Source organism: Ferruginibacter profundus (genome assembly GCF_054783275.1).
The window spans coordinates 1-101,808 of the sequence record NZ_BAAGQW010000004.1 but is presented as its reverse complement, the minus strand read 5'-3'; the positions used below and the strand labels follow the sequence as shown (position 1 = coordinate 101,808).

The 101,808-nt window shown below is 38.9% G+C and carries 82 protein-coding genes; 36 read left to right on the top strand and 46 right to left on the bottom strand.

Going from position 1 to position 101,808, the window contains the following annotated elements:
* Positions 1 to 191 precede the first annotated feature (191 nt).
* The 5 genes from ACYVM0_RS26650 to ACYVM0_RS26630 all read right to left on the bottom strand — a co-directional run bounded on the left by ACYVM0_RS26650 (position 192) and on the right by ACYVM0_RS26630 (position 3,614).
* Positions 192 to 494, bottom strand: a complete 303-nt coding sequence (locus ACYVM0_RS26650; protein ID WP_460562489.1) for a type II toxin-antitoxin system RelE/ParE family toxin — start codon at positions 492 to 494, stop codon at positions 192 to 194.
* Positions 491 to 733, bottom strand: a complete 243-nt coding sequence (locus ACYVM0_RS26645) for a type II toxin-antitoxin system ParD family antitoxin (RefSeq protein ID WP_460562487.1) — start codon at positions 731 to 733, stop codon at positions 491 to 493. Before ACYVM0_RS26645 ends, ACYVM0_RS26650 begins: the two co-directional genes overlap by 4 nt.
* 320 nt (positions 734 to 1,053) lie before the next feature.
* Positions 1,054 to 2,019, bottom strand: a complete 966-nt coding sequence (locus ACYVM0_RS26640; RefSeq protein ID WP_460562485.1) for a hypothetical protein — start codon at positions 2,017 to 2,019, stop codon at positions 1,054 to 1,056.
* A gap of 307 nt (positions 2,020 to 2,326) precedes the next feature.
* Positions 2,327 to 2,860 (bottom strand): tetratricopeptide repeat protein, encoded by a 534-nt coding sequence (locus ACYVM0_RS26635; RefSeq protein ID WP_460562483.1) that lies wholly within the window; start codon positions 2,858 to 2,860, stop codon positions 2,327 to 2,329.
* A 526-nt stretch (positions 2,861 to 3,386) separates the two neighbouring features.
* The gene (locus tag ACYVM0_RS26630; protein WP_460562481.1) at positions 3,387 to 3,614 is read right to left on the bottom strand and encodes a helix-turn-helix domain-containing protein; all 228 of its coding nucleotides are present in this window, start codon (positions 3,612 to 3,614) and stop codon (positions 3,387 to 3,389) included.
* Positions 3,615 to 4,098: 484 nt separating this feature from the next.
* Between ACYVM0_RS26630 and ACYVM0_RS26625 the strand changes: the two genes are divergently transcribed.
* The 4 genes from ACYVM0_RS26625 (at position 4,099) to ACYVM0_RS26610 (ending at position 10,185) form a co-directional block, all read left to right on the top strand.
* Positions 4,099 to 4,362, top strand: a complete 264-nt coding sequence (locus ACYVM0_RS26625) for a hypothetical protein (RefSeq protein ID WP_460562479.1) — start codon at positions 4,099 to 4,101, stop codon at positions 4,360 to 4,362.
* 143 nt (positions 4,363 to 4,505) lie between these two features.
* Positions 4,506 to 5,792 (top strand): TlpA family protein disulfide reductase, encoded by a 1,287-nt coding sequence (locus ACYVM0_RS26620; protein ID WP_460562477.1) that lies wholly within the window; start codon positions 4,506 to 4,508, stop codon positions 5,790 to 5,792.
* 24 nt (positions 5,793 to 5,816) lie between these two features.
* Entirely contained in the window at positions 5,817 to 8,816 is a 3,000-nt protein-coding gene (locus ACYVM0_RS26615) for a SusC/RagA family TonB-linked outer membrane protein (protein WP_460562475.1), read from the top strand.
* Positions 8,817 to 8,832: 16 nt separating this feature from the next.
* Complete coding sequence (locus tag ACYVM0_RS26610) at positions 8,833 to 10,185, top strand: RagB/SusD family nutrient uptake outer membrane protein (protein ID WP_460562473.1); 1,353 nt, start codon at positions 8,833 to 8,835, stop codon at positions 10,183 to 10,185.
* Between the two features lie 45 nt (positions 10,186 to 10,230).
* Here the strand turns inward: ACYVM0_RS26610 and ACYVM0_RS26605 are convergent, their stop codons facing one another.
* The 4 genes from ACYVM0_RS26605 to ACYVM0_RS26590 form a co-directional block, all read right to left on the bottom strand.
* Entirely contained in the window at positions 10,231 to 10,557 is a 327-nt protein-coding gene (locus tag ACYVM0_RS26605) for a hypothetical protein (RefSeq protein WP_460562471.1), read from the bottom strand.
* Between the two features lie 117 nt (positions 10,558 to 10,674).
* A complete protein-coding gene (locus ACYVM0_RS26600; protein WP_460562469.1) occupies positions 10,675 to 11,103 on the bottom strand; it encodes a MauE/DoxX family redox-associated membrane protein in 429 nt (142 codons plus the stop codon).
* Positions 11,104 to 11,161: 58 nt separating this feature from the next.
* Entirely contained in the window at positions 11,162 to 11,506 is a 345-nt protein-coding gene (locus tag ACYVM0_RS26595; RefSeq protein WP_460562467.1) for a helix-turn-helix domain-containing protein, read from the bottom strand.
* A 109-nt stretch (positions 11,507 to 11,615) separates the two neighbouring features.
* Positions 11,616 to 14,066, bottom strand: coding sequence for an aminotransferase class I/II-fold pyridoxal phosphate-dependent enzyme (locus tag ACYVM0_RS26590; RefSeq protein WP_460562465.1), 2,451 nt, complete (start codon positions 14,064 to 14,066; stop codon positions 11,616 to 11,618).
* Between the two features lie 139 nt (positions 14,067 to 14,205).
* Here ACYVM0_RS26590 and ACYVM0_RS26585 point away from each other — a divergent pair, with 139 nt between their 5' ends.
* The 3 genes from ACYVM0_RS26585 to ACYVM0_RS26575 are packed head-to-tail and all read left to right on the top strand — an operon-like array spanning position 14,206 to position 16,409.
* A complete protein-coding gene (locus tag ACYVM0_RS26585; protein WP_460562463.1) occupies positions 14,206 to 14,580 on the top strand; it encodes a DUF7793 family protein in 375 nt (124 codons plus the stop codon).
* Positions 14,581 to 14,595: 15 nt separating this feature from the next.
* A complete protein-coding gene (locus ACYVM0_RS26580) occupies positions 14,596 to 15,735 on the top strand; it encodes a PAS domain-containing sensor histidine kinase (RefSeq protein ID WP_460562461.1) in 1,140 nt (379 codons plus the stop codon).
* 5 nt (positions 15,736 to 15,740) lie between these two features.
* Positions 15,741 to 16,409: a response regulator transcription factor gene (locus tag ACYVM0_RS26575; RefSeq protein ID WP_460562459.1), complete on the top strand. Its 669-nt coding sequence runs from the start codon at positions 15,741 to 15,743 to the stop codon at positions 16,407 to 16,409.
* Positions 16,410 to 16,647: 238 nt separating this feature from the next.
* Here ACYVM0_RS26575 and ACYVM0_RS26570 read toward each other — a convergent pair whose 3' ends face one another.
* Positions 16,648 to 17,142 carry a hypothetical protein gene (locus ACYVM0_RS26570; RefSeq protein WP_460562457.1) on the bottom strand — a complete coding sequence of 165 codons (495 nt, stop codon included), beginning with the start codon at positions 17,140 to 17,142 and terminating at the stop codon, positions 16,648 to 16,650.
* 371 nt (positions 17,143 to 17,513) lie between these two features.
* Between ACYVM0_RS26570 and ACYVM0_RS26565 the strand changes: the two genes are divergently transcribed.
* On the top strand, positions 17,514 to 18,527 hold the full coding sequence (locus tag ACYVM0_RS26565; protein ID WP_460562455.1) for a virulence RhuM family protein: 1,014 nt from the start codon (positions 17,514 to 17,516) through the stop codon (positions 18,525 to 18,527).
* A 121-nt stretch (positions 18,528 to 18,648) separates the two neighbouring features.
* Here ACYVM0_RS26565 and ACYVM0_RS26560 read toward each other — a convergent pair whose 3' ends face one another.
* On the bottom strand, positions 18,649 to 19,980 hold the full coding sequence (locus tag ACYVM0_RS26560) for a Gfo/Idh/MocA family protein (RefSeq protein WP_460562453.1): 1,332 nt from the start codon (positions 19,978 to 19,980) through the stop codon (positions 18,649 to 18,651).
* 165 nt (positions 19,981 to 20,145) lie between these two features.
* On the opposite strand from ACYVM0_RS26560, the gene pepE reads away from it, so the two are divergent.
* On the top strand, positions 20,146 to 20,856 hold the full coding sequence (gene pepE / locus ACYVM0_RS26555; protein WP_460562451.1) for a type 1 glutamine amidotransferase family protein: 711 nt from the start codon (positions 20,146 to 20,148) through the stop codon (positions 20,854 to 20,856).
* Between the two features lie 74 nt (positions 20,857 to 20,930).
* Here the strand turns inward: pepE and ACYVM0_RS26550 are convergent, their stop codons facing one another.
* The 3 genes from ACYVM0_RS26550 to pnuC form a co-directional block, all read right to left on the bottom strand.
* Positions 20,931 to 21,446 carry a hypothetical protein gene (locus ACYVM0_RS26550; RefSeq protein WP_460562449.1) on the bottom strand — a complete coding sequence of 172 codons (516 nt, stop codon included), beginning with the start codon at positions 21,444 to 21,446 and terminating at the stop codon, positions 20,931 to 20,933.
* A gap of 111 nt (positions 21,447 to 21,557) precedes the next feature.
* Positions 21,558 to 22,625: an acyl-CoA dehydrogenase family protein gene (locus ACYVM0_RS26545; protein ID WP_460562447.1), complete on the bottom strand. Its 1,068-nt coding sequence runs from the start codon at positions 22,623 to 22,625 to the stop codon at positions 21,558 to 21,560.
* A complete protein-coding gene (gene pnuC, locus ACYVM0_RS26540) occupies positions 22,622 to 23,248 on the bottom strand; it encodes a nicotinamide riboside transporter PnuC (RefSeq protein ID WP_460562445.1) in 627 nt (208 codons plus the stop codon). The genes ACYVM0_RS26545 and pnuC overlap by 4 nt, the downstream gene beginning before the upstream one ends.
* Positions 23,249 to 23,574: 326 nt before the next feature.
* Here pnuC and ACYVM0_RS26535 point away from each other — a divergent pair, with 326 nt between their 5' ends.
* Positions 23,575 to 23,949: a YccF domain-containing protein gene (locus ACYVM0_RS26535; protein WP_460562443.1), complete on the top strand. Its 375-nt coding sequence runs from the start codon at positions 23,575 to 23,577 to the stop codon at positions 23,947 to 23,949.
* 243 nt (positions 23,950 to 24,192) lie between these two features.
* Entirely contained in the window at positions 24,193 to 24,558 is a 366-nt protein-coding gene (locus tag ACYVM0_RS26530) for a hypothetical protein (protein WP_460562441.1), read from the top strand.
* A 108-nt stretch (positions 24,559 to 24,666) separates the two neighbouring features.
* Here the strand turns inward: ACYVM0_RS26530 and ACYVM0_RS26525 are convergent, their stop codons facing one another.
* On the bottom strand, positions 24,667 to 25,014 hold the full coding sequence (locus tag ACYVM0_RS26525; protein WP_460562439.1) for a hypothetical protein: 348 nt from the start codon (positions 25,012 to 25,014) through the stop codon (positions 24,667 to 24,669).
* A gap of 322 nt (positions 25,015 to 25,336) precedes the next feature.
* Between ACYVM0_RS26525 and ACYVM0_RS26520 the strand changes: the two genes are divergently transcribed.
* Together ACYVM0_RS26520 and ACYVM0_RS26515 are read left to right on the top strand one after the other, a co-directional pair.
* Positions 25,337 to 28,603, top strand: coding sequence for a S41 family peptidase (locus ACYVM0_RS26520; protein ID WP_460562437.1), 3,267 nt, complete (start codon positions 25,337 to 25,339; stop codon positions 28,601 to 28,603).
* Positions 28,604 to 28,741: 138 nt separating this feature from the next.
* A complete protein-coding gene (locus ACYVM0_RS26515; RefSeq protein ID WP_460562436.1) occupies positions 28,742 to 28,990 on the top strand; it encodes a hypothetical protein in 249 nt (82 codons plus the stop codon).
* Positions 28,991 to 29,012: 22 nt separating this feature from the next.
* Here the strand turns inward: ACYVM0_RS26515 and ACYVM0_RS26510 are convergent, their stop codons facing one another.
* From ACYVM0_RS26510 to ACYVM0_RS26500, 3 genes are all read right to left on the bottom strand, one after another.
* Positions 29,013 to 29,438 carry a DUF4345 domain-containing protein gene (locus ACYVM0_RS26510; RefSeq protein ID WP_460562434.1) on the bottom strand — a complete coding sequence of 142 codons (426 nt, stop codon included), beginning with the start codon at positions 29,436 to 29,438 and terminating at the stop codon, positions 29,013 to 29,015.
* A 146-nt stretch (positions 29,439 to 29,584) separates the two neighbouring features.
* Positions 29,585 to 30,163: a Crp/Fnr family transcriptional regulator gene (locus ACYVM0_RS26505; protein ID WP_460562432.1), complete on the bottom strand. Its 579-nt coding sequence runs from the start codon at positions 30,161 to 30,163 to the stop codon at positions 29,585 to 29,587.
* 114 nt (positions 30,164 to 30,277) lie between these two features.
* Positions 30,278 to 30,781, bottom strand: coding sequence for a DUF4251 domain-containing protein (locus ACYVM0_RS26500; protein WP_460562430.1), 504 nt, complete (start codon positions 30,779 to 30,781; stop codon positions 30,278 to 30,280).
* Between the two features lie 147 nt (positions 30,782 to 30,928).
* Between ACYVM0_RS26500 and ACYVM0_RS26495 the strand changes: the two genes are divergently transcribed.
* The 3 genes from ACYVM0_RS26495 (at position 30,929) to ACYVM0_RS26485 (ending at position 32,845) form a co-directional block, all read left to right on the top strand.
* The gene (locus tag ACYVM0_RS26495) at positions 30,929 to 31,807 is read left to right on the top strand and encodes a hypothetical protein (RefSeq protein ID WP_460562428.1); all 879 of its coding nucleotides are present in this window, start codon (positions 30,929 to 30,931) and stop codon (positions 31,805 to 31,807) included.
* Positions 31,808 to 31,979: 172 nt separating this feature from the next.
* Positions 31,980 to 32,351, top strand: a complete 372-nt coding sequence (locus ACYVM0_RS26490) for a DUF2314 domain-containing protein (protein WP_460562426.1) — start codon at positions 31,980 to 31,982, stop codon at positions 32,349 to 32,351.
* A 107-nt stretch (positions 32,352 to 32,458) separates the two neighbouring features.
* Positions 32,459 to 32,845 (top strand): hypothetical protein, encoded by a 387-nt coding sequence (locus tag ACYVM0_RS26485; RefSeq protein ID WP_460562425.1) that lies wholly within the window; start codon positions 32,459 to 32,461, stop codon positions 32,843 to 32,845.
* A gap of 30 nt (positions 32,846 to 32,875) precedes the next feature.
* On the opposite strand, the gene ACYVM0_RS26480 is transcribed toward ACYVM0_RS26485, so the two are convergent.
* Both ACYVM0_RS26480 and ACYVM0_RS26475 read right to left on the bottom strand, forming a co-directional pair.
* Complete coding sequence (locus tag ACYVM0_RS26480; protein WP_460562423.1) at positions 32,876 to 34,231, bottom strand: sensor histidine kinase; 1,356 nt, start codon at positions 34,229 to 34,231, stop codon at positions 32,876 to 32,878.
* Entirely contained in the window at positions 34,221 to 35,579 is a 1,359-nt protein-coding gene (locus tag ACYVM0_RS26475) for a sigma-54-dependent transcriptional regulator (RefSeq protein WP_460562421.1), read from the bottom strand. The genes ACYVM0_RS26480 and ACYVM0_RS26475 overlap by 11 nt, the downstream gene beginning before the upstream one ends.
* Before the next feature lie 324 nt (positions 35,580 to 35,903).
* On the opposite strand from ACYVM0_RS26475, the gene ACYVM0_RS26470 reads away from it, so the two are divergent.
* The 18 genes from ACYVM0_RS26470 (at position 35,904) to nifJ (ending at position 73,416) form a co-directional block, all read left to right on the top strand.
* Entirely contained in the window at positions 35,904 to 37,157 is a 1,254-nt protein-coding gene (locus ACYVM0_RS26470) for an efflux RND transporter periplasmic adaptor subunit (RefSeq protein ID WP_460562419.1), read from the top strand.
* Positions 37,158 to 37,167: 10 nt separating this feature from the next.
* Positions 37,168 to 37,374, top strand: coding sequence for a hypothetical protein (locus tag ACYVM0_RS26465; RefSeq protein ID WP_460562417.1), 207 nt, complete (start codon positions 37,168 to 37,170; stop codon positions 37,372 to 37,374).
* Positions 37,375 to 37,385: 11 nt separating this feature from the next.
* On the top strand, positions 37,386 to 38,063 hold the full coding sequence (locus tag ACYVM0_RS26460) for an ABC transporter ATP-binding protein (protein ID WP_430990213.1): 678 nt from the start codon (positions 37,386 to 37,388) through the stop codon (positions 38,061 to 38,063).
* 104 nt (positions 38,064 to 38,167) lie between these two features.
* Positions 38,168 to 40,609: an ADOP family protein gene (locus tag ACYVM0_RS26455; protein WP_460562415.1), complete on the top strand. Its 2,442-nt coding sequence runs from the start codon at positions 38,168 to 38,170 to the stop codon at positions 40,607 to 40,609.
* 29 nt (positions 40,610 to 40,638) lie between these two features.
* Positions 40,639 to 43,059, top strand: coding sequence for an ABC transporter permease (locus tag ACYVM0_RS26450; RefSeq protein ID WP_460562413.1), 2,421 nt, complete (start codon positions 40,639 to 40,641; stop codon positions 43,057 to 43,059).
* Positions 43,060 to 43,101: 42 nt separating this feature from the next.
* Positions 43,102 to 45,477, top strand: coding sequence for an ABC transporter permease (locus tag ACYVM0_RS26445; protein ID WP_460562411.1), 2,376 nt, complete (start codon positions 43,102 to 43,104; stop codon positions 45,475 to 45,477).
* Positions 45,478 to 45,519: 42 nt separating this feature from the next.
* Positions 45,520 to 47,907 carry an ABC transporter permease gene (locus ACYVM0_RS26440; RefSeq protein WP_460562409.1) on the top strand — a complete coding sequence of 796 codons (2,388 nt, stop codon included), beginning with the start codon at positions 45,520 to 45,522 and terminating at the stop codon, positions 47,905 to 47,907.
* A gap of 10 nt (positions 47,908 to 47,917) precedes the next feature.
* Positions 47,918 to 50,326, top strand: a complete 2,409-nt coding sequence (locus ACYVM0_RS26435; RefSeq protein WP_460562407.1) for an ADOP family protein — start codon at positions 47,918 to 47,920, stop codon at positions 50,324 to 50,326.
* A 3-nt stretch (positions 50,327 to 50,329) separates the two neighbouring features.
* A complete protein-coding gene (locus ACYVM0_RS26430; protein ID WP_460562405.1) occupies positions 50,330 to 52,723 on the top strand; it encodes an ADOP family protein in 2,394 nt (797 codons plus the stop codon).
* A 3-nt stretch (positions 52,724 to 52,726) separates the two neighbouring features.
* On the top strand, positions 52,727 to 55,117 hold the full coding sequence (locus ACYVM0_RS26425; protein WP_460562403.1) for an ABC transporter permease: 2,391 nt from the start codon (positions 52,727 to 52,729) through the stop codon (positions 55,115 to 55,117).
* 10 nt (positions 55,118 to 55,127) lie between these two features.
* On the top strand, positions 55,128 to 57,614 hold the full coding sequence (locus tag ACYVM0_RS26420) for an ABC transporter permease (protein WP_460562401.1): 2,487 nt from the start codon (positions 55,128 to 55,130) through the stop codon (positions 57,612 to 57,614).
* Positions 57,615 to 57,691: 77 nt separating this feature from the next.
* A complete protein-coding gene (locus tag ACYVM0_RS26415; RefSeq protein ID WP_460562399.1) occupies positions 57,692 to 60,085 on the top strand; it encodes an ABC transporter permease in 2,394 nt (797 codons plus the stop codon).
* Between the two features lie 11 nt (positions 60,086 to 60,096).
* Positions 60,097 to 62,562, top strand: a complete 2,466-nt coding sequence (locus ACYVM0_RS26410; RefSeq protein WP_460562397.1) for an ADOP family protein — start codon at positions 60,097 to 60,099, stop codon at positions 62,560 to 62,562.
* 11 nt (positions 62,563 to 62,573) lie between these two features.
* A complete protein-coding gene (locus tag ACYVM0_RS26405) occupies positions 62,574 to 64,922 on the top strand; it encodes an ABC transporter permease (protein ID WP_460562395.1) in 2,349 nt (782 codons plus the stop codon).
* A 10-nt stretch (positions 64,923 to 64,932) separates the two neighbouring features.
* Positions 64,933 to 67,359, top strand: a complete 2,427-nt coding sequence (locus ACYVM0_RS26400; RefSeq protein ID WP_460562393.1) for an ABC transporter permease — start codon at positions 64,933 to 64,935, stop codon at positions 67,357 to 67,359.
* Positions 67,360 to 67,375: 16 nt separating this feature from the next.
* Positions 67,376 to 68,053: an ABC transporter ATP-binding protein gene (locus tag ACYVM0_RS26395; RefSeq protein WP_460562391.1), complete on the top strand. Its 678-nt coding sequence runs from the start codon at positions 67,376 to 67,378 to the stop codon at positions 68,051 to 68,053.
* A gap of 42 nt (positions 68,054 to 68,095) precedes the next feature.
* Complete coding sequence (locus ACYVM0_RS26390; RefSeq protein WP_460562389.1) at positions 68,096 to 69,508, top strand: TolC family protein; 1,413 nt, start codon at positions 68,096 to 68,098, stop codon at positions 69,506 to 69,508.
* A gap of 332 nt (positions 69,509 to 69,840) precedes the next feature.
* The gene (gene nifJ, locus ACYVM0_RS26385; protein WP_460562388.1) at positions 69,841 to 73,416 is read left to right on the top strand and encodes a pyruvate:ferredoxin (flavodoxin) oxidoreductase; all 3,576 of its coding nucleotides are present in this window, start codon (positions 69,841 to 69,843) and stop codon (positions 73,414 to 73,416) included.
* A gap of 147 nt (positions 73,417 to 73,563) precedes the next feature.
* Here the strand turns inward: nifJ and ACYVM0_RS26380 are convergent, their stop codons facing one another.
* The 6 genes from ACYVM0_RS26380 to ACYVM0_RS26355 all read right to left on the bottom strand — a co-directional run bounded on the left by ACYVM0_RS26380 (position 73,564) and on the right by ACYVM0_RS26355 (position 78,977).
* Positions 73,564 to 74,247, bottom strand: coding sequence for a class I SAM-dependent methyltransferase (locus ACYVM0_RS26380; protein ID WP_460562386.1), 684 nt, complete (start codon positions 74,245 to 74,247; stop codon positions 73,564 to 73,566).
* A 109-nt stretch (positions 74,248 to 74,356) separates the two neighbouring features.
* Positions 74,357 to 74,863 carry a hypothetical protein gene (locus ACYVM0_RS26375; RefSeq protein WP_460562384.1) on the bottom strand — a complete coding sequence of 169 codons (507 nt, stop codon included), beginning with the start codon at positions 74,861 to 74,863 and terminating at the stop codon, positions 74,357 to 74,359.
* 359 nt (positions 74,864 to 75,222) lie between these two features.
* Positions 75,223 to 76,386 carry a serine hydrolase domain-containing protein gene (locus ACYVM0_RS26370; protein WP_460562382.1) on the bottom strand — a complete coding sequence of 388 codons (1,164 nt, stop codon included), beginning with the start codon at positions 76,384 to 76,386 and terminating at the stop codon, positions 75,223 to 75,225.
* Positions 76,387 to 76,392: 6 nt separating this feature from the next.
* Positions 76,393 to 76,998: a hypothetical protein gene (locus ACYVM0_RS26365; protein WP_460562380.1), complete on the bottom strand. Its 606-nt coding sequence runs from the start codon at positions 76,996 to 76,998 to the stop codon at positions 76,393 to 76,395.
* 168 nt (positions 76,999 to 77,166) lie between these two features.
* Positions 77,167 to 77,970, bottom strand: coding sequence for a LytR/AlgR family response regulator transcription factor (locus tag ACYVM0_RS26360; RefSeq protein ID WP_460562378.1), 804 nt, complete (start codon positions 77,968 to 77,970; stop codon positions 77,167 to 77,169).
* Positions 77,971 to 78,434: 464 nt separating this feature from the next.
* Entirely contained in the window at positions 78,435 to 78,977 is a 543-nt protein-coding gene (locus tag ACYVM0_RS26355; RefSeq protein ID WP_460562376.1) for a hypothetical protein, read from the bottom strand.
* Positions 78,978 to 79,220: 243 nt separating this feature from the next.
* Here ACYVM0_RS26355 and ACYVM0_RS26350 point away from each other — a divergent pair, with 243 nt between their 5' ends.
* Entirely contained in the window at positions 79,221 to 80,078 is an 858-nt protein-coding gene (locus ACYVM0_RS26350) for a winged helix-turn-helix domain-containing protein (protein WP_460562374.1), read from the top strand.
* 188 nt (positions 80,079 to 80,266) lie between these two features.
* Here the strand turns inward: ACYVM0_RS26350 and ACYVM0_RS26345 are convergent, their stop codons facing one another.
* The 20 genes from ACYVM0_RS26345 to ACYVM0_RS26250 form a co-directional block, all read right to left on the bottom strand.
* Positions 80,267 to 81,790 carry a glycosyltransferase family 39 protein gene (locus tag ACYVM0_RS26345; protein ID WP_460562372.1) on the bottom strand — a complete coding sequence of 508 codons (1,524 nt, stop codon included), beginning with the start codon at positions 81,788 to 81,790 and terminating at the stop codon, positions 80,267 to 80,269.
* 167 nt (positions 81,791 to 81,957) lie between these two features.
* A complete protein-coding gene (locus tag ACYVM0_RS26340; RefSeq protein ID WP_460562370.1) occupies positions 81,958 to 82,833 on the bottom strand; it encodes a hypothetical protein in 876 nt (291 codons plus the stop codon).
* A gap of 141 nt (positions 82,834 to 82,974) precedes the next feature.
* Complete coding sequence (locus ACYVM0_RS26335) at positions 82,975 to 84,252, bottom strand: OmpA family protein (RefSeq protein WP_460562368.1); 1,278 nt, start codon at positions 84,250 to 84,252, stop codon at positions 82,975 to 82,977.
* 243 nt (positions 84,253 to 84,495) lie between these two features.
* Positions 84,496 to 85,950, bottom strand: coding sequence for a TlpA family protein disulfide reductase (locus ACYVM0_RS26330; RefSeq protein ID WP_460562366.1), 1,455 nt, complete (start codon positions 85,948 to 85,950; stop codon positions 84,496 to 84,498).
* Between the two features lie 236 nt (positions 85,951 to 86,186).
* On the bottom strand, positions 86,187 to 86,918 hold the full coding sequence (locus ACYVM0_RS26325) for a hypothetical protein (RefSeq protein ID WP_460562364.1): 732 nt from the start codon (positions 86,916 to 86,918) through the stop codon (positions 86,187 to 86,189).
* 190 nt (positions 86,919 to 87,108) lie between these two features.
* Positions 87,109 to 87,687, bottom strand: coding sequence for a hypothetical protein (locus ACYVM0_RS26320; RefSeq protein ID WP_460562362.1), 579 nt, complete (start codon positions 87,685 to 87,687; stop codon positions 87,109 to 87,111).
* Between the two features lie 125 nt (positions 87,688 to 87,812).
* Positions 87,813 to 88,373, bottom strand: coding sequence for a hypothetical protein (locus tag ACYVM0_RS26315; RefSeq protein ID WP_460562360.1), 561 nt, complete (start codon positions 88,371 to 88,373; stop codon positions 87,813 to 87,815).
* 212 nt (positions 88,374 to 88,585) lie between these two features.
* Entirely contained in the window at positions 88,586 to 89,386 is an 801-nt protein-coding gene (locus ACYVM0_RS26310; RefSeq protein ID WP_460562358.1) for a hypothetical protein, read from the bottom strand.
* Between the two features lie 240 nt (positions 89,387 to 89,626).
* On the bottom strand, positions 89,627 to 90,133 hold the full coding sequence (locus ACYVM0_RS26305; protein ID WP_460562356.1) for a hypothetical protein: 507 nt from the start codon (positions 90,131 to 90,133) through the stop codon (positions 89,627 to 89,629).
* Positions 90,134 to 90,370: 237 nt separating this feature from the next.
* Positions 90,371 to 91,087, bottom strand: a complete 717-nt coding sequence (locus ACYVM0_RS26300; protein WP_460562354.1) for a hypothetical protein — start codon at positions 91,085 to 91,087, stop codon at positions 90,371 to 90,373.
* Between the two features lie 165 nt (positions 91,088 to 91,252).
* The gene (locus ACYVM0_RS26295; RefSeq protein WP_460562352.1) at positions 91,253 to 91,864 is read right to left on the bottom strand and encodes a hypothetical protein; all 612 of its coding nucleotides are present in this window, start codon (positions 91,862 to 91,864) and stop codon (positions 91,253 to 91,255) included.
* A gap of 62 nt (positions 91,865 to 91,926) precedes the next feature.
* A complete protein-coding gene (locus ACYVM0_RS26290) occupies positions 91,927 to 93,024 on the bottom strand; it encodes a hypothetical protein (protein ID WP_460562350.1) in 1,098 nt (365 codons plus the stop codon).
* Positions 93,025 to 93,296: 272 nt separating this feature from the next.
* On the bottom strand, positions 93,297 to 93,683 hold the full coding sequence (locus tag ACYVM0_RS26285) for a hypothetical protein (protein WP_460562348.1): 387 nt from the start codon (positions 93,681 to 93,683) through the stop codon (positions 93,297 to 93,299).
* A 209-nt stretch (positions 93,684 to 93,892) separates the two neighbouring features.
* Entirely contained in the window at positions 93,893 to 94,399 is a 507-nt protein-coding gene (locus ACYVM0_RS26280; protein ID WP_460562346.1) for a hypothetical protein, read from the bottom strand.
* A gap of 231 nt (positions 94,400 to 94,630) precedes the next feature.
* Positions 94,631 to 95,197, bottom strand: a complete 567-nt coding sequence (locus tag ACYVM0_RS26275) for a hypothetical protein (RefSeq protein WP_460562344.1) — start codon at positions 95,195 to 95,197, stop codon at positions 94,631 to 94,633.
* A 558-nt stretch (positions 95,198 to 95,755) separates the two neighbouring features.
* Positions 95,756 to 96,754, bottom strand: coding sequence for a hypothetical protein (locus tag ACYVM0_RS26270; RefSeq protein ID WP_460562342.1), 999 nt, complete (start codon positions 96,752 to 96,754; stop codon positions 95,756 to 95,758).
* Positions 96,755 to 97,037: 283 nt separating this feature from the next.
* Positions 97,038 to 97,715, bottom strand: coding sequence for a tetratricopeptide repeat protein (locus ACYVM0_RS26265; RefSeq protein ID WP_460562340.1), 678 nt, complete (start codon positions 97,713 to 97,715; stop codon positions 97,038 to 97,040).
* A gap of 236 nt (positions 97,716 to 97,951) precedes the next feature.
* Entirely contained in the window at positions 97,952 to 99,370 is a 1,419-nt protein-coding gene (locus ACYVM0_RS26260; protein WP_460562338.1) for a toxin-antitoxin system YwqK family antitoxin, read from the bottom strand.
* 283 nt (positions 99,371 to 99,653) lie between these two features.
* On the bottom strand, positions 99,654 to 100,013 hold the full coding sequence (locus tag ACYVM0_RS26255) for a cupin domain-containing protein (protein WP_460562336.1): 360 nt from the start codon (positions 100,011 to 100,013) through the stop codon (positions 99,654 to 99,656).
* Complete coding sequence (locus ACYVM0_RS26250; protein ID WP_460562334.1) at positions 100,010 to 100,864, bottom strand: CPBP family intramembrane glutamic endopeptidase; 855 nt, start codon at positions 100,862 to 100,864, stop codon at positions 100,010 to 100,012. Before ACYVM0_RS26250 ends, ACYVM0_RS26255 begins: the two co-directional genes overlap by 4 nt.
* A 129-nt stretch (positions 100,865 to 100,993) precedes the next feature.
* Here ACYVM0_RS26250 and ACYVM0_RS26245 point away from each other — a divergent pair, with 129 nt between their 5' ends.
* A complete protein-coding gene (locus ACYVM0_RS26245; RefSeq protein WP_460562332.1) occupies positions 100,994 to 101,317 on the top strand; it encodes a winged helix-turn-helix transcriptional regulator in 324 nt (107 codons plus the stop codon).
* Positions 101,318 to 101,808 lie beyond the last annotated feature (491 nt).

Below are 101,808 nucleotides of genomic sequence, written 5' to 3'. Positions count from 1 at the left end.
GGCTAATGCCATACTTGGCCTGTAGTTTACGGTAACCACAACCGGTGTTTAAATACTCTTGAATGATCTGGTCTTTGAGTTCCATTTTGGTTGATTTTGTAGTCAACCTATTTCAGGACGAGACACACTGCTGATGATTGTTTTAACGTCATGCCCCAACTACACAAAACCTTTTGTTTTTGTGTAGTTGCTTAATCGGTAAGTCTATTTTCTATATCCATTCGCTCATGCAAAATTCTAATTATCTCTATCGTGTCATTAACAACTCTGTAAAAAATGAGATGAGATTTTACTTTCGAAGCCAGATAGCCTTTTCGAATATGCTCCTTTGATTTGCCAGCATTGGGATTCTTGCAGATATAATTAATTTCATCAAATATTAAATTATAGTAACGATCTGCTTGTTCTACAGACCACTTTTCAACCGTGTAAAGCCAAATTTCTTCCAAGTCAGCAACGGCCTTTTTACTAATAACAAATGGAAGAGTTTTCATAAAAACTTGCTATGCAGTTTCTTCAAATTGGCTTTGGGGGCAAAATTCTTTTCCATTCCGCTCTTTTCACCTTGAGAAAGAGCCTTATTAAGATCTTTCATTTTAAATTCTTCCGATTCCATAAGCCTTAGAGCGGTTCTAATTACTTCACTTGCTGAGTTGTATTTGCCAGATGAAACTTTCGTAGCAATAAATTCCTCAAAGTGCTCGCCCAACAAAATTGACGTATTACGTGCCATAAAATTTGTTTTATATAAAAGTACCAATAATTGGTATTAAGTCCAAAAAATGCTTCTAGGAATTGATGTGCTCAATGCAATTACGCACAACGGGCAGGGCTGGCATTAGCACTGTGTCTGCCCGGAACCGCTGCCCAATAATAAATTAAAAATACAAGTTAACAAATAAAAGCCCAGCGATGTTTGTCCCGCACGGATGATGCACAATAGCGATATGCAGCCGATTGCTCCAATGTCCCGCCAGACTTGCAGCAAACCCCATGTTGTATGCAGTTTTTCATTTAAACGAAGGTTACGTTTATTTGACTGTTGTGAAATGATCAGTTATTTTTAATTTTTCTTTTCTCAATGAAATCTCCTGACCACGGATCAAAAACCCACATATTTGTATAACCGGTCCGAACTCCAATGTCTCCCACGAATTTAAAGTCAGATTTACCCGACTGTGATATGATCAATCGCACATTACCATTTAATATAGGAGACACGGAATTTTTATCCCTTTCCCATTCATAAGATGTCGAAGTGATTAAATCATCCCCTTTCTTCAAACCAAGAGCTTTAGCTTTTTCTAATGCATGTTTTATAGAAAGCTTGTAAAAAGGCTGTTCATTATTTGTAAATTTTTTAAATCCCTCATTGTATAATGTATCACCGTTCTGTGTCAGCTGACCATCTTGTATGTTTCCCGTAGTATCTATCAGCATCTTTAATTGCCCGCGCCATTCATTTTCATTCACAATGTCATAAACTATATAACATACGGTTGGCTTATAGGATGAATAGTCTTCTCTTGTCCATGATATGTCGAAATTGGGACTACTTGAATTTCCGGCAAAATAGCAGGAATTGAAAATATTCCAGCGAATAGATGTAGAGGTAAATTGTTTCCCGAAATATATTCTCAAAACGGAGTCGGCTCTTGCCTTCACTCGAACCAGCAAAAGATAATTATGATAGACATCAGTATCAGCATTCCAGTTAAGCTTGTCGTGATCGATGGTTAATATAAGTTTTCCTTTTTTATCAAATATCTTTTGGACACCGATAAAATTGCCAAGAGTATCGTTATAGCTAATATTCTTTATGGTCATTGTATCATCAAAATAGGAAGTGCTCAGTATGCGGTTGCCTTTTTTGAATCTTTCTTCCACGATCTTATAACTGCCAGCCTTGCATACTGATTCAATAACAGAAGAATCGGTCTGAATGATAGTTGTTTTATCCTGAGCAAACAAAAAATGGAACGAGAAAAGCAATACCGATGTCAATAGTGATCTACTCATAATGATTTCATTTCACAATGATCGCAATGGTTCCATAATCATATTCATGTCATCGATTTCTATGACAAGGTTAACAGCGTAAATTGCATACAACGTACTGGGCTTTATGCAGGTTGGGAATTATCCCGAATGCTTTCGGGACGTCTGCCGATAACCGCTGCTGATTGAACCTGCCTGCCGGCAGGCAGGAATATAAAGTTGAATTTAAGAACTAATTTTGAGATTTATTCGTCCAGCCCGAACCACAGCTTAGATTTGCAATTTGCTGATGTTTGCTGGTCATGCCCAACTTGCATAAAACCCAATGTTAGCGGTTGTTGTTTGTCTGTCCACAATAGGTTTTTAACATCTTATCGGCTTCGTTTCGGTCATCGTCAGTCAATGCAAATTGTTTTGCTTTGTCAAAATACTCACAAGCTTTATCTGTCTTACCGCTTCTTACATAAATTGTTCCTTGCCAAAGAACACAGTTGCTTTTCTCCTCATAACTGTTGTCCACCAATGTTTGGAAGTCAATAAACGAACTTTTTATGCTGTCCATGAAATACTTTACTTGAGCTCTCTGATATAATGCGTCATTGTATGGAACTTGAGCTTTTGCTTCTTCGTCAGCGAAAGGAGAATCCTGATTGTAAGTCATTATAAAACTGCCGTGAGTTTGTAGAGCCATTACTTTGTTGAAGTCCCACAATGCTTTGTCATAATTTTTTGTCCCTAAATATGCCAATCCTCTGTTGTAGTAAGCTAATTGCAATTTGTTATTACTTTTTATAACCTTATTGTAAACCTCAATCGCTCTGTCATACTTCTTTTCTTTACTAAGATTATAAGCCTTGTCCAACAATTGTTCATTTGTCTCCTTGCAGGAAGGAAAAAGAATAAGACTTATTAGTATGCTAAAAAGTAGTTTGATGCTCATTTACAATAACCGCTAACGACTGTATTCATGCTATTACACGCTTTAAAGTTAAACAAAATGGCATCAAAAATCAGCACTTTGATGTTATACATTTTGTATGTAGCGTAGCATCAATGACATGTAAATATTTATTTAATATGGCTGACCCGGTTGTGAAAAATATCACGTTGCCATCGCCGGTATACGGTATTTTTTGGAATACCTCTACAAAGGATGCCTGATCCCGGACATTTGATTTTTTGGATTAACGTTCTTGCTGCTGTTACAATAAGATGCTTGTTTTTGAGTAGGGCGGGGTATAAAATTCTGGTGAATGAGCACCATTTGCAAATAGAGGAGCGGCTGATGCCAAACCTGGCGGCGGGTTTTCTAAAGACGCATTCCTGGTTAATCCGGATAGATAACAATACATAGCCGTTAGTAAAAGAGATATGCCTAAAGTAAATAATTAAAAACTCAGCTGATCAAATAATTCACTCACCTCAACTTCTAATCCCTGGGCAATGGCTATGAGCGTTGTAAAGGCAAAATTTACTTTGCCTTTTTCAATTCTTTGTAGTTGACTATATTCTAAACCAGAAGAGGCAGCGAGCTGTCTTATGCTTACACCTTTACCCAGTCTAATTTTCTTTAGATTATTTGCAAACTTCAATAATATTCTTTCTTTGTCATTCACTGAAATACAAGTTCAATTGAATAACATAAATTTTTGACGTATGATTGTACGTCACAAGAAGATTTACTATATCTTTATGCTTATAGATTAATTTATACCTATTGGTTTGATCTGATTTATATTTGCGATTCTTCATAAAATTATTTTGAAGCATTCGCTTTGATTCTCGTACTGAAACCTCGGAAATTTCATTGCCACGAGATAATAAGTAGAATGCCCACGTCTTGGCGTGGGCTCTCTTATTGTGGCAGCGCCTTCCGAGGGCCTCAGTGCAGTAAGTCGAGTCTGCGCCATTTTCTTATAGCCCCGGCAGCTATTTTAAAAAAACCGCATACTCCTGGTAATGCTACAGCTTGAATTATATACACCCCACCAGTAAGCTTACACTTAATACCGTTTTATTGCCGCGGGGTAAAACCCTGCCCGCCACTTAACCTTCTTCCTGCAAAAGCCATTTTTATTAACCGGTTACAATAAAAATGATATGAAACAACAGGCCATTGCCAATACCCCCCTGTGGCTATACTACTATCCATTGCTGCTGCGCTATGCCGGGTATATTATAAAAAACAGGGACGATGCAGCTCTACTGGTTAAAAATGTTTTGTATACCCAATATAGTTTGTATGGGCTGCAACACAATAATACTACACGCCGTATTTTAAAAGCAGATACCCTGCACAGTTGCCAGCTATACCTGCAGCTTAAAATTTTTAATGGTGCACCTGTTACAATACCCTTTAAATAATTTTCCTGTGATCAACAACTACCATAACCCCCTTGTTCACTGGCTAAAATGCCTGTACGAGCGTAAGCCCAAAAACCCCACCTGAGGGCCGGTGGGGGTAATGGTATTTTAAATTTAATAATGCATTAATAAAATCAATTGCAATGAAAGCTATTTATTGCTTAACACTATTCCTGTGCCCCTTACTCAGCAGGGCACAATCAATACAGGCCCCTTTATCCATTGGCGATAAAGTACCCAACCTGCAGTTTAGCCCGGTACTAAATGCACCTTATACGGCTACCAGCCTGGCCGGCCTTAAAGGCAAACTGGTATTAATAGATTTTTGGGCCACATGGTGTGCCTCCTGCATACAGGAGTTTCCCCGGCTGGATTCTTTGCAACAGCAATTTAAAGATAGCCTGCAGGTGTTACTGGCCAACAACCCTAACAGTGGCGACAACCCTAAAAAAATACTGGCACTCTTTAACCGCAACCGGGCAGTTACTGGTAGCCGTTATGCCTTACCGGTAATTTATGCAGGCAGGCAACTGGCCCGCCTCTTCCCTCACCGCAGCATTCCCCACACCATATGGATAAACAAGGGCATTGTGGTGGCCATTACCGGTGCCGACCAGGTAACTGCCCCTAATATTAAGGCAGCACTGCAGGGCAATACCAGCGCCCTGGCATTAAAGGCAGATCAGCTTGATTTTGACCAGTCAAAACTATTGCTGGAGCAGGGCAATGGCGGCTCTATCACCAGCCTGGTTACACGCTCTTCCATCACCCGCTATCTTAACGGGGCCGGCACAGCTGTTGGCTTTGCTGTTTTGCCGGGCAATATTATCCGCCGCTATTTTTTAAACCAGCCGCTCATCCGCCTTTATGCGCTGGCTTTTCCGGGCATTCCTGCCAACCAGGTGGTGCTCGAAAACGGTTTAGATACCCTGTTGCTAAGCCCCCGGCACACCGCAGCCTGGAAAAACAGCCACTGTTTCAGTTACGAGTTACTGGTACCACAGTCTACACCCCTGCAAAAAATGCAGGCCATCATGCAGCAGGATCTTGACCGGCAGTTTAACCTGCTGTCGGGCCGGCAAATAAGAACAATAAACTGTTATGCCATCATTAAAATACCGGGGGCTACTGTGGCCGGCAACAACCCACCCGCAGCCGATACCGGCTTTTTTCAAAATGCCGGGGGCACCTGGTGCCTGCATAACCAGCCATTGCAGGTATTGGTAAAAGCACTCAACACACAATCACCCGGTAAACCATTACGGCCCGTTGTGCTTGACGAAACAGGGTATGCCTTGCCGGTATCTGTTAACTTTTTGCCTGCAGCATTAACCGATATACAACTATTAAAACAGGCCTTGCAGCCTTTGGGCTTCGATATAATTTCCTGCAAAAGAGAATTAAACGTGCTGGTAATTTCAAAAAACTAATTATTAACATCAAAACTAACCTACATGAAATATTACTATTGTTTACTCATTCCCCTGGTCATGGGCTTATGCAGTATGGCCCAGCAAAAGCTGCCCAAAGATACCCTGCAAAAAAAGGTGCCGGTATCGCTTGATAGCGTGGTGGTTTTTAATTCAGGCTACCAGGTATTGGCCAAAAACAGGGCTACCGGTTCATTTACACAGGTAGATAATAAGGCCCTAAACCTGCAAACAGGCAACAATATTCTCAGCCGTTTAGAAGGCATTGTACCTTCCGTAGCTTTAAACAAGCATACCAACTCTGCAATACCCGCTATTACGGTAAGGGGGTTAAGCACCATCAATGGCCCCACAGCACCCCTTATCATTTTAGATAACTTTCCTTTTGAAGGCGATATTAACACTATCGATCCCGATATGATAGAATCCATCACCATTTTAAAAGATGCCACGGCAGCAGCTATATGGGGTACCAAAGCAGGCAACGGCGTTATTGTAATCAATACCAAAAAAGCCAGGCTGGGCCAGCCGGTGGTTACTAATTTTAGTACAGGCATACAGGTTAGTCCTAAGCCGGATATCTACTACCAGCACCCCATGGCCTCCGGCGATTATATAGATATGGAAAAATGGCTCTTTGGCAAAGGATACTACGCCGGCATTTTAAGCAGCGCCTATCACGAGCCTGTATCACCTGTGGTGGAATTGCTCGATCAGCAGTCGAGGGGCATTATAAGCAATACCACAGCAGACGCTGTAATAGCAAGGTTAAAAAATATCGATGTACGGGATCAATATCAAAACTACATGTACCGGCCATCGTTAAATACGCAATACGCTTTAAACTGCAGTGGTGCTACCAATACGGCCACATGGCTGGCAGCGGGTAGTTACGATAATGGTACCAGTTCACTATCGGCAAAATACCAACGCACTTCGCTGCGTACCGAAAATACCTTTCGCCCCCTTAAGCAACTGAAAATAAGCAGCAGTTTATATTACATCAGTACTAAAACCACTTCGGGCAAATCGGGTTACCCATCCCAAACACTCCTGTACCCGTATTCCAGCCTCAGGGATGCTGATGGAAATGCAATGCCGGTGGCAAACCTTTACCGCACAGGTTTTATTGATACGCTGTACAGGGGTAAACTGCTTGACTGGAATTTTTATCCCGCCAATGATGATGAGCATAATACTACAAAGAGTATGCAGGATAATTGGGTAATTAATATCGGCGCCCAATACCAATTGGGTGCTGGTTTAAATGCAGAGGCTAAATACCAGTACGAAAAGCAGCAAGTGCAAACCAACAACCTGCAGGATGCAAACAGTTACAATGCCCGTAATTTAGTTAACAGCTTCAGCCAGGTTAACGCCCTTACAGGCAAGGTTACCTACATAGTACCCCAGGGTGGTATTTACGACCAATCGGTTAGTCGCATACAGGTATTTAATGGCAGGCTGCAACTCAATTTCAATCGCAGCTTTGGCAGGCACCAGCTATCAGCAATTGCCGGCGGCGAGGCAAGGGAAATACATACACAGGGCCAGTCTTACCGTACTTATGGTTACGATGCTGTTAACAGCAGCGGTACAGGCGTCGATTATCGTAATACTTACCCTACGCTTCCCAATGGCGATTATCAGTACATTCCATACCAAAATGATTTTACCAATCAAACAAAAAGATTCATCTCTTTTTATGCCAATGCAGCTTATAGTTATAGCAGCAAATACCACCTTACACTCAGTGGCCGCAGGGATGCTTCCAATCTTTTTGGCGCTGCCACAAACAACAAGTGGACACCCCTTTGGTCTGCGGGTGCCGCCTGGGATATTTCACGGGAGAATTTTTATACAAGCAGCTTTATGCCATCCCTTAAATTAAGGGCCACTTATGGCTATACCGGCAACGCCGACCCTAAGCGTACTGCTGTGGTAACTATCTTTAATATAGGCACTTCGCTCAATACCGGCTTTCCTTATGCAGCTATTCAGCAATTTCCTAATCCCACTCTTAAATGGGAAAATGTGGCCATTACCAATATTGGTATCGATTTTAGTAGTAAGAACAATCGCATCTCGGGCAGCCTGGAGTGGTACCACAAAAAAGCAACCGACCTGTTTGCCAATTTCCCCATCGATATTACTACGGGGCTGGGTGGCCCAACAGTAGTTAGAAACGTGGCTTCCCTTAAAGGCAATGGGCTGGATGTGGTTATCAATAGCATTAATACCAAAGGTAAAGTGCAGTGGAACACCGGCTTAATACTAAGTACCAATACAGATAAAGTTACGGCTGCATACATGGCTAATCCCATTGCCGCTTCTTTTGTTAACGATGGCGACAAAGTAACCGCTGTACAGGGCAAGCCGGTACATGCCCTGTATTCTTACAAATGGGGCGGGCTCGATCCGCTTACAGGTAACCCACAGGGTTATCTTAAAGATAAACTGAGCACCGATTATGCAGCCATTACCGGTTCGGGCAGTACTTTTAGCGATCTAGAATACAACGGTTCTGCAATACCGCAAATCTTTGGCTCTTTATTTAACAGTTTTTCATTTAAGCAATTTCAATTACAGGTAAACATCAGTTATAAACTGCGGTACTTTTTTAAACGCCGCAGCTTTTCGTATACCGGCTTATTTACCGGCGCAGATAAAAAAGGATCTGAAGATTATGCCCGCAGATGGCAACAACCGGGTGATGAAGCATTTACCAATGTACCTTCAATGCTGTACCCTGCCATAGCTGCCAGGGATCTGCTGTACAACTCCTCAACCATAATGGTAGAAAAAGGCGATCATATCCGCCTGCAGTTTATAAACCTGGCCTATACACTGGCAATTAAAAAATCAAAACAGCCGGCTGCACAATACCTGCAATTTTTTGCTTCGGCATCCAACCTGGGTATATTATGGCGGGCAAACAAAAAAGGGCTCGATCCTGATTACAATGTAACGGATATCCCCCCTGCAATCAATTTTGCACTGGGCATTAAATGTAGTATTCAATAACCCCAAAAATATAATAATGAAAAAGATACTCATACTGCTTGCAGTTACCTGCACCATGCTGGGATGCAAAAAATACCTGGACGAAAAGCCGGACGTTAAATTGCAACTGCCCGATAACCTCAATGCTTTACAATCCATGCTGGATTATGATGGGTTGATGAATACCAATTCGGCAGGCACCGGCGAGGTAAGCGCCGATAACTATTATGTAACCTATTCAACCTGGGCAGCATTAGCCAGCGCATCTTCTAAAAACATGTACACCTGGGAAGATGATATTACGCTTTTCGATTCACCCAATCACTGGTCCAGAACTTATGATGGTATAACAGATGCCAACGTGGTATTGGAAAAGCTGGAGACAATAACGCCTGCGGCAAACGACCGGCCGCAATGGAATAATATTAAAGGCTCGGCATTGTTTTACCGGTCAAGGTTTTTTTTAATAGCCGCCGGCCTCTGGGCAAAAACCTATGATGCCGCCGGCGCCGCAAGCAACCCGGGTATTCCCCTGCGCCTCCAATCGGATTTTAGTATACTATCAGTAAGGGGTACCGTAAAACAAACCTACGATCAGATCATCAGCGACCTTAAGACTGCCGAAACCTACCTGCCTGTTACACCGCTGCATGTAATGCGGCCTTCCAAAGCAGCAGCAGACGGATTACTGGCAAGAACGTATTTAATGATGGCCATGTACGACAGCGCCCTGGTATATGCAAATAAATACCTGGCTGCAAATGCCGGCCTGCTAAATTATAATTCACTGAGTGCCGCGGCATCTTTTCCGTTTGCAAAGTATAATACCGAAGTTATACTGCATACGCAGATGAACACACCTACCATTCTTACAAATACAAAAGCCCTTGTAGACTCTGATTTGTACAAATCTTATGTTGTAAATGATTTAAGGAAAACCCTGTTTTTTAAAAGCAACGGCAATGGAACCTATGGCTTTAAAGGCAGCTATAGCCAGAGCGGATTATTATTTACAGGTATAGCCACCGATGAATTATACCTGGTTAAAGCAGAATGCCTGGCAAGAGCAGGGAATATTACAGAAGCAATGGCTGTATTGAACAGCCTGATGGTAACGCGGTGGAAAACGGGCACCTTTGTGCCTTTTGCAGCTGCAGATGCAGCCACGGCACTTAACACTATTCTTAAGGAAAGAAGGAAAGAACTCATCTTCCGCGATCTGCGGTGGACAGATCTTAAAAGACTTAACAGGGACCCGGCTACAAGGCAAGTGGTACAGCGTAATTTAAATGGAGTAGATTATTTTCTGCGTCCTGATGAAAACCGGTATGCTTTGCCCATTCCGGCATCTGTTATTGCACTTACCGGCATGATGCAAAACCCGAGATAAAAAATAAACCCTGCACACCGGCAGGGTTTATTTTTTTTGAACCATTTATTGGCTGGCTCTTTCTGCAAATACCGATACGCTTTCAGCAAGGTTATTATAAGGGTCATTTCCCTTGGTGAAAACAGGATGTGCGCCCGTTACTGCACTACCCGGTGCACTAATGATGCATATTTCGTCATTACCTTCAGTGCAATTGTCTGCTGTGGCAGTATACACGTACTGTGCAGGATCAGTAGGGTCGGGGTTTAATGCATCCGGCATATAGCGGTAAAGGTTATTGGTTGTTGCAGTAACAACATGCTTAGGCGTAGTAAACGCTGCAAAACCAATGGCCATTAATACGGCCACAAGGCCAATTGAAAATCTTTTCATAAAAAATGTTTTAAATGATTGATAAAAATTGTTGCTAAAACTAATGTTGGTTTGCTGTTGCCTTTTTCAACAGCTTTGGTGAAATAAAAATTGCTTACTCTGTTAAAGGTTTTCAGCTTACTCCCTTTTTTGTATACCAGTTAAAAAAATACTTAACCAAGCCAGCAGCATAAATAAAATATTAAACCACAAATGCATTGGCCAGCTCATTGCTTTTATCAGGCCACCACAGCTGCAGGGTAACTTTGTTTTGTTTCCGGATAACATTACAGCTACGTAAACACTAAATATCGTCATCAGTAAGGCCGCCAGCCATAAGCCCGTTAGTAAAGTGGGTTTGTAAACAATAGCAAGCCCTGTTAAAATTTCTGCAACGGGCAGGGCAACAGCAACAAATCCGCTAAAGGGTTGTAAAAAGTGCAACTGTTCCAATTGCTCCTTAAAAACCTGGTGCCCCATTAACTTACTGGTACCGGTGTATACAAATAATAGCACCAGCATAAAGTTTATAATTGCGGGTATTCGTTTGTTGTGTATTAAAAGCATGTTATAAAGCTCGGTGGTATTAATTATCATTGTTGGCGTAATAACTATCAGGGCGGGTTTATTTAAGCCACTGTTTTTTTCTATAAGCTGCAGGCGAAAGTGTATAGTAGACACTAAAGGCCCTGGTAAAATTATTCATGTACCGGAAACCGGTAGTCCTTGCAATTTGTTTAATTGTTTTACGGCTTTCGGTGAGTAGTTCAGCCGCTTTTATCATGCGCTGTATTCGCAGGTATGCAAAAATGGTGTAACCATACCGGGCCTTAAAGCCAGCCTTTAATTTAGTTGCCCCAATACCTGTGGTACGGGCAAGCCATGCAATAGAATAATGCACACTTAAATCGGCGTCAATCAGCGCCTTGGCCTGTGCAAGGCACTCAGTATCGTATTCGGATAGTAGCATTAAAAAATAAATTCAATCAGTTCTTTCACTTGCTGTTTTAAAATGCATGTATTTGAGGGACTGTTTATTTTTTTCAATGTGTCTGCATCATTAACAATCTGTTTTAGCTTCAGGCTTGTTTCCGTCCTGCTTTTTTTGCGGTAGCGGCATAAGCTGCCAATGCTTCCATAGGGTAACTGTCGTCGCTATGCAGGTAAGCATATACCTGGTGAGGCCGGGCACCTATTTTTTGTTTTTCCAGCCCCGCCGAAAATCCTAAAAGCAGCCTTGCTTTACCGGCTTTTTTGGCCTGCAGCAATAACTGGTACAAAGCCTGCCGGTAAATATTAAATTCGGCATTGCGGGTATAATCAATACCTATTATTACCGGTATGTAGGCAGTCTTGCTGGTATAACTGAATACTACACAGCAGGGGTTGCTGTCATTGTCATTTTCAGGATTGACCAGGGTAAGTTGCAGCTTTTCCCAATCTTCATTATGTGCCAGCTGCTTAAATAGTTTAGCGGGCAGGGTAAACGTATTCAGCTCAAGGCTTTTTGCTTTTACATTCAAATACAGCTGATACCAGTGATCTATCTCTTCCTGCCAGTTTGAAACTTTAATTACTTCCACCCCAAACCGTGGAGCATGACGCAATACCTTTTTTCGTATATGGCTGCGGTTGTTTTCTGATAAAGAATCATAAAATTCCTGCGGTGAATTCCAGTTCATAGAAGGTATAATATGAGTATCAGGCAGCGCTGTCTTTATAAAACCATGATCTACCATCAGGCTGTCTAATTCATGGTGCTGGCCATAAAAATCCCGTAGCATGATGTGGCTGGCTTTGTGATGCTCCCTCAAGGAGTAAATTTTTTCCAGCATCACTTTAATGGCTTCTTTCCATAAAGGATGCTTATAATCAATATATAAATGTGGCCCTTCGGTAAGTAAGCAGCCGCTGCAGATTACCCTGCTGGTTAAATAATAGGGGTCCGTCTTTCGTTTTTCTTCAAGTTGTGCAGATACCGAAGCCGGCGAAAGCATATCCTCTTTCCATAAACTGGTTGTTAAAAAAGTAGCAGCAATGATATTTCCGGCTTCGTCTTTTACCAACAGGTAGTCAAACAGCCAGTTATCTTCCGGCAGTGGATTATCATAAAAAGTATTCTCCAGCAGTTGCAGCCCTTTCCAGTCAAATATGCCCTTACCCTCAAATAAATTATCCCATGCAACCCGGTCAATTAAAAGGATGCTTTTAAAATGCTCAGGGTAAACAATGTTTTCTGCAGCAACTGCATGCCGGGGTTTGTGATGCATCCTGGGTACCGGCAGCTTAAAAGCCTTGTACACCTGTTGCAGGGTAATGCCTTCTTCGGCCATGGCAGCCAATAGCTCAATGCCTAAAGTTTTTACCATACTTTCAATCTGGGCCGGCAAATGGAGGCTGGTAACGGTAAAGCGTATACCGGTTTGCCGCATTGGCACTGTTGGAAATATACCCAGGTTTACATAAAACCCTTTTTTAAGCATTCTGGCAACTACATTATGCCCCAGCCTGGGATAACTGACTGCTACAAAAAATATAGCTGCCCCCGCCCGAGATACCAGCGGAAGCTGGTATTTTTTCAGCATGGTTAAAGTAAAATTAATATTGTGTTGCAACCGTTCCTGTAATGCAGGCAGGGCAGCACTAAGGTGTAACCTGGCACTGGCAATAGCTGCTCCCAGTGCCGATGGTTGCATTGGCCCTGAACTTAGTAATGGCCCTCCTGTATTGCCTACCTTTTGGGCCCAGCGTGCATTTCCAAAAACCAGCACACCGCCGCCCGAAGCAAAAGCTTTGTTTAAAGATGTTGCCATTACCATTTTTTTATGAATGGTATGCCGGCTTAAAACAAACCCTTTTCCATATTTTCCATGTATACTCATCCCATGTGCATCATCCACATAAAAATGCAATTCGGGATATTTTTCCAGCAACAAATAAATCGTATCAATAGGGCAACTGTCGCCAAACATTGAGTAAATACCGTCTGCCATATACCATACCTGTTTATGCTTAGCCCGCAAGGCGCTTATCTTTTCTTCTAAAAGATCCATTCGGTTATGCCGCACCAGTTCTACAGTTACGCCGTGGGGCTTTAAAAGCTGTACTGCTCCCTGTACCGAATTATGCACCTGCTGGTCCATAATCACAGCAGCATCGCTGGCTACCAATACCGGTATAGCAGCAATATGGCCTAGTGTAGTGGTAGGCGTTATAACACAAGGAGCTTCAAATATTTTTTCTAACAGTTCCTGTAATTCATTATACAGTCCCAGCGAAATGTAGGCCCTTGATGCGGAAAACTGAGTGCCATAATTATCAATAGCCGCTTTTGCAGCATCTTTTAATTGAGGGTCAAATTCAAGCCCCAGGTAACTGCAGGAGCCAAAATTTACAACGGGTTGCTGGTTAATGGTAATGTAGGTTCCGTTGATAGGTGCAGCAGCAGTGCTCAAATGAAAAATGCCTTTTAAAATACCATATTGAGCAATCTGGTCAATAGTATCGTAAAAATGCTGTTGTTTACTCATGTGTAAAGTTTTTTCAAACCTGCCCCTTTTTTACAGTAATAAAAACAGTTGAAATACTCACTTTTACAAATCATACATACGGTTACGGCTAGGTATAAATGCGTACATGGTTTTGGAAGATTATTTTTAGCTTTATAACATGGTACCCGCTAAACCATACGTACACCTGCACACCAATAAAGGCATTTTAATTGGCAGCTATACCCAAAAACTGCATATTAACCTGCCCATAGCAAAGGAGATTGTAAGTGCAAGAATAGCATTTGCCCGGGGGCAACAATGGCCGGTTATGATTATTGGTAATGGAATTGTTAGTATGGACAAGTCAGCAAGGGAATACTTTGCCTCTCCCGAAGCAACAGAAGGATTGATTGCAACAGCTATAGTGGCGGAGTCAGAGTTCCACCGTATTATCGGTAATTTTTTTATTTCGGTAAATAAAACTGCAATGCCGGTAAGGATATTCAGCAACGTTAAAAAAGCAGAAAAATGGCTGACTCAATTTATCAGGTGAATAAATAATTAGTGTATGAATAAACGCTTAAGAAAGATAAGTGCCATACTAAGCGATTACTCCCGCGGCAACTTTCATAAACAAATCCCCTTGTCGCCGGTGCTGGATCAATTGGACGGTATCAGCAGCAACATCAATATGCTGGGAGAAGAATTGCACGCAGCCACTATCTCCCGCAATTATTTCAATAATATTTACAATGCCGTTACTGATATGGTGCTGGTTGTTAATACCAGGGGGTTTATTGAGGAGGTTAATGAGGCGGCAACCAAACTGGCAGCATACAAACCGTTGTTTTTAAAAGGCAAATCACTCGCTACCATAAATATAAAAGGTCTTCCACATTTTCGAAAACTTTTGCAGCAACTGAAAATATCACATACACTGCAGTATGAATGCTGCCGTTTAAAAACCGCACGGGGTCAAATTATTCCTGTAAGGGTTAGCCTGGTATATTTTGCAGATGAACAGTTGCGTTACCGTGTACTCCTGACAGTGAAAGATATCAGTTACAGGATTAAAACTGAAAACCTGGTCATCAGGGCTATCATAGATACACAGGAAAAGGAAAGAACCAGGCTGGCAAAAGACTTGCATGATAGCCTTATTCAGCAAATGGCGGGCATTAAATTTTATATCAGTACCATTGCCGGGTGCACAAAAAATCTGCAGCAAAAAGAAATCCTTCTGCAGGCAAATACCGCAATGGCCGAGATGATTGTTGATACAAAGAATATTTGTTTCAATCTTATGCCACGTTCGCTGGAGCAGTTTGGATTGGTAAAAGCTGTCCAGGTATTTTGTAACCAGGTGCTGGTAGCTAATAAAATAAAGTTTGATATAACAGATCTTACAGGGTGGCCCGTGGTGTTACCTTCCCTGGCAATAGATCTGTACAGGGTGGTGCAGGAATTTATACATAATGCGGTTAAACATGGTAAAGCCCGGCGTATTAAAATTCAATTCAGCCATAATAAAAATGCACTCACCCTGGTTTTGCAGGATAATGGCAAAGGCTTCAATACCCGGAATGTTTATGAAGGTATGGGTTTAAAGAATGTGCAGTCCAGGGTAAGATCGCATGATGGAAAACTTAAATTAACCAGCATAACGGGTAAAGGTACCCGTTATGTTATTACCATACCACTAAACTAATAATTATGCTTGCAGAGGATACTTTTGTAACTCCTATTAATGTATTGATCATCGATGACCATAAAATGGTAAGAGACGGTTTAAAAATGATGTTGGTAGCAATGAAAAAGTGTTTCCAGTTCAGGATTGCAGAGGCATCAAGTGGTGAAGATGCATTGCGAAAAATCAGCAGGGAGAATTTTGAACTGGTAATTATAGATTACCAGCTGCCCGGTATTTCTGGTGTTGAAACCATTCACCGTACCCTGCGTTTCAGACCCGCTACAAAAATCCTGGTATTGAGCCATTACGATGAGTTACCTTGTATACAGGCAATGATGGATGCCGGCGCCAGGGGCTATGTACTTAAAAGTATTGAGCCCGGCGAATTGCAGAATGCTATAACAACCGTGTTGCAAAACAATATTTACTTTAGTAATACCGCAGCCTTAAAGCTTATCGAATCACAAAAGGAAGTAACAGTAAAACAACTGCAGGAAAAATCACAGCTTACCCCACGCCAACTGGAAATACTGCAATGGATTGCCGAAGAACTAACCACTGATGAAATTGCTCAAAAGTTGTCCTTATCTAAACGAACTGTTGATACCCATCGCCAAAACCTCATCAACAAACTACAGGTAAAAAATACAGTAGGGTTGGTTAAAGCGGCTATCAGGTTGAATTTATTATAACCATATGGAGGCTACAATTTACCTTAACTATCTTTAAGCAGAACGAGCGTTGTTGCAGCACCAGTTAAGCTCCCCGGTTTATAAGTATTGAATAGATATAAACCCATTGCTAAATTTTTCAAGCGCTGTTGAGATATAAATAGTTACTGTAGCAGTACAACAGGAACAACATTATTACAAAACAGTTTTTGATAATGTGGTTCGGTAACGTATAGCTTTATTTGTATACTGCTGGTAATTATCCTATTGTTAAACTCCTGGGTTCTACCGGCACCACATTTATGGTAGGGTTGGTTTGTTCCAGGTTGGTAACTGTATACACAGCCACTACCTCCAGTTGTACAGGGCTGATAATTTCAACAAATCCAATTTTTAGCAGATCATCGGCACCGGCTTTTTTAAGCATCCCGGTGATCTTGCAACAATCGTCCATGGTGGCATGCAGGGGTTTAAGTACCACCCTGTCAACACCGGCAATACCTTGCGTTTCGGGTTCCCGGGCAATGGCCTTATTATTTACCACTACGGGTATAAATGCTTTTACAACAGTAGTTTCTTTAGGTCCGTAGTTGAGTATATTAATTTCGGTACTGTAAATACCACGGCTAACAATTGCCCCTTCGCACTCACTTTCAAATTTGTTTTTCTGAACGCCGCATACAAATTTTACATTGTACACAAAATATTTTCGTTTGGTTAAAGCCAGTTGCTTCAACATATCTGGTGTTGGCATAAAAAAAGTTTTAGATGATTTAATTGATTAAAAGACCGCTGTAAAAGTAGTTTTTCCAAATACCGGTGTCAATACCGCAAACAGGGGTATTTGAGGAGCAGCAGGTCTGTAGAATTCCAAACTGAGCAACGGCACAGGGAACCCCTTCCGGCGCATTCTATCTAAAAACCCAACTCTTTCAGCTCTTCTTTTTATCATATATGACGCCGTTACCTGCATAAAAGCCTCCAATACTTAAAAAAATACCCTAAGCTGAGCTACAGCGTGTTTTTTAACTGTACATAGTTATAGTATATGTTTTTTGTAAAACCAATAAATCACCAAGCAGCTAATATTTTTAGTATTTTTGTTTCTTTGTAATTGAAAAGAGTATGACCGAAAAAAATCAAACTAACGACATTATATTTTACACTTCCCCTGAGGGCAATGTAAGCATTGAAGTAATATACAATAACGAAACCTTTTGGCTTTCGCAAAAGCGTATGGCAGAACTGTTTGGGTGCAGCGCCGACAATATTTCATTACATATAAAAAACATTTTTAAAGATGAGGAATTAGACCCGAATTCAGTTACCGAGGAAATCTCGGCTACTGCTGCCGATGGCAAAAACTACAAAACCAGGTTTTACAACTTAGATGCTATTATAGCTGTAGGCTACAGGGTAAACAGCTACCAGGCAACACAGTTTCGTATCTGGGCTACCAAAACACTGAGGGAGTTTATTATCAAAGGCTTTGTATTAGACGATGAACGTCTGAAACAAGGTAAACGTTTTGGCAAAGATTACTTTGATGAACTCCTGGAACGCATAAGAGAAATAAGAGCCAGCGAAAGACGCTTTTATCTAAAAATTACTGATATATACGAGCAGTGCAGTATTGATTACAATAAAGATGCTGCAATAACACAGGAGTTTTTTAAAACAGTACAAAACAAATTACATTGGGCAATTACAGGCAAAACAGCAGCTGAACTTTTAGCGCAAAGAGCCGATGCCGGTAAACCCAATATGGGTTTAACCACCTGGAAAAATGCACCCCGGGGCAAAATATTAAAAAGTGATATAGGAACTGCAAAAAATTATATGCAGGAAAAAGAGATCAAAGAGTTGGAACGTATTGTTACCATGTATTTAGATTTTGCAGAACTGCAAGCCGAAAGGCAAATACCAATGAAGATGGCAGATTGGGTAACACGATCAGATGCCTTCCTGCAATTCAACGAATATCAAATATTAAAAGATGCAGGAAAAGGAAGCCACGAAGTAGCGATGAAATTGGTAGAGAAAGAATATGAAAAATTCCGTTTAGTGCAAGACAAAAATTTTGAAAGTGATTTTGACAAAGAGATAAAAAAGATGACGGGTAAGCCTGAAAAGAAATAACAACGCAGCACCCCTGGTTCAACTGTTCTTTTTTCTGAAATTTAAACCTGGCGCCGGCACAAATCGCCAACTATTAGGTCAGGTATTTGATGCTGAGCAATTGAGTTATAAGTAACATAATTTAAACTTTCGGCAGCTTATACCCATTATGATACGCTGCAGTAAGATATTTTTTGTTAATTGATTTATCTGTAAAATGTGCTTCTTCTTTATCCCAATATAATTTTTTACCTGAGCGAAAGGCAATATTACCCATCTGGCTTAAAGTAGCAATATCGGCAGCAGCACTGATAGGGCAATGTAAATCCTCCGTTTTACGGTTACGCACCACCGAAAAAAAGTTTTCCATATGCAGATTAATACCAACATCAACAGATGGTTTACGGGCAACAGTAATTTTATTGGCACTGCGACCTTCTTCAAACACTTCCCATCCGCCACGGTCCAGTTCCAGCGTACCATTGTTGCCAATAAAAGCAATACCATGTTCTTTACGGAATAAACCATTTTCAATACCAATGGCATGGTCCCACAATAAATTAAAATGCTCAAACTGGTAACTCACGCTCATAGTGTCGGGTGCTTCCTGAGGGGTAGTGGGGTCGGCAAAATTGCCACCAATAGCACTGATGGAAACGGGTACGGTAGCATTCATACCCATCAGGGCATAATCCAGTAAGTGTACTCCCCAATCGGTCATTAAGCCGCCGGCATAATCCCAAAACCAGCGCCAGCTGAAATGAAAGCGGTTACTATTGAACGGGCGCTGCAGTGCAGGCCCTAACCAGGTAGTATAATCCACGCCTTCGGGTACCGGGCCATCGGCTACAATAGACAAAGGCCGCTTCCAACCCAGGTAACACCACACTTTTACGGTGCGGATATTGCCCAGCTGCCCGGTGCCTATAAAATCAATAGCATCTTTAAAATGCTGCTGGCTGCGTTGCCATTGCCCGGCCTGCACCACACGGTTGTATCGTTGCTGCGCTGCCATCATAATACGGCATTCGGTAATGGAATTGCCCACGGGTTTTTCTATATATACATCTTTACCGGCTTTGCAGGCGTCCACCATTTGCAGGCAATGCCAGTGGTCGGGTGTACCAATGATTACGGCATCAACTTCTTTCATGTCCAACAAGGCCCGGTAGTCTTTAAATATTTTAATATTGCTGGTAGAGATATTTAGTTTGGTTAAGTCTGCCAGTCTTCTGTTGATCACATTCTGATCCACATCGCATAATGCCACAATATTTACGCCCGGCACTTTTATGGCAGCCATAGCATCTGTCCAACCCATACCATTGATGCCGATTACACCGATATTGACCTGGTCTGACGGTGCCACACGGTTCTTAAAAAATGCAAATACAGTATTGTTGAGAGAGGGGGCAATTAATGCACCTGTTGTAAGTGCCGCTGCCTGCTGCAGAAAAGTTTTACGTGACGCCATAGCAAGGTTTTAAATCTTAAAAGAAAGGTTGTAAAAGATATCACTAGTTACAAATTTATTTTGAAGTTGCCTAAAAAAGTCAATGGCTAATGATGGTACTTTGGTTGCAATCCCGATTGTTTCGTTTGTAGTTATTGTTAACTTTGATGCTTTAATAATTTACTCATGTACCAACGCATCCTTGCTTTCAGCAGTTCAAGAACGGGTAATGGCGGCTACCTTGAAGCAGCCGCACCTTTGATCAATAATTTTTTAGGTGATACCGTTGCTACGATAGCATTTGTTCCCTTTGCATCGGTAGATACTAACTACGAAGCCTACACAGAAAAAGTGAGGGCTGCATTACCATACAATATTGTAACTGTAACGCCTGACAATGCAATTGATATCATTACTACAGCCGATGCCATAATGGTAGGTGGTGGCAATACTTTCAAACTCCTGCATGACCTGTACGGCACTAATGCGTTGCCACTGATTCAGGAAAAAATAAATAGTGGTACGCCTTATATTGGGTGGAGTGCCGGCAGTAATATTACCGGCGCCACCATCTGCACCACTAATGATATGCCCATCATTAATCCCGGTAGTTTTAGTGCGCTGGCGTTTTTTCCTTTCCAGATAAACCCTCATTATTATAATGTTGCTGTACCTGGTTTTAACGGTGAAACAAGAGACCAGCGGCTGGAAGAATTTTTATTGCTTAATCCTTCTGTTCCCATCGTGGCGCTGCCGGAAGGCACGGCGCTGTTGCTGGATAATAATAAATTGATTATGACAGGGAATACAGATGCGTTTGTATTGAGCAATAAAAATAATACGCTGCAAAAAACAATTATTGCTGCGGGAGAAGATTGTAGTTATTTGATGAGATGACATGGAGATACAAGGAGTTATCACGGAGCAGCGCAAAAGAGCCTCTGTGCAACTCCGTAAAATTTCCCTATAAATTACATGAACAGCATGATCAACGTAAGCACAATACCTGCAATAGTAAAATACAACCCCTTTTTAAAAATAGTTGTCTTAGGCATAAACATCCAGAAAGAAGAAATGACAAAAAAGAATAACGACACACCAAAAAATACATTCAGGTAAAACAAGGGGTCCTTGGTATTGGCTTTATGTAAGTGTGTTAATTTTTCAATCATCCTGGGTAATGATTTAGTAGTATAACTTACCGCACCTGTTGCTGAGTTATAAGTGCCATTTTTAAAACTTTGTACATCGCCGTTTACCGATTCAATTTTCAGGTCGCGGATGCGGATGGCTTTACCCAATGAGTCGGCACTAAGGCCAGGCTTCAATTGCTGTTCCACTACTTTGGTTTGCTTTAAAAAATTGGTATCCCTGAAAATAAGAACGATACCACTAAGGGCATACACCGCCATAATACCTGCCAGGAAAAATCCAAGGTAACGGTGATAGATACGCATGCTGTTGTGAACGGTTGCTTTATTGCTCATTGCTTTTTTTATTTGCTGCAAAGAAAAGAAAACAAAAAAACATAGCCCACGAAATCGGGAAAAGGATTTATAGAAAAGGGAATTATCTGTTCATCCTGTATACAATCGCTATTAATTATTAAATATACTATGCTGACTGGCCGTATGCAGATTGCGCCAAACCCGGTTGATCTCCGTTTGAGGATTAGCGGCCTGCATACCACAATACGGATATAGTTCTTCTGCCATTTTCCTGGAAGTAATGGCCAGGGCTTTACTGGTATTACTTACAGTTTGTAATACTTGCGGCGAAACAGAAAGGTTGTTATTGCACTCCTGCCATGATGCAGCTACGGCAGTATAAAATAATTGTCTTGCTGCATCCATTTGCTGCACGGCATTTTTTAAAGCCAGCAGCATTGCAGGAGAGGATCGTTTTTCTGTAATAAGCGTACAGAGTTCTAAAAAGCGCATGGCCATGCCGCTGCTATTTACTGCAAGGGTGGTTTCTGCTAATTGTAAAAAGGGATATTGATAAACCGGGTCTTTTAATACTGCAAATTGCGGATCAATAATAAAGGCCCTGTTTTTATTAACAGTAATTTTTTTTACTTCAAAACTATGGCTGCCGGTAGCGATCATACCCATGCGTTTCCAGTTTTCGTGAATGGTAACTTCGTCTTTTAAAAATAAAAACGCCCGGATCAATGGACTGCCATCATCATTTTTTAAAAACACGCCCTCTTGTTCTATCATACAGTTGGCAGTAAAAGCGGTAGCGGCGTTGGCTCCGGTAGCATAATCCCAAAAACCACTGATCTCGTAACCATCAGCAGTAATAGCTGCCTTGCCGGAAGCTTTACCACTTCCTGCCAGGCAAACTTTGGGATGTTCAAAAACAGTAGTACACAATTCAGGGTTTAAAAAACCAACAAACCAAGCGGCACCTGCGCAAAGAGTAACTGTCCAGCCAACAGATCCATCCGACCAGGCCAGCGCTTCCTCCAATTGTAATATTTCGGGTAAGCTTAACTGTAATCCTTTATGTGCTTTGGGCACAAACAGATTAAACCAGTTGTGCTCATAGATAATGGACAACTGTGCCGGATGCAATTGTTGCAGTTGTTCTGCTTCGGCAGCCAGTAAACGTAAAGCGTTTGCTATTTCGGGAGCAATATGTGCTGATGGATGTGTTGTCATTGGTAGGTAGTAGCAGGTTTTTCGTTTTGTAGTATTTTGCGCCATTGATAATACCCCAGAATAGCCACCACAAATAGAAACAAAGTAAGCACTGCAAAAAGGGCATACTGTTTATATAGTAATAAGGGTATGGCAAATAAATTAGACAGGTTCAATACGATCCAGTTCTCTATCTTTCTTTTGGAAAGCAGCCACATGCCCGCCCATGCAGTAGCACTTACCCAGGCATCCCAATACGGCACATTAGACGTGGTGTGGTATTTGAGTACAAAGGCCAGCAGGGTAAAACTTATTGCTGTTATCAGTGCAACAATCAACCAGTCTTGCCGGTTGCAATAACTGATCTTAACTACAGGCTTATCATTCTTTTTAACCCAGTACCACCAGCCATAAATACTCATCACTACATAATAAACATTCAACAGGCTTTCAGCATATAGTTTTCCATCAAATAGTATGTATGCGGTTAACACGGTACTGATAATACCTGCAGGATACAACCATACTTTATTGGCTTTGGCCAGTAATACTTCGGCAACGCCGGTGATAACGGCACACCACTGCCAGCCATCTGTTTCTTTAATTTGCTGCCAGAATAAATTACACCAGTCGTACAGACTCATTTCAAACATATTAAATGGTAAACTGATTACTCAAAGCGTGACCGGGATGCAATTACATGCACTGTTATCCTTTATTCCTACGCCGGCATTATCCGGATCAGGTGTATGAAAAAACGCCACAGCATTTTTTCAATGGGTATAATCTCAGCCTGTTTTTCATCAGAAAAGTCAGCTCGTTTGCAACTTTTCCAAAAGGCACCCCTTGAGTATGATTGCAAAGATAGGGGTATAATCTGCTTTATAGATTTGCTTTACAAAGTACAAGCGTGTAATATTTTTTACTCTGCCTTTGTATTATCTTTACAACTCTTCAATAAAAAACAAATATGAACCTTACCGGTAATCTCATCTGGTTAATATTCGGCGGCTTATTGGCAGCACTGGGTTATGTGGTGGGTGGCTTTGTATTATGCATTACAGTAGTTGGTATTCCCTGGGGCTTACAGTGTTTTAAATTAGCCGGTTTGGTATTATGGCCCTTTGGCAAAAAAGTTGTGAGCGATAGCAGCAACACGGGTTGTTTGTCTGTATTGTGTAATATTATCTGGTTGCTTTGCGGCGGTTTGTATACAGCAATGGTACATATTGTAATGGGATTGTTATTATCTATTACTATCATCGGTATACCCTGGGGCCGGCAGCATTTTAAATTGATAGAAATTTCCCTGATGCCGTTCGGCAAAAAAATTGTGTGGGCATAATTAACTTTAGCTGCAGCATAAATATTGACTACTGTTATACGCTTGTTAACAGCAGCAACTAAAAAACCTGATTTCACCTACATGCTTTACACTGGTATAACCCTTTACAGCATTAGCTTTCATTGATACAACATACATTTTTGCGTTGAAAAATGCAATGCAATAAACAGGCTTTAACTTGTTTTTATTAACTGTTGGCACAGTATTCACATACTACTGTATGAACCAAAAAAATAAAATACAATGAAAAAGTTCTACTTAATCACCTTTGCTGTAAGTGCCTTTATACTGATCAGCAGCAGTGCCGGTGCACAAAATAATAATGGCAGGAGTATGCAGAAACGCAATTCCGATAATGTAAACGTTCCATACAGCCGGGACAATGACCCGTACGGCAGCGGCAATCAGCATGAACAACGCAACGGGCAGTACAACCGGGGTAATGAAAACGAACAATATGGAGGACGGGACGACCGCTACGACAACAACCGTAACGTACAATACGGAAGGCGTGACCGCAGGGAGAACGAAAGGTATAATAAGCATGACCGCAGGCATGATAACAGGCGTAATTGCAATAGCCGTTCTTACCGCCGTGGTAACTATTAAAAATAATTTAAACCAGCAAAAACCCAAACATATGTTTGGGTTTTTTATTCTTATTGCATTGATGAGATTAAGCTCCGTTATGCATTCAGTGCCTTAATGAAAAATAACTTAGTTTTTTCCCAGTTTATAATAGGCAGTAAAACCCGAAGCGCCATCTTTAAAATTGGGTACTAAAGATAATTTAGCCGCTAACCTAAGCAATCCTGTATTGGCAGCGCCAGCACGTGCTACGGTATACAGCACCCATTTGTGTTTCATATTGGGGTGATAGTGCGTATAAACAGAGGCCATAAAATAAGTAGATGTAGCTACAACCGAAGGATGCGCTGCATAAAAAGAATTCCTGGCGCCGCCCCTTGTTCTGCTATCCATGGGCACATTGGGGTTGTAGACGCAAGGCCGGTACCGGTTGGCAATCATGGCCAAACTCGTATATAGTGTACCGGTAGTACACATGGTTTCCAGTACTTACACTCATACCATAAAAGACCAGGCATCGACTGCCCAGCAAGCGGAATGTCTAACCAGGGCCTGATAGTATAAGGTGGTGAATTTTTAGTGAGGGGTACTATCGGGCATTGGTAATTGTGACTGTTGCATCTGATAGCTGAGCCTTTATATTTACGGAAAGTACTGACATTAGTGCATAAAGCCCCGGTGCCCGGGTAACCTGTAAATGATGTAAGGAATACTGAAATTATGTAAGACCAGCTGTTACAAAAGCAACCCACATCCGGATAAAACATTATATTTAATCTACCAAACTAAAACTTTATTCATGACCTGTAAACTCCTGTCAGTAGTGTTGATACTGCTTATGTGCAACACTGCAAGTGCCCAGCAAAAGGGCTATTACCGCAGCCCGGCTGTCTATAAAAACATTGTGATCTTTACCGCCGAAGGCGACCTGTGGAAGTATGATATGCAAAACGGCATTACTTCCCGGTTAACCACTAACCCCGGTGTGGAAACAAGCCCTGCTATTTCACCCGATGGAAAGCAACTCAGCTTTACCGGTCAATATGAAGGCCCTACTGAATTGTATGTGATGAGCATTAATGGCAGCGTACCTAAAAGGCTTACTTATGATTTTGACAATTGGGATATGTATAATTCCGGCTGGACCAACGATGGAAAAATTTTATACCGCACCAGTAAATACAGCCAGTTGCCCATGCCGCAGCTGGTTAAATTAGATCCGGCCACATTGAGTTATGAAACATTGCCATTGTCGCAGGCATCACAAGGTTGTTATGATGATGCCGGCACCTTATTTTTTACCCGCCTGCCTAACCAGGGTAGTAAAACCAAAAGATACAAAGGTGGTTTTATAGAACAGGTATGGAAATTTGATGGCAAAAGCGAAGCCGTAAATCTTACTGCCGATTTTGATGGCACCAGTTGTAAACCCATGTTGTACCAAAACAGTATTTATTTTTTATCTGACAGGGATGGTACGATGAACCTATGGTCGATGGATAAAAATGGTAAGGGATTACAACAACATACCTTTTCTAAAGGATGGGACCTGCAGTCACCTTCAATTTATGCAACTACTATTGTGTACCAGAAAGGAGCGGATATTTGGTTGTATGACATTGCCACCGGCAAAGAGCGTATGCTTGATATTAGCCTGCAATCAGATTTTGATCAGCGCAAACCGAGATGGATCAAAAGCCCGGTGAATACCATCAGTGCCGGCGATATTTCTCCCAATGGTAATTATGCTGCCATTATCAGCAGGGGAAGATTATTTGTATCCCCTTCCAAAAGCGATCGCTGGGTAGAGATTATCCGTAAGAGTGGTATTCGTTTTAAGGAAGTACATTTTATCAATGAAAAAAGCCTGGCGGTTTTGTCTGACGAAAGCGGTGAATTTGAAATATGGAAAATGAATGCCGATGGAACAGATACTGCTAAGCAACTTACGAAAGATACTAAAGTACTCATTAGTTTTTTCAGTGTTTCTCCCGATGGAAAATATATTGGGTACAATGATAAGAATGGTGTGATGCGGATAGTGGAAGTGGCAACCGGCGCTATAAAATCTGAGTATAAAGATTCTTATGGCGGGGTGTCTGAAATGTCGTGGAGTGCCAACAGTAAATTTTTAAGTTTTACAGAAGGTATTGCCAACCAGAATTCGCAGATCAGTGTGGTGGATATCACTACTATGAAAACGATGCCCCTCACCACAGCCCGTTTGGATAGTTATAATCCTTCATGGTCGGCAGACAGCAGCTGGTTATATTTTGCATCCGACAGAAAACTGGAAACTAAAGTGAGCAGTCCCTGGGGACCACGCCAGCCGGAGCCATACTATACCGAGACCACTAACTTGTATGCCTTACAGTTAGATAGTGCTGCAAAATTTCCTTTTTTGCAAAAAGATTCGTGGATGACAGACTCTATGTTTAACCCGGCAGAAAAAAAGAAAGCAGTAGAGAAAAAAGCCACTGTTAAAAAAGAAACTTTTGCAGCTAAAACCTACAACTGGCAAAAGATAAGCAAGCAATTATACCAGGTGCCGGTTAAGAATGGCAATATTGGCGGCCTTGCCACAGCTGATGGATTTTTATACTGGATGGATAACGGTGCTGCGGGTAATGAAGATGGCGCTAAACTTATGGCGCTAAAAATTGAAGAAAGCAAAAAGTATGAACCTTCTACAGTAGCCACCGGTGTTGCCGGCTTTACCGTATCAGGCAATAAAAAGAAAATACTGATCTCTTTTAAAAATAAAGCTTTAGCTATTGCCGATGCCAACGGGCAAAAAGTAGATATGGAAAAAGCTAAACTGGAATTAGAGAACTGGAATTTTACCATTAACCCACAACAGGACTGGAATGAAATGTTTGCCGACGCCTGGCGTATGATGAGGGATTATTTTTACGACAGGGATATGCATAAAGTGGATTGGGTAAAAGTGAGAAAACAATACGAACCCTTGCTGGAACGCATTACTGACCGTTATGAGCTGGACGACCTGATTGCACAAATGGTAGGCGAATTATCTGCGCTGCACACTTTTGTATATGGTGGTGAAAAAAGGAATTCGCCCGACCAGATACAATGTGGATTTTTAGGTGCTACACTTAAGAAAAATAGTAATGGATTAGTCATCAGCCATATTTATAAGAGTGATCCTGATTATCCTGATTTCACATCGCCGTTGAACAGGCCCGAGTTAGCAATAAAAGAGGGTGATATTATTACAGCAGTAAATAATGTAGCCTTGAAAAATGTACAGGATATTTCAGAATTGTTAGCAGGCAAAGTAAATGTACCGGTAAAATTAAACCTGCTGGATAAAAATATGAAGCCTTATGTGCAGGTGGTAAAACCGTTTTCTTTCCGGGATGATGACCTGATGCGCTATGCAGAATGGGAACTGGAAAGAAGAGAAAGAGTGGATACCTTAAGCAGTAACGATATCGGGTACGTGCATTTGAAAGCTATGGGCGGCGGCGATATGGATGATTTTGTAAAACAATTTTACCCGGTATTCGACCGTAAAGGATTGATAATAGATGTACGCCATAATTTTGGTGGCAATATTGATGCCTGGGTATTGGAAAAATTAATGCGTAAAGCGTGGATGTACTGGCAGGGCCGTGCAGGCGGACCCAGCTGGAATATGCATTACGCCTTTCGTGGGCATATGGTTATTTTGTGCGACCAGGTTACTTCTTCAGATGGAGAAGCTGTTACTGAAGGTTTTCGCAGGTTAGGCCTGGGCAAGGTAATTGGTATGAGAACCTGGGGTGGAGAAATATGGCTGAGCAGCAGCAACCGCCTGGTAGATAACGGTATTGCCAGCGCCGCAGAATTTGGTGTATTTGGCCCCGAAGGAAAATGGCTGATTGAAGGCCGTGGCGTAGAGCCGGATATTACTGTGGATAATTTGCCTTTTGAAACCTTTAAAGGAAAAGATGCCCAACTGGAAGCCGCAATTGAATACCTGAAGAAAAAAATAAAGGATGAACCGGTGCAGCCCGTTAAAGTACCACCGCATCCTGATAAATCTTTTAACTACGATAAGTAATACAGCATTATTGGTTAACCATATGGGCATATAAGGCATTTAGTTTACAGGAACAACAACTTGTATTTTCTGAATGCCTTATATGCCTTTATGATTTATACATATTTTTACAGCACCTTTGCAGCAAACCTTAACTGCATGGATAATTCCTTTGAATTACCAATAGACCTTAATGGTAAAGAATATCTTTTTACCGGCTCATTAATAACCTACGGCTATTCTTATAAAATAGCGGTAAATGTTTTTGATACTATTATCAATTTTGAACCCGATGAAGAAGGCCGGTACAGGGCCCTCGTTGATCCCGAAGAAATAAAACATAACAACGCTATCAATAAAGAATTACTACAAGCCATTGCCGAAACACTGCAGGAGGTATTGAGATAATTATAGCCGGTAACCAATACGTTTATTGTAATTTACTGCTGAAAGCCTGACCACTTTTACGCCTTAATACCAACAACAGCACTGCTGCCACACAAAGTGTAGCTTCAACAGATAGCCATTGCCTGCCAAATGCACCCAGGCTGCCTTCGTTAAAAATGGTGATCACCCTGGAAACAGCATAAAAACCACCAAATAAAGCCACCAGTACCAGGCCCAGCATTTGATTTTTATATAACAGGTAAACCAGTTGTATAAATAACAACATTCCAATACCACCATACACCGCTCTTATTGAGCTGATAGCATCCGTGGTGGTAAGTTTAACCTGCACCATATCCATAACTGCCTGCGGATTTACAAATGCCATGATGCTTATAAGTGCAATGGCAAAAGCCGTAAATCCAATAATAAAACCAGAGAGCATCTTTAAAATCCTGTTCTTTTTCATACATTATTTTTTAAGTGTGTTAAAGTTTACATTACAACAGCAGCTCTGCAGCAACTGCGGTATTGCAATTATTACCACACAAAATTCTGAAGCAGCAAAAAAATAATTCTTGGTTTTTACCAAGATTTTAAAGAGAAAGAAAAAAATCAGATCTTAATGGTATTCATCAACTTGCTGAAGTTGGTAACATCTATGCCCAGGTAAGAAGCCAGGTATTTATGTGGTACCAGTTGCAGTATATGCGGACTGCGTTGCAATAAAGCCCTGAACTTTTCTTTATTGCTGAAGCATTGCAGCTCTACCTGGCGGTGTAAGGCATTTTTAAAAGCGAATGAAGTTGCTGTACCTACCATTTGCTGTATACCGGGGTACTCTTTAACCAGCTGTTGTAACTCATTATAAGAGATACGTAAAAAACTACTGGCAGTAAGGGCTTCAAAAAAATAAGGCGAAGGTGTTTGGGTAAGAAAGCTGTCGGCCACTCCACTAAAAGAAGGCGGATAAGAAAATATGATAGTCGCTTCTTTATTTTTATCACCCAGGTAAAATACCCGCTGAATACCTTCCACTACAAAATACAGGTAGCGTTCTGTTTCGCCGGCAGCGGTTAAGATACTTTTTCTTTTTGCGGTTACAGGCTGCCAGTTACGCACAAACGCTTCCAGCTCCTCTGCCTGCAAAGGGTGAATCTGCAAAACAAATTTTTTAAGCAGTTCTTTTTCCATCCCGATAAAGATAAATAAAAACAGTATTAAGAAGCAATGAAACAATAGCTGTATTGCTGCCTGAATAAACCCGGGGAGACTTTCTGATCAGTTAAAATACAATATAGAAATGATTTACTTTACCGGCTCCACTGTACCGCTATAACTGATTCCCGACCTGTTGGTCATAGTAATGGTAAGATTGGCATTGCCATTGGGGTAAATAGTAAAATTCATGGATTGTACTTCACGGTTGTCGTTTGGTATGATAGTGATAAGCCACCGGCCCTTAGTACTTTTTTGTTTTTTTATGCTAACATCAGTAGAAGTAAAATCCAGCGGCCCTTTGCTGGCATAGGCTGAGGCGCCGGTATAATCCCTGCCGAAATAAGGTAAATAAACCACCAGTTTATTATTGCTGAATTTAACATCCTGGTTAACATCAACACGTCTTGATCCACCACCACCGTATTGTGGTATCACGTCTGTGGCGGTAAATTTCCATTTGCTGCTGTCTATGGCAAGCGTAACAGCATTACCGGCTGTGGTGGTACCCTGGCCGGAAGAGCTACAAGAAACAATGGTCATTAATATACCTGTAACTATTACACTGTATATATACTTTTGAATATTCTTCATACTACCTGTTTTATATTTTTTATGCAACAATAAACGAGCCAGCCCTGCAACAGGATGTTGTTATAATGTTATAAAATTACAGTGCCTGCTTATGCTGGCTTTTTCAGTATTATCTTACGCCACCATAATTAATACAACCGTTGATCAATGATAAAATATGTATGCCAATCTCTTTTACTGATCGGGGCTTTACAAGTAACAGCTCAGACCACAAGGCCGGTAATTACCGGTAAACTGTCGGCCGCTGTATTAAATGAAGTATCTGGTATGGTAATGTCTCAAACCAATACCAATATTTTTTATGTACATAATGATAGCGGCGATTCCAGCCGTTTTTTTGCCATTAGTACAGCGGGAAAATTAATGGCCACTTATTATTTTAAAGCAAAATTCGGTGGTGTGGCAGGCGCAGTGGATTGCGAAGATATTGCAACCGGTATTGGCCCGGTTAAGGGGCAACATTATATTTACCTGGCAGATATCGGCGATAATTTTGCCTGGCGGCCATCTGTACAGCTATATCGGTTTAAAGAACCTGCAATAAAGGCAACCGCAGATACGCTTATCCCCGCTACTTTGAGCCTTACATATCCTGATGGTAAACACGATGCGGAAACAATTTTGATAGATCCCCTGGAAAAACAATTGTACATTATTTCTAAAAGAGAAGATTCTGTGGGGGTGTATACTTGTGCACTGAATTTTAAAGACAAGGATAATGTGGTATTGCAGAAAAAATGTAAGCTGCATTTTGATAACCAGGGTAAAAAGAACTGGATGGTATCGGGGGCTATATCGGCAGACGGTACCCAGGTATTATTAAAATCGTTACAGCATGTGTACTATTGGAAACGTGAGGGCAATGAACCTGTTTATATCACTTTACAAAGAGCACCAAAAATACAAACTGCATTTATAAGCCATGGGCAGGAGGAAAGTATTGCTTTTGCGCCGGATGGTAACGGGTATTATGTAACTGCAGAAGGAATTGGAGCTACTATATATTATTACAGTTTGGAAAAGTAGAATACTAAATGCTCCACCCAGGTTCGTGTCTCTATTATGAGTTTGTTATTGAAAATATTATAAAATAGACATTCGATTAAGTATGCATGGTAGTCGAAATATTTTTTTTGTAGATTTACAATATTGCAAAAGTTTCAGCATCGGCAAGGGGTAATACAAAATCTAAAAAGAGATGACAAACTGGGACAAAGAAAACATTCTTAACATAGATGTTTCGGGTAAATCTTACCTTGAAGCAATAAGAGTTGCACAAGATAATATTGACTTTTTTATCAAAGTTTTTCAGGCAGAAGATACTTCTGATTTTAAATTTTTTATTAAGGCAAGATTTGAAGAGGATGAGTATATTGAACATTTATGGTTAAAACCGATATCCATCAATGATAATAAAATAGCTGCAAAGGTTGATAATGAACCGTTTAATTTAACCACTATTAAATATGAAGATATTATTGTGGTAAATACTAATGATGTAGAAGACTGGATAATAAAAACAGATAAAGGGGAGATTTTGGGTAATTTTATTTTTAGCTCCTCAAAGTAAAAATATTGCCTTCACATAATATAATGCTAGGGGGCATTAAAACTACTTAATACTTTTTAATCTATGATGTGCTACCATAAAAGCCACTGCAAAAAATGGTAACCAGGATGCTTAAACCTTTAACAATATTTATTTTAATAGCTACTCTGACTTCTTGTCTATCATTATCTGACGGCGATTCAGACATATTTGTAAAAGAAAGTTCTAATAAAAAGCAAGATAAAAAAGCCGTTCTATTTTCAAAATCTCCGTCCCTTTCTTCAGATTCTTATCAGGTATCAATTGTGGGGTATGATAATAAATTTAATAATACACAGGTAGGTAACACTTTTACAGTTGATAATGATCACGGAAAAACACGGCTTGACTCTGCATCAATAAACTTTAACTGGTTGTCTGATGATACCTTACAAATTGATTATGATAAAAAAATTAGAACGTTTATTCAACAGAAAATAGTTAAAGAGGTAACAATTATCTATAAAGCAAGATAATTGTTTTAACCCTATTGCCTGAAAAACTTTCTACTGCAATTCAGTAAACAACAAACTAAATACCGTTCCTTCGCCCTCCCTGCTTTGTACCTGTATATTGCCTTTGTGCAGCAGCATAATTTGTTTGCATAAACTTAAACCAATACCGCTGCCGCTTTTTTTGGTGCTGAAGAAAGGAATAAAAATTTTATCCATTACTTCCGGAGAAATACCGGAGCCATTATCGGTTACTTTAATTAATAGTTTATGATTATCGTGCAGGGCAGATAGCATGATACGGGGATTGGGCTTTTCTTTTACAGCTTCCACTGCATTCACTACTAAATTGATGAGTACCTGCTCAATAAGATTGATATCCACCGCCGCTGTTAAATGCGGATCTTTTAATATCACTTCCATTTCAATCTTCTTCTGGTCCAGCGTTGGTTGCATCAGGGAGTGCAGGCTCTCAAAGAGATCTCTTACAAAAACTTTTTTAAGATTGGGTGTGGTGATCTTATTGAGGTTGCGGTAAGTTTCTGTAAACTTTAATAAACCTTCGCTACGGCGCTGAATGGTTTCCAGCCCCAGTTCCAGGTCGTCCATATTATTGTTATTACCGGCATCTGTAAATGCATTGGCCTTAGACAAACGATTTTTTAAAGTGCCCGCCAGCGAAGAGATAGGTGCCACAGAATTCATGATCTCATGCGTCATCACACTCAGTAATTTTTGCCATGCCTTGGCTTCGGTTTCGTCCAGGGCTTCATTGATATTCTGGCAGGCAATTACTTTATTGGTTTTGCCTTCTGTTTGAAACATGGTAGCTGCCAGCAAAATTTTAAGCTGCCGGTTCTCTTTGGTTATTTCCACCACTTTTGTTTCACCGGGGCGTATAGCAATCGCTTCTTTATACAACACGGCATCTCTTTTTTCTAAAGAGTGAATGGTTTTTAAATAAGGAATGTCCATCATTTTTTTAAAGGTGTCATTCATCCAGTTGAGTTCGCCCGATTCGGTTTCGTAAGAGATGATACCGGTATCAACCAGCTCCAGTATTTTTTGCAGGTATTGGTATTGCACTTCTTTTTCTTTACTGATCACCTTAAAAGTACTGTTGATATCGTTAAAACCCTGGCGCAGCGGTTGCAATTCTGCCGGTGCATGTTTTACATTAAAGTACCTGGAAAAATCACGGTAATGGATAGACTCTACAAATTCCTGCACTTCGTCCTGGGCTTTTTTTAGCATACGGTAAATATCATACATTAAAAAAAGAGTAGCCGCTGCCAATACGCCAACATACACGTAGTTTTTGTTCACTAAAAACCATGCAGCTGCTGCAAGCACCGCAAAAAGCAGTACCAGCTTAAATAATAACCGCCACTCCATTTTTTTAAATATCATATTTACTTAACCTCCTGTATAAAGCTGTTCTTGTTAAACCTAATTCCTTGGCAGCTTTGGTAATATTGCCATTATGTTTTTCAACTACTTTTTGTATTGCGTTGCGCTCTACCGTACTCAGGCGAAAATCTGCACCATCCTCCTGCTCCTGCTGCAACTGGTTTTCCAGAGATGAAAAAATCAGATCGCTGTCATTGATCACATCATCTTCACTCATAATAACTGCCCGTTCAATTACATACTGCAGCTCCCGTACATTACCGGGAAAATGATATTGCTCCAGTTTGTTCAGCGCAGCAAAATCCAACTCCATATTAGGTTTAAAATATTTAGCAGCATACAGTTTTACAAAATGTTTGGCCAGCAGGCCAATATCGCGGCCTCTTTTTCTTAATGGCGGAATGGTGATCTCCACGGTATTGATACGATAGATCAGGTCTTTTCTGAAACGGCTTTCATCGGCTAAAGCAGCAAAGGGAACGTTGGTGGCGCATATCAGCCGGATGTCAATTGGTATGGGTTGATTAGAGCCCAGGCGGGTAACCTGCCGGTTTTGTAAAACAGTAAGCAACCTTGCCTGCTGCTGTAAACTGATATTACCGATCTCATCTAAAAATAAAGTACCGCCATTGGCCGCTTCAAATCTTCCCATCCTGTCTTCCTTGGCATCTGTGAAGGCACCTTTTTTGTAACCAAACAATTCACTTTCAAATAAAGTTTCGGTTAAGGAACCGGCATCTACTTTTACAAAAGATCTGTTGGCCCGTAAAGAACGTTGATGAATAGCTTTGGCCACCAGGTCTTTACCCGTTCCGTTTTCTCCCAGCACTAAAATATTGGCATCGGTGGGGGCAATCTTTTCTATCTTTTTAAAAATATCCTGCATCGCTTCCGATTCTCCCAACAGCTCTGACCCTATGACTGAATCATTGGTATTGGCTGCGGCAGATATGGTACCCGATTTTCTTTGTAATAAATCTTTTATGGTTTCCAGTAAACGTTCGTTGTGCCAGGGCTTGATCACAAAATCGCCGGCACCTTCTTTTAAGGAACGAACGGCCAGGTCAATATCGCCATAGGCGGTGATCATGATTACGGCCGTGGCAGGTGACAGCTCTTTTATTTTTTTTAACCAGAAGATACCTTCGTTACCGGTATTGATACTGCTGTTGAAATTCATATCCAGCAATATCAGGTCAAATTCTTTTTTGGGCAGTAAAGTTTTAATGGCATCGGGATTTTTTTCAATCACTACTTCCTTTACTTCTGTTTTTAATAACAGGCGCACTGCCGTTAATACATCAGTGTCGTCGTCAATTACTAATATGGTGGCGTTTTTAAGCAGCATTATTTTGTTTGTTTACCAATATCGCATTCTATGCCAAAAATACAATTGCATGATAACAAAATGCTTATTTATTCTGGCTTAAAATTACTGTATCAAAACCGTACACCTGTTGTATCAAAACCGTACACTTAACCCGGGCAGAATTTACTAAAGTGCTGATAATGACAGGATTTAAAAACTGGCACAGCTTTAATAGATGGTATCGGTAATCACAACCTTCTCGTGTGGTATAGTCATGAAAAAAGATCATCCCGTACTCACCAAACGGGATGATTTTTATAAAACTTTAAAAACAGGAGAAGTAACTTTCAGAAAATTTTTGACATGGACAGAGTAATAGAAAAGAAAACCTGGAACACCAAACGGATTTTAACCATCGGCGGTATTGCCGGTATTGTATTATTAATTGCAGGGGCGGTTTATTTCACTTCGGGCAAAAGCCGTTTGAATGTGGATACTGAACGCATCACCATCAGCGAAATTAAAAAAGGGCCTTTCCAGGAGTTTATCCCGGTTAATGGCATTGTGCTGCCGCAAACCACTATTTATCTGGATGCACTGGAAGGCGGAAGGGTAGAAGAAAAGTATGTGGAAGACGGTACGATGATGAAAAAAGACCAACCTATTTTAAGGTTAAGCAACACTGATCTTGAACTGAGCCTTGCCAACCAGGAGACACAGGTGTTTAATGTGTTGACGCAAATGAACATTTCTAAAAATAATGCTACACAGAATACTACGGGCAAATTAAACCAGATGGCCGATGTGGACAATGCATTGGCAGAAGCACTTAGAGTGTATACGCTGAATAAAAAATTGTACGATCAGAAGGTTATCGGGCAGCAGGAATACCTGCAAAGCGAAAACAATTACAATTACCAGGTACGCCGTAAAAAACTGGCCGATGATATTTTAAAACAGGATGGAGCTTCGGTAAAATTGATGAGCGACCAGGATAAGCAGTCGTTATCAAGAATGCAGAATACTTTGGAACTGATGCGTAAAAAGGTAGGCGACCTGATCGTAAGGGCACCTATTGATGGGCAGTTAACTTCTTTGGATGCAGAAATCGGCCAATCAAAAAATAAAGGCGAAAGGCTGGGGCAGATTGATGCGGCTACCGGTTTTAAGGTAAGGGTGGATGTGGATGAACATTATATTTCAAGAATTTTTATCGGGCTTAATGGTATTGCCACAATTGCCGGCAAAGATTATAAGCTGAGCATTAAGAAAGTTTTTACGCAGGTAACCAATGGCAGGTTCCAGGTAGATATGGAGTTTAGTGATACCATACCACAGGGCATACGCCGTGGCCAGACACTGCAGATAAAATTGGCACTGAGCGATGAAATGCAGGCCATCATTTTACCTAAGGGTGGTTTTTACCAGCAAACCGGCGGTAACTGGATATTTAAAGTGAGTGAAGATGGCAGCAAAGCTTATAAGGTAGATATACAATTAGGTTTACAGAGCCCCGATTATTACCAGGTATTACAAGGCCTTAAACCAGGAGATAAAGTAGTTACCAGCAGTTATGAAAACTATGGAACGATGCAGGAACTGATCTTAAAAAAATAAAATAATAAACATGAAAACATTTTTCATCATCACATTTTTTGCAGCAGTATTGCTGGTAGCAAAGTCTACCGATTTATTTGCCAGCTCAGAAAACTGTACTGCCAAAACCTGCAGCACCACTGTTAATAAATGTGTCAACGATAAAAAAGTACAGGCAGATATGGCTGTACCAGAAACCGATCCATTTACCATTTTAATTCCCGGCAATCATTTTTAAAACAAAAAAGTATGATCAATATTACCAATCTTGAAAAGTATTACAGAACTGAAGAAGTAGAAACCGTTGCTTTAAACAAACTTTCACTGCATGTAAAGGAAGGCGAATTTGTTGCCATCATGGGCCCGTCGGGCTGTGGTAAAAGTACCTTGCTGAATATACTGGGCCTGCTTGACGACCAGGATGGCGGTAGTTTTATTTTCAATGGTATTGAAGTATCAAAATTTAACGAACGTAAAAGGGCCGACCTGCGCAAACACAATATTGGTTTTGTGTTTCAGAGTTTTAACCTGATTGATGAACTGACTGTTTTTGAAAATGTGGAATTGCCATTAATATACCTGGGTATAAAAGCTGCCGACCGTAAAAAAAGAGTAGAGGATGTGCTGGATAAAGTGCAGATCATGCACCGCCGTAATCACTATCCGCAGCAATTATCCGGTGGTCAGCAACAACGTGTAGCCGTAGCAAGGGCGGTAGTAAATAATCCTAAATTAATATTGGCGGATGAGCCTACAGGTAACCTCGATTCTTCCAATGGTAACGAAGTAATGCAGATGCTTACTGATTTGAATGAACAAGGAACTACAATTGTGATGGTAACGCATAGCGAACATGATGCCAAGTACAGTCATCGTATTATACGTATGCTGGATGGACAAACAGTAACAGAGAATATTTTAGTTTGAGTGACAATAAAAGCTGCCGAACATTAGCCATGACAGGCAGCTTTTTAAATTAATGATGTAGTTACTCTGCCCCATTATAAATTTTTAATTATTAAAGTATAGCCATGATTAAAAATTATTTTAAAGTAGCCTTCAGAAACCTTTGGAAAAACAAAGGGTACAGCGCTATTAATATTTTTGGCCTTGCCATTGGCCTTGCTACCTGTTTATTAATTACGCTTTACGTAACTAATGAACTCAGTTACGATAAATATCTTTCTAATGCCAACCGTATTTACAGGATCAATTCTGATCTGCGTTTTGGTGGCGGCGACCTGCACATGACGCAAACCTCGGATATGATGGGGCCGTTGCTTAAAAAAGATTACCCCCAGGTAGAGGAATTTACCCGTGTGTACACCAGTGAAGGCAGTAAGCTTATTAAAAAAGGCAGTGAATTTATTAACGAGCCGCATATTGCTTACGCAGATTCAACTTTTTTTTCGGTGTTTGCATTGCCGGCTGTTGAAGGGGATACCAAAACAGCATTGAATGAACCCAATACGGTTATAGTAACTGCAAGTACGGCTAAAAAATATTTTGGGACAGTAAATGTTTTGGGTAAAAATATTGAAGTTAAAAACAATAGCGGTACCACGCCTTTTAAGATCACCGCAATTATTAACGATATTCCCAAAGACTCACATTTTAATTTCGATTTTCTTTTATCTATGAAGAATGTCAATTATCAATGGGGGCAGCTCACCAGTCATAACTTTCACACTTACCTTTTATTAAAACCGGGTACTGACTATAAAGCGTTTGAAAAGAATTTAGATCAATACACTGCTAAATATGTATTGCCTTATGTACAGCAATTCATTAAGGTAAGCAGTATGGATGAGTTAAAGAAGTCGGGTAACAAGCTGCAATATTCCCTGATGCCTTTAACAGATATTCATTTGCACAGCGATTATACTTTTGAAATAACACCTTCAGGTAATATCCAGTATGTATATATTTTTTCGGCGGTGGCTTTGTTCATACTTCTTTTAGCCTGCATCAATTTTATGAACCTGAGTACGGCACGCAGTGCCAACAGGGCCAAGGAAGTGGGCATACGCAAAGTATTGGGTACCGAAAGAAAAACATTGATTGCGCAGTTCCTGGTAGAATCTACTGTAACTGCAGTTATTGCACTGGTTATTGCTGTTGCAGTGGCTTATTTTGTATTGCCGCTCTTTAATAATATTGCAGCAAAATCACTTTCAATAACTGACCTGTTGAGTGCAAGGATTTTGCCGTTCCTGGTATTGCTGCCTTTTGTGGTAGGGGTGCTGGCAGGAAGTTACCCGGCATTGTTTCTTTCCGGGTTTAAACCGATCGTTGTTTTAAAAGGTAATGTAAATACCGGGTTTAAAAAAAGTAACCTCCGTAATGTATTGGTGGTTTTTCAATTTGCAACTTCTATAATGCTGATCATCTGTACCATTGTGGTGTACAAGCAGCTCGACTATATTCAAAATAAAAAATTAGGGTTTAATAAAGACCAGGTATTGATCATTGATGGTGCTTATGCACTGGATAAAAATGTGCAGGCATTTAAAAATGATGTACTGGCGATGCAGGGCGTAAGCAGCGGTACGCTCAGCAGCTATCTTCCGGTTACCAATTCATCACGTAGCGATAATACCTATTCCAAAGAAGCGGTGATGGATACCAAAAATGGTATTGATATGCAAACCTGGAGAATAGACTACGATTATATTAAAACCATGGGCATGGAAATTGTGCAGGGAAGAAATTTTTCAAAAGATTTTGGTTCTGATTCCACTGCACTGCTGATTACAGAAACTACGGCTAAACTTTTGGGCTACGATAATCCTGTTGGCAAAATGATCTATGCCCCTTCCAATAAACAGGGCGATAATAATCTTTATCCCAGGGAGATCATTGGTGTGGTAAAGGATTTTCATTTTGAAAGTTTACGCCAGAAGATGGGGCCATTATGTATGAGCCTGGCTAATAGTACAGGACTGGCATCTTTTAAAATAAACACGGCCAATACAAAAAACCTGGTAGCACAAATAGAAGCTAAATGGAAAACACTGGCACCGGGTATGCCTTTCAGTTATCGTTTTTTAAGCGACTCATTTGATGATATGTACCGCAGTGAACAGCGTGCAGGCAGTGTTGCAATTGTATTTGCCATACTGGCCATAGTTATTGCCTGCCTGGGTTTATTTGGCCTGGTTACTTATATGGCAGAACAACGCACTAAAGAAATTGGTATAAGAAAAGTATTGGGTGCCAGTGTAGGTAATGTGGTAACAATGCTGTCAAAAGATTTTTTAATACTGGTAGGTATTGCTGCAATACTGGCTTTTCCTGTAGCCTGGTGGGCCATGCATCAATGGTTGCTGGATTTTGCTTACCGTATTGATATCAGTGTTTGGGTATTTGTATTTGCAGCTATTGCAGCTTTACTGATAGCATTGGCCACAGTAAGTTTCCAGGCAATAAAGGCCGCCCTCACTAATCCCGTAAAATCGTTACGGACAGAATAAAAAAATTAAGAACCGAGTAAAGCAGAATTATGTTTAAAAATTATTTGAAAACATTATGGCGCAATATGCAGAAAAATAAACTGCATACGGCTATCAATGTAATAGGAATGGCGGTAGCTTTTACCTGTAGTATTTTGCTGATGGTAATGGTGTACAATGAATTTTCGTTTGATAAATTTCACGATAATAAAAGTAAACTTTACAAGCTCTATACCTTTGGTAACACACCCGAAGGTTTAAACCTTAGCGGCCAAATGGGATATCCTGCAGCAGCAACTGTAAAATCGGAAAATATAGGCATTGTAAAATCAACCCGTATCAGGAACCGCGGTGGTGAGATACGCTATAAAGAAAAAAGCCTTGATCAATCTACATTAATGGTGGATGATGATTTCTTCAGTATGTTTTCTTTTCCGGTGGTAAAGGGTGCAAAGGAACATCCGCTGGCCGGCATCGATAATATTGTACTTAATGAAAAAACTGCAGGCAATTTATTTGGCAATGAAGATCCTATTGGTAAAAAAGTAGAAGTAAAAGTTGGCGGCCAATGGATTGTCCTCAGTGTATCTGCGGTATTAAAAGATGCACCACTGAATTCTTCCATCAGGTTTTCTGCTTTAGCTCGTACAGAAGCAGACCCCAGTTATGCAGAATTGAAGAATGACTGGAACAGCCAGCACCATAGCGTGTATGTGCAGCTGGCTGCCAATACAACGCAGGCGCAGGTAGAAAATCAACTGCGCAATTTCACCAAAAAATATAATCCTACCGATGTAGATTTTTTAAAGAAAAAAGGCTATAGGCAGGATGCCAATGGCGATTATACAGGAATGAAAATATTGCCGATAGAAGACCTGCATTTTAGTGCAGCATTGGGTACAGGCAACTCGGTAAGCAAATCGTTTTTATACATTTTATTACTGGTGGCATTTGTAATTATTTTAATTGCCTGTTTCAATTTTGTGAATTTAAATATCGGCTTATCATTCACCCGTACCAAGGAAATAGGTATCCGTAAATGTTTAGGTGCAGGCAAGCGCCAGGTATGGATGCAGGTATGGGGAGAAAGTTTTGTTACAGTACTTGCATCAATGCTGATTGCTATTGGTGCCACCATGATTTTAATGAGCGGTTTTAATAAATTAATGGAAGCAAAGTTTGATATGAATTTATTATACCAGCCTGCTATAATTTTTTACCTGGTGGCATTATTATTATTGGTTTCCTTAATTGCATCCGGCTATCCCTCTTTTATAATGGGTAAATTAAAAACCGTTGAAATACTCAAAGGAAAGATCTCTTTAAAAAGGCCCGGCATCTTTCGTAACGCTTTAATAGTAGCACAATTTGTAATTGCTATTGTACTCATTTGTACCACAGTAATTATTTACCAGCAGTTTCAGCATTTACGTAAAGCGCCATTGGGTTATACTACCGAATCATTAGTCACCATTCCGCTTAAAAAATATGAAAAAGGAAAAGAGATCGTAAGTAAACTGCGTACCATGCTGGCTTCACAATCAAGTATTGTTAGTATTACTGGTTCGGATGTAAACCTGGGTGTAGGTACTGATGGCAGCACCAGCAGAACAAGTTTTGGATTTGATTACAATGGAAAATCTATCGGAACGGATTTTATGGCGGCTGATTATGATATTTTAAAAACACTGAACATACCGGTAAAACAGGGTAGAGATTTTTCAACAAGTTATGTAGCAGACAGCGGTACTTCTGTAATTGTAACAGAAAGTATGGCAAAGCAATTGGGAGAAGGAGATGTAGTAGGATTGTCTTTTTACGCTGACAGCAGCAGGCCTAAATGGACTGTTGTAGGTGTGATACCGGATTTTCATTTGTATTCGATGTACGAAAAAAATGAACCGCTTACTATCAGCATGAACAGCACTTCATTTATCAGCTATGCATTGATAAGGGTAAATACACAGAACCCAACGGCTACCATGGATATTATTAAAAATGCTTTTGCACAGGTGCAGCCGGGTGAAGAATTTAAAGGCTCTTATGTTACCGAAAATATTGATCGCTGGTACACCAACGAAAAAAGATTGTCTTCCATGTTTTCTATTGCGTCAATGGTGGCTATAGTTCTTTCCTGCATGGGTTTATTTGGTATGGCATTTATCATCATCCGCCAGAGAGTAAAAGAAATTGGTGTACGTAAAGTACTGGGTGCGTCGGTAAGTGGTATTGCTGCAATGGTTACCAAAGAATTTATTAAGCCGGTTATCATTGCTTTGGTAATTGCCACACCAATAGCGTGGTGGGCCATGCACAAATGGTTGCAGGATTTTAGTTACCGCATAGATATACAATGGTGGATATTTATTGTGGCAGGTGTCATTGCCGTATTGATCGCCATACTTACGGTGAGTTTTCATGCTATTAAAGCTGCAGTGGCCAACCCGGTTAAAAGTTTACGTACAGAATAGTGAACCGGGTATTAATAAAATAAAGCCTATTAATTATTTTTTATGATAAAGAATTTTTTTAAGATCACGTACAGGAATTTACTACGTAATAAAGCGTTTTCTTTTATCAATATCAGCGGGCTTGCTATCGGGATGGCAAGTGCCGTGCTTATTTTATTATGGATACAAAATGAAATGAGTCATGATAAGTTTCATGAAAAATCTGACAGGATATATACTTTTAACAACAGGGATAAATTTAATGGCCAGCTTTGGGCCTGGGCTACTACACCGTCTGTGCTTGGCCCGGCAGTAAAATCTTCTTATGCTACCGATGTGGAAGATGTTGTACGTACAAGGTCTACCGATTTTTTATTTACTGCCGGCGACAAACGTCTTAACCTGAGTGGTAGTTTTACCGACTCCGGTTTTTTAAACATGTTCAGTTTTCCGTTACTTGAAGGTGATGCTGCAAAAGCATTGACCGGCCCGTATAATATTGTGGTTACCGAAAAGATGGCTAAAAAATTATTTGGTAACGAACCGGCATTGGGTAAAATTGTTCGTGTAGACAGTGTAGATAATTTTACTATCACCGGGATCTTAAAAGATCTGCCCGATAATACCGTTTTTAAATTTGAATACTTATTACCATGGTCTTACCGGGAAAAGACCAATGGACCTGATTTGAACTGGGGAAACAATTCCATTCAAACTTACGTGCTGTTAAAGCCCGGTGTATCGCAAAAAGCTTTTGATGAAAAAATTAAGAAGATCACGATTGATCATACCGTAAATACAAAATCACCATCAACAACAGAAGTATTTACCCAACTCTTCCGCAATCAATGGCTGTACTCAAAATCAGACAATGGAAAATATACAGGCGGAAGAATTGAACAGGTAAAATTATTCGGCATCATTGCAGCGTTTATTTTACTTATTGCCTGTATCAATTTTATGAACCTTAGTACTGCAAGAAGTGAAAAAAGAGCGAAGGAAGTAGGCATCAGGAAAGTGGTGGGTGCAGAAAAAAAATCACTGGTATTACAATTCATCGGCGAAAGTATTGTGATCGCTTTCCTGGCAGGTATACTGGCCGTGATCATTGTTGAATTAAGCCTTAATGGATTTAACCACCTGGTAAATAAAAAACTCTATATCGATTTTGGCAATATTTATTTCTGGTTTACAGCATTTGCTTTTATTTTATTTACAGGTTTACTTGCGGGCAGCTACCCTGCATTTTACCTTTCATCTTACCAGCCGGTAAAAGTTTTAAAAGGAACTTTTAAAGCGGCACATGCTGTAATTACACCACGTAAAATTTTAGTGGTATTGCAATTTACATTTGCTATTGCGCTTATCATTTGCACCATTGTAGTGGCACACCAGGTAAAATTTGCGCAGGGCCGTGATGCCGGTTACAATAAAGACAGGCTGGTATACACTTTATTACAAGGCGAAAATGAGAAGCATTACGATTTGATAAAGAACGAGCTGATCAGTACCGGCACCGCATTATCAGTTACAAAATCTATGAGTCCCATTACGCAGCGCTACAGCGATGGATGGGGATTTAACTGGCCCGGCAGTAAACCCGGCGACGAAAAAACTGATTTCATAAGATTTTCCACTGATGCTGATTTTGTGAAAACGATGGGGGTGCAATTAACACAGGGAAGAGATATTGATATCAATAAATACCCGGCCGATTCCAATGCAGTACTACTGAATGAGACAGCCGTAAATATCATGCGCCTGAAAAATCCTGTGGGCACCATCATAAAAGAAGTGGAAGGAGAAAACTGGCAGGTGGTAGGTGTGATAAAAGATTTTGTTTTTGAGTCTCCTTATCAAAAGATACAACAGCTGATGGTATTTGGGCCTAAGAGCTGGTTCAATGTAATTCATTACAAACTTAACCCTGCTTTATCTACTGATATTGCTTTGCAGCAGGCGAGAAAAATATTTGACAAATACAATCCTCAATATGGTTTCGACTACCATTTTGTGGACGATAATTATGCCCGGAAATTTGATGAAGAAAAACGTGCCGGCACCTTAGCCGGATTGTTTGCGGGCCTTACCATTTTTATTTCCTGCCTGGGTTTGTTTGGCCTGGCCACTTATATGGCAGAGAACCGTATTAAAGAAATTGGTGTAAGAAAAGTATTGGGCGCCAGTGTAGGCAGTATCACCACATTATTATCAAAAGATTTTTTAAAACTGGTGATCATTTCATTTGTTATTGCATCGCCTGTTGCCTGGTATGCTATGAACCAATGGCTGCAAACGTATACTTACCGGGTAAGCGTGGAGTGGTGGGTATTTGCACTTACGGCATTGCTGTCGGTTATTATTGCTATAGTAACGGTTAGTTTCCAGGCAATAAAAGCAGCTATTGCCAACCCGGTAAAAAGCTTACGCACCGAATAACATCTTGTTTTGTAAAGTTAGTAATTGAATAAAAAATTTTTTATGCTGAAGAATTATTTTAAGCTGGTATTTAAAAATTTACGGAAACAAAAAATGTTTTCGCTTATTAATATATTAGGACTAACGGTGGGTATTACCTGTTGCCTGATGATATTTCTTTTTGTAAAGCACGAATTCAGCTTTGATGATTTTCACAAGAACGGTAATACTATTTACCGCCTTTCAAGAGTATCGGAAAGTAATAACGATGGTGTTAAAAGGCATATTGCATGGGTATCGGGGCCGTATGCAGCGGCATTGCGAAATGATTATCCTGATGCGATACAGAAAACAGTAAGGGTAATGCCTGATAATGACCTGTTCAGCTATAACAATATTTCGTTCAACGAAAAAAAAGTGTATATCGCAGACAGTAATTTTTTTCAATTCTTCAATTTTCCATTGCTGAAAGGAGATATGGCTTCAGTATTGAATAATCCCGGAAGTATTGTGTTAACAGCAACCGCGGCAAAAAAATATTTTGGCAATGAAGATCCTTTGGGTAAAACAATTGAAATGAATAAAAAACTGCAGCTGAAAGTAACCGGCATTGCTGCAGATATTCCTTCCAATTCCAACCTGGATTTTGATATGGTTGTGCCCATTACTAATTTTAAATATTACGACTCTGTACAGGGATTCCCTAACAACGGCTTGTATACTTATGTGCAGTTAAATCCGCACACCGATGCCAGGCAATTAGAAAGCCAGTTTCCGCAGTTCATGAATAAATACCTCGGTAAATATTATGCCGAAAGTGGTTTTAAGATGGGTTTAAGTTTAGATCCGATGAAAAAGATCTACCTGGATGACCTTAGCCTTGATGGAATAAGACACGGCAGTAAAAAAAATGTATACATCTTTATGGGCATCGGCCTCTTAATTCTTACGATTGCCTGTATCAATTTTATGAACCTGGCAACTGCACGTGCAGCCGACCGCTCTAAAGAAGTAGGATTGAGAAAAGTGATGGGTGCGGTACGTAAACAATTGATCATACAATTTATTATTGAATCTGTTTTATACGCAGCTGTGGCATCAGCAGCCGCCCTGCTTGTAACACAGCTTTTAATGCCTGCCTATAATAACCTGTTGGGGTATAAATTATCTTCATTCTGGGCAGACCCTAGTGTGTACCTTTTTATTTTTGTTACTATTCTTGTAATAGGGCTTTTGGCAGGCACTTACCCGGCATTGCTCTTGTCTTCTTTTTCACCCATTGAATCTTTAAAAGGAAAATTAAGAGTTGGAAAGAAAAGCGTTTTTTTCAGGAAAGCGTTGGTGGTTTTTCAATTCAGTGTTTCTGTACTGCTTATAATTGGTATTACAGTAATTGCTTCGCAAATGAATTATGTGCGTAGCAAGGATCTTGGCTTTAACAAAGAACAATCTATGCTGGTGAAAATTGATAACCAGGATTTGTACAAAGCAAAGGCTGTATTTAAAAATATGCTGGCCGCCGATCCTTCAATAGTGAATGTATCATTGATGTCAGGCGAACCGGGCGGCTTTCACGACAAGTATGGCTTTGAAGCAGAAGCTAAGCCGGGCGAAAAACTTTTATTCAATACAGAGTTTGCAGATTTTGAATTTGTACGATCACTGGGATTAAAAATTATCGCAGGTAGGGAATTGTCTTCGCAGTTTGCCACCGATTCCACACAGTCTGTCCTTATCAACAGGTCGGCTGCCACCAACCTTGGTTATACACCGGAGCAGGCCATTGGCAAATGGATAAAGAATCTTAGCAGGGATAGTGTACGCCGCACTATTGTGGGGGTGGTGGAAGATTACCATTTTACTTCACTTAAAGACCGGATTGAACCGCTGGTAATATCCACTGACAAAGACTGGCGTGTTGCCGTAATAAGATTAAAGCCCGGCAACCAGTTGAAAGGAACCATCAGTACCATCAGCAAGGCTTATGCAAGTGTGGCACCCGGTTATCCATTCGAGTATAATTTTTTAGATGAAGCATTTGATCAGCATTATAAAGATGATATTAAGCAAGGTAATATCTTAGGTGCTTTTTCTGTGATCGCCATCTTTATTGCCTGCCTGGGTTTATTTGGCCTGGCCAGTTATACCGCTGTTAAACGCACCAAAGAAATTGGTGTAAGAAAAGTGTTGGGTTCATCAGTACAAAACATTGTGGTGCTGCTATCAAAAGATCTTTTAAAACCCGTTTTACTGGGCACCTGTATGGCGATACCTGTGGGCTATTACTTTATGAATAAGTGGCTGGAAGGTTTTACGTACCGCATCGGTATTCAATGGTGGATGTTTGCCATTGCTGCGATGGTGGCAATATTGATCGCATTGTTTACAGTGAGCTTCCAGGCGTTTAAAGCAGCATTGGCTAACCCTGTAAAAAGTTTAAGAACAGAATAACGATATCGCCATGATAAAAAATTATTTCAAGATCGCCATACGCAGCCTGTTAAAGAATAAGGTATTTGCTTCCATTAATATTTTTGGATTGGCAGTGGGCTTTACCTGTTGCTTACTCATTAGTGGTTTTTTATACAGTGAGTTGAGCTACGATAAATTTCCAAAAGATGCAAAGGATATTTACAGGGTAGAAATAAATGTAGAGAATAAAGATTTTTATTCCGGTGCCGATGTAGCGGTAGGAAGAGGTATCAAAAATGCGTATCCCGAAGTACTGGATTTTGCAAGGCTGATACAGCGCAAAGACATTTTTGTAAAATACGAAAATAACCAGTTTAAAGAACCAGGTATTGCATTTGTGGATTCTAATTTTCTGCAATTATTTTCTATACCATTTGCGCAGGGCGATGTTGCCACAGCATTAAATCAACCTAACTGCGTTGTAATATCGCAGCAGGTGGCAAAAAAATATTTTGGTACTGCCGATCCCATGGGAAAATTGCTGGTGATGAATAGCAATACCGCTAATCCTTTTAAAGTTACCGGTGTTATTGGCGAATTACCGGGCAATCTGCATTTTAATTTTGATTTTTATATCAGTTTCCAGGATAACCCCAATAACCAAACCTGGAGTAATGTTGGCGATTATACTTACATTAAATTAAAACCCGGCACCGATCCAAAAAAACTGGAAGCTAAATTTCCGGAGCTGGTAGCAAAATATGTAGTACCCGAAGTGCAGCGTGATATGGGCGTAAGCCTTGCCGAAGCACAAAAATCTGTAAACACTTTTGTTTTTTATTTAAAACCAATTGATAAAATTCACCTGTATTCATCCAATAAAGATGAGCTGGAGGTAAATGGTAGCATTAAGTATGTATACATTTTTGCAGCACTGGCCTTCTTTATCATCTTGCTGGCAGCAGTAAATTTTACCAACCTTTCCACGGCAGCATCTATTAAAAGAAGTAAAGAAGTAGGGATAAGAAAAGTGATGGGCTCTGATAAAAAGCAACTGGTACTGCAATTCTTGTCCGAATCATTACTGCTCACTATGGTGGCCTACATAATTGCTTTGGGTTTTGTTTATTTGTCATTACCCTTTTTTAATACACTTTCGGGCAAGCAACTGGTATTTACAGCTTTTTTAAATTACAAAGCGGTCCTTGTGTCATTGGCATTTGTTGCTATTGTAGGAATATTGGCAGGTACTTACCCGGCTTTTTTTCTTTCTTCTTTTAATATCATCAGTATACTTAAAGGAAAAAAGAATGCCACACCGCAAAGCAGCCGCTATTTACGCAGTGGCCTGGTGGTTTTTCAATTTGCTGTTTCAATAGCACTCATTATTTCCACTATTGTAGTGTACAGGCAATTACATTTTATGCAAAACAAAGCGTTGGGTTTTGATAAAACCCAAACGCTGATCATTAACGACGGATATTTATTAGGTAAGAATCAACAGGCTTTTAAGGAAGAAATAGTAAAAGATAGCAGGGTGGTTAGCGCAACGCTTACAAAGGATGTTCCCGTTGGCACAAAAGATATGGATGGTACCCAGGCTTATGCAAAGGATAATGCCGGTAACGAAACCCGTTCAGAAATTCATATCAACAAATACCATGTAGATTATGACTATGTAAAAACATTAGGCATGCAAATGGTAAGCGGCAGGTATTTTGCACCCGATTATGCCGACTCTGCTGCTGTAGTATTAAACGAAGCGGCGGTGAAAGAATTTGGTTTTAAAGGCGATCCGTTGGGGAAATCAATCATCACATCAGGGCAACATGAATTAACCATCATTGGTGTGGTAAAGGATTTTCACTATACATCTGTAAAAGATAAAATTGCGCCGCTGGTAATGGTATTAGGCAATAATAAAGGTGGTTTAATTGTAAAAATAAAAACTACCGGTATAGAAGGATTGTTGTCTGCACTTAAAAACGACTGGAATAGTTTTAACCCCAACGGGCCTTTCTCTTATAATTTTATCGACGATCGTTTTGCAGCCGTATATAAAAGCGAAGAACGCACCGGGAAAATATTTTCTGTATTTGCCATCATCTCCATCATTATTGCTTCGTTGGGACTGCTGGGCTTATCTGCTTTTTCTATTGCACAAAGAACGAAAGAGATCGGGGTAAGAAAAGTTTTAGGTGCCAACGTAAGCCAGGTAGTAGTGTTGCTGGCTAAAGATTTTTTATACATGGTACTGGCAGCATTTATTGTTGCCGTACCACTTACCTGGTTTGCAATGTATAAATGGCTGCAGGAATTTGCTTACCGCATTAATATTGGCTGGGCGGTATTTGTAATGGCCGGCGGTATTGCAATTGCAATTGCTTTGCTCACTGTAAGTTTCCAGGCTATCAGAGCCGCTGTTGCAAACCCGCTAAAAAGTTTACGGACAGAATAAAATATGACCATGATAAAAAATTATTTTAAGATCGCCAGGAGAAACCTTATAAAAAATAAGAGTTATGCCTTTATTAATATTATGGGCCTTGCCTTAAGTATTACCTGCGGCATTCTTATTTTTTCATTGGTCAATTATCACCTGTCTTTCGATAATTTTCATAATAATGCCAACAGGATCTATCGTATTGTAACAGAACAACATCGTGATAATATAAGTTATACCGATGGTGTGCCAAGTCCGTTAGGTAAAGCAATACGTACTGATTATAACTTTACTGAAAAAATTGCAAGAATAGCAACATTCGATGAACAACTGATCACCATCAATACCGATAAAGGGTTAAAAAAATTTAAAGAAAAAGAGGGTGCTTCTTTTACCGAACCGGAATATTTTTCCATCTTTAATTTTCCATTGCTGCAGGGCAATATCAGCACAGCCTTAAATGAACCCAATACTGCAGTTGTTACAGAAAGAATAGCAAAAAAATATTTCGGCAATGATAACGCCGTTAATAAAATTTTTCGGGTAGAAAATAAAGTGGATTGCAGGATAACCGGTATTTTAAAAGACCTGCCTGAAAATACAGACCAGAAAGCAGAAATTTTTATATCCTATGCCACACTTAAATCTTATGATGACTGGTTGGCAAAAGATGATTCCTGGGGTGGTATACAAAGTGGCATGCATTGTTATGCAGTATTAAAAAAAGGCGTAACTGCAGAAGCCGTTGAAAAAGTTTTGCCAGCCTATGTAAAAAAATATCGCCCCACCAGCAAAAATGTACATCACTATAAATTGCAGCCACTTGCTGATGTACATTTTAATCCCCATTACGGCGGTGCCATGGAAAAAAGAAATTTATGGGTATTATCTTTCATTGGTCTTTTTCTGATCATTACTGCATGTGTAAATTTTATTAACCTGGCTACAGCACAAGCGCTTAATCGTTCAAAAGAAGTAGGTGTAAGAAAAACTTTGGGTAGCTTAAGGTTACAATTATTCTGGCAGTTTATAACAGAAACAGGATTGATCACCATTATTGCAACAGGTATCGCTTATGGCTTATCGTGGGTGGCATTGCCTTATGTTAATGATTGGTTCGGCATACATATCAGCCTTAATATTTTAAGCAGCTGGCAATTGCCTTTGTTCATGTTATTGCTTGCAGTGCTGGTAACTTTCTTTTCCGGCTCTTATCCCGGAATTATTTTATCTGGTTTTAATCCTGTGCAGGCAATAAAGGGCAAGTTATCGCAGCAATCCATCGGCGGTTTAAATACAAGACGAAGCCTTATTATTACGCAATTTGCAATATCGCAGGTATTAATAATCGGGATGATAGTTGTGATGGGGCAGATGAAGTATGCTAAACAATCTGACCTGGGTTTTAATAAAGAGGGTATTGTATTGATCCCTTTTGCATCCGGCGCAGATTCTGCAGCGGCTGAAACATTGCGCAATCGTTTTAGCACCATACCGGGTGTAGAAAAAGTGTCTTTATGTTATGCAGCACCATTAGATGTGAATGGCTGGACAACCAGTATGCGGTACGATAACCATACAGAAGACGAGGCTTCCAGGGTGAATTATAAAGCCGGCGATGCTGCTTATCTTTCAACATTTGATTTGAAATTGATAGCAGGCAGAAACTTTTTTCCATCCGATACGGTACGGGAATATGTGGTGAACGAAACCATGTTAACTAAATTAGGCATCCGTTCCCCCGGTGATATCATTGGTAAAACATTACGTGTAGATGGAACGCCGGCCCCGGTTGTTGGCGTAGTAAAAGATTTTCATGATAAATCTTTTCATGAAGATATTAATGCCGTGTGTATCTCTTCTTTTTCAAATCTTTATCAAACTTTTGCGGTAAAAATAAACCTGGCCAATTCAAAAGCCACTACTGCCGCATTAGAAAAAGCATGGAGCGACATGAACCCGAATAGTATTTATGAATCTGAATTTTTAGATGCAACAGTTGCGGCATTTTACCAGACAGAAGACCTGATGCTTAAGCTGGTGCAGGTATTTTCCCTGATCGCTATTTTTATTGGTTGTCTTGGATTATATGGATTGGTTTCATTTATGGCTGCACAAAAAACAAAAGAGATCGGCATAAGAAAAGTATTAGGCAGCACTGTTACACAGATACTGTGGCTTTTTGGAAAAGAGTTTTCACGGCTTGTAATTATTGCATTTATTGTGGCAGCCCCGTTGGCATGGTGGGTAATGACCAGCTGGTTACAGGATTTTAAATTCAGGATCAATATCAGCATATGGTTTTTTGTATTTGCCATTAGTATAACTTTTATTGTTGCTGCAGTAACGGTAGGATACCTGGCTATCAAGGCTGCAATAGCTAACCCGGTAAAAAGTTTAAGAACAGAATAAAATATGACCATGATAAAAAATTATGTAAAGATCGCTTTGCGTAACCTGCGTAGTAACAAAATTTATTCTTTAATAAATATTACAGGCCTGTCTGTTGGTATGGCAGTAGCTATTGTTATTGGATTATGGATATGGGATGAATTATCATTTAATAAATGCCATGAGCATTATGATAGCATTGCAATGGTAAAACAAAATCTTACCAATAACGGGGAAACTACTACACAGTCTGCAGTACCTTATCCTTTGGCCGCAGAGTTACGCAATAAATATGGCAGTAATTTTAAGTACGTGGTATTAAGTACCGGCCCGGGCGACCGTATTTTAAGTGCAGGTGAAAAAAAGTTAATGCAGAACAGTATTTATATGGAGCCTGACGGGCCGGAATTATTTACATTGAAAATGATCAAAGGCAGCAGGGCAGGTTTAAAAGAATTATCTTCTGTCATGTTATCGCAGTCTGCAGCCAAAGCTTATTTTGGAGATGAAGACCCGATGAATAAGCCAATGAAAATTGATAACCGCATAGATGTGCAGGTAACGGGAGTGTATGAAGACCTGCCACAAAACTCTATGCTGGCCGGCATGCAGTTTATTGCACCATGGCAATTATTTTTTAATAATTTTGAATGGATACGAACTGCCAAAGAACCATGGCGGCCTAATGCATTTAATATTTTTACCCAGTTAGCAGATAATACAGATGTGGTGAGTGTATCTGCAAAAATAAAAGACGCCAAGTTCAACAACGTTAGTAAAGAACTGCAAAAAAAGAAGCCGGAGATATTTTTAATGCCGATGAGCAAATGGCATTTGTATGCCGATTTTAAAAACGGTGTAAACGTTGGCGGTAGTATTAAATACGTATGGATGTTTGGCATAATTGGCGTGTTTGTATTGTTGCTGGCCTGCATCAACTTTATGAACCTGAGTACGGCAAGAAGTGAAAAGCGTGCCAAGGAAGTGGGCATACGCAAAGCCATTGGTTCTTTACGGGGCCAGCTCATCTACCAGTTTTTTATGGAATCGATGGTGATGGTCTTCTTATCTTTTCTAATTTCCATCATATTAGCATTACTTGTTCTGCCTTTCTTCAATAGTATTTCCGGGAAAAATATGGCTATTCTGTGGACCAATATTTACTTCTGGCTGATGGGTATTGGCTTTACGCTCTTTACCGGCATTATCGCAGGAAGTTATCCTGCATTATACCTTTCTTCTTTTCAGCCGGTAAAAATATTAAAAGGAACATTTAAAGCTGGCCGCCTGGCTGCACTGCCCCGCAGGGTTTTGGTAGTAATGCAATTTTCTATTTCAGTAGCCATGATTATCGGTACGCTGATCGTTTTCCGGCAGATACAATTTACTAAAAACAGGCCGTTGGGTTTTACCAATAATGGCATCGTTACACTACCGATGAACACTTCCGAAATTCACGATCATTTTGAAGCCGTAAAAACGGAGCTGGAAAAAACAGGCGCAGTTGTAGCAGTTGCAGAATCAGGAAGTCCGCTTACCGGCATATGGTCATCAACAAGCGGCATCAGCTGGCAGGGGAAAGACCCCAATCTTGCGGTTGATTTTTTAGCCGAACCGATATCCATGGATTATCCTAAATTAATTGGCTGGCAGCTGGCTGCCGGCAGAAATTTTTCAAAAGATTTTCCTTCAGACTCCGCTGCAGTAATATTAAACGAAGCGGCTGTAAAATTTATGGGCCTGCAAAATCCGGTGGGAGAAAATATCAAGTGGTTTGGAGAAACGGTTACCGTTATCGGCGTGTCGAAAGATATGGTGATGTCATCTCCTTACGAATCTGTACGGCCAACTATTTTTACTTTATCCAACGATTACCTGTCTTTTGTTTCGGTAAAATTAAATCCGCAGCAGAGTCCGCATCAATCTCTGGTAGCAATAGAAACAGTATTTAAAAAATTTAATCCCAGCCAACCTTTTACCTATCATTTTTCAGATGAAGAATATGCGAAAAAATTCGGTAGCGAAGAACGTATTGGCAGGCTGGCTGGTTTCTTTGCATTGCTGGCAATTTTCATCAGTTGCCTGGGTTTATTTGGTATGGCATCCTTTATTGCAGAACAACGAACCAAAGAAATCGGGGTAAGAAAAGTGTTGGGTGCTTCTGTATTTACTGTATGGCGTTTATTGTCCAAAGATTTTTTGTTGCTGGTTAGTATTGCTTTATTAATAGCTTTTCCTTTGGCTTATTATTTTATGCACGGCTGGTTACAGGGTTATACTTATCGCACTGCATTATCCTGGTGGATTTTTGCAGCAGCAGGTATGGGTGCGTTAGTCATTACATTAGTTACAATAAGTTTCCAGGCCATTAAAGCTGCCATTGCTAATCCTGTAAAAAGTTTACGAACAGAATAAATCAACTTGTATGTTTAGAAACTACCTTAAACTGGCGTGGAGAAATTTATTTAAAAAGAAAATTTACTCCCTTATCAATTTCACCGGCTTATCGGTAGCGGCAGCATTTACTATACTCATCTTTTTGTATGTGCAGCACGAAAATCAATTTGACCGGTTTCATAAAAATGAAAAGAACCTCTATCGCCTGGAAGTAACTAACATATTCAATTTCGACGGCGAAAGCCCTCAAAAAAATTTCTTTTCCTTTTTATATAAAAGCGACCAGGTTCGTAATAACCTTCGTTTACCAATTCCTTTACCGGAAGCTTTAAAAAATAATTTTCCGGAAATAAAAAGCTTTGTCCGCCTGCAATCCGGGGGGCGAATGGTGGTACGTAGTAATAACCAGAGTTTTAAATTGAATAACCAGGCTGTGGCATTAGCAGAAAATAATTTCTTCTCTGTATTTAGTTTTCCATTGCTAAAAGGTGACGCAACCACTGTACTGCAACAGCCAAATAATATTGTGATTACTGAAAGTGCTGCAAAAAGATATTTTGGAGATGACAACCCGATAGGCAAAACGATTAACCTGGTTATAAGAGATGAAAAGCCTTTTATTGTAACAGGTGTTGCCAAAGATTTTCCTGCCAGCTCCAGTATGCAGTTTGAAATGGTGATTCCTTTACAGGCCAGCCCTGGTTTTGAAAAAAACAGAACAGCCGTAGGGCAGTTTAGTCACCTGGCCATTTTACAATTGCAGGATGGAATAGATGCCAAAGCGTTTGGTGTAAAACTGGATGCTTTTTGCAAAAATTATTTTGCTGCACTTAATAAACCCGGAGACAAAGATGCAAAAGTAATGCATGGCTACCTGCGTCCTTTAGCAGAAGCACATTTTAACAGCAGTGACGGCTGGTTTCATTACACCAACCTGGAAAGGATATTTCAGCTGATCGCTTTAACTATTATCTTATTATTGATTGTATGCATCAATTATGTTTTGCTAACGCTTACCAGTACTGCAGCCCGGTCGCAGGAAGTAGGTATACGCAAAACCATTGGCGCAGAACGTAAACAAATAGTTGCACAGTTTTGGGTAGAAACACAATTGCTGGTAACCATTTCGGTATTGGCAGGATTTGTTATTGCCACTATTGCCATGCCTTTTTTTAACAACCTGGTAGGGGCCAACATCAAAATAGAAAATATTTCAGCAGCATTAATTATCGGCATGCTGCTGGTTTTATCTGTAGTGCTGGGCTTACTGGCCGGTATCTTTCCTGCATTGGCAATAAGCGGTTTAAAACCGTTGAAAATTATGCGTGGGCATGCTACTTACAAATTAAATCCACGGCTTTCAAAAACATTTGTGGTTATTCAATATACTTCCTGTATTGTATTGATCATTTCATCCCTGGTTATTTTCCGGCAGATGAAATTTATGTTGCATAAAGATCTTGGCTTTGACAAAGAACAGGTGGTGGTAATTAAAGCACCTGATTCTTATAATAATCCCAATACAAACCTGATGAAAGAAAGGTTTTATCAATTTGCAGCTAAAGACCCCGGCATTACAAATGTTACCGCAACAACTTTTACTTTTTCTGACGGCTTTAATATGAACAGCCATTTAATTAATGATAAACAGGAAATGGTTTCGGAACTAAGCGTTGATTACAACTATTTTGATTTTAATAAAATTCCGATCATTAAGGGCCGTGCATTTTCACCGGATATGCCTACAGATACTGCAGCTTTTGAAATACCCGTCGCATTAATTGATTCGCAAAGTTCCTCTACCAGTATGGCCATTATTGTAAATGAAACCCTGTACAATATGTTGGGTAAGCCACCAATGGATGAAATTAATAAACCTATGGGTGGCCGCATCATCGGTGTATCAAAGGATTATCATTTTTGGGGACTTACGCAAAAAATAGGGCCGGCCTATCATCTTTGTTCTCCTACGGTAAGTGCATTTTACTGGTGTAAAATAAAGCCCGGCCAGGATATTCCGCAGGTAATGGACAGGATACATACCAACTGGAATGCCATTACCAACAGCGCTCCGTTTGAATTTAATTTTATGGATGAAACGGTGCAACGTTTTTACGAACCATACCAGAAGTGGATGCAAACCATCAATTTATTTTCCTGGATTGCCATATTCGTTTCCTGTTTGGGCTTTTTTGGTTTATCTGGCCTTAATGCTATTAACCGCACCAAAGAAGTAGGTATAAGAAAAATACTGGGCGCCAGCATAACAGAAATTTATATGTTGCTGAATAAAGAATTTATTGTACTGATTGCTGTGGCCATTTTAGTTGCCGTGCCATTGGCTAATTATTTTATGTATTCCTGGTTAGAAAATTTTGCATACAAAATAAAAATAAGCTGGACGATCTATATCATTGGCGCAGGTATAGCACTATTATGTGCCGCTTTTGCAATCGGGTATCATACCATTAAAGCAGCATTATCTAACCCGGTAAAATCATTACGAACCGAGTGAGCGGTAACGGAATCCGACGCAGTCAGGATAAAAAGCCTGCCGGCAGGCAGGTGTAAGAACAGAATAAAAGAACAGACATGATAAAAAATTATTTTAAAGTAGCCTGGAGAAATCTTTTTAAAAGTAAAAGTTCATCCTTCATTAATATTGCCGGTTTGGCAATTGGTATGGCGGTGGCTATGCTCATTGGTTTCTGGATCTATGATGAATTATCCTTTAATCATTACCATAAAAATTACAAACAGATTGCCCGAGTAATGCAAAAGCAAACTGCTAACGGAAATATCTACACGCAAAGGGCACTTCCATTTCCGTTAGGAGAAGAGCTGAAGGCAAAGCACGGCAGCGATTTTAAATATATTGTAATGTCTTCCTGGCAAGGCGGGCATATTCTTAGTATAGGAGATCAGAAAGTATCGCAGGAAGGCGCTTACATGGATGTGGATGCGGCAAAATTGCTGGCCCTTAAAATGCTGAAAGGAACCAACGAAGGGTTGAAGGATATGAACTCGGTTTTATTATCTGCTTCTGCGGCAAAAGCTGTTTTTGGAAATGCAGAACCTATTAACCAGGTAATAAAAATTGATAACCGGCAGGATGTAAAAGTTACGGGTATTTATGAAGACCTGCCTTATAATGATGAATTCAGGGATTTGAAATTTATTGCACCCTGGCAATTATATGTGGCTTCAGAATCCTGGGTAAAAGGTTCTATGAATGAATGGGGCAACAATTCTTTTCAAACCTTCGCAGAAATTGCAGATAATGTTGATTTCAACAGTGTAAACAAACGCATCATCAATACCAAGCTGGATAGAGTACCTGCTGAAGATAAAAAATATAACTCCCTGATATTTCTGCATCCAATGGAAGACTGGCATTTAAGAGATCACTGGGAAAATGGCGTGAATACAGGCGGGCTTATTGATTATGTTTGGTTGTTTTTAATGATCGGCGTTTTTGTATTATTACTCGCCTGTATCAATTTCATGAATTTAAGTACGGCCCGTTCTGAAAAAAGAGCAAAGGAAGTTGGTATCCGCAAAGCGATTGGTTCGGTACGTGGGCAACTGATCGGGCAATTTTTTATAGAGTCATTACTGGTGGTGGCATTTGCATTTTTATTCTCTTTAGTAATTGTACAATTGATATTGCCATGGTTTAATGATATGGCCAATAAAAAAATGTCGATACTATGGCTCAATCCGTTGTTCTGGTTATTGGGTATTGGCTTTGCATTATTTACCGGCATCATTGCCGGCAGTTACCCTGCCTTATACCTCTCTTCTTTTAAACCGGTAAAAGTATTGAAAGGTACTTTTAAAGCCGGCCGCTTTGCGGCCATACCACGTAAGGTACTGGTAGTACTGCAGTTCACCGTTTCCGTTACTTTAATCATCGGTACAATAATTGTGTACCGGCAGATTCAGTTTTCAAAAGACAGGCCGGTGGGTTACGACAGGAATGCACTGATGATGGTGGAAATGAAAACACCGGAGTTTGGAAACAAACTGGATGTGCTGCATAAAGAACTTACCGACAATGGCGCCATTACCCAAATTGCAGAATCATCAAGCCCGGTTACAGGCGTATGGTCTAATAACGGCGGTATCAGCTGGCCCGGTAAAGACCCTAACCAGGATGCAGACTTTGCCACCATCTGGGTATCGCATGATTTTGGAAAAACGGTGGGCTGGCAATTTGTGCAGGGGAGAGATCTTTCAAAAGATTTTGCAACAGACTCTGCTGCTATTGTGGTGAATGAAGCCGCTGTAAAATTTATGAATATTAAAAATCCTGTAGGTACCACGGTTAAATGGGGTGATGATGAACATGCAAAAAATTATACTATTATAGGTGTAATTAAAGATATGCTGATGGAATCGCCTTACGAACCGGTGAAGCAGTCTTTTTATTTATTGGGCAAAAATCCCAACTGGTTAAATCTTAAATTAAACCCCAACAAAAGTGCTGCAGAATCTATTGCTAAAATTGAAGCGGCCTTTAAAAAATATGTACCCAGCGCACCCTTCGATTACAAATTTGCAGATGATGAATACGCTAAAAAGTTTTCAGACGAAGAACGCATTGGAAAACTGGCCGGCTTTTTTACCATGCTGGCTGTTTTGATCAGTTGCTTAGGGTTATTTGGCCTGGCTTCTTTTGTAGCAGCGCAACGCACCAAAGAAATTGGAGTAAGAAAAGTGTTAGGTGCTTCGGTGATTAATGTATGGCAGTTACTGTCGAAAGATTTTGTATGGCTGGTATTAATATCCTGTATTGTTGCAGGGCCGCTGGCCTGGTATTTTTTACACAGCTGGTTGCAGAAGTATACTTACCGTACAGCAATATCATGGTGGGTATTTGCAGCTGCCTTTAGTGGTGCTTTGATCATCACTTTATTAACGGTAAGTTTTCAAAGTATTAAAGCTGCATTAATGAATCCTACAAAAAGTTTAAGAAGCGAATAAAATCAAACATCATGGTTAAAAATTATTTCATCATTGCATTGAGAAATTTCAGGAAGAATAAAATTTTTTCCCTGATCAATATTTCGGGCCTTGCTATTGGCATCAGCGCCGCATTGGTTATTTACCTGCTGGTACAATTTGAATTTAGTTTTGATGTTTTCAGGAAAGACAGTAAAAGGATATACCGTGTGGTAACGGAGATCACTTTTCCCGGCGATGTAAAGTTTAAAAATTCAGGCGTACCCATGCCCATGCCTAAGGCTGTACGCACCGGTCTTACAGGAATAGAAACGGTGACGCATTTTGTAACAGCCGGCGAAACAAAAGTTGTGGTACCCGTTGCCGGCAGTGCCTCACCCGCTGAATTTAAAAAGCAAACAGAAATTATTTATGCCGATGAATTTTATTTTTCAATGCTGGAATCCGATTGGCTGGCGGGCAACAAACAAACAGCCTTAAAAGATCCTTTCCAGGTGGTACTTACCGAAGAAAGGGCTAAATCGTATTTCGGTAATCTTGCCCCCAATGATATTATTGGCAGAACAATTACATACGATGATAGTATTAAAACCACCGTATCCGGCATCATCAAAAATACTGTTGAAAAAGCAACCGACTTTCGTTTTAAAGAATTTATTTCATTAGCTACTGTATTTACCACCGGGCTTAAAAATCATTTTGGCGGCGATGAATGGGGGAATATTAATTCTGTATCGCAATTGTTTGTAAAATTAAAACCCGGTATAAAACCCGAACAGGTAAATGCACAGTTTGCAGCCTTAAGAGAAAAATACAGGAAAAAAGAAGATGGAGATAACGACGATACCAAAAATCATTTACAGCCTTTAGCGGATATACATTTTAATGCAGACTATGAAGCAGGCGCCAGGCAGGCCCACAAACCTACATTGTACGGCCTGCTTGCTGTGGCGGTGTTTTTATTATTGATCGGCTGTATTAATTTCATCAACCTTACTACGGCACAGGCAGCACAAAGAGCAAAAGAAATTGGTATCAGGAAAACTTTGGGCAGTGGAAAGAAAGAACTCATCTTTCAATTCTTAACCGAAACATTTTTTCTTACCGTAATTGCAGCAATACTTTCTATTGTAATTACACCATGGTTACTGAAAGTATTCAGCGATTTTTTACCACCGGAAATAAATTTTTCTTCCATTAACCAGTTGCATGTATGGGTATTTCTTACCGGCCTTGTTGTGGTAATGACTTTATGTTCCGGGTTTTATCCTGCAATGGTACTAACCAGATTTAAACCGGTGGCAGTTTTAAAAAATCAATTGAATGCCGGTACGGCACAAAGCAGGAAAGCCTGGTTTAGAAAATCGCTTACCGTAACACAATTTGTAATTGCCCAATTTTTAGTAATTGCAACATTAGTGGTAAGCAAGCAAATTAATTTTTCGCTGAATAAAGATCTGGGGTATAAAAAAGATGCGATCGTTAATTTCAATACACCATGGAATTTTTTCTCTGCCAAAGAAGATAACCGTCGTTTTGTTTTACTGGAAAAATTAAAAGCGATACCAGGTATTGAAAAAGTAAGCCTTGCCAGTGCGGCCCCGGCTCACGGTGGTGCTTCTTCTACCACGTTAAAGGTAAACAACGGAAAAAAAGATATTGAGATGATGGTGGAAGTGGTACAGGCCGACCCGGATTATTTTGATATTTATAAAATGAAACTGAAGGCAGGAAAATTTCCCGAACAAAGTGATACCACAAAAGAATACCTGGTTAACGAAAGCTATGCTAAAGAATTAGGTTTTACCAATGTGGGTGATGTAGTAGGCAGGTTTGTTGAAAGAAGAAATGCCAGGATTCCTATTGTAGGTGTATTGGCAGATTTTAATACCAAATCTACCCACGCCGGTATTGGCCCTTTGGCTTACTCCAGTAACAAAAAAAACAGTTATAGTATTCATGTGGCATTAAAACCACAGGATGGAGTACCCGGCTTATGGAAAACCACTTTGGAAAAAATGGAGAAAGAATATAAACAACTGTATCCCGAAGATGACTTTAATTACGAGTTTTTTGATGCTACCATTGCAGCATTTTATAAAAAAGAACAGGATATTTCAAGATTGCTCAACTGGTCTTCGGCACTTTGTATTTTTATCAGTTGCCTGGGTTTATTAGGTTTGGTGATCTATACCACCAATACAAGAACCAAAGAGATCGGTGTAAGAAAAGTATTGGGTGCATCGGTATTGCAGATCGTTTCTTTACTATCCAGAGATTTGTTATCATTAGTGCTGATAGCATTTGTAATTGCATCGCCACTGGCATGGATGGCAATGCATCAATGGCTGCAGGATTTTGTATACCGTACCAATATCAGCTGGTGGGTATTTGCAGCATGCGGCGCCGGTATGTTATTGATTGCAGTGGTACTGTTAGCCATACGCACTATAAAAGCGGCATTGGCAAATCCTGTAAAAAGTTTACGAACAGAATAAAAAATACCGGGATGATAAAAAATTATTTTAAAACGGCGTGGAGAAACCTGGTTAAACACAAACTGTTCTCCTTTATAAATATAGCGGGCCTTGGCCTGGCTATACCTTTTGCCTTGCTGTGTTTAATACAGGTAGTGGCTGTATTTGAAACGGATAATTTTCACCCCCACCCCGAAAGAACTTACAGGATCATTACAGATATGAAAGCAGCTAACGGCTCTTTTGTAAAATCTGCTACTTCGCCATTATCGCTGGCAGATGATATTAAAACAAATTACCCCTTTGTAGAAAAGGCTACACCCGTAGTAAGGCAATATGGATGGGGACTTACCAACAGGATAAAAACCATTAACGTAAACAGCATTTATGTGGAGCCTGCTTTCTTCGACATATTTGCTTTTCCGCTGGAGAAAGGTGCATTTTCCAATATGCCCAATACATTGGTAATAACACACGACATGGCAACCATATTTTTTGGTACTGCAGATGTGGTGGGTAAAACATTATCGCATCACGACTATGGTGATTTTATCATTACCGGTGTATTAAAACCCTATAAGCGCAATACACATTTCCGCAGCGATGTAATGGTATCGATGGAAACGTACAAACACATTGCAAAAGAAAATACAAATAAAGACCTTACAGCATATACCTATCTTTTGCTGAAACCCAATGCGGGAGAAAAGAACCTGGATGCTGCGTTGCTGGCAGTTGCAGCAAAAACAAACAACACCATTAAAACCGGTGAATCAACACTCCATTATCGCAGGCAGGCGTTGGAAAAAATATCACCGGATTTTGAAGACCTGCAAAACAATGCTTATGTGGAAGACTACCAGGATGTGGCCGTGAACCTGTTAATGGCCATAGCAATTATTGTAATGGCAGGGTTTAACTATACTAATCTTACACTGGCACGCTCATTAAGCAGGGCAAAAGAAGTGGGTATCCGTAAAGTAACCGGAGCGCTGCGTTACCAGCTGGTGATACAATTTATTTGTGAAGCTGTTCTTATTGCAATGCTTTCACTGGCGGCAGGGTTTGTTATTTTAAAAATCATGCAGCAGTACATACACATGCAATGGATAACATGGGAGGTGGATAATACTATTCTTTTGTGGACGGTATTTATATTGTTCACCCTGCTTACAGGAACTATCGCAGGCGCTATACCGGCAAGAATACTTTCTGCCTTTAAACCGGTAAAGGTTTTAAAAGGTACTATAAGCCCTGCTTCATTTGGTAAAACCGGGTTCAGGAAGAGCCTGGTGGTAGTGCAGTTTGTTGCCACCTGCTGCTATGTTTTTTTTATCGGCAGTTTTTACAGCCAGTTTCAGTACATGGCAACCGACAATAAAAATTTTAACAGGAAAAATATTTATAACATTTCTGTAAATGAAGGGTACAGGTTATTGCAAAATGATATGGCGTTGAATAAAGATGTGGAACGGGTGGGTTTAGTATCAACACCATTTGGCGGCACCAGTGCTGTATGCCATATTAAAAAAGATGGTACAGGGCAAAACAACGCTGCCAGCTATTATGCTGCCAATGCCGATTTTATCAGCAATATGCAATTACAATTTGTAGCAGGTAAAAATTTGCCGCAAAGCAATAGTGATTCCGCAGGCAACTTTGTGGTGCTGAACGAACAGGCGCTGTATACTTTAGGGCTTGGTACAGCGCAGGAAGCAATAGGTAAATCAATTATTCTGAACAATGATAAAACCGCTATTGTACAAGGAGTGGTTAAAAATTTCTGCTATTACATTTACCAGTTTAATACACAACCCCTGGTGATGCAACACAATCCGGCACAGTTTCATGTGCTGAGTATCAAAACAAAAAAACAGGTACCGGCTGCTGATTTTAAAGCTTCACTGGAGCCGGTATGGAAAAAGTACTATCCCCATGAAGCTTTTGCTTTTAGTGATTATGAAAAAGATATGTACGACAGGTACTACCCCGGCGCAGACATGCAGTTTTTAGGAATGGTGAGTTTTGTAATATTTGTAATTGCAATACTTGGATTGATTGGAATGGTTACCTACAGCACAGAAAAAAGAGTAAAGGAAATTGGTATACGAAAAGTGATGGGAGCTTCGGTAAATGCTATTATTAAAGAACTGTCCGGTGGTTTTGTAAAATTGATGGCCATTGCTGCTGCCATATGTATTCCTTTTGGTTATGGCATAGCCTGGTTTTCCAACAATATGTTTGCCTTTAATAACGGCATTAATATAAAACTGATGCTGCTATTATTTTTCCTGGTGTTTATTATTGCGTTACTAACCATTATTATTAATACAGGAAAAGCTGCTATGGTTAATCCTGTAAAAAGTTTGCGAACAGAATAAAAATACCGGTATGATAAAAAATTATTTTAAACTGGCCTGGCGTAATCTCAGAAAGAATAAAAGTTTTTCTTTCATTAACATCGTAGGCCTTTCTGTGGGTATTGCTTTTGTAATGCTGATTGGTGCTTATATCTACAGCGAAATAAATGTGAATGCGGATATTAAAAATAACGACCGCATTTACATGGTGCAGAGCAAATGGAAAGATCCGAATATGGGGTATGATTTTGCAACACTGGCCCCGTTGGCAAAAGCATTAAAAGAAAATTACCCCGGTTTAGTAGACAATTATTATCACCATGATGGTATTACTTCTATTGTTTCAAAAGGCGATAAAAAATTCAGTGAAGGATTACAGGTAGGTGATGCCGGCATGCTGGATATGTTTGGTTTTCCTTTATTGTATGGCGATGCAAAAACAGCTTTAAATAAACCTGATGCTGTAGCCATTACCGCAGCAATAGCAAAAAAATATTTTGGTAAAACAGATGTGTTGGGGCAAACCCTGACCATTCAATCTTTTTCCGGCAGCAAACAGGATTTTGAAATTACTGCTGTACTGAAAGATCCGCCAATGAATACCATTACCAATTGGGGCAATGGTATCAATAAAGGAGAAAATCAATTCTTTTTACCGGCTGCCAGCCTGCGTTTTTTTGGAAGGGATGCCGCTTTTGAAGCCTGGCAGAACGCCTTTATCATCAGTTATGTTGAATTAAAAAAAGGAGCCACCGTTGCAAGCCTTCAGCAACCGGTAAAGCAATTAATGCAATTGAATGTAGCGCCTGATGTGCAAAAAAACCTGGAGGTATTTTTTACACCGGTAAAAGAGTATTACCTCAGATCAAACAATGGTATTGCTAACCGCCTCATTTTTACATTAGGTTTTGTGGCAGCATTTATTTTACTGATGGCGATCATCAATTTTGTAAATATATCGGTAGGCAGTTCTGTTTCAAGATTAAAAGAAATTGGTGTAAGAAAAGTAATGGGCAGTACAAGAATGCAACTGATCATACAGTTTCTTTCCGAATCAGTTTTACTGGTGGCTTTTGCGGTTGCGGTATCACTGCTGCTTTATATTGTTGCAAGGCCTTACTTCAGTGATATGCTGGGTAAACCATTACCATTGCTTAATTCTTTTTCCTGGTATTTTATTTTTATACCACTTGCAATTATTGCGGTGGTGGGTATATTGGCAGGCATCTACCCGGCCTTCTTATTATCAAAACAACGTTCTGTTGAATCGCTCAAAGGAAAACTGGAAACGGTAAAAGAAAAAATTGCTTTCCGGTATTCATTGATCGGCTTACAATTTATTACGGCTATTGTTGTATTTGTTGCGGCCATTACTATCAACAAACAGGTAAGTTATTTTTTCAGTAAAGACCTGGGCTATAAAAAAGACCAGGTGATCACCGCAAAAGTACCACGTGACTGGACGCCGCAGGGTGTGCAACACATGGCTACCATAAGGAATGAATTTGCCACTTTACCTGAAGTGGAAGCAGCCTCTTTTTCTTTTGAAATTCCTGATGGTGCCAGTGCAAGTATGAACAATACTTTATACAAAGCCGCACAGGACTCTTCGCAAGGCATAATTGCAGAATCATTATTTACAGATGAAAAATATATTGCTACCTATAAAATACCTGTAGCAGCCGGAAAATTTTTTAATGCCAATGGAGGAGCGCCGGACTCCACATCTGTCGTGATCAATGAAAGTGCAGTTAAAGGCCTTGGCTGGAAAGATGCCGGCGCTGCAATTGGCCAGCAAATAAAATTCCAGGGCAACCCCGGCACATTTACTGTAGGCGGCGTGGTAAAAGATTTTCACTTTGGTCCATTGCAGGAAGCGATACGCCCCATGTATTTTATTCATGTTTCCAATGCACCGTTATTCAGGTACCTGTCTTTTAAAATAAAGCCCGGCAATACCAGTGCTGCCATTGCAGCCATACAAAAAAAATGGTCGGTGCTATTGCCCGATGCACCTTTTGCCTATACTTTTATGGATGATACATTGGCCAGGTTATACAGTATGGAAGTGCAGATGAAAAAAGCAGCAACTGCAGCAACTGTTATTGCATTGCTGATTGTGTTATTGGGTGTGCTGGGTATTGTAACACAAAGTATCAGTAAAAGAACAAAGGAAGTTGGTATCAGGAAAGTATTGGGTGCCTCTGTGGTGCAGGTGATACTTTTGTTTGCAAAAGAATTTTCTGTTATTATCATTGCTGCCAATATTATTGCATGGCCTGTAGCGTATTTTGCCTTGCGTAACTGGTTAAATAATTATGCATACCGTATCAACCTTACCTTCTTCCCATTCCTTATGGTGGGTTTGGTACTGTTGTTATTGGTAGCATTACTCATTGCTGTTAAAACAATCAGAACAGCTTTAATGAATCCGGTAAAAAGTCTCCGTACAGAATAAAATAAAAACAAAAACTATGTTATTAAATCTTAAGAAAATTTTTAAATGGGTTAACGTTGGCGGTGCCAGGGTATTTTTATTAAAAGACATTAACCTCGAAGTGCAGGAAGGAGAATTTATTTCTATCATGGGCCCATCAGGTTCGGGCAAATCAACTTTACTGAATGTAATTGGTATGCTGGATGGATTTGATGAAGGTGAATATGATTTTTTGCACGAAGGCGTACATAAGCTGAAAGAAAAACAACGGGCACAATTGTACAAACAATATATCGGCTTTGTATTTCAGCAATATCATTTAATTGATGAATTAACCGTGTATGAAAATATTGAAACACCATTGATTTACCAGGATTTAAAATCATCCGAAAGAAAAGCCATGGTAGCCGATATGCTCGACCGTTTTAATATTGTGGGTAAGAAAGATCTTTTTCCCACTCAATTATCAGGCGGGCAACAGCAACTGGTGGGTATTGCCAGGGCATTAATTGCAAAACCCAAATTATTACTGGCCGATGAACCTACCGGTAACCTCAACTCCAGACAAGGAGAAGAGATCATGGAATTATTTAAGCAACTCAACAGCGAAGGTGTTACCATTATACAGGTAACGCACTCCGAAAAAAATGCCACTTATGGTTCAAGGATCATCAACCTTTTAGATGGCAGAATGGAAAATGAACAAACAACATAAAAAAAAATACAATTAAGAACAGCGATCAAAAAAATTACAAACATGCGAATCAGATTATTAAGTGCGGCCCTTTTATTTTTTTCTATAAGCGTTACAGCACAGAGCAACAAGATGACTTTACAACAATGCATTGATACTGCGTTGAAAAATAATATACAGGTAAAGCAAAGCGGCCTGCAGGCAGATGCAGCCGGTGTAAACCTTAAACAGGCAAAGTATAACCTGTTGCCCGATTTAAATGGCGGCTTTGGTTACGGCTTAAACCAGGGTCGCAACGTAGATCCATTGACGAACAATTATATCAACCAGCAATTAAGCTCATCCAATGTAAGCCTGAGCAGCGGTATAGTATTGTTTAATGGTATGCGTTTGCAAAACCTGATCAAACAAAACAGTTATACACAGGGTGCCATGCAAATGGACCTGCAACAAACAAAAGATAATCTTACTTTAAATGTGATACTGAATTACCTGCAGGTATTAAGTAATGAAGACGTACTGGAAACCAGTAAGGCCCAGGCAGAGGTAACAAAAAAACAAGTAGAGCGGATGGAGATACTGGTAAAGGAAGGGGCTTCTGCCAACTACCTGCTGGCCGACCTTAAAGGGCAACTGGCCAACGAACAGATTGCCATCATCAACGGGGCCAATGCATTGCAACAGGCAAAATTAAGTTTGTGCCAGCTGATGAATAAAGAATACAACAGCGAACTGCAATTGGAAAAAGCAGATGCCAACCTGCAGGCAACGCAATATGCTAACAATGCAGGAGAAGTATACCAGTCTTCGCTGCAAAATTTTGCATTGATAAAAGCCAATAACTTAAAAGTAAAAAGTGCAGAAAAAGCAATTGGTGTTTCCAGGGCAGGATTTTTTCCGAGAATAACACTCAATGGTAACTTAGGCAGCAATTACTCCAGCCTGGCCCAGTCTTTAACCGCAACCAACGTTACCGAGGTACAAACCGGAAGTTATGTGGTGATCGCCGGTAATCAAAACCCGGTATTAAAGCAACAGCAGAATTACTCATCTTATAAAACAGGCTATGGCAAGCAGCTGAATAATAACCTGGGAACTTATGTGGGTGTAAGTATGCAGATCCCTCTGTTCAATGCTTTTCAAACTAAAAACAATGTGAAGCTGGCCAATATCAATTATAAAAATACACAGCTGGAATCGGATAATGCAAAATTGCAGTTGAGGCAAAATATTGAGCAGGCACATTTAAACATGACAGCCGCTTATGACAGGTATAAAGTGTTATCAGAGCAGGTACTAAACTTTGAAGAATCTTTCCGTGCAGCGGAAGTAAGATTTAATAACGGCGTCATTAATTCTGCGGAATACCTGATCAGTAAAAATAATTTAGACCGTACAAAGATCAGCCTTGCACAGGCTAAATATGAATATAATTTCCGTACCAGGGTATTGGATTATTATAAAGGAAGTAAATAAGGGCACTGTCAGTCCCGGTAATTACCAGGATTGTAACAGCCGGCTTGCTGCATAGAAGATGCTTCTTTTCTGCTTCGTGCCTTAGAGGCAAACTCTTTTCGCAGCAAAGCAGGGAAAAAATCTTACTATCATTTACAAACAGCTTAAATCACTTTATTAGTGCCTTAAGCTGACAACCTGTAAACTATTCAGCTAACAAAAACCAAAACAAAATACGGCGCTTAGGTACACCGGCACTGCATATAAATCAGCCCGGCAACTGATATTAGTCACTTTTTTAAAAGGCAGCAGGTTCTAATTTGTGTCTTATAAATCTAACAAATTATCAGTTTATGGAAAGTACTATTGAGCAAAGCAAACCAACAGGTGTTGCTGCAAAAAAAACTTCCTCCGTTGCTATTATAGATGGTAACGAAGCAGCCGTGCATATTGCTTATAAAACAAGTGAAGTATGCGCTATCTATCCCATTACACCTTCTTCGGCCATGGGCGAATTTGCCGATGAATGGAGTAGCGATAACAAAGAAAACATTTTTGGGGAAGTACCCAAGATAATAGAAATGCAAAGCGAAGCAGGAGCGGCCGGTGCTATACACGGCGCACTGCAGGGTGGCGCATTGGCTTCAACGTTTACTTGCTCCCAGGGGTTATTATTAATGATCCCCAACATGTACAAAATTGCCGGTGAACTAACACCTACCGTATTTCACATTGCCGCCAGGGCCCTTGCTACTCATGCGTTGTCAATCTTTGGCGATCATAGTGATGTAATGGCGGTGCGGTCCACCGGCTTTGCCATGTTGTTTGGCAACAGCCCGCAGGAAGCGCATGATATGGCCATGATAGCCACCGCAGCTACGCTCAATTCCAGTATTCCTTTCCTTAACATCTTTGATGGTTTCCGTACTTCACACGAATTAAATGAAGTAAATATCATTCCGGATGATATCATTAAACAAATGATCAGTACAGAAGCGGTTGCCCGGCACCGTAACCGTGCCTTAAATCCTGAAAATCCTTTTATCCGGGGTACCGCACAAAATCCTGATGTGTATTTCCAGAGCCGTGAGGCCTGCAACGAATACCACTGGAAAGTGCCCGGTATAGTAGAAGCCGCCATGCAGCAATTTGAACAACTTACCGGCCGTGCCTATAAATTATTTGAATATTATGGCCACCCCGAAGCAGAAAATATCATCATCATCATGGGCTCAGGCTCAGGTGCAGTAGAAGAAACCGTAGATTACCTTAATAGTAAAGATGAAAAAACCGGTTACCTTAAAGTACACCTGTACAGGCCATTCTCTGTAAAACATTTTATTAATGCTTTGCCCCAAACTGTAAAACACATTGCCGTACTGGACCGTTGTAAAGATACCGGCGCTATTGGCGAACCTTTATATGCAGATGTGATCAGCGCTATACATGCCGGCTGGGAATATGCCACACCAAGAATCATAGGTGGCCGTTACGGTTTAGCGTCTAAAGAATTTACTCCTGCAATGGTGATGGCCATATTTGAAGAACTGAATAAAGCCAAACCTAAGAACGGCTTTACCGTTGGTATTGAAGATGATGTAACACATACCAGTTTACCATACGATAAAACTTTTTCACTGGAAGACCAGCATTTGTTCCGTGGTTTGTTCTTTGGCCTTGGTGCCGATGGTACCGTGAGTGCCAACAAGAATACCATAAAAATAATTGGCGATGTAACCGACGAGCATGTGCAGGGCTATTTTGTATACGACTCCAAAAAATCGGGTTCGCTCACGGTATCGCATTTGCGTTTCAGTCATAAACCAATTCAATCCACTTATCTTATAAACTCCGCCAACTTTGTTGCCTGCCATCATTTTAATTATTTAGAAAAATATGATATTTTAAAAGATGCACAACATGGCGCTACATTTTTATTGAACGCACCGTTTGCTAATGAAGATGTATGGAGCAACTTACCTAAAACAATCCAGGAAGAGATCATCGAAAAACAATTGAAGCTCTATGTGATCAATGCATCTAAAGTTGCTAAGGAAACCGGCATGGGGTCACGTATCAACTCCATTTTACAAACCTGCTTTTTTGCAATATCCAATGTAATACCAAGAGAAGAAGCGATCAGCTATATTAAAAAAGCCATCCGTAAATCCTATGGAAGAAAAGGCGAAGCAGTGGTGCAGAAGAATTTTGATGCCGTAGATAAAACACTCGAAAACTTATCGCTGATCGATTATACTTTATTTGCTGTTGGCAACAAAGAAACAGTGCCCGCCATTTCGGGTAATGCACCGGATTTTGTACAACAGGTGCTGGCCAGGATTATTGCAGGTGAGGGTGATGAATTACCTGTAAGTGCTTTCCCGGCCGATGGTACCTATCCGTCTGCAACTACCCGCTACGAAAAAAGAAACATTGCCGAACAGGTTCCGGTTTGGGACCCATCGCTTTGTTCCCAGTGCGGTAAATGTTTCTTTGTTTGCCCGCATGCAGCCATCAGGCCAAAAGTGTACAACAACGATCTGTTGGTTGATGCACCGGATTTCTTTAAACACACAGCACCAATCGGTAAAGAGTTTTTTAAAGAAACAGAATCCTATACGTTGCAGGTGGCAGTAGAAGATTGCACCGGTTGTAATCTTTGTGTGGAGGTTTGTCCTATTGAAAGTAAGACCGAACCCGGCCACAAAGCCATCAACATGCAGGAAGTATTGCCATTAAAAGAAACCGAAAAACAAAACTGGGATTTCTTTATCGGCTTACCTGATATCGACAGAACAAGAATTAACCGCAGTACCGTTAAAGGCAGCCAGTTACTGGAACCCTTATTCGAATTTTCAGGCGCCTGCAGTGGTTGCGGAGAAACACCCTACTTAAAATTGCTTACACAGCTATTTGGTGATAGAATGATTGTTGCCAACGCAACAGGTTGCTCCAGTATTTTTGGCGGTAACCTGCCCACCACACCATGGAGCAAAAATGCACAGGGCCTTGGCCCGGCATGGGCTAACTCTTTGTTTGAAGATAATGCAGAGTTTGGTTTAGGTATCAAACTGGCTACTGATATGAAACGTAAATATGCGTTATCATTATTAAAATCTTTACGTGAAGAAGTGGGTGGAGAATTGACCGACGCTATTTTAAATACTGTGGAATCGGATGAGGCTGCCATTATTCAACAACGTAAAAATGTAAATGCATTAAAAGAACAATTAAGGAATATCAATAAACCCGAAGCCGGCTTATTATACCAGGTAGCTGAATTTTTAGAACAAAAATCGATGTGGATCGTTGGTGGTGATGGCTGGGCTTATGATATTGGTTTCAGCGGATTGGATCATGTATTATCTACCGGCGAAAATGTAAACATACTGGTACTGGATACTGAAGTATATTCCAACACCGGCGGACAAAAATCCAAATCTTCACCAATAGGTGCCAGCGCTAAATTTTCTATCAAAGGAAAAACCACCGGTAAAAAAGATCTGGCCATGCAGGCCATTGCACACGGCACCGCATTTGTGGCAGAGATAGCGATGGGTGCTAATGATGTACATGCATTAAAAACCATACTGGAAGCAGAAGCTTATCCGGGCCCATCTATCATCATTGCTTACAGCCATTGCATTGCACACGGCTACGATATGTGCCATGGTTTGGACCAGCAGGAGCTTGCAGTAAAAACCGGATACTGGCCACTGTTCCGTTTTAACCCGATGAAAGAACAAGGCAAACGTTTTGTATTGGATAGTAAAGACCCATCTGTAGCATTAGATGAATTTATGTACCACGAAAATCGTTTTGCAACTATTAAAAATAATGATCCTGAGAGAGCCACTGAATTTTTAGCCCAGGCAAACGAAGGCATAAAACAACGTTGGGAAAGAATACAGGCACTTAAAGCACTATAGTATTTTTTTGATTGCTAACCCGGAAAGGGAATCTTGTAAGAGGTTCCCTTTTTTGTTGGGTTTTATCATTGCAGGTGCCGACGTGTGTAGCCGGGATATTTTAAAATGCCCGGCCCCAATTGCTGCCCTACCAACCCTTGCCATTTTTTAAATAGAATAATAAGAAGTAACAGAATCCTGCCCGGTATAATTGGGGCCATAATTGTCATCCGCTCCAAGGTACTTAACATCAAATTTTACTTCCGCATGTCCAATTCGCTCAAGTACCTTTCGCCTGGAATTATAGACAAAGCCATATTTCTTAAATGAATCTTTTAAATATGAACCGGCACCTTTACCTTGAATTACAATATTGTTTAAGTCAATATTTGCAACAAAAAGGCCATCTGGATGTAATGCACTGATAGCCGTTTCAATTACTTTTAATTTGTCGCCCAGGTAATGTATACCGTGTACACATGTGATCAGGTCATAGGTTTGGCCAGGTATCCAGTCAATTAGCGACGCTGCTACAAACTTTATACAGGTGATGTCAGGGGGTATGATTTGAAAAGTATCCACAAGGTCTATACCGGTTAACGTAACCAGGTCCTGGTTGCCGTACTTTTCAAAATACCTGGCAGTTTGAATAAGTGCATTGCCATGCCCGCAACATAAGTCGAGCCAGGATGCATGGCCCGATTCCTTTACTTTAGAAGCCAGGTATTCTTCCGGCCTGAACTTAAATTCCTGTTCATAGCTGTTGATTCCGCTGGAATTTCTTTCCCTGTTCATTCGGGAGTTTACAACAACAGGAGACCATACCAGTTTATTTTCAGGAAGTAATTTCATTTAGAATGTATGCAATAACCGGTGAATATTATTGTTTGAGAGTTGATCAGCTGGCTGCCGCACTGGTGTAAACCCTTTGTTGACTGTTGGTTTAATTTGCAGAGAAATTTTATCTTTTTAAACTGTCAATTTGAAATATTCCCACAGCGGCTTGTGCATAATTATTATAATACACAACAAGTGATGTTGATGATAATTCCCTGATATAAGTATCAGGAATATTATACCCTGACAAAACAAACGTTGTATCATTAATTCTTCTGTAAATAGTTGTTTCTGATGTGAATGCAGGAGACATACTTCCGGTAAAATTCATAATTGTATCAGCTAAGCCATCCACCTGGATAAAAAAATTGGGTTTATATCTATTAATTTGCCAGATAGTATCGTTCGCAATAGTTAAATAGCTACCTGGCTGATAACTTAGTCTTATTGGTTTAAAATTTTGATTTGGTGAAAAAGCATAACCTGTAGTACTAATATAGTTCCATCTGCCACTTAGTTCAATATTGTTAATTTTACTGTCATTTTTTTTACAGCCGGTAAATACGGAAAAAAATATGGCTATTATTAGAATAAACGGATTTAGTTGCATAGGTTTTTTTACTATTGTCAATTTCTTTTTAAAGTTAACTATTTACGTCTTTAAATGCATTATTAATTTGGTCTTGTTATTTTATATACAGTAACTGATAAATTTACAGCGGAGTAAAATTACAGGTAATGTAAAAGGTGTGGTGTCATTAAGGAATTGACCAACTGCCTGCCTTTAAGGGCAGCTAATGTATCACTAAAAGCTGAAGTTCTGAACTACTGCACGTCAGAATTACGTCAGCCGACACCAAAGGTTCAGCCTGTTTCAGGACGAGACAGCAATTGACTGATGTTACATTGTTAATACCAATTTGTATAAAACCCGATTTTTTACATAGTGTTGTCGTCAGCAGATAGTACAGGCCCGGAATAGGTATAAAATCAGTCTTTTAAAATTATTTCCAAAATCTTGCTCTTAAGTTCATTTACTTTTTTAGTAATTGGCCCGTCTACCAAAGTGCCAATATTTGTGGCAAGGAATACATACACTTTTTTGCGGGGAAAATAATATAAACCACAACCTGCACCTGCACCTGAGCCACCATGCCCATATCCTTCAACACCATTGTATACAACGTGGTATAACCCTAAGCCATAAACGGGTACGCCTTGTTCATCATTTACAAATGTCAGCATCTGGTTTAAAGAACTGTCGGCCAATATTTTTCCTTCCATCAATCCTCTTAAAAAATTTACGGCATCCAGGGGCGTAGCAATTATGCCATCGTCGCCTTTGGCACAGGTAATACTTTGTTGCTGCAATTGAGATACATTTTCTATAATTCCTGTACTGAACCTGTCCATATAGCTGTTTACCAATGAAGGATTTCCTTTAATCTGCCTGTAAAAGGTATTTGCAAGCCCCGTTTGCGCAAGCATTTGCCTTACCCGCTCATCGTGGTTTCCACTAATAGCATCTGCTATCAATGCTAAAACATGATAGTTTGAGTTGGAGTATTCAAATTTACTGCCCGGCGCAAATTGCCGTTTGCTGTTTTTGATATAACTCAAAAACTCTTCACTTGTAAAAAAATGGTCGGGGTGCTGAAGTACATATGTTACATACACCGGGCTTTCCAGATAATCGGGCATACCAGATGTGTGATTCAAAAGATTCCTTACACTCATGGAGGAGGCTTTATCAATATACTGAATGTATTTTTCAGGCAGGTATTGGGTTATTGGGGCATCCAGGTTAATTTTACCTTCTTCATGTAACTTTAAAATAACGGCAGCCAAATATGTTTTGGTAACGCTTTGCAAATACTGCATATGGCAAAGTTGCATGGGTGTTCTTGTTTCAACTTTGGCAAAGCCCATACTTGTTCCCCAATAACCACCTGAGGGTGTGTATATGGCAACGGCAAGCCCGGGAATACCCTGTTGCAAATATTGGTTCATGATTTTTTCCAAAGTATCTTTTTTAGGATAGGTATTACCAATACCACCAGGAAAATCACATTGCGGTGCAACAGTGTCTTGCGTGTATTTTGAACAACCTGGCAGCATTAAAAGGATCGCTATACTCAGTATTAAATTTTTCATGCTTTTTTATTTTTTATTTGATAAATGAACTCTGGTACCAATCTGGAATAAGCTGTTAGTTATAAACGGGACGCTTTTGGCATAATTGGTATTTACCAAAATTTGATAGGTTGCAAATGGGGCCATGTAGGTATGCCGGGAATACTTGTTGTATCCCAGGGAAACACCAACAGGAACTGTGAACAGCCACTTGCCTTTATAGCCAACTGATTTCCACTCCCCATCAATTTGCCGGTAAGATTCTACTGGCCTGTAATTATAGGTAAGGCCAAAACCTGCTTTTAATTCAGAATAAATATTCGATACAATGGTGGGGCGCCACGAAGATTGGGTATACATAAGGATGCCATTACCGGCTTGCTTGTTTCTATACCACGACAATTGAAATTGCTGTGCCCAATTGTGCTTACTGCCCAGGGCAATTTCGGTGCCAATGCCAAAGCCTGCATTTTTAAAGTTTGTCTCCAGATCTTTTAATGGAAAAGCCAAAGAATGGAATTGCACATTCAGTACAATAGGAAAATTGCGGTAAGTTTTTCCGGAATTATTTTGTGCCGCCGCTGTTTGGATAAAGGTGCAGATAAAAAAAAGCCACCCAACACTTTGTTTCATGATTATTATTTTTCAGCAAAACTAAATTGCGTGCCATGCTGAAAGCTAATACTGCAGGCTGTTTTCCGTTGAAGTGTAGCATTTTTCCCGCTAAAATGTACCAACAGGGTGCCGGGCTACCCGGGTGTGCCGTGGAAGGGTAGCATTTTTTCCGTTGAAATGCGCCTGTTAATTTGGTGTAAACCACGATTTGAATTCCGGTGCCTTGGTCCTGCTTACCGGTATAACTGATGGAAGGTGTTCTGCATCCTTCAGGAGTACATTTATTTTCCCGTTCTCCCCTTTTTCAAATCCTGTTACTAACTGGCGGTGTATGATATATTGTCGGTTCAGCCTGAAAAAGGACGATTCAGGCAAGTTTTTTTCAACCTTATCCAGCGAAAAATCAAGAAGATGCTTTTTCTTTTCTACAGTTACTACCACGCTGTAATCCCCGTCAATGTAAAAACCGCCAATTTCTTCAAATGAAACAAGAAGCTCTTTTTTAGGAGTAACTATTTTAAATCCCTCATTTTTTATTTTCCTTTCTTCTTGTATTCTTTGTTCAGATTGTTGCCATTTTTGATGATAATACAGGCCAATGTAAATGCCATTAACAACAAAAAACCAAATGGAAATGATGGGCATATCCTTTGTGTAAAAAGACAATGGTACAGGTTTGGATGTAGCCAGCCAATTTGTAAATTCAGTTAGTATAATTAGGGTTGCGCTTCCGGCAAGTAAGGTAAGTACCAGTTGCACTGCAATACGCTTAACAGGGCTGGCTTCAAATGATATTTTTCTATCCAGCCATAATATAATTACCCTTACCAGTAACCAGGCAATGTAGCCTTGTATGGTATCAATGGAAAATGTTACAAGTAATCTCCATAAAGGATTGAATGTAACATAGGTGAGGTAATAATTAATAATATTTATAAATGGTATCAGCCACAAAAAAAGTTTTGTGTCGTTATATCTGGTTTGCTCCATTGTACAAGGTTTAATAACTAACAGAGCTAAAATTAATCAATTTTTTAAACAACGATTTTGCAGTAACCATTATTAGTAAGGCGCAGTTTGAAAGATAGGCTTTTCAATAAACCGGGCAAACCTCCGTTGAATTTGTTTTGACTATCACAAGCTGTGGTAATAACATAGCACACCACAAGCAACTGCTTTTGCAGGTTGGCAATTATCCCGAATGCTTTCGGAGCGTCTGTCCATAACCGCTGCTGATTAAAACTTCCTGCAGAAATATAAAATTGAAGTTAACAACAAAATTCCCAATTAATATCCGGCTGCGCCAACAAAAGTACAGCGATGCCAATGGCCGAAGATTCAACCTGCTTTACTGCTATTATGTTGTGGTACGTTTGTTTGGTCTTGTTCACAGTAGCTGTGAAAACAACCACCGGAACAAGATATTCAGCTGTTGTATTTTATAATTTACTTACTCAGCAACCGCCTTTGCGGGGGGCACGTTTATAAATTATTTTACTATCCCGTTCTATATAGTCGCCCGATACTATGGGGTAAGCATACTTTGGCGCATACGATACAAAATGGCTTTTGATAATTATTTTGTCGTCAACTTTCAGGCTATGCAATTGCTGAAATTCATTAGCCTCTTCCAGCCCAAAACTAAGAATATAATCTACACTATTAATCCTTACCATCACACCGAAACCTAATCTTGATCCTGGCGGAAGAGAAAGAGAAGTTATAACGGCCTCCATATTGGAAGATTCATTTACCTGTTTACTTATTTTGGCAGCACCGGAAAGCACTTTTATACCTTCGGGAGAGGCTTCCCATTTTTTGAAATTTATACCACCAGGGGTAGCCTCCCATTTTTTCATTTCGGCTTCTCTTTCAGCAGCAGTGAGTGGCTTTGGGGGTGATTTTTTAGCAACGTCATTTTTAAATTCACGATTGGCAAATACCAGTCCGCTTACCACAACCAGCAGTAAGATCAGCGCATAAATAACTTTTTTCATAATTTTTACAGGTTTAATTAACATATATCTACGCCTTTTTCGTGGCACACGAAACAGGGCGGTGTAAGTAAAAGTGCAAGGCTATCGATCAGCTTCATTATCGTGATTGTTTTGCTGAATCCTAAGGTAAAGGTATCGGGCATTAGCTATCCTGTGGCTTTTTAATAGTAAAAACTTGTAAAGGATATGTAAAACGTTTGTAAAACCACTGAAAAGCGGGGCCTAATAGCTTATTTTGCAAACATGAAGCCATTTATTCTGTTCGGATCTTCAATCATGATAATTGCTATTTTGATCACTGCTGTGGCATTTATCAATAAAGAAAATGACATTCCTGCCAATCACCTGGAAGTGGTATTACGTGATATAGGGCACCAGTTGTTGCTTTCAGCAAAAGATTCTACATCCAGGGTGCTGCCGGTTAAAAAAGTAAATGAAAATACCTACCGGATCTCCTTTCAAAAAAACTTTAGTTTTATTTCAGATACATTAATGAATATAGTGGAAAGGGCATTTCAAAAAAATGCTTTGGCAAAAGGCTACATCGTGAATGTGAGGAATTGCGGACAAAAGGAAATTGTACTTGCATTTGAAATGAATAACAACACAGGCAATTTAGTACCCTGCAAGGGCCGCAGGTTGGAGGCAGGTTGTTATTTTATTGAGATCGACCTTTTGAAGATGGCCAGGTTTAATTACTTTTTGTTGTTGCTGCTGATCATTCCTTTGAGTTTGGTTGTTTTTTATATGAAAGGTGCCTTTCGGAAAAAAGAAAAGAAAGCGCCGGTTCCGGATAATGATGATTATATATCGGTAGGAAATTTCAGGTTTTATACAAATGATAATATGCTTAAAATTGAAAATAAAAGTATTACGCTTACCGAAAAAGAAACCAAAGCACTAAAAATATTTGCAGAAAATATAAATCAAATTGTAGCAAGGGAAAAACTGATGAAAGAGATCTGGGAAGATGAAGGCATAGTGGTGATCAGCAGAAATGTGGATGTACTGGTATCTAAATTGCGGAAGAAATTAAGTGACGATAACTCCATTAAATTTATTAACGTACATGGCAGGGGATATAAATTTACTATAGAGTAGCTGCCAATTAAAAACCAGGTAAAGTGTACAACAAACCGGCAAAAGCGATCAATACTTTGTCAATTGCTATGAGTAGTTTTATTCAGATGTGCACGATTTTTTTTTAGCTGTTGCAGGGCGATACAAATGCCGATAGTATTACAAAAATTCATGGTAATCCGTTAGCCCCGCTTTTGCCACACCCCTTGTCAGTGGTAATTTTTCTTCTCCTCAATCTCATCTTTAATTCTCTTGTTAATGTCGGTTTTTGAACCAACAAAAGTAAAAATTGTAGTTCCGTATTCCCGTGAATATTTATTTGTAACAACACCTGCAATCAATGAAGTTTCAAAAAAAGGCGAAGTTTCTTTAAGTTCCGCTTCTGCCTCACTTGATTCTTTAATCCTGATTAAGTTCTTATAATTTTTAGTTAGGTCAAACCAATCTATATAATCAGCATTGAAAGAAACGGCTTTTATTTTTTGTTGTGTATAATAATTGATTGCTCCTGCCTGTCCGTAGTTGTCGCAAAGAACCAGCGTATGCTCTTTACCCGGCATTTTTGAATATACTCTATCAACTTTTAATGCCAGCTCTTTCCAGCCTAACATATCAGCATAGTCTTGTGGCAGTTCGTGGTCTTTGCCATCTTCCCAGCGAAGCAGGCCAAACTTCTGATAAACCTGCCTGTGTTGTAAGATATATTCAGGGCTTTTGTTTGGAAAGATTATATTGTACATAGGAATGAAAAACAGAATCGGTATTGCAACAAAAACCGGTCGCAGGTATCTTTTCCGGCCTTGCTTTATTTTATCAGCAATAAATACGGAACCAAATGCAATATAAATTGGATAAAGCCCGATTGCATAATAATCCTTTGCTTTGAAATAAATAAAAACAATTAAAGTAAAAATAATTGTCCACAAAAAAAATCTGTATTTTTTATAAGGGGTGTAAAAGAATAGCGCATACAAGGCAGAAATAATAACAAACAAAGAACCTGCAAAGAAGAATAGCTGCGATTTTAAAAAGTCTGATATGTTTACATTCACCAACTGCGTAGCTGACAATTCCTTTAAATGGTGGATAACAGGAAAGTGATTTTTAAACTGCCAGATAAGGTTGGGTGAAATAATTAAAAGCCCGGTTAAAAGTGAAAGATAAAATTCTTTTTTCGTAAATATTTTGCGTTGTTCAGTTAATAAAATTGAAGGTAAAAGTCCGGTGATAAGGAATACTACAGTGTACTTATTTAAAAAGCCAAAAGCAAAAACAAAAGCGCCAATGAAAAGCCATTTTGCATTTTCTGTTTTAAAATACCTGATTGCAATATAATAAAAAGTTGTCCAGCTTAAAACGTCAAAAGAGTTGGGTTGATATAAAGTATTCAATCTTAAAAGAGCCGAAAATAATACGCAGGTTGCACCTAAGATTAATGCAAATAAATTTCCGTTCAACGCTTCAATTGCTTTCCAAACTACAACAATTGTAAGGGCCCCGAATAGTGCCGGGAAAAACTTTACCCAAAATATTGAGTTGCCAAGTTGAAAAATAATAGAAGAAATCCAGGATGTAAATGGTGGTACAGACTGAAAACCCCAGGCTAAATGATGAGCCTGGTCAAGGTGCAGGTATTCGTCTCTTTGTAAGTCATAACCTGAATCTAATAAAAAGTATTGCAGAATGAATTTTAGTAGTATAAATCCGGTTAAAATTAAAGTCTTCTTTGTCATATCGTAAGGTCTGTTGAAATTACTGCTATCGGTTTACTTATTGTTGATAGTGGGGCATTTGGAAAACATCAGTCCAATATTTACTTTAATACCCAATAGAATTACTTATGATGAACATAAAACTGTACGCCTCACTATTGCCAATATCGTCGTATTGACAATAGCTTTTATTGATCGTCATATTCTTTCAAGGGGTTAAAGTTTTTAAATCTGGTATATCCGGGTTCGTATTTTTTGTCCCGCTTAATAATTTTCTCTTTCCCATTTTTGTCATAGGTTGAAACTGTTAAACCTTCAGACAAGTCAATACTTGCGAACTCTTTAAGACTATCACTTTTAATATTCAGGAATACTGTTGAACATCCACCATAAACTAAAAATGCGTCAATGCAGTCAAGTTCTTTGTTATAAAGCATATTAGGATAGTCCTGTGAATTTACGATTGATATTAGTTTTTGCTCTTGGTTATCATATATAAAAAGTCGTCTCACTTCGTTTGCACCTCTTGCAGCAGTTCCCGAAATAAAAGTAATGTCATTAAAATTATCATTATTAAAATCTGATATTTTAGGCTCAAATCCCATCATAGCATTGGTTTCATAACAATAAGTGTTTGTATTCATCCATGTTTCCGGGTCTTTAGTAGTATATCTTCCTTTGATGTAAAACTTTACGATCACAAAGTTGTCGTCATAAACTCTATGTTTTATTAGTTCAACCTTGCATTTTCCTTTTTCACCAATATTTAAACTGTCAACGAAGGTTTCTATAATTGCTGTTTTTCCGGTGTCTGTGTTTTGAGTGTCAATTGAAGATATTTTACTTTTTGCTATTTCTGTCGTATCGGGCTTGTAGGTTTGTTTTTTAACCTCCTGATTTGAATTACAGGAAAGTAAAATGGTCAATATAATAAATGAAATTTGTCGCATTGTTTTGTGTTTACTAAAATTACGGCTAAGGTTCATGGCTTTATGCTGTTGAGCATTATCCCGTATGCTTTCGTGACATCCGCCCGGGCCACCGCTGATTACACCTTCCGGCAAAAATATGTTGCTAAAGTTAAGTACAAAAGTTAATCGCTATTCGTCTGCCGAAACTGAAGCGGGGGTTTGTAAATAACTGATGTTATAATCTCGGGCTCAACTTGCATAAATCCCGGTCTTCTGCGTTGGCCTTATTCTCACTTAGTTTTCAATTTCTACATCCTGTAAGTTGAACTGTTTTAGTTGTTCAATATCTTTTGCCCTGATTTTGTATCTCTTAAAATGGCCACACTTGTACCTTTTTCGATAAGGTATAAATAGAAAGTAAGATGTATCGCCTTTGCTGCCTTTGGTTTTTATTCTGTTTATTCCGTGTGCAAAAACGTCAATAGGAATATTCTTTAACTGAATGGTGTCGCCTTTGTGCAAAATATTTAGAGTTTGAAAAAATGTATTTCTATATTGGTCTGTTATGCTTTTGTCATGTAAAGGTTTTACGGCTTTTATCGAGTCCTTTTTAAAAAACGGATTCCAGGTGTAATATGAATAGGAGAGTATCGCTATTTTATTTTTAGCGTAAAGTGTTACATTGTGAGTGCATCTATTGTCGGTACCACAATGTAATGTGCCCGGACAATATATATCTGCAACGTAGTAAGCCGAATCCCCAAGTTTAGTTGTTTTAAATGCCAATGTTGCAGATTGATTGTTGTTATTTTTTTTCTGTGAATATCGTTCTGAAATATTTAGCCCTTGAGCATTGTAATGCGGGATATGGAGTTTCATTTTATTTTGAAAGCAACTATCGCTGCAGGCCACCACATAAAATTCATAATGAGGCTCATAACTGATTGTCTTTTTATAGTTCTTAAAACCAATATGTTTCTTTAGCCAATTTTCTTTGATATTAAATTTATAGGTAAGCCTTTTTTCTACCCGCAAGCATCGGTTATTCTTTTCCCAATCGCACTTCGACATTGTTAATACATAGCCACCTTCTACTGTTATTGTTGTATCTCCGTCACAAGCGGGTTCTTTTATTTCGTTTTTTATTTCAATAACTTTTTCTTCGGGTATTTGTGAAAACAACACTATAATTTCAACCCTTCGGTTTTTTGCCTTTGCCAAGGGAGTACTATTGGCAACAAGTGGTTGTTCCTCTCCTTTGGCTTGAACTTTTATCAAAGTTTCGTCAATTCCTTTTGCTATCAAAAATCTTTTTACTTCAATACTTCGCTTCAATGAAAGTTGTTGGTTATAGCTGCTGTCAGCATCACTATCTGTATGCCCGTTAATATAAACTATATAGTCATGCCTGCCTTGCAGAGTGTCAACAATAGTGGATATGGTTTCTTTGTTTTGGTTTGATAATTCATATTTATTTTGCTTGTATCTAACTTCATACTTTACACTTCGCTGCTGTGCATAGTTTTTTACTGGCAAGAAAAAAACAAACAGAATTAATAACTTTCTAATCATACAGTCAGGAAAATAGTATTTCAAATTTTGCAGGGTATGGAAAGGTGACGCTTAACGTCAGCGGCTTCAGGGAGGTGTGGAATTTTCCAACTGTCCGCCGGGAACCGCTGCTGATGTTTTGCTTAGTTGAAGTTAAGAACAAAAGCTCAAAATTGAATGTTCAGCCAGATCTGAAGACCGGAGATGCAGCTAAGATTGTTCAGCCATGCAATTGCAAATACACTTGTTACCTGCAGGGTACTTTTATCTCTCAATTTCTGTATTTAAAAGTTTTTGAAGTTCATCTCCGCTACTTGGTCTTGGCGCATCAAAATTTACAATGTTACCTTCTTTGTTGATTAAAATAAATTTGGGGATAGTATTTGTAATATAGGATTTTGATACAATTCTATCCTTATCTATAAGTTGAAGCCATTCAGGTTTATCTTCTTCAATAGCTTTTTTCCAATCATTAAAACCGTCATCAACAGCTATGCTCAAAAAAACTATTCGATTGTCATTTTTGTATTTATTATACAATTCTTTAAAAACCGGAGTTTCTGCTCTGCAAGGGGCACACCAACTAGCCCACAAATCAATATAAACAACCTTGCCTTTGAAATCGACAAGGCTATATTGCTTTTCAAGATTGCTTTGTAAAGTAAATTGAGGTGCAGGGTTTCCAACTTGTGTTTTTAATAATTCTAATTCTTTTGCTGTAAATTTTGATGATATGGAATTTTTAAAATACTGATTATTAAGGCTGGCAATGTACGTGGCATATTGCTCCTTACAATAATGTAGTTGCTCAATTGAAGTAATATTTCTGATAGAGAATTGCATTCTCATGTACAACGCAAATTCTTTTACTTTTCCTTTATAGGTTTCATTAATCTTTTTTAATTTATACTCTTTTTGATTTCTAAGCGACGAATCTTTTTTATAATCAAGGTTTACTAAATATTTGATGTATTCATTTGATATTAACGCATCTCTGTACACATCCGAAACTAAATATTGGGGTTTATATAAGTTGTCTAATATATTGGCATCAAAATTATTTCTGACAAAGGCGATAGATTTTTCATAAGAGTAATTATTGTTATTTACATGGGTAGCTAACATATAAAGCTTTAAAAATAATTTATCCATTCGGGTCAGCGTACCAAAATATTGCAAAAACTTATCCTGAATAGCTTTTCTGTCAAATACAACATGAGCTATTGAGTCTGTTAATTTTTGATATTCTGTTATATAAGTCAATAAATCAGTTTCATCTAATTGAAACCAACTTGATGTGCCTAATCTTGAAGAGGCAATTGAATCAAGAATATTGTAGTACTTATTACTTTCGGCACCAACACCAGATATTTGTTTTGTTTTAAGTAATGTTAAATTGTCTTTGCCATTTCCTGTAATTGTCAATTTATAACCAGGAGCAACAAAAAGATTATCGATGGTAAAGTTGTTCTGCTGAATTATTGCTTTCTGTGGTTCTTTAACTTTAAAAGTTTTCAAAAAAAAATTACCCAATTCATCCAGATTAAGTGTGTCAATTAAAACTTGTCCGTTCTTATCATGAAAATAGATACCTAAAAATTTCTCCGGACAGTTTGCAATTTGCCCTTTAATTATAACTGGCTTAGTGTTCAGTTTATTCTGCCCAAACAAGAAGCCATTAGCTAATAAGATGACAATTAAAACGGATAATTTTTTCAAATCAAATGCTGTTTATTTTGCTTGCGCCCACCGTTCAAGGCTTACCACAGGGCTGGTATTTTATAACTGTTTGCCCGGCAATTGAATCCGGTTACGTTACCGATGTTGAAGTTAACAACTAAAAGCCAAATAGCATTCGGTCAGCCTGATATCAGCAGATAGTAGTACAGCAGCCGACCGTTATTCCATCCGCCAGCCTTGCGGCAACCCTTTTTTGGGTAGCAGTTTTCTTTGGCTTAATAAATCTTCTCGTCCTGAAGTTCGCCTAATTTAATAAGGAAGCGTCCGGCCTTAGCATAATCACTGTTATCTGGGCTATGATAGTCAACAACGTGATATTTATTTTTAAAATGCCCTTCAATCACCCATCGAGCTCCGTCTGTACTACCATCATCTATGTTTGTTGGTAATTTCCAAAAATTTGCTTTTGATAAGAGTTGTTCAAATTCATTCCATTCTTTCTTCGACAGGGAAATAGTGTTATTAAAAACGATATTAGCTTTTCTGTCTGCAATTCTCACCAACAAGTCTGGGGCTTGTTTGTCTGCAACATAACCTGCTCTGAAATATTTATCCCGGTCTTCTTTTGGAACGCCGCCATACCTGTCGTCATGAAAACGTGGCTGATGGTCTAATATTTTGGTGTTTAACCATACCTGATCTTCGCTTTGATGTAAGGTAAAAACAACAGGGCGATGAAATGACCGCAACCACAAAAATCTATAGATGTTGTGTCCAACAAAATTTTGAGATAAGAGCGGCTCTTTAAAACTATAAAGTGCTGAAGAATACCAATTTTGAACAAAGCTGTCTGCTTTTGGTCTGTCAGAAAAAATATTTATTGGAAAATAAAATACTAAACTGTCTTTAGGTAGGTTAGAAGTGTCATAAGGTTGAATTTTAGTATTTTTTTTTGTCTTGCAAGAGGCAAACAAAACCACAAATAAGAAAGTCGTTAGAATTTTCATAAAACATTTGATGCAATGTTTGGGTGTTTCCACAAATTGCCGCTAACGGGCGGGCATACTGCAGGGCAGTAATGCATTGCTCGTACGGACCGAATCTGCTGTTGATTAAAGATATGAAGTAAAGGTTAAGAAACAAAAACTGTCGATGTTAATCAAGCACAACGTGCATAAAACCCAATGGTGGTTGCAGTTATTCTCGGAATGTATCAAAGAAAGTCGTTACGATTTCCATGTATTTTTTAAATTCAATTGTCTCCGGGTATTGCCGGCTGTAAATACCAGGATTGTCAAAATGGTATTGCCTGTATTTGTTATGTACCTTATATGAAACAATGTACATTGAACCATCCATGACAGTAGATCTCTTTTTTAATTTGTTTTGATTTGGTAAAGAAAAAAAGCCCGAGGCATTTAACCTATTAAGGACTGTATCCCAATTAAGGCCTGTTATTGTTTTGTACTTAGGTTTAGTTGTGTCATATAAATTATAAATTTCTGCTTTCCAATACCTCGCCGTCCATTGGCCACCGTCAGAAAATAAAATGTAGTCTTCAAATCCTCCAACGGGAGCATAAAAAACACTAAGTCTGATCTCATATTTATGTTTTGAAAGAGAAATGTCAATAGGCCCATACAATGTGTCAGAATTAATAAATCTACCCTTCTTTAATTTTGAATAGCCTTTCACTTTTGAAATGTCAAAGTTTAACTGTCCAAATAAAATTGTGTAACAAAAGAAAGATAATAGGAGTACGAAGAGTCTTTTCATAATTGTAACCAATGTTAGGGCTTTGGGTTCGGTGAGAAGGATTTATTTGTCTCGCCAGGAACAAAAGCTGAATAAAGATGACCCGTCCTGCCAGCCTTGCACAAAACCCGGTCCTGCATATATCGCTAGTCTGAGTAATTCCAAATTATTTTTTCAGCCTTAAATTTTGTTGAATTAATTCTTAGCCTTGCTCCAAGGCCATCAAAAGAATAAAAATAGAATATTACTGATGTATCGCCGCCTGCATTGTTGTCAAGTTGATAATAAAATGGTCTTTGAACAATTGCCGTTTTGGAATAATGCTTAAAATAAGGGTCATCTAATGATTGTGGCCAAAACCCATTTTTTTCTTTGTAACTCATAATTGCTTCAACAAGCTTTTGTCCTTTAATTTCAGTGTCTTTAACAATGAAGGCTTTCACCCTGGGAAATATTAGCAGGCAGCAAATAAAAAGTATTGCAGCAAGAATACTAAACTTCTTCAATTTTGTTTTGAATTTAATGTCAAGATAAAAAGTGACAATCAAAAGCACAATTAACGGTGTTGCAACATAGATGAGAACGGAAAGACTAAAAAAATTAAAGAACGGTAAAGAAAAGCGATAAAAAGCATAGAGTATCGCCGGCACTGTGAACAGTGCAAATAAAACAAGTAGAAAAGAGCCTGGCTTAGTTAGAGTGTTCATTTGGTATTGCAGCTAACGTTCGGGCTTACTACAGGGCTGGTATTTTATAACTGTCTGCCAGGCAACTGAAGCCGATTAAAAAACTGATGTTGAAGTTAACAACAAAAAGTCGAATTCAGACTCGTCTGCCGGAACAAAAGTACAGCGATGCAAACAGTCGAAGTTTTAATGCCCGGCTCCACTTGCAGCAATACCAATCTTGTAGGTAGGCTTTATCTTTCGTATGAAAAAGTCGTATCAACTCGTTTTAAAGTCTCATATTTAAAAAGCTGCCCTAAAAACCTTGTCAGATCATAACTAACAATTGGCAAACAAAAGGCATTAATCTTAAAGTAGTAGCGCTTTTCATTCTGATAAAGAATTAAAGTTAGGTCAGGGGCATCAAAGCATTTCCTGTCTGCTGGCCAGTCAAGTGTTTTTAGTTGTGAATATTTTAAGATGTTCTGAAGCCTTTCTAAATCGCTATAGGATACTTTTCCAAAATAATTGTCATTTAATGCGCTGTCAGTGCAGCCTCTTCTACCACTACCATTGTCAGTCACTTTTAAATTTCCTGAATAGTCAAGTTCAAGATGCAAGTCTTTGCAACAACCAAAACAATGGCTTGAATGATAAATGATTTTTGTGAAATAATTTGTTTGGTCAGCAAATTGATATTTTGGCTTGAAAATAATACTGTCTCTTTTGTTGAAATATTTTTTGGAAAGTTTGGAAGTTGGCGAAACCATGAAGCTGTCGTCGGTTTTAGAAAGTATTTTAAAATAATACTTGTAAATATTTTTCTTGAATAACACTCTCCCAGGCGAATAGGTGATTGAACGAAATTTGAGTTTATTCTTTTTTTGCTTTAGAACCAGGTTGTCTTTTATGTAGTCTTGTTTATTTTCAATTACACCGTCTTTACCGTCGAGAACAAAGCAGTCTTGGTGGTTTGAAAAATATGTCCCGTCTAATTTTGTGTATTTAGAACAAGAAGTGAGAAGTGTCAAGAAAATGATTGTTAGTAGTTTCATGATGTGGGTCTGTGAGCTTACGTACAACGAACAGGGCTTTATGCAGGTTGGAAATTATCCCGGATACTTTCAGGACGTTTGCCCATAACCGCTGCTGATTGAACCTGCCGGAATATGTAAATGAAGTTAAGTACAAAATCTGATAGTTATTCGTCTGCCGGAACTGAAGCAGGGATTTGCAAAAAGCTGATGGTACAATGCAAAAACTCAGCTTGCATAAAACCCATTGTTAGCGGCAAGTTATCGCCTCACAAAGGTTAGACTATCATACGCTTTTCTTTTCTCGCCAGAAGGTAAAAATCGAGAAGCCGATTTGAATAGTGGAACTTTTATTGAATCACTCTTACTACAGTAATAATGACTTAAAGAGTCTCCCGAACGCCTTCCTCCCAAAAAATAATATACATCCGGCACCTTAGGCTGACCTGTGTTAATTATATTATAGACTAATATTAATTGGTAATCGTCGTGTTTCTCTATATATGTTCTGCTAAACATATAAACATGACTTGTCCAGACATTTTCTAGCCATGCATTTTTTATTTCCAGTTTATGATTACTATCTAAAGCTAAATTAGTTTTGGAAGCAGCAACTTCATACTGATAAGCTCCCTTGTATTTTGATTCCTCAATACTTCGACTCCATCCTGTAAATGGCGGGCTCTTCTCGTTACATTTCCAGTTTCTTGTTATTAAGAAAGAAACAATCAAGACAAGTAGTAAAAAATAAATTCCTATAATTCGCATTAGATAAGTTAAAAGTTCTACTGACGTCTGTTTTAATTGCTGCTTACGTACGGGGCTTGCCGCAGGGCTGGTATTTTATAACTGTCTGCCTGGTAACTGAAGCTGATTGAAAACTGATGATGAAGTTAACAACTAAAAGCTAAATAGAATGCGGTCCCGATAGTAGCTGATAGTAGTGCAACTGCTGATTGTTATTCCGTCCGCCAGCCTTGCGGCAAATCCTGGTTAGTGGCAGTTTTAGTCTTGAACCTTTCTTGTTCTCAGCGTTTCAATTTCTCTACTTATTGTCTCTGGCATAATTGCAATTTGATTTTCAATGCTTGTCAGCAACAAATTCCACTTCGAATTGATATTTTCTTTGTAACTATCATTAGCCTCCCTTTTTCCTTTGTTAATTGCGGGGTCAAACCCAAAATCGGTGTATTTATCAAAATCGTGGTCTTTCATTCTGTCGGTTATAATGCTGTCCTGGTTAGTATAAATCCTTAATTGAGCATAACAATAATGGTCAATCATTACTATTGTTGTAGTTCCATCTTTTTGCTTGTGGCCATTTCTTTTTAAAGGTGAGTTTTTGAGTTTATTGAAGTTTTCACTAAGGAGATTAAAAATTGTATCGGCTTTCAACTCAATTGTCTTTGAATGGCTTTTCATGTCGTCAAAGTCAAAATAAAATTTAGTCAAATGTCTTTGCCCGTTATTTGACCAAAAGATGTTGAAGAAGTCGCAACAATCAATACAAGTCCTTTTGTAGAATATGATCGTGTCAGTTTTATTATTTTTCAAGTCAAGAAGAAATTCGTCGGCCAATTCATAGTCGCTTTTTTTAGTTTGGTACGTTTCTTTGCTTTCTTCTTTCTTTAACTTGTTTTTTGTTGTCGAATCACAGGCAGTTATCAGGGCAATTAAGATTATCAGTCCTAAAGCGAAAATGCAATTTGTTGTTTGTTTCATTGTATTGAAGGGGGCTGTAAAAATTGACACTAACGTTCAGGGCTTGGCGATGTGGGGGAAATCAAGGCTCATCTGCCCAGCCCATAAACTAAAGATAAATTGAAATGCTGAACTACAGCCCATGTTCTTCTGCCCCCATAGCGCCAAACCTCTGTAAGCTGCTGTTTATCGGTTGTTTGTAAATAGTAAATAGTCTTGTCCATATTGTTTACTAAACTCGGCAATCGAGCTATAGACTCTTAGCCCAGTAATGCCCATTTCAGGTGGGCCACACCAAGTCACTCCAAATATATAGCCATTGTCAGTCTGAACAAAACCACTATCGGAAGAGTTATTTTTCAAAACTATAAAATCGGTAATGACTTTATCTTTCAGATACTTTGTGGTTCTTTCATGATAAGTAATGACATGCTCATATTTTTTTGACAACGGAGTTTTTTCTAAAAAGTGATTTTCAATTTCTTTTGCAAAATCATTATTAGTTTCCTTTAGATGTCGTATTTCGTTTAAATTATAAATGGGATAATCTGACAAATCCGAAAATATACTGGTTGGCGTATTTTCAATTAAATCAGGTACCCAAACTTTACCAAATGAATTATCTGGCATTTCAATGGTAATCATATTATCAAGAACAAGGTAACACTCAGCAATATCAAGCTCATTCGACTCGTCATAATCCACACTTAGCAAAATATCGGTTATTCTGGTTCCTAAAAGTTGTTCGGTAAGGAAAAAATGCGTTCCAGATTCTTTTTCAATTTCAGTTTGTATCATGGGTTGAGAATATTTACAAAGTTGCAGCTTGCGGCAAGCCTTTTGTTGTGCGTTCGTTTTTGTCACACGATGTTCTTTCCAGTTTTAGTGATAGTGACTATGTTTCCCTTTATTTCTATACAACCTATTTCGTTTAATTTTTCAATTGTTCTTGCAACTTCATTTTCGGTAAGGATTTTCTTGTAGTGTTCGTTAATACTTTTAATATCGCTTACTCCTTTGCTGATATAATTTACGAAACGTAGTATTGTGTCGTCTCTTTGAGTAATACCATTTTTGAAATAAATTTTATACTCGTAATTGTTTGCAATTGCTTTTTGGTTTGTCTGTAAACTATAAATGAGATTTGAAATTTCGTTGTGGTCGTTATTAAATCTGTCTGCTAATTCATATTCAATACCATTGTAGTTTACTTTATGCGTTGTTACAAATCTTGACATTCGGTCGTCTATTACCGGCTTTACATACTTTGCTAACTTCCGATTAAGTTCAGTTTCTAAAACTTGATTCAATTCCATAATATCGGATTTGTCAAGAGTTACAACACTTATAGCCTTTTCTGTTAACTGTTGTTGCACTTTGTCATTAATAAATGGTGCAATTGTAAAGTCTTTAAAGTTTGAGCAGTAGCCAATGTTATTGTATTCGTCATTGTTGGATAAATACATTGTTACTCCATCATTATAAGTTTGTTCGTTTACAATTCTTTCATTTCGTTCCCTTTCCAGGTGGCAATTGTAACAAATATCTTTAGGCAAATAAGGACTGTCCGTAGGAATAATCAGTTTACTACAGTCTGCACATTGTATGGCTAAATGTTTATCTGTCCATTTTGGACAGTCGTCATCTGGTTGTTCGTCTGATGGGAAATAAAATTCTAAATTATACTTTTCAACTGCCCTTTGTCCAAGTTCTTTTGCTAAAAAAGCCTCTGTCCATTGACCACCTGAAAAAACTCTGATGTCTCCGCCCAAGGTAATATGTCCTAATGAATGTCGTGATGTTTTCTTGAAGAAAAAATACCCTGTTTGCGTGTAAACATACAAGCACAAAAACCAACCTTGTGTATCACCATCCCACAACGCTTCTAGAACAGTTGGTTTGCCGCCTACTTTCTTTATTTCCTCGTCTAATATTTCAAAAGTGGTAATGTTAGGCATACGGTCTCTTTAAAATGACGTACAACGAGCAGGGCTTGCTGCAAGTCTGGAATTCATTGCTCGTCCAGCCTGGAACTGCAGCCCAATTAAAAATATGGAGTTGAAGTTAATAACAAAAAGCCAAATAGAATTACGTCAAGCGGGAACAAAAGCAAAATGGAAGTACAAAATGTTGATTGTACTTCCTTCTGCCTCAATAATGCCAGGCCCCATTTTAGCGGTAGTTGCTGCATTATGTGTGCTAAAATTCAGAGTACCCGAATTGCGGCAGTTTAAAAATCGTTTAAGTTTCCCAACTTTTTTAGCTCTTTCAAATGGTAGGCTTTTGTAACCGGATATTTAATGTCATGATTAACATCTAAGTCATCTGGTCGCTGGGTTATAAAAATTGAATCACCTTTGCATTCAACGAATATCCCTCCATCCACTTCGTCAAATGCTCCTAAGAAGATTCTAAAATTTGTTGAATCTGTCAACCATTTTGCATCTCTGTCTCCTCCCCAGGCCCCTTGTCCAAAACTGCAAAATGTTTCAGAATATAAATTGTCGCATATTTTTGTAGTCCACTTATGGTTTTTGCGACTTTTATCGTGCGGTAGAAAACTGTAAACCATAAAAGCACAAAATAGAAAACCAATCAAGATCCATTTTATTCTCATCGTTTCTATTCTTTAATAAATGTTAAAAGTTACCGGAAGAGATTGTTACGCAATTACCACTAACGAGTAGGGCTTATGCAGGTTGGGATTTATCCCGAATACTTTCAGGACATTTGCCCATAACCGCTGCTGATTGAACCTGCCGGCCTGCAGATAGGAATATTTTGCTGAAGTTAGTTTGTCATGTTCAACTTGCCTAAAACCCCATGTTAACTGCAGGTTACCTTAATATATTTAGCGACAGGCTCTGAAAGAATAAACTCTTTTTCGGTGTTGTATTTTCCCAGCCCTACACCATAAAGCAATTTATCAAACCAAGTCCTGGGTGGATTGTATTCCTTGGCTGGTCGTAAATCGAATAATATTTGATCTTGAAGTCCAAGAGGATAGTCTACGACAGTTCTCAATTCTGTAGATCCTACCAATTTCCCAAATACTGAATCAGCGTTTAACTGAGAATGGAGGAAATTTAGCAACGATTCTCTACCATCAACATAAAACGGAATATGAAAAAAGGAACCATCTTTTTTAACAAAAACTAAAAACCAATCATCAAACCATGGGCCGTCTGTAGTTGTATACTCACCTATCACAGCTATTTCATTAATACCTATTACTAAAATAACCTCTCCTTGAACTTTCCAGCTTATTTTATCCTCATCAATTGAGACAGAACCAGAGGTATTTATTTTTGTTTGTACTACTTCACTCATCATAGACTGTTAATAGCTTGCATTTAACGGGCAGGGCTTTATGCAGCTTGGGTATTTGGTGCTGTGTCCGACCATGTGACGATGTAAATTAAGAAACGGAACTTATAAACTGAAAATAAAAATAATTAGTTAGCGGTCGCATCCATAGCCGATAATTGGTAGCGAACCGCAGCTGAAAGTTTGCTGGTCCCGCCCAAGTTGAACAAAACCTCATGTTATACGCAGGCTTAAGGGTTAATTTGATCTAATTCGATATTCCTCAAGTCGATTTTCCCAATATTGCTTTTCTCTCTTTGTGAATTTAAAAGAAGGCTTAAAGAGAAGAGTTTCACGTGTCAGGGCTTCGTAAGCAAAAGTTGATAAATCCGAAATTAGTATTGCATGATTGCAGTCACCATCACTAATCATTTGATAATATTTATTTTCAAGAATATTATTCAATTTAGCTGTTAGCAATTTCTTGTCGTTATTTCTACGTGCAAATAAAATGAAACTTACAAATTTTAAAGTCGCATCCTCAGAATTAAATAAGGTATCTATTTGTGAATTATTTAAAAGGGTATACAGCGTGTCTATTGTAAATACTTTGTTGTCACAAATTCGATAACCATCAAATTTTATCGCCGAATAATGTTTTTTCTTTGCAATAATTGTAGCGGCAATAGATTCGGTTATTTTGTTACCATCTTTTAAACGATTAACAATAGATTCAACCAAAATGGAATCTTGAGTAGTTGATTTTTGACTAAATATTTGCAGACAAAAAAGAGTTGAAGTAAAAAAGAGTATTATCCTTTTCATACGGATGTATTGTTGTTTGACGAATGCTGTCAACAGCTTGCGTATAACGTGTGCATTTATGCTATTATACGCTATAAAGCTAAACAAAATTGCATTGTAAATCAACACTTTGATGTTATACATTTTGTATGTAGCGTAGCATCAATGATATTTAACTATTTTTTTAATTTGTCTGATCTTGTTGTAAAAAAAATGCGTTGCCAACCCAGACTTATAACAAAACCACCGGCGGCTGATCTGTTTTGCCGGGCTTGCACCCCCACCCTAAAGCAGCAGTATACAGGGCGGCCCATGATAAACCAACGTGGTGGTAAAATTTGTGTGCAGCATGAATGCAATGAAAACCAATGTGGCCTGCAAAACACTTTAAGAACGATTAAGAGCAAATGGGAAAACCGGAACACAAGCCTTGATAGCCGTATGCAATAAATTATTACAACAGGTTTTTGTTCAGATAGCTATCGGCATAAAAATAATACCTTGTATCAACCAAATTATTGTTCAGCAAAACCGTAAAAAAGGGTAAAATTTATTTGTTTTTTTACACAGATTTCTCTGTCACCAGGTTGATGGTCTGTCCTTGAACGAAAAGTCTATATTATCAAAAATGTCTTTGTCCATTTGTGGTTTTAAGTGGTCATATAATTTTTTATAAAGGTCACAGTTATATTCATAGATCGCTTTGAAAACATACTCCTTATTGTCCGGCAAATACCAATCGTCCGGATACGTTGATTTTTCTGTCAATGCTTGTAAAATATTAAAAGCGTCTTTGGTTTTATATCGGGCTACAGCTTTGCAATATATTTCTAAGTCACTGTAGGATGATTGTTTTTGCTTTCTAATATTATTGTTAAAATACTGTTGTAGGATCATAAAAAATGAACTGTCCGGGAATATTTCAATTCCCTTGAAGATATTGTCATTGCAGTATGAATTGTCTGACAATCCTGAAAACTTAGATTGAATGAAAGGAATATCCTCTGGCTTTTTAAATTTTGCAACAGCAAGTGTTAACCCTAAGTCGTGACAATTGTCTGATTTAATTTCTGCTTGTTCCTTAATAATAGCGTAATATTTTTCATTTGGTTCGATGTCTTCCATTATCCATTTAGCAGTCCCCAGATAAATATGCTCGTTTAATATTAAATCAATAAGTGTATCCTTTTGCTGTCTTGTAAGTTTCTTTTCAGCCTTTCTTATCATCAGGTCAGAAATTGTAAACTCATCAGCTGCATCATCGTAATACCACCAAGTTATCTTTGCTGTATCAGAAAGATGATTTTTAAGAATTGTAAAGAAATTTTCTTCATTCCTGTTTACAATAGCCCGATAGGCAAGTATTCTTATGATTGGTGTTTTATTAGTTGTAAGTGTTAATAATTCATCTTTACTACAACTGTCTTTTAAGTAAGAAACGGAAGCAGAGTCATTATAACCAAGTTCTTTCTCATTTCTTAATTTATCAATTTTCGATTGTAATTCTGGTCGGAATTTGTCAGCATTGGAGCAGGAAAAAAAGTAAACTAAGCAGAAAAGAAAAATAAATGGTTTCATTAATTTTTTAAGTAAGATGCTTCAGCGGAGTGTTTCCATAATATAGCCACCAACGTTCGAGGCTTTGTGCAGTTGGGGAATTGACCAACTGTCCACCCGGAACCGAACCTGCCTGCCGGTAGGCAGGGCTAAATTAATAACTAAAAGCCGAAGTTAACCAACAAAAGCCCCGCAGAACTACGTCTGCCGAAACCAAAGCCTGGATATGCACAGCCAGTGATTGCTTCAACGTCTAGACCCAATTGCACAAAACCTTTTGTTGTGTATAGGCCTAATTGAGTGTCTAATATTTTTTCAAGTAATAGTCTGCGTCTGGACTTCCTTCTTGTTTAGCTTGCATAAAATAATTTTTCGCTAAGTCTTTGTCGCCAAGGTTGAAGTAACAATCGCCGATTACAATTAGTGTTTCTGCTTTTCTATACTGCTTACCCAAGCAATCTTCCATAAAACTTATTGCCGTCTTATAGTAACCTAAAGAATTTTTGCTAAGTCCAATCATAAATATAAGGTCATCATAAATCGAATTTTGGTCAAATAAATATTTGCTACTATTTTTTTCAAGATAAATTGAACTTCCGTCAGGGCTTCTTTTATAGCTGTCTAATGATTGCACAAACAGTTTTTCGGCATTCTTATATTTTTTCATGTTAAATTCTGAAAGGCCAGCATAATAGTATCCAAAACTGCTTTTAGGATATTTCTCAATGAAGTCATTTGAATTTAATAAAGCTTTTTCAAAATGGCCTTTTTTAAAATCAAGGGCAACTTGCATTAATTTATAATCATGGTCAATTGTAGAAGAATAAATAACTGTGGCAAAAATGCTATCCGCCTTTTTTGTGTCGCCTGCTTTGAGCAAGTTTGAGACGACCTCCAATTTGTTTTTGTTAGTTTTATTGTCTGAGCATGAGAATGCTAAAAGAATAAAAATGATAAATGAGTAATGGTTAAATTTTGTCATTGTCAAATAGTAGGGTGTCTCCGAAAGGCTTACACACAACGTGCGAGGCTTGTCGCAGGGCTGGAATTGTTGCTGTGTCCGACCGGCAACTGAAGCCGATTGAAATACTGATGCTGAAGTTAACAACTAAAAGCCAAATTGAATTCGGTCAAGCCCGATATTAGTTGATAATAGTACAAATGCCGATTGTTATTCCGTCCGCCAGCCTTGCGGCAAACCTCTTGTTAGTGGCTGCCTTACTTCACAATCGGTATACTTATTTCATAAGAGTCAATTTTTTCCATCAGTATTTTGTCGTCGGTTACAGAAATAATTCTAAATACAAGGGGGTTACTTTGATTTTTTGTTTCTTTAAGTGGCACAATAATTAATGTGTCTGCAATTAGAGAATACAAATTTTGACTTTGTTCAATATCTTTGCCGCACTCTAAAAAAGAATTTATTTCAAGCTGTCCGTCAAAGTGAAAAACAAAACGAGGGGTTACTGTTTTCGTATTTCGTTTTGTTAATATTATAGTTGATGCGTCAAGACGTTGATTTAAAAACCAGAATTCATCTGTCAATAGAGTGAGATATTCATTTGCATAGTTTGATTTTAATGAACCTGCAGTATCAAAATGCTGCCATGTATTTCTTGCATAGTCGGCAATGATTCTTTGCCTGCCGTTTCTGTAATACCATATCCATGTACCAACTCTTTTTCCATGATGGTAATCTCCTTCATAAATTTTCATTCCGTTTTCATAATAAGATAACCAGTGTCCATTTTGAACAGGTGTATTTTTGAATACAATTTCACTATAAAATATGTTGGTTATGTAAGTGTCAATCCAAGATTTAATTGTGTCAATTTTTTCAGGGTCGGTATATTCCCATTCGGAAATTGAAGCAACCTTATTGCTATCGTAATATTCTATTTCTTTTACAAGAAGATTGTCTTTATAAGTTTTTTCATTGTAAAGCGTCCCATCAGGATTAGTCTCAATCCAATTTCCATTTCTCAACCCATTTTTATAGTTATTTACATTTGTAAAACTATCATAGTCTGTACTTTCTAAACTCCCAGTTCCATTAAATAATACTTGTGTTCCTTTTTTATTCCACGCAGAAAGTAAATACTTTTTGCCATTGACATACTTATACTGCCTGGCAACCCAATAGTCCGATGTGTCGTTTGATTTATTGCTATTGTCATAGTATGTCCAAATGCTATCTCGATAGCCCATTTTATAGTATCCGTTATAGTTTTTTTCGCCTTCACTCCAATTTACTTCGCAGTAACCATTTAAAATGCCATTTTTAAAAGTCAACTTATATTGAATAGTACCATTGGTATTAAAATATTTTTCAGTACCGTTCTTTAGCCCATTCTTCCATTCAATTGTTGCATATTTATCTTTATCATGAATGTAGTACCGATTTTCGATTCCATCTTTTTTCCCATGTCGAAATGAAACTTCAACCGAAATGAATTTCTTTGTGGCATCATAAGAGCAATAATGTCCGTCGGGTAAACTGTCTTTAAAAAGCCATTCACCTTGTACTTTGTACATGTACCTGGAGTTGCCTTCTTTTATCCAAAACGGTTTTTGTCCAAATGCTTGGGTAAGAATTAAAGTAAGGCTGAATAAAAGTATTAATGTTGATTTTTGCATTGTCGCCATAAGGTTACCGCTAACGAGCAGGTTTTGCTGCAGGGCTGGTATCCATTGCTCGTCCAGCCTGGAACTGCAGCCCAATTAAAAATATGGAGTTGAAGTTAATAACAAAAAGCCAAATATAATTCGGTCAGCCCGATACTAGCTGATAGTAGTACAACAGCCGATTGTTATTTCGTTCGCCAGCCTTGCGGCAAACCTTTTGTTGGTGGCTGGCATTCTTGGTATGATAAATTGCCCGCTTGAAACAAGGCTTTCCCAATAATTTTTAAATTTTAGTCTAATATTTTTGTTCCTCAACTGATTTCGTAATTGAGGACTTTATTTTGCCTGTATGTTCAGTTGTCTTAGGTTCAATTAGCATAATCAAACATTCTCTTTTTGAAGAAATTCGATGATTTGTTGCTTTTTTAACCACATAAATATCGCCTTGTCGCATTATAAAAGCGTCTTGATTTTCAATTTCCATAAGTAGCGAACCTTTAATAATGAAGAACATTTCATCCTCTTTTCTGTGATTATGCCAGGGAACCTGGTCGCCTTTTATTTTTACGACTTTAATATATTGGTCATTTACTTCACCAATAACCTTTGGTGAAAAATAGTTATCAATACTTAAAAAGACATCTTTTAAATTCATTTTTTGAATAATTTGCCTTTTACAATTTTGCCCTCTTTTTTGCTTAGGTAATAAAATGTCATTCCAATGAATAGTAAAAAAGATAAAGTGAAAATTGAATTTTCAATTCCAAATGCACCACCTGTTAATAGTTCAGGACCTGTAAATTTAGATTGAATGATAGTTCCAAAATCATTTGCCCCTGTGAGATTGGAGCCATAAAAAGGCTGAGAAAAATTCCAACCTATATGGAAGAAATAAGGGAGCCATATTCTTTTAGTATAGATAAACATCATTGCCATAGTAAACCCCCAAATCAAATATAAAATAAGATCAAAAAGGTTTGTGTTGGGGTTAGTAATGTGTTGTAATTCTACCAACATCGCAATTACAATAGCTATGTGAGTACCTAACCAATTTTCCATCACCCTTAAGATTAGTCCTCTATGAAATAAGTCTTCAACTATTGCAGCAAATAGTATTACAGTGAAAAGCCTTGCAGTGTAGTGAGTAGTGGAAATACTAATAACATGATAGTACCCCAATAAATATAAAATGAAAATAGATAATGAAATTGTCAAAAAACCAAAAATAAACCCACCAAACATTTCTTTGGGCAAATGTTTGGTGGATAGTTCGGTAATTTCTCTTTTATCATATAAACGGAATAAATAGTAATAGCTAACTAATAATAGTATAGAAGAAATAAAAATAATAATTGGGTCAGCAATACTTTTATCTTGAATAATGCTATATAAAAATGGTTTTAAAACAAAGTTTTGAATTACTACGAATAGTGAAAATGGAACGCTAATTCCTAAAATAATTTTAGTAACCGGAAAATACAGTACTCTTTTGATAGTTGCATTCATAATTTATTTTGTTTAAGGTTTATGCAAATAAAAGTATTTAATACCTTTACAGCAAGTACATACAATAAAGTAACCTACATACTGAAACTATAGTATAATTGATTATCAATATTTTAAACTTATAAATAAATGAAGAATAAGATTAAAAAGGCATATTGTGCAGTTGATTATGCTTTCCAACGAATAGGTGGAAAGTATAAGGGCCGGATTTTATGGATATTGAGAGATGGTTTTTTGCGATACGGGGAATTAAAAAGAGCAGTGGTAGGTATTACACCAAAAATGCTTACTCAAACGCTAAAAGAATTGGAAGCCGATGAACTAATTGTCAGAAAAGTTTATCTAGAAGTTCCACCAAAAGTAGAATATTCACTTACCGATACAGGAATGGAGTTAATTCCTTTTATCAGTCAAATGAGAAGTTGGGGCGAAAAACAAATGTCAGCAAATTGAAACTTACAATTATCAGGGTGTTGCGATATGCTTGCTACCAACGAACAGGGCTTTATGCAGGTTGGTAATTAGCATTCTGTCTGCCCATAACCGCTGCTGATTGAACCTGCCTGCCGGCAGGCAGGAATATAAAGTGAATTTAAGAACTAAAGCTCAATGTTATTCGTCAAGCCGGAACAAGAACTGAATAGAATTATGACCCGTCCTGAAAAAAGTTGACTGTTTAAGTTAATAAATCCTGCTATTAGTTGACTAAGATAAAACATCCTTAATAAGGTTGATTAAAAAAGTTTTTCGCTGGGCGTGGGCGTAAAAATATTTTCGTAGCCACCATAGCTAAAGAAAATATTTTTTTGTGCGCTGGCCGCTTAGGTTGGTTGCATACTGGCTATTATTTTGGTGTTGTTTTGATAATAATTTTTCCATCTTCTTATTTGCGGTCCTTGCTGCTGGTGAACTTCATGTGGTATCTGCCAGTTAAGGCTGCTGTG

Bases quoted from the DNA above. Each gene is read 5' to 3' on its own strand.
- ACYVM0_RS26650 (WP_460562489.1), bottom strand. From the start codon at position 494: ATGAAAACTCTTCCATTTGTTATTAGTAAAAAGGCCGTTGCTGACTTG.
- ACYVM0_RS26645 (WP_460562487.1), bottom strand. From the start codon at position 733: ATGGCACGTAATACGTCAATTTTGTTGGGCGAGCACTTTGAGGAATTT.
- ACYVM0_RS26640 (WP_460562485.1), bottom strand. From the start codon at position 2,019: ATGAGTAGATCACTATTGACATCGGTATTGCTTTTCTCGTTCCATTTT.
- ACYVM0_RS26625 (WP_460562479.1), top strand. From the start codon at position 4,099: ATGAAACAACAGGCCATTGCCAATACCCCCCTGTGGCTATACTACTAT.
- ACYVM0_RS26620 (WP_460562477.1), top strand. From the start codon at position 4,506: ATGAAAGCTATTTATTGCTTAACACTATTCCTGTGCCCCTTACTCAGC.
- ACYVM0_RS26615 (WP_460562475.1), top strand. From the start codon at position 5,817: ATGAAATATTACTATTGTTTACTCATTCCCCTGGTCATGGGCTTATGC.
- ACYVM0_RS26610 (WP_460562473.1), top strand. From the start codon at position 8,833: ATGAAAAAGATACTCATACTGCTTGCAGTTACCTGCACCATGCTGGGA.
- ACYVM0_RS26605 (WP_460562471.1), bottom strand. From the start codon at position 10,557: ATGAAAAGATTTTCAATTGGCCTTGTGGCCGTATTAATGGCCATTGGT.
- ACYVM0_RS26600 (WP_460562469.1), bottom strand. From the start codon at position 11,103: ATGCTTTTAATACACAACAAACGAATACCCGCAATTATAAACTTTATG.
- ACYVM0_RS26595 (WP_460562467.1), bottom strand. From the start codon at position 11,506: ATGCTACTATCCGAATACGATACTGAGTGCCTTGCACAGGCCAAGGCG.
- ACYVM0_RS26590 (WP_460562465.1), bottom strand. From the start codon at position 14,066: ATGAGTAAACAACAGCATTTTTACGATACTATTGACCAGATTGCTCAA.
- ACYVM0_RS26585 (WP_460562463.1), top strand. From the start codon at position 14,206: ATGGTACCCGCTAAACCATACGTACACCTGCACACCAATAAAGGCATT.
- ACYVM0_RS26580 (WP_460562461.1), top strand. From the start codon at position 14,596: ATGAATAAACGCTTAAGAAAGATAAGTGCCATACTAAGCGATTACTCC.
- ACYVM0_RS26575 (WP_460562459.1), top strand. From the start codon at position 15,741: ATGCTTGCAGAGGATACTTTTGTAACTCCTATTAATGTATTGATCATC.
- ACYVM0_RS26570 (WP_460562457.1), bottom strand. From the start codon at position 17,142: ATGCCAACACCAGATATGTTGAAGCAACTGGCTTTAACCAAACGAAAA.
- ACYVM0_RS26565 (WP_460562455.1), top strand. From the start codon at position 17,514: ATGACCGAAAAAAATCAAACTAACGACATTATATTTTACACTTCCCCT.
- ACYVM0_RS26560 (WP_460562453.1), bottom strand. From the start codon at position 19,980: ATGGCGTCACGTAAAACTTTTCTGCAGCAGGCAGCGGCACTTACAACA.
- pepE (WP_460562451.1), top strand. From the start codon at position 20,146: ATGTACCAACGCATCCTTGCTTTCAGCAGTTCAAGAACGGGTAATGGC.
- ACYVM0_RS26550 (WP_460562449.1), bottom strand. From the start codon at position 21,446: ATGAGCAATAAAGCAACCGTTCACAACAGCATGCGTATCTATCACCGT.
- ACYVM0_RS26545 (WP_460562447.1), bottom strand. From the start codon at position 22,625: ATGACAACACATCCATCAGCACATATTGCTCCCGAAATAGCAAACGCT.
- pnuC (WP_460562445.1), bottom strand. From the start codon at position 23,248: ATGAGTCTGTACGACTGGTGTAATTTATTCTGGCAGCAAATTAAAGAA.
- ACYVM0_RS26535 (WP_460562443.1), top strand. From the start codon at position 23,575: ATGAACCTTACCGGTAATCTCATCTGGTTAATATTCGGCGGCTTATTG.
- ACYVM0_RS26530 (WP_460562441.1), top strand. From the start codon at position 24,193: ATGAAAAAGTTCTACTTAATCACCTTTGCTGTAAGTGCCTTTATACTG.
- ACYVM0_RS26525 (WP_460562439.1), bottom strand. From the start codon at position 25,014: ATGTGTACTACCGGTACACTATATACGAGTTTGGCCATGATTGCCAAC.
- ACYVM0_RS26520 (WP_460562437.1), top strand. From the start codon at position 25,337: ATGACCTGTAAACTCCTGTCAGTAGTGTTGATACTGCTTATGTGCAAC.
- ACYVM0_RS26515 (WP_460562436.1), top strand. From the start codon at position 28,742: ATGGATAATTCCTTTGAATTACCAATAGACCTTAATGGTAAAGAATAT.
- ACYVM0_RS26510 (WP_460562434.1), bottom strand. From the start codon at position 29,438: ATGAAAAAGAACAGGATTTTAAAGATGCTCTCTGGTTTTATTATTGGA.
- ACYVM0_RS26505 (WP_460562432.1), bottom strand. From the start codon at position 30,163: ATGGAAAAAGAACTGCTTAAAAAATTTGTTTTGCAGATTCACCCTTTG.
- ACYVM0_RS26500 (WP_460562430.1), bottom strand. From the start codon at position 30,781: ATGAAGAATATTCAAAAGTATATATACAGTGTAATAGTTACAGGTATA.
- ACYVM0_RS26495 (WP_460562428.1), top strand. From the start codon at position 30,929: ATGATAAAATATGTATGCCAATCTCTTTTACTGATCGGGGCTTTACAA.
- ACYVM0_RS26490 (WP_460562426.1), top strand. From the start codon at position 31,980: ATGACAAACTGGGACAAAGAAAACATTCTTAACATAGATGTTTCGGGT.
- ACYVM0_RS26485 (WP_460562425.1), top strand. From the start codon at position 32,459: ATGCTTAAACCTTTAACAATATTTATTTTAATAGCTACTCTGACTTCT.
- ACYVM0_RS26480 (WP_460562423.1), bottom strand. From the start codon at position 34,231: ATGATATTTAAAAAAATGGAGTGGCGGTTATTATTTAAGCTGGTACTG.
- ACYVM0_RS26475 (WP_460562421.1), bottom strand. From the start codon at position 35,579: ATGCTGCTTAAAAACGCCACCATATTAGTAATTGACGACGACACTGAT.
- ACYVM0_RS26470 (WP_460562419.1), top strand. From the start codon at position 35,904: ATGGACAGAGTAATAGAAAAGAAAACCTGGAACACCAAACGGATTTTA.
- ACYVM0_RS26465 (WP_460562417.1), top strand. From the start codon at position 37,168: ATGAAAACATTTTTCATCATCACATTTTTTGCAGCAGTATTGCTGGTA.
- ACYVM0_RS26460 (WP_430990213.1), top strand. From the start codon at position 37,386: ATGATCAATATTACCAATCTTGAAAAGTATTACAGAACTGAAGAAGTA.
- ACYVM0_RS26455 (WP_460562415.1), top strand. From the start codon at position 38,168: ATGATTAAAAATTATTTTAAAGTAGCCTTCAGAAACCTTTGGAAAAAC.
- ACYVM0_RS26450 (WP_460562413.1), top strand. From the start codon at position 40,639: ATGTTTAAAAATTATTTGAAAACATTATGGCGCAATATGCAGAAAAAT.
- ACYVM0_RS26445 (WP_460562411.1), top strand. From the start codon at position 43,102: ATGATAAAGAATTTTTTTAAGATCACGTACAGGAATTTACTACGTAAT.
- ACYVM0_RS26440 (WP_460562409.1), top strand. From the start codon at position 45,520: ATGCTGAAGAATTATTTTAAGCTGGTATTTAAAAATTTACGGAAACAA.
- ACYVM0_RS26435 (WP_460562407.1), top strand. From the start codon at position 47,918: ATGATAAAAAATTATTTCAAGATCGCCATACGCAGCCTGTTAAAGAAT.
- ACYVM0_RS26430 (WP_460562405.1), top strand. From the start codon at position 50,330: ATGACCATGATAAAAAATTATTTTAAGATCGCCAGGAGAAACCTTATA.
- ACYVM0_RS26425 (WP_460562403.1), top strand. From the start codon at position 52,727: ATGACCATGATAAAAAATTATGTAAAGATCGCTTTGCGTAACCTGCGT.
- ACYVM0_RS26420 (WP_460562401.1), top strand. From the start codon at position 55,128: ATGTTTAGAAACTACCTTAAACTGGCGTGGAGAAATTTATTTAAAAAG.
- ACYVM0_RS26415 (WP_460562399.1), top strand. From the start codon at position 57,692: ATGATAAAAAATTATTTTAAAGTAGCCTGGAGAAATCTTTTTAAAAGT.
- ACYVM0_RS26410 (WP_460562397.1), top strand. From the start codon at position 60,097: ATGGTTAAAAATTATTTCATCATTGCATTGAGAAATTTCAGGAAGAAT.
- ACYVM0_RS26405 (WP_460562395.1), top strand. From the start codon at position 62,574: ATGATAAAAAATTATTTTAAAACGGCGTGGAGAAACCTGGTTAAACAC.
- ACYVM0_RS26400 (WP_460562393.1), top strand. From the start codon at position 64,933: ATGATAAAAAATTATTTTAAACTGGCCTGGCGTAATCTCAGAAAGAAT.
- ACYVM0_RS26395 (WP_460562391.1), top strand. From the start codon at position 67,376: ATGTTATTAAATCTTAAGAAAATTTTTAAATGGGTTAACGTTGGCGGT.
- ACYVM0_RS26390 (WP_460562389.1), top strand. From the start codon at position 68,096: ATGCGAATCAGATTATTAAGTGCGGCCCTTTTATTTTTTTCTATAAGC.
- nifJ (WP_460562388.1), top strand. From the start codon at position 69,841: ATGGAAAGTACTATTGAGCAAAGCAAACCAACAGGTGTTGCTGCAAAA.
- ACYVM0_RS26380 (WP_460562386.1), bottom strand. From the start codon at position 74,247: ATGAAATTACTTCCTGAAAATAAACTGGTATGGTCTCCTGTTGTTGTA.
- ACYVM0_RS26370 (WP_460562382.1), bottom strand. From the start codon at position 76,386: ATGAAAAATTTAATACTGAGTATAGCGATCCTTTTAATGCTGCCAGGT.
- ACYVM0_RS26365 (WP_460562380.1), bottom strand. From the start codon at position 76,998: ATGAAACAAAGTGTTGGGTGGCTTTTTTTTATCTGCACCTTTATCCAA.
- ACYVM0_RS26360 (WP_460562378.1), bottom strand. From the start codon at position 77,970: ATGGAGCAAACCAGATATAACGACACAAAACTTTTTTTGTGGCTGATA.
- ACYVM0_RS26355 (WP_460562376.1), bottom strand. From the start codon at position 78,977: ATGAAAAAAGTTATTTATGCGCTGATCTTACTGCTGGTTGTGGTAAGC.
- ACYVM0_RS26350 (WP_460562374.1), top strand. From the start codon at position 79,221: ATGAAGCCATTTATTCTGTTCGGATCTTCAATCATGATAATTGCTATT.
- ACYVM0_RS26345 (WP_460562372.1), bottom strand. From the start codon at position 81,790: ATGACAAAGAAGACTTTAATTTTAACCGGATTTATACTACTAAAATTC.
- ACYVM0_RS26335 (WP_460562368.1), bottom strand. From the start codon at position 84,252: ATGATTAGAAAGTTATTAATTCTGTTTGTTTTTTTCTTGCCAGTAAAA.
- ACYVM0_RS26325 (WP_460562364.1), bottom strand. From the start codon at position 86,918: ATGAAAATTCTAACGACTTTCTTATTTGTGGTTTTGTTTGCCTCTTGC.
- ACYVM0_RS26320 (WP_460562362.1), bottom strand. From the start codon at position 87,687: ATGAAAAGACTCTTCGTACTCCTATTATCTTTCTTTTGTTACACAATT.
- ACYVM0_RS26315 (WP_460562360.1), bottom strand. From the start codon at position 88,373: ATGAACACTCTAACTAAGCCAGGCTCTTTTCTACTTGTTTTATTTGCA.
- ACYVM0_RS26310 (WP_460562358.1), bottom strand. From the start codon at position 89,386: ATGAAACTACTAACAATCATTTTCTTGACACTTCTCACTTCTTGTTCT.
- ACYVM0_RS26305 (WP_460562356.1), bottom strand. From the start codon at position 90,133: ATGCGAATTATAGGAATTTATTTTTTACTACTTGTCTTGATTGTTTCT.
- ACYVM0_RS26300 (WP_460562354.1), bottom strand. From the start codon at position 91,087: ATGAAACAAACAACAAATTGCATTTTCGCTTTAGGACTGATAATCTTA.
- ACYVM0_RS26295 (WP_460562352.1), bottom strand. From the start codon at position 91,864: ATGATACAAACTGAAATTGAAAAAGAATCTGGAACGCATTTTTTCCTT.
- ACYVM0_RS26290 (WP_460562350.1), bottom strand. From the start codon at position 93,024: ATGCCTAACATTACCACTTTTGAAATATTAGACGAGGAAATAAAGAAA.
- ACYVM0_RS26285 (WP_460562348.1), bottom strand. From the start codon at position 93,683: ATGAGAATAAAATGGATCTTGATTGGTTTTCTATTTTGTGCTTTTATG.
- ACYVM0_RS26280 (WP_460562346.1), bottom strand. From the start codon at position 94,399: ATGATGAGTGAAGTAGTACAAACAAAAATAAATACCTCTGGTTCTGTC.
- ACYVM0_RS26275 (WP_460562344.1), bottom strand. From the start codon at position 95,197: ATGAAAAGGATAATACTCTTTTTTACTTCAACTCTTTTTTGTCTGCAA.
- ACYVM0_RS26270 (WP_460562342.1), bottom strand. From the start codon at position 96,754: ATGAAACCATTTATTTTTCTTTTCTGCTTAGTTTACTTTTTTTCCTGC.
- ACYVM0_RS26265 (WP_460562340.1), bottom strand. From the start codon at position 97,715: ATGACAAAATTTAACCATTACTCATTTATCATTTTTATTCTTTTAGCA.
- ACYVM0_RS26260 (WP_460562338.1), bottom strand. From the start codon at position 99,370: ATGCAAAAATCAACATTAATACTTTTATTCAGCCTTACTTTAATTCTT.
- ACYVM0_RS26255 (WP_460562336.1), bottom strand. From the start codon at position 100,013: ATGAATTTAAAAGATGTCTTTTTAAGTATTGATAACTATTTTTCACCA.
- ACYVM0_RS26250 (WP_460562334.1), bottom strand. From the start codon at position 100,864: ATGAATGCAACTATCAAAAGAGTACTGTATTTTCCGGTTACTAAAATT.
- ACYVM0_RS26245 (WP_460562332.1), top strand. From the start codon at position 100,994: ATGAAGAATAAGATTAAAAAGGCATATTGTGCAGTTGATTATGCTTTC.